At 67.0% G+C, this 109,097-nt stretch carries 106 protein-coding genes and 1 tRNA gene; 55 read left to right on the top strand and 52 right to left on the bottom strand.

The features are described from left to right. The 3 genes from VNE60_10075 to VNE60_10065 form a co-directional block, all read left to right on the top strand. On the top strand, window positions 1-2,010 hold a 2,010-nt coding region (locus VNE60_10075; GenBank protein HVB31859.1), incomplete at its 5' end, for a hypothetical protein. 55 nt (window positions 2,011-2,065) lie between these two features. After that, window positions 2,066-2,368, top strand: a complete 303-nt coding sequence (locus VNE60_10070) for a chorismate mutase (GenBank protein HVB31858.1) — start codon at window positions 2,066-2,068, stop codon at window positions 2,366-2,368. Next, window positions 2,365-3,126 (top strand): transporter, encoded by a 762-nt coding sequence (locus VNE60_10065; protein ID HVB31857.1) that lies wholly within the window; start codon window positions 2,365-2,367, stop codon window positions 3,124-3,126. The genes VNE60_10070 and VNE60_10065 overlap by 4 nt, the downstream gene beginning before the upstream one ends. A 4-nt stretch (window positions 3,127-3,130) precedes the next feature. Here VNE60_10065 and VNE60_10060 read toward each other — a convergent pair whose 3' ends face one another. Both VNE60_10060 and VNE60_10055 read right to left on the bottom strand, forming a co-directional pair. Further along, entirely contained in the window at window positions 3,131-3,862 is a 732-nt protein-coding gene (locus tag VNE60_10060) for a hypothetical protein (protein ID HVB31856.1), read from the bottom strand. 245 nt (window positions 3,863-4,107) lie between these two features. Then, window positions 4,108-4,179 (bottom strand) — tRNA-Cys (locus VNE60_10055). 121 nt (window positions 4,180-4,300) lie between these two features. Between VNE60_10055 and VNE60_10050 the strand changes: the two genes are divergently transcribed. From VNE60_10050 to VNE60_10040, 3 genes are all read left to right on the top strand, one after another. Then, window positions 4,301-5,578: an MFS transporter gene (locus VNE60_10050; protein ID HVB31855.1), complete on the top strand. Its 1,278-nt coding sequence runs from the start codon at window positions 4,301-4,303 to the stop codon at window positions 5,576-5,578. Between the two features lie 110 nt (window positions 5,579-5,688). Then, complete coding sequence (locus VNE60_10045; protein HVB31854.1) at window positions 5,689-6,156, top strand: Lrp/AsnC family transcriptional regulator; 468 nt, start codon at window positions 5,689-5,691, stop codon at window positions 6,154-6,156. 229 nt (window positions 6,157-6,385) lie between these two features. Continuing rightward, complete coding sequence (locus VNE60_10040; protein ID HVB31853.1) at window positions 6,386-8,551, top strand: glutamine synthetase III; 2,166 nt, start codon at window positions 6,386-6,388, stop codon at window positions 8,549-8,551. Between the two features lie 84 nt (window positions 8,552-8,635). On the opposite strand, the gene VNE60_10035 is transcribed toward VNE60_10040, so the two are convergent. Continuing rightward, window positions 8,636-10,252 (bottom strand): M28 family peptidase, encoded by a 1,617-nt coding sequence (locus VNE60_10035; GenBank protein HVB31852.1) that lies wholly within the window; start codon window positions 10,250-10,252, stop codon window positions 8,636-8,638. A gap of 49 nt (window positions 10,253-10,301) precedes the next feature. Beyond that, window positions 10,302-11,663: a type I glutamate--ammonia ligase gene (gene glnA, locus VNE60_10030; GenBank protein HVB31851.1), complete on the bottom strand. Its 1,362-nt coding sequence runs from the start codon at window positions 11,661-11,663 to the stop codon at window positions 10,302-10,304. Between the two features lie 154 nt (window positions 11,664-11,817). On the opposite strand from glnA, the gene VNE60_10025 reads away from it, so the two are divergent. The 16 genes from VNE60_10025 (at window position 11,818) to VNE60_09950 (ending at window position 28,967) form a co-directional block, all read left to right on the top strand. Beyond that, window positions 11,818-12,612 carry a zinc ribbon domain-containing protein gene (locus VNE60_10025; GenBank protein HVB31850.1) on the top strand — a complete coding sequence of 265 codons (795 nt, stop codon included), beginning with the start codon at window positions 11,818-11,820 and terminating at the stop codon, window positions 12,610-12,612. A gap of 22 nt (window positions 12,613-12,634) precedes the next feature. Continuing rightward, on the top strand, window positions 12,635-13,471 hold the full coding sequence (locus tag VNE60_10020; GenBank protein ID HVB31849.1) for an MqnA/MqnD/SBP family protein: 837 nt from the start codon (window positions 12,635-12,637) through the stop codon (window positions 13,469-13,471). A gap of 255 nt (window positions 13,472-13,726) precedes the next feature. Continuing rightward, a complete protein-coding gene (locus tag VNE60_10015) occupies window positions 13,727-14,380 on the top strand; it encodes a hypothetical protein (GenBank protein HVB31848.1) in 654 nt (217 codons plus the stop codon). Window positions 14,381-14,552: 172 nt separating this feature from the next. Further along, on the top strand, window positions 14,553-15,101 hold the full coding sequence (locus VNE60_10010) for a MerR family transcriptional regulator (GenBank protein HVB31847.1): 549 nt from the start codon (window positions 14,553-14,555) through the stop codon (window positions 15,099-15,101). A gap of 1 nt (window position 15,102) precedes the next feature. After that, window positions 15,103-15,807, top strand: coding sequence for an SDR family oxidoreductase (locus tag VNE60_10005; GenBank protein ID HVB31846.1), 705 nt, complete (start codon window positions 15,103-15,105; stop codon window positions 15,805-15,807). 48 nt (window positions 15,808-15,855) lie between these two features. Then, window positions 15,856-16,743 (top strand): replication initiator protein A, encoded by an 888-nt coding sequence (locus VNE60_10000; protein HVB31845.1) that lies wholly within the window; start codon window positions 15,856-15,858, stop codon window positions 16,741-16,743. Window positions 16,744-16,774: 31 nt separating this feature from the next. Continuing rightward, a complete protein-coding gene (locus tag VNE60_09995; protein ID HVB31844.1) occupies window positions 16,775-16,996 on the top strand; it encodes a hypothetical protein in 222 nt (73 codons plus the stop codon). A 32-nt stretch (window positions 16,997-17,028) separates the two neighbouring features. After that, on the top strand, window positions 17,029-18,621 hold the full coding sequence (locus tag VNE60_09990; GenBank protein ID HVB31843.1) for a S41 family peptidase: 1,593 nt from the start codon (window positions 17,029-17,031) through the stop codon (window positions 18,619-18,621). A gap of 8 nt (window positions 18,622-18,629) precedes the next feature. Continuing rightward, window positions 18,630-19,673, top strand: coding sequence for a hypothetical protein (locus tag VNE60_09985; GenBank protein ID HVB31842.1), 1,044 nt, complete (start codon window positions 18,630-18,632; stop codon window positions 19,671-19,673). A gap of 40 nt (window positions 19,674-19,713) precedes the next feature. Next, on the top strand, window positions 19,714-20,667 hold the full coding sequence (locus tag VNE60_09980; GenBank protein ID HVB31841.1) for a GDP-L-fucose synthase: 954 nt from the start codon (window positions 19,714-19,716) through the stop codon (window positions 20,665-20,667). Window positions 20,668-20,983: 316 nt separating this feature from the next. Continuing rightward, complete coding sequence (locus VNE60_09975) at window positions 20,984-22,345, top strand: MraY family glycosyltransferase (GenBank protein HVB31840.1); 1,362 nt, start codon at window positions 20,984-20,986, stop codon at window positions 22,343-22,345. Window positions 22,346-22,348: 3 nt separating this feature from the next. Further along, a complete protein-coding gene (locus VNE60_09970; protein ID HVB31839.1) occupies window positions 22,349-22,666 on the top strand; it encodes a PqqD family peptide modification chaperone in 318 nt (105 codons plus the stop codon). 28 nt (window positions 22,667-22,694) lie between these two features. Beyond that, the gene (locus VNE60_09965) at window positions 22,695-24,584 is read left to right on the top strand and encodes an asparagine synthase-related protein (protein HVB31838.1); all 1,890 of its coding nucleotides are present in this window, start codon (window positions 22,695-22,697) and stop codon (window positions 24,582-24,584) included. Between the two features lie 453 nt (window positions 24,585-25,037). After that, window positions 25,038-26,015 (top strand): hypothetical protein, encoded by a 978-nt coding sequence (locus VNE60_09960; GenBank protein ID HVB31837.1) that lies wholly within the window; start codon window positions 25,038-25,040, stop codon window positions 26,013-26,015. A gap of 14 nt (window positions 26,016-26,029) precedes the next feature. Continuing rightward, entirely contained in the window at window positions 26,030-27,226 is a 1,197-nt protein-coding gene (locus tag VNE60_09955; protein ID HVB31836.1) for a nucleotidyltransferase family protein, read from the top strand. Next, window positions 27,219-28,967 (top strand): ABC transporter ATP-binding protein, encoded by a 1,749-nt coding sequence (locus tag VNE60_09950; GenBank protein ID HVB31835.1) that lies wholly within the window; start codon window positions 27,219-27,221, stop codon window positions 28,965-28,967. Before VNE60_09955 ends, VNE60_09950 begins: the two co-directional genes overlap by 8 nt. On the opposite strand, the gene VNE60_09945 is transcribed toward VNE60_09950, so the two are convergent. The 19 genes from VNE60_09945 to VNE60_09855 form a co-directional block, all read right to left on the bottom strand. Then, entirely contained in the window at window positions 28,946-31,339 is a 2,394-nt protein-coding gene (locus VNE60_09945) for a polysaccharide biosynthesis tyrosine autokinase (protein ID HVB31834.1), read from the bottom strand. The genes VNE60_09950 and VNE60_09945 overlap by 22 nt on opposite strands. 61 nt (window positions 31,340-31,400) lie before the next feature. Further along, window positions 31,401-32,546, bottom strand: coding sequence for a glycosyltransferase (locus VNE60_09940; protein HVB31833.1), 1,146 nt, complete (start codon window positions 32,544-32,546; stop codon window positions 31,401-31,403). Further along, entirely contained in the window at window positions 32,539-33,702 is a 1,164-nt protein-coding gene (locus VNE60_09935; protein HVB31832.1) for a glycosyltransferase family 1 protein, read from the bottom strand. The genes VNE60_09940 and VNE60_09935 overlap by 8 nt, the downstream gene beginning before the upstream one ends. Beyond that, window positions 33,678-34,457 carry a class I SAM-dependent methyltransferase gene (locus tag VNE60_09930; GenBank protein ID HVB31831.1) on the bottom strand — a complete coding sequence of 260 codons (780 nt, stop codon included), beginning with the start codon at window positions 34,455-34,457 and terminating at the stop codon, window positions 33,678-33,680. Before VNE60_09930 ends, VNE60_09935 begins: the two co-directional genes overlap by 25 nt. Beyond that, the gene (locus VNE60_09925) at window positions 34,457-35,611 is read right to left on the bottom strand and encodes a glycosyltransferase family 4 protein (protein ID HVB31830.1); all 1,155 of its coding nucleotides are present in this window, start codon (window positions 35,609-35,611) and stop codon (window positions 34,457-34,459) included. Before VNE60_09925 ends, VNE60_09930 begins: the two co-directional genes overlap by 1 nt. Beyond that, complete coding sequence (locus VNE60_09920) at window positions 35,608-36,528, bottom strand: glycosyltransferase family 2 protein (GenBank protein ID HVB31829.1); 921 nt, start codon at window positions 36,526-36,528, stop codon at window positions 35,608-35,610. Before VNE60_09920 ends, VNE60_09925 begins: the two co-directional genes overlap by 4 nt. Beyond that, window positions 36,525-37,664, bottom strand: a complete 1,140-nt coding sequence (locus tag VNE60_09915) for a glycosyltransferase family 4 protein (GenBank protein HVB31828.1) — start codon at window positions 37,662-37,664, stop codon at window positions 36,525-36,527. Before VNE60_09915 ends, VNE60_09920 begins: the two co-directional genes overlap by 4 nt. A gap of 11 nt (window positions 37,665-37,675) precedes the next feature. After that, the gene (locus tag VNE60_09910) at window positions 37,676-38,521 is read right to left on the bottom strand and encodes a hypothetical protein (protein HVB31827.1); all 846 of its coding nucleotides are present in this window, start codon (window positions 38,519-38,521) and stop codon (window positions 37,676-37,678) included. Then, window positions 38,518-39,684 carry a glycosyltransferase family 4 protein gene (locus VNE60_09905; GenBank protein HVB31826.1) on the bottom strand — a complete coding sequence of 389 codons (1,167 nt, stop codon included), beginning with the start codon at window positions 39,682-39,684 and terminating at the stop codon, window positions 38,518-38,520. Before VNE60_09905 ends, VNE60_09910 begins: the two co-directional genes overlap by 4 nt. Then, window positions 39,681-40,868 carry a glycosyltransferase family 4 protein gene (locus VNE60_09900; GenBank protein HVB31825.1) on the bottom strand — a complete coding sequence of 396 codons (1,188 nt, stop codon included), beginning with the start codon at window positions 40,866-40,868 and terminating at the stop codon, window positions 39,681-39,683. Before VNE60_09900 ends, VNE60_09905 begins: the two co-directional genes overlap by 4 nt. Window positions 40,869-40,871: 3 nt before the next feature. Further along, window positions 40,872-41,729, bottom strand: a complete 858-nt coding sequence (locus VNE60_09895; GenBank protein HVB31824.1) for an FkbM family methyltransferase — start codon at window positions 41,727-41,729, stop codon at window positions 40,872-40,874. Further along, a complete protein-coding gene (locus VNE60_09890; protein HVB31823.1) occupies window positions 41,726-42,886 on the bottom strand; it encodes a glycosyltransferase family 4 protein in 1,161 nt (386 codons plus the stop codon). The genes VNE60_09895 and VNE60_09890 overlap by 4 nt, the downstream gene beginning before the upstream one ends. A 2-nt stretch (window positions 42,887-42,888) precedes the next feature. Then, window positions 42,889-43,800, bottom strand: coding sequence for a glycosyltransferase (locus tag VNE60_09885; protein ID HVB31822.1), 912 nt, complete (start codon window positions 43,798-43,800; stop codon window positions 42,889-42,891). Beyond that, window positions 43,800-44,735, bottom strand: a complete 936-nt coding sequence (locus tag VNE60_09880; GenBank protein ID HVB31821.1) for a class I SAM-dependent methyltransferase — start codon at window positions 44,733-44,735, stop codon at window positions 43,800-43,802. The genes VNE60_09885 and VNE60_09880 overlap by 1 nt, the downstream gene beginning before the upstream one ends. A gap of 14 nt (window positions 44,736-44,749) precedes the next feature. Then, window positions 44,750-45,892, bottom strand: a complete 1,143-nt coding sequence (locus VNE60_09875; protein ID HVB31820.1) for a glycosyltransferase family 4 protein — start codon at window positions 45,890-45,892, stop codon at window positions 44,750-44,752. Next, complete coding sequence (locus tag VNE60_09870) at window positions 45,889-47,286, bottom strand: hypothetical protein (protein ID HVB31819.1); 1,398 nt, start codon at window positions 47,284-47,286, stop codon at window positions 45,889-45,891. The genes VNE60_09875 and VNE60_09870 overlap by 4 nt, the downstream gene beginning before the upstream one ends. Continuing rightward, entirely contained in the window at window positions 47,283-47,963 is a 681-nt protein-coding gene (locus VNE60_09865; GenBank protein HVB31818.1) for a class I SAM-dependent methyltransferase, read from the bottom strand. The genes VNE60_09870 and VNE60_09865 overlap by 4 nt, the downstream gene beginning before the upstream one ends. Beyond that, window positions 47,960-49,084 carry a glycosyltransferase family 4 protein gene (locus VNE60_09860; protein HVB31817.1) on the bottom strand — a complete coding sequence of 375 codons (1,125 nt, stop codon included), beginning with the start codon at window positions 49,082-49,084 and terminating at the stop codon, window positions 47,960-47,962. The genes VNE60_09865 and VNE60_09860 overlap by 4 nt, the downstream gene beginning before the upstream one ends. Beyond that, the gene (locus tag VNE60_09855; GenBank protein HVB31816.1) at window positions 49,081-50,316 is read right to left on the bottom strand and encodes a glycosyltransferase; all 1,236 of its coding nucleotides are present in this window, start codon (window positions 50,314-50,316) and stop codon (window positions 49,081-49,083) included. Before VNE60_09855 ends, VNE60_09860 begins: the two co-directional genes overlap by 4 nt. 331 nt (window positions 50,317-50,647) lie before the next feature. Here VNE60_09855 and VNE60_09850 point away from each other — a divergent pair, with 331 nt between their 5' ends. Together VNE60_09850 and VNE60_09845 are read left to right on the top strand one after the other, a co-directional pair. Next, window positions 50,648-51,478 (top strand): hypothetical protein, encoded by an 831-nt coding sequence (locus tag VNE60_09850; GenBank protein HVB31815.1) that lies wholly within the window; start codon window positions 50,648-50,650, stop codon window positions 51,476-51,478. Next, window positions 51,456-52,085: a hypothetical protein gene (locus VNE60_09845; protein ID HVB31814.1), complete on the top strand. Its 630-nt coding sequence runs from the start codon at window positions 51,456-51,458 to the stop codon at window positions 52,083-52,085. Before VNE60_09850 ends, VNE60_09845 begins: the two co-directional genes overlap by 23 nt. A 42-nt stretch (window positions 52,086-52,127) precedes the next feature. On the opposite strand, the gene VNE60_09840 is transcribed toward VNE60_09845, so the two are convergent. After that, window positions 52,128-52,772, bottom strand: a complete 645-nt coding sequence (locus tag VNE60_09840; protein ID HVB31813.1) for a polysaccharide biosynthesis/export family protein — start codon at window positions 52,770-52,772, stop codon at window positions 52,128-52,130. 41 nt (window positions 52,773-52,813) lie between these two features. Next, complete coding sequence (locus VNE60_09835; GenBank protein ID HVB31812.1) at window positions 52,814-53,665, bottom strand: MBL fold metallo-hydrolase; 852 nt, start codon at window positions 53,663-53,665, stop codon at window positions 52,814-52,816. A gap of 336 nt (window positions 53,666-54,001) precedes the next feature. On the opposite strand from VNE60_09835, the gene VNE60_09830 reads away from it, so the two are divergent. From VNE60_09830 to VNE60_09810, 5 genes are all read left to right on the top strand, one after another. Beyond that, window positions 54,002-56,023: a M1 family metallopeptidase gene (locus VNE60_09830; protein ID HVB31811.1), complete on the top strand. Its 2,022-nt coding sequence runs from the start codon at window positions 54,002-54,004 to the stop codon at window positions 56,021-56,023. A 111-nt stretch (window positions 56,024-56,134) separates the two neighbouring features. Then, entirely contained in the window at window positions 56,135-56,887 is a 753-nt protein-coding gene (locus VNE60_09825) for a fatty acid desaturase (protein HVB31810.1), read from the top strand. A gap of 22 nt (window positions 56,888-56,909) precedes the next feature. After that, window positions 56,910-57,188, top strand: a complete 279-nt coding sequence (locus VNE60_09820; GenBank protein HVB31809.1) for an oxidative damage protection protein — start codon at window positions 56,910-56,912, stop codon at window positions 57,186-57,188. Between the two features lie 137 nt (window positions 57,189-57,325). Next, window positions 57,326-58,024 carry an NUDIX domain-containing protein gene (locus tag VNE60_09815; protein HVB31808.1) on the top strand — a complete coding sequence of 233 codons (699 nt, stop codon included), beginning with the start codon at window positions 57,326-57,328 and terminating at the stop codon, window positions 58,022-58,024. A gap of 89 nt (window positions 58,025-58,113) precedes the next feature. After that, window positions 58,114-58,404 (top strand): hypothetical protein, encoded by a 291-nt coding sequence (locus VNE60_09810; protein HVB31807.1) that lies wholly within the window; start codon window positions 58,114-58,116, stop codon window positions 58,402-58,404. 71 nt (window positions 58,405-58,475) lie between these two features. Here VNE60_09810 and VNE60_09805 read toward each other — a convergent pair whose 3' ends face one another. From VNE60_09805 to argC, 16 genes are all read right to left on the bottom strand, one after another. Beyond that, window positions 58,476-58,682 carry a cold-shock protein gene (locus VNE60_09805; protein HVB31806.1) on the bottom strand — a complete coding sequence of 69 codons (207 nt, stop codon included), beginning with the start codon at window positions 58,680-58,682 and terminating at the stop codon, window positions 58,476-58,478. Between the two features lie 566 nt (window positions 58,683-59,248). Next, on the bottom strand, window positions 59,249-60,226 hold the full coding sequence (locus VNE60_09800; GenBank protein ID HVB31805.1) for an HD domain-containing protein: 978 nt from the start codon (window positions 60,224-60,226) through the stop codon (window positions 59,249-59,251). Window positions 60,227-60,274: 48 nt separating this feature from the next. Next, a complete protein-coding gene (locus tag VNE60_09795) occupies window positions 60,275-60,496 on the bottom strand; it encodes a hypothetical protein (GenBank protein HVB31804.1) in 222 nt (73 codons plus the stop codon). Continuing rightward, entirely contained in the window at window positions 60,497-61,486 is a 990-nt protein-coding gene (locus VNE60_09790; GenBank protein ID HVB31803.1) for a stomatin-like protein, read from the bottom strand. Between the two features lie 44 nt (window positions 61,487-61,530). After that, window positions 61,531-62,421 (bottom strand): alpha/beta fold hydrolase, encoded by an 891-nt coding sequence (locus tag VNE60_09785; protein ID HVB31802.1) that lies wholly within the window; start codon window positions 62,419-62,421, stop codon window positions 61,531-61,533. A 46-nt stretch (window positions 62,422-62,467) separates the two neighbouring features. After that, window positions 62,468-64,561 carry a M20/M25/M40 family metallo-hydrolase gene (locus VNE60_09780; protein ID HVB31801.1) on the bottom strand — a complete coding sequence of 698 codons (2,094 nt, stop codon included), beginning with the start codon at window positions 64,559-64,561 and terminating at the stop codon, window positions 62,468-62,470. An 84-nt stretch (window positions 64,562-64,645) separates the two neighbouring features. Beyond that, window positions 64,646-65,251 (bottom strand): hypothetical protein, encoded by a 606-nt coding sequence (locus VNE60_09775; GenBank protein ID HVB31800.1) that lies wholly within the window; start codon window positions 65,249-65,251, stop codon window positions 64,646-64,648. Window positions 65,252-65,288: 37 nt separating this feature from the next. After that, on the bottom strand, window positions 65,289-66,527 hold the full coding sequence (locus VNE60_09770; GenBank protein HVB31799.1) for a hypothetical protein: 1,239 nt from the start codon (window positions 66,525-66,527) through the stop codon (window positions 65,289-65,291). Next, complete coding sequence (locus VNE60_09765) at window positions 66,518-67,642, bottom strand: hypothetical protein (protein ID HVB31798.1); 1,125 nt, start codon at window positions 67,640-67,642, stop codon at window positions 66,518-66,520. The genes VNE60_09770 and VNE60_09765 overlap by 10 nt, the downstream gene beginning before the upstream one ends. Beyond that, window positions 67,635-68,231: a hypothetical protein gene (locus tag VNE60_09760; GenBank protein HVB31797.1), complete on the bottom strand. Its 597-nt coding sequence runs from the start codon at window positions 68,229-68,231 to the stop codon at window positions 67,635-67,637. Before VNE60_09760 ends, VNE60_09765 begins: the two co-directional genes overlap by 8 nt. Window positions 68,232-68,288: 57 nt before the next feature. Next, window positions 68,289-69,182 (bottom strand): ABC transporter ATP-binding protein, encoded by an 894-nt coding sequence (locus VNE60_09755; GenBank protein HVB31796.1) that lies wholly within the window; start codon window positions 69,180-69,182, stop codon window positions 68,289-68,291. Beyond that, window positions 69,179-69,559: a GntR family transcriptional regulator gene (locus tag VNE60_09750; GenBank protein ID HVB31795.1), complete on the bottom strand. Its 381-nt coding sequence runs from the start codon at window positions 69,557-69,559 to the stop codon at window positions 69,179-69,181. The genes VNE60_09755 and VNE60_09750 overlap by 4 nt, the downstream gene beginning before the upstream one ends. Window positions 69,560-69,726: 167 nt before the next feature. Then, the gene (locus VNE60_09745) at window positions 69,727-70,221 is read right to left on the bottom strand and encodes a GNAT family N-acetyltransferase (protein ID HVB31794.1); all 495 of its coding nucleotides are present in this window, start codon (window positions 70,219-70,221) and stop codon (window positions 69,727-69,729) included. Next, entirely contained in the window at window positions 70,221-71,438 is a 1,218-nt protein-coding gene (locus tag VNE60_09740) for an acetylornithine/succinylornithine family transaminase (GenBank protein HVB31793.1), read from the bottom strand. The genes VNE60_09745 and VNE60_09740 overlap by 1 nt, the downstream gene beginning before the upstream one ends. Beyond that, a complete protein-coding gene (argB, locus tag VNE60_09735) occupies window positions 71,435-72,196 on the bottom strand; it encodes an acetylglutamate kinase (GenBank protein ID HVB31792.1) in 762 nt (253 codons plus the stop codon). Before argB ends, VNE60_09740 begins: the two co-directional genes overlap by 4 nt. Beyond that, window positions 72,196-73,140, bottom strand: coding sequence for an N-acetyl-gamma-glutamyl-phosphate reductase (gene argC, locus VNE60_09730; protein HVB31791.1), 945 nt, complete (start codon window positions 73,138-73,140; stop codon window positions 72,196-72,198). Before argC ends, argB begins: the two co-directional genes overlap by 1 nt. Window positions 73,141-73,226: 86 nt before the next feature. On the opposite strand from argC, the gene VNE60_09725 reads away from it, so the two are divergent. From VNE60_09725 to argH, 3 genes are all read left to right on the top strand, one after another. Beyond that, on the top strand, window positions 73,227-73,685 hold the full coding sequence (locus tag VNE60_09725) for a hypothetical protein (GenBank protein ID HVB31790.1): 459 nt from the start codon (window positions 73,227-73,229) through the stop codon (window positions 73,683-73,685). A gap of 90 nt (window positions 73,686-73,775) precedes the next feature. Then, the gene (locus VNE60_09720) at window positions 73,776-75,044 is read left to right on the top strand and encodes an argininosuccinate synthase (protein ID HVB31789.1); all 1,269 of its coding nucleotides are present in this window, start codon (window positions 73,776-73,778) and stop codon (window positions 75,042-75,044) included. Then, complete coding sequence (gene argH / locus VNE60_09715) at window positions 75,041-76,444, top strand: argininosuccinate lyase (protein ID HVB31788.1); 1,404 nt, start codon at window positions 75,041-75,043, stop codon at window positions 76,442-76,444. Before VNE60_09720 ends, argH begins: the two co-directional genes overlap by 4 nt. A 275-nt stretch (window positions 76,445-76,719) precedes the next feature. On the opposite strand, the gene VNE60_09710 is transcribed toward argH, so the two are convergent. Then, the gene (locus tag VNE60_09710) at window positions 76,720-76,938 is read right to left on the bottom strand and encodes a hypothetical protein (GenBank protein ID HVB31787.1); all 219 of its coding nucleotides are present in this window, start codon (window positions 76,936-76,938) and stop codon (window positions 76,720-76,722) included. Between the two features lie 80 nt (window positions 76,939-77,018). After that, window positions 77,019-77,231 (bottom strand): cold-shock protein, encoded by a 213-nt coding sequence (locus VNE60_09705; protein HVB31786.1) that lies wholly within the window; start codon window positions 77,229-77,231, stop codon window positions 77,019-77,021. Between the two features lie 306 nt (window positions 77,232-77,537). Here VNE60_09705 and ispG point away from each other — a divergent pair, with 306 nt between their 5' ends. Next, window positions 77,538-78,770 carry a flavodoxin-dependent (E)-4-hydroxy-3-methylbut-2-enyl-diphosphate synthase gene (ispG, locus tag VNE60_09700; protein ID HVB31785.1) on the top strand — a complete coding sequence of 411 codons (1,233 nt, stop codon included), beginning with the start codon at window positions 77,538-77,540 and terminating at the stop codon, window positions 78,768-78,770. Between the two features lie 34 nt (window positions 78,771-78,804). Here the strand turns inward: ispG and VNE60_09695 are convergent, their stop codons facing one another. The 3 genes from VNE60_09695 to VNE60_09685 are packed head-to-tail and all read right to left on the bottom strand — an operon-like array spanning window position 78,805 to window position 80,388. Beyond that, on the bottom strand, window positions 78,805-79,437 hold the full coding sequence (locus VNE60_09695; protein HVB31784.1) for an HD domain-containing protein: 633 nt from the start codon (window positions 79,435-79,437) through the stop codon (window positions 78,805-78,807). 37 nt (window positions 79,438-79,474) lie between these two features. Next, entirely contained in the window at window positions 79,475-79,990 is a 516-nt protein-coding gene (locus VNE60_09690; GenBank protein ID HVB31783.1) for a GAF domain-containing protein, read from the bottom strand. A 2-nt stretch (window positions 79,991-79,992) separates the two neighbouring features. Next, entirely contained in the window at window positions 79,993-80,388 is a 396-nt protein-coding gene (locus VNE60_09685) for a hypothetical protein (GenBank protein HVB31782.1), read from the bottom strand. Window positions 80,389-80,743: 355 nt separating this feature from the next. Here VNE60_09685 and hisG point away from each other — a divergent pair, with 355 nt between their 5' ends. From hisG to hisIE, 9 genes are read left to right on the top strand one after another with little or no spacing between them, the layout of a single operon-like run. After that, window positions 80,744-81,610: an ATP phosphoribosyltransferase gene (gene hisG / locus VNE60_09680; protein HVB31781.1), complete on the top strand. Its 867-nt coding sequence runs from the start codon at window positions 80,744-80,746 to the stop codon at window positions 81,608-81,610. Further along, the gene (gene hisD / locus VNE60_09675; protein HVB31780.1) at window positions 81,607-82,926 is read left to right on the top strand and encodes a histidinol dehydrogenase; all 1,320 of its coding nucleotides are present in this window, start codon (window positions 81,607-81,609) and stop codon (window positions 82,924-82,926) included. Before hisG ends, hisD begins: the two co-directional genes overlap by 4 nt. Further along, window positions 82,927-84,000 carry a histidinol-phosphate transaminase gene (locus VNE60_09670; GenBank protein ID HVB31779.1) on the top strand — a complete coding sequence of 358 codons (1,074 nt, stop codon included), beginning with the start codon at window positions 82,927-82,929 and terminating at the stop codon, window positions 83,998-84,000. Next, window positions 83,991-84,587 carry an imidazole glycerol phosphate synthase subunit HisH gene (hisH, locus tag VNE60_09665; protein ID HVB31778.1) on the top strand — a complete coding sequence of 199 codons (597 nt, stop codon included), beginning with the start codon at window positions 83,991-83,993 and terminating at the stop codon, window positions 84,585-84,587. Before VNE60_09670 ends, hisH begins: the two co-directional genes overlap by 10 nt. Further along, window positions 84,584-85,297, top strand: coding sequence for a 1-(5-phosphoribosyl)-5-[(5-phosphoribosylamino)methylideneamino]imidazole-4-carboxamide isomerase (gene hisA, locus VNE60_09660; GenBank protein ID HVB31777.1), 714 nt, complete (start codon window positions 84,584-84,586; stop codon window positions 85,295-85,297). The genes hisH and hisA overlap by 4 nt, the downstream gene beginning before the upstream one ends. Beyond that, the gene (locus VNE60_09655; GenBank protein ID HVB31776.1) at window positions 85,294-85,836 is read left to right on the top strand and encodes an imidazoleglycerol-phosphate dehydratase; all 543 of its coding nucleotides are present in this window, start codon (window positions 85,294-85,296) and stop codon (window positions 85,834-85,836) included. Before hisA ends, VNE60_09655 begins: the two co-directional genes overlap by 4 nt. Before the next feature lie 37 nt (window positions 85,837-85,873). Continuing rightward, entirely contained in the window at window positions 85,874-86,635 is a 762-nt protein-coding gene (gene hisF, locus VNE60_09650; protein HVB31775.1) for an imidazole glycerol phosphate synthase subunit HisF, read from the top strand. Continuing rightward, window positions 86,632-87,432, top strand: coding sequence for a histidinol-phosphatase (hisN, locus tag VNE60_09645; protein ID HVB31774.1), 801 nt, complete (start codon window positions 86,632-86,634; stop codon window positions 87,430-87,432). Before hisF ends, hisN begins: the two co-directional genes overlap by 4 nt. Continuing rightward, complete coding sequence (hisIE, locus tag VNE60_09640) at window positions 87,433-88,041, top strand: bifunctional phosphoribosyl-AMP cyclohydrolase/phosphoribosyl-ATP diphosphatase HisIE (protein HVB31773.1); 609 nt, start codon at window positions 87,433-87,435, stop codon at window positions 88,039-88,041. On the opposite strand, the gene VNE60_09635 is transcribed toward hisIE, so the two are convergent. Together VNE60_09635 and VNE60_09630 are read right to left on the bottom strand one after the other, a co-directional pair. Beyond that, window positions 88,038-89,339: a pitrilysin family protein gene (locus tag VNE60_09635; protein HVB31772.1), complete on the bottom strand. Its 1,302-nt coding sequence runs from the start codon at window positions 89,337-89,339 to the stop codon at window positions 88,038-88,040. The genes hisIE and VNE60_09635 overlap by 4 nt on opposite strands. A gap of 17 nt (window positions 89,340-89,356) precedes the next feature. Next, window positions 89,357-90,784: a pitrilysin family protein gene (locus tag VNE60_09630; GenBank protein HVB31771.1), complete on the bottom strand. Its 1,428-nt coding sequence runs from the start codon at window positions 90,782-90,784 to the stop codon at window positions 89,357-89,359. On the opposite strand from VNE60_09630, the gene murB reads away from it, so the two are divergent. Continuing rightward, window positions 90,783-91,727, top strand: a complete 945-nt coding sequence (gene murB, locus VNE60_09625; GenBank protein ID HVB31770.1) for a UDP-N-acetylmuramate dehydrogenase — start codon at window positions 90,783-90,785, stop codon at window positions 91,725-91,727. The two genes, VNE60_09630 and murB, sit on opposite strands and share 2 nt — an antisense overlap. A 93-nt stretch (window positions 91,728-91,820) precedes the next feature. Here the strand turns inward: murB and VNE60_09620 are convergent, their stop codons facing one another. Further along, window positions 91,821-92,246, bottom strand: a complete 426-nt coding sequence (locus tag VNE60_09620) for an ArsC/Spx/MgsR family protein (protein ID HVB31769.1) — start codon at window positions 92,244-92,246, stop codon at window positions 91,821-91,823. Window positions 92,247-92,339: 93 nt separating this feature from the next. On the opposite strand from VNE60_09620, the gene VNE60_09615 reads away from it, so the two are divergent. Beyond that, window positions 92,340-93,260, top strand: coding sequence for an alpha/beta fold hydrolase (locus tag VNE60_09615; GenBank protein HVB31768.1), 921 nt, complete (start codon window positions 92,340-92,342; stop codon window positions 93,258-93,260). A gap of 88 nt (window positions 93,261-93,348) precedes the next feature. Continuing rightward, window positions 93,349-93,882, top strand: coding sequence for an NfeD family protein (locus tag VNE60_09610; protein ID HVB31767.1), 534 nt, complete (start codon window positions 93,349-93,351; stop codon window positions 93,880-93,882). A gap of 308 nt (window positions 93,883-94,190) precedes the next feature. Here the strand turns inward: VNE60_09610 and VNE60_09605 are convergent, their stop codons facing one another. Next, window positions 94,191-94,472, bottom strand: coding sequence for a hypothetical protein (locus VNE60_09605; protein HVB31766.1), 282 nt, complete (start codon window positions 94,470-94,472; stop codon window positions 94,191-94,193). Window positions 94,473-94,584: 112 nt separating this feature from the next. Here VNE60_09605 and mnmG point away from each other — a divergent pair, with 112 nt between their 5' ends. The 9 genes from mnmG (at window position 94,585) to VNE60_09560 (ending at window position 104,551) form a co-directional block, all read left to right on the top strand. Continuing rightward, window positions 94,585-96,465 (top strand): tRNA uridine-5-carboxymethylaminomethyl(34) synthesis enzyme MnmG, encoded by a 1,881-nt coding sequence (gene mnmG, locus VNE60_09600; protein HVB31765.1) that lies wholly within the window; start codon window positions 94,585-94,587, stop codon window positions 96,463-96,465. Window positions 96,466-96,630: 165 nt separating this feature from the next. Continuing rightward, on the top strand, window positions 96,631-97,356 hold the full coding sequence (locus VNE60_09595) for an SIMPL domain-containing protein (protein HVB31764.1): 726 nt from the start codon (window positions 96,631-96,633) through the stop codon (window positions 97,354-97,356). A 103-nt stretch (window positions 97,357-97,459) separates the two neighbouring features. Then, on the top strand, window positions 97,460-98,305 hold the full coding sequence (locus VNE60_09590) for an AAA family ATPase (protein ID HVB31763.1): 846 nt from the start codon (window positions 97,460-97,462) through the stop codon (window positions 98,303-98,305). 120 nt (window positions 98,306-98,425) lie between these two features. After that, the gene (locus VNE60_09585) at window positions 98,426-99,259 is read left to right on the top strand and encodes a ParB/RepB/Spo0J family partition protein (protein HVB31762.1); all 834 of its coding nucleotides are present in this window, start codon (window positions 98,426-98,428) and stop codon (window positions 99,257-99,259) included. 82 nt (window positions 99,260-99,341) lie between these two features. After that, window positions 99,342-100,358, top strand: coding sequence for a BMP family protein (locus VNE60_09580; GenBank protein ID HVB31761.1), 1,017 nt, complete (start codon window positions 99,342-99,344; stop codon window positions 100,356-100,358). Next, window positions 100,355-101,128: a Nif3-like dinuclear metal center hexameric protein gene (locus VNE60_09575; GenBank protein ID HVB31760.1), complete on the top strand. Its 774-nt coding sequence runs from the start codon at window positions 100,355-100,357 to the stop codon at window positions 101,126-101,128. The genes VNE60_09580 and VNE60_09575 overlap by 4 nt, the downstream gene beginning before the upstream one ends. Then, entirely contained in the window at window positions 101,095-102,564 is a 1,470-nt protein-coding gene (locus VNE60_09570) for an ATP-binding cassette domain-containing protein (GenBank protein HVB31759.1), read from the top strand. Before VNE60_09575 ends, VNE60_09570 begins: the two co-directional genes overlap by 34 nt. Then, complete coding sequence (locus tag VNE60_09565) at window positions 102,561-103,652, top strand: ABC transporter permease (protein HVB31758.1); 1,092 nt, start codon at window positions 102,561-102,563, stop codon at window positions 103,650-103,652. The genes VNE60_09570 and VNE60_09565 overlap by 4 nt, the downstream gene beginning before the upstream one ends. Further along, window positions 103,649-104,551: an ABC transporter permease gene (locus VNE60_09560; protein HVB31757.1), complete on the top strand. Its 903-nt coding sequence runs from the start codon at window positions 103,649-103,651 to the stop codon at window positions 104,549-104,551. Before VNE60_09565 ends, VNE60_09560 begins: the two co-directional genes overlap by 4 nt. A 375-nt stretch (window positions 104,552-104,926) precedes the next feature. Here the strand turns inward: VNE60_09560 and VNE60_09555 are convergent, their stop codons facing one another. Further along, on the bottom strand, window positions 104,927-105,310 hold the full coding sequence (locus tag VNE60_09555; protein ID HVB31756.1) for a type II secretion system protein: 384 nt from the start codon (window positions 105,308-105,310) through the stop codon (window positions 104,927-104,929). A gap of 201 nt (window positions 105,311-105,511) precedes the next feature. Further along, entirely contained in the window at window positions 105,512-108,370 is a 2,859-nt protein-coding gene (polA, locus tag VNE60_09550; protein HVB31755.1) for a DNA polymerase I, read from the bottom strand. An 86-nt stretch (window positions 108,371-108,456) separates the two neighbouring features. Here polA and VNE60_09545 point away from each other — a divergent pair. After that, window positions 108,457-109,097, top strand: a 641-nt coding sequence (locus VNE60_09545) for a serine/threonine-protein kinase (protein HVB31754.1), incomplete at its 3' end; no start/stop codon positions are given.

Raw genomic sequence — 109,097 nt, 5'->3', positions numbered from 1 at the left:
AGCGATCTCTGGCGCGTCAACCAGACGCTCCAGGTGATGTACGGCGCGCGTCTCGAGGGCAACGCCTTCACTGACGCGCCGGCCTACAACCCCGCCGTGGCCTCCGCATTCGGCGCCCGCACCGATCATGCGCCCAACAGCATCCACGTGAGTCCTCGCATCGGCTTCACCTGGATCCGCAGCGGACAGGCACGGAACATGATGATGGTGAACTCCTTCGGCCGGTTCCTGGGCGGCCCCAGCGGCGTGCTCCGCGGCGGATTCGGGGAGTTCCGCAACATGATCGCCCCGTCGCTGCTCTCCGCCGCCTCGGTGTCCACGGGACTGCCCGGCGGCGTGGAGCGGCTGTCGTGCATCGGCGCCGCCGTCCCCACGCCCGACTGGAGCGCGTACGACAACAATCCGGCCGCCATCCCGCAGCAGTGCGCCGGCAGCGCCGGTTCGTCGTTCGCCGACGCCGCGCCAAACGTGCAGCTCTTCGATCCGGCCTACACGGCCACGCGGAGCTGGCGCGGCAACCTCTCGTGGTCATCCACCTGGCACAAACTCACCTATTCGGTGGAAGGCATCTACTCGCTGAACCTGAATCAGCCCGGCACCGTCGACCTGAACTTCACGGGCGCGCCGCGGTTCGTGCTGCCGGGCGAAGGCCGGCCCATGTTCACCGATCCCGCCAGCATCGTCCCGTCCACCGGACTCGTCTCGCCCGTCGACGCCCGCGTCACCGACGCCTTCGGACACGTGGTGAGCAATCGCTCCGACCTGCGCTCAGTGAGCAAGCAGGCCACCATCACGCTCACCCCGGACCTCTCGGCGTTCCTCAGCCGCTGGTACTTCTCGTTCGGCTACACGCTGTCGTCCATTCGCGCCCAGCAGCGCGGATTCGACGGCTCCACGTTCAGCAACCCGAACGATCGCACCTGGGCCCGCGGCGACCTCGATGCGCGGCATCAGTTCGTATTGCAGTTGGGCTACGGCATGAAGGGCGTGAGCCTGTCGCTCATGGGACGGCTGCAGTCGGGCACGCCGTTCACGCCGATGATCGGCAGTGACGTCAATGGCGATGGGCTCGCCAACGACCGCGCGTTCATCTTCGATCCCAACACCGTGGCCGATACCGGCCTGGCGAATGGGTTGCGCCGCCTGGAAGGTTCGTCCGCCGCCAACGTCCGCGGCTGCCTCGCGTCACAGACCGGGAGCGCCGCGGGTCGTAACAGCTGCCAGGGACCCTGGACCACGGCCCTCAACGCGCGACTCGGCCTCACGGGCCAGTTGCTCCACCTCGGGCGGCGCGTGAACGTCGGCATCAACCTCGCCAATCCACTCGGCGGCCTCGACCAGCTCCTGCACGGCAGCAACAATCTTCACGGCTGGGGAACGCCGGCCATGCCCGATGCCGTGCTGTACACCGTGCGCGGCTACGACCCGGTTAGCAGCCAGTTCCGGTACCAGGTGAATCCGCGCTTCGGCAGCACCGACCCGGCGCTCAACACCGTGCGCGCGCCATTCCGCCTCACGCTCGACGTGAGCATCGACATCGGCCGCCCCATCGACGAGCAGCAACTCGACAAGTGGCTCAATCCCGGACGCGACGGACACCGGGGCCAGAAGCTCACCGCCAACGATCTCAAGCGGCGCTACGAGCGCGACGTGCCCGACCCCTATACCAGTGTGCTGCAGCAGAGCGACTCCCTGCTCCTCACCCGCGACCAGGTGGACGAACTGCGCGCCTCCCAGCTCAAGTACCGACAGCGCATGGATTCCCTGTGGACGAACCTCGCGCAATACCTGGCCGATCTTCCAGACCACTACGACGCCGCGCAGGCGCTCAAGCGCGCCAGCGATGCCACCGACGCCGCATGGGAGATCACGCGTCTCGACGTGCAGAAGACCTTCAAGGGCGTCCTCTCGCCAGTCCAACTGCAACTCCTTCCCGGCATGGCTTCGATGCTGTACAACGCCAAGGAGCCGCTGCACATCCGGATGTTCATCGCCACCGCCGGGGGGTAGCCGGATGCCGGCGGTCCCGGGTTTCGCAATCCGGCCGAACGCTTAGCTTCGAGGCATGCGCGGAGTGCCGCCGGACCCCGAAGCCGCTGGTGACGAGTTGTCGCGACTGCGCGACCGCATCGAGGCGCTCGATCGCGAGATCGTAGCCCTCGTGGCGCAACGCGTGCGCCTGGCCCGCGAGGTGGGAACCGTCAAGCGCGCCGCCGGTCTTCCGCCCCGCGACGCGGCGCGCGAACAGGCCGTTCTCGAGCGCACCGCCGAACTCGCGCGCGTCGAGGGGCTGCCGGAGGCCGAGATGCGCCGCCTGTTCACGCACCTCATCGAGATCTCCCGCCACGCGCAACAGGCGTCCGATTGAAGCGCGTCGGATGGGGATTGTTGCTGTGCCTCGCCGCCGTGCCCCTCGCCGCTCAGGCCCCGCGTTCACCACACGACGCGCAGCCCGAACGGCCCACCGTGGCCACCCACGCCGGCACCGTCGCCCCCGGATGGTTCGAACTCGAAACCGGGGTTGAGCGCGACCGTGTGGACGCGAGCGCCGTCTCGCTGGCCACGCCCACCACACTGAAATTCGGACTCACCGGCGACATGCAGTTGGGCGTCGTGCTCACCACCACCCGCCCCACCACGTCCGCGCCCACTGCGCTCGGCGATGCCGCCATGGACATCAAGTGGCGGCTCCTCGACGACGCGCCGCTGATCGGCGATTTCGCAGTTCAGCCCGGCATCAAGCTGCCCACCGGTTCGCCGGCTCGCGGTGCCGGCACCGGCACCACCGACTTCTCGTTGCTCGCGATCTCGAGCCATGAGCTTGGCCCGGTGTCGCTCGACATCAACGTCGGGTACACACGACGCACGCACGGTGCCGCGGCCGGCAACGCCGCGCTCTGGACCGTGTCCACCGGCACGTCGGTGGCCGGCCCATGGGCCTGGGACGCGGAGATCTTTGGCTATCCGGGATTCTCCGCCCTGCCCGCCGTGGGTTTTCTCACCGGCCCCACCTACACCGTGCACCCCTGGTTCGTGGCCGACGCCGGCATGATCGCCAACGTGTCGGGGACGCAGCCGCCCGCGCTGTACGCGGGGCTCACCTGGAACGTGGGACGCCTGTGGTAGCGGTTCAGGTGGACCGCATGTACTTGCAACCCGCTTCCTGAGCGCGCATCACGGCAAAGATCCCCGACGGCGCCAGTTCGAGCCCGGGAATCAGGTGTTGCCGCAGCTCGTCGAACACTGCGTCCGGCTTCTGGTTGGTGCGCTTGGCGAGAATCGACGCCATACCGCGCGCGGCAAGCGAACATCCGAGCAGCACCGTCCCGCGCTGCTGCAGCGCATCGAGCGTGTACGCGGCGTCTTGCGGATCTTTGGGGCTCGCCTTCCAGAACGGATTCCGCGTGGCCCACCGCTCCGAGCCCTGCTCCTTCACCTTGGCGTATTCGCCCAGCGCGTAGGCCGCCCAGAATTCGTCATCCAGCGCCATCGGAATGGCCATGTGGCGCATGACGATGACCGCGCTCACGTCGGCATCCTGCAGCGTGTACATGTCCTTGAAGCCCTGCATGTACACGTAAGCGTTGAACACCGCCGTGCCGTCGTCGATCTCTGGCGAATCGAACACCGCCCTGTAACGACCGGTCAGTCGCGTGGTCCACGAGTCGTCAAATTGCAGCGGCGGCAGAGTCGGGACCGGCGCGAGCTTGGGCCCCGCCTCGGCGGGGGCGGCGCTCGCCGCGGCGGCGCCCAGCCCGCCGCTGGCGCATGCAGTGGCCGCGAACGCCGCGGCGACGGTGGCCAGCTGGCCAAGGAACTCCCGCCGCGGAGTGGCGGAGGTGGAAATCGAGGGCTCGGTCACGGAGGCTCCGGAAGGCGGATGGCGAGGACGACCGTTGCTGGCATCGTTGGGAGGACGCGAAGCGCACGGTCTGCGAAACTACGTGCTTCGCGCGAAGACGTCCATTCGGGGAAGTGCCGCGACTTACTGCCCGCATCGGGCCCGCCGGATCGGATGGCCATCGACCGCGACGCCCACAAACACGCCGGGCCGCGCGGTGTCCCCCGCGCGGCCCGGCTATGCTTCTCAACGATGTTCAGGGCCAGAGGCGCGGGCGGGAATCGAACCCGCGAATAGCGGTTTTGCAGACCGCTGCCTTACCACTTGGCTACCGCGCCAACGTGGGGAGAAGTTAGCCGCCACACACCCCCCACTCAAGCCAACCGCCTCGGCCCGCTCTACGGCGGGCTCGCCGCCGTCTTCTGCTCCCACCCCTCACGCGTTAGTCTCCGCTGGCCCATGTCCCCCAGCGCCCCTCCGCTCCCACCTCAGCCAGACCCGACGGCGCCGTCCCGCGACGCGTATGCGTCGCTCCGCTTCCCCAACTTCCGATGGTTCGTCGTCAGCACGTTCGCGATGACCGTCGCCACGCAGATCCAGGGCATCGTCGTCGGGTGGCAGATCTATACCATCACCCACGACCCGCTCTCGCTCGGCCTCATCGGGCTCGCCGAGGCCCTGCCCTTTCTCAGCGTCTCGCTGCCCGCCGGCCACACGGCCGACCGGCTCAACCGCCGCACCATCACGCTCGTGGCGCTGGCGGCGATGGTCCTCTGTTCTATCAGTTTTCTCATATTCAGCGTCAACCCCCGCGTCCTCGCCACGCCCGGCGTCTGGCCATTCTTTGCCGTGATCTTCGTGAGCGGCATCGCGCGGGCATTCTACAACCCGGCCCGCGCCGCCCTCCTCGCCGAGATCGTGCCCCGCGCGGCCTACGCCAACGCCTCGGCCTGGCGCAGCTCGGCGTGGCAGACCGCCGCCGTGGTCGGACCCGCCATCGGCGGGCTCCTCTATGGCTTCTCGTCGGCCACCGTCGCGTACGGCGCTGACACCACGCTCATGGTGATCTCGGTGGCGGCCTTCGCCGCCATCCGGTACACCCCGCAGCCCGCCGGCGCCGTGCGCGAGCCCCTTGTCCAGAGCCTGCGCGCCGGCATCCACTTCGTGTTTCATCAGCCCGCCATCCTCGGCGCGCTCACGCTCGACCTCTTCTCGGTGCTGCTCGGCGGCGCCGAGGCGCTACTGCCCGTGTTCGCGTCCGACATCCTCCACGTGGGGCCCGAGGGGCTGGGCATTCTCCGCGCCGCGCCGGCCGTGGGCGCCGTGGTGATGTCCATCTACATCGCGCACCGACGCCCGATGGAGCGCGCCGGCCGCACCATGCTGTTCGCCGTAGCCACCTTCGCCATCGCGATCATCGGCTTCGGGCTGTCGCGGAACGTGGTGCTCTCGTTCGGGCTGCTCGCCCTGAGCGGCATGGCCGACAACGTGAGCGTGGTGGTGCGGGCCACTCTGCTGCAGATCATGTCGCCGCCCGAGATGCTGGGCCGCGTGTCGGCGGTGAACGCCATCTTCATCGGCTCTTCTAATGAACTGGGGGCATTCGAGTCCGGGGTCACTGCCAGGCTGCTGGGTGCGGTTCCGGCGGTGATCCTGGGCGGACTGGCCTCGCTGGGCGTGGTCGGCGTGGTGGCCAGGACGGTCCCATCGCTCCGCGACCTCAAGCGGTTGGAGTAGTCGGCGGAGCGAGGCGCGAACCCGGCGAAATACCCGCGCGGTCGGATGTGCGCGATTTGCGCCCACCAGCGAAATTGGCGATTATGGTTGATATTCACAATGTATCAACCATGGATGCACTCGATCACAAAGCACTATCGCGCCTGCAGGAGTTCGGCCGAGACAGCTGGAAGAACCTCGGAGAGCTCCTTGGCATAACCGCGCAGGCCGCCGCCGACCGGGTTCATCGCCTGGAATCGCAGGGCGTGATCCAGGGCTACGCCGCGCTCATCGACCCCGACGCCGTTGGCCTCCACCTGGTCGCATTCGTCGCCGTATCGCTCGAGCGGCCGCGCTACCGCGAGGCGTTTCTGGAGCGGGTGATCTCGCTCTCTGAGGTCCAGGAGTGCCAGCACGTTTCAGGCGACGACGACTTCCTGCTCAAAATTCGCTGCCGGGGCACGTCCGACCTGGAACGCCTGCTCAACGACGAGATCAAGGCCATTGCCGGCGTGGCGCACACCCGGACCACGATCGTGCTGCGCACCATCAAGGAAACGGTGACCCTCCCCCTGGTGACGGGGCCGGTCCAGGGATGACCCCCACGGACGGCCACGCAAACAGACTGACGAAATGCGATTTCTGCGTCACTTGCAACAATTGATGGCAAAATGCTAGATTCAGCGATCAATTTTTGCATTGTGAATTGATAATTGTGCAGATTTTGCAGAATTCGACGTCCGCCGCTAACGCCGCCCACTCCTGACCCAGCCCTCGCCAATGTCCAGCTCCTCGTCATCAGGCCGCGCCGCTGCCCTTCGCGACGTCGTGAGCCGCACACCCCTGCTTCCCCGGTCGCCTTACCCCGCGCCCACGTCGTCGTACTTCGGCGTCAACACGTTCGGCGCCCGGCAGATGCGCGACAAGCTGCCCAAGGCCGTCTACGAGAAGCTCCTCGCGTCGGTCCGCCTGGGCCAGAAACTCGATCTCGAGATCGCGCCCACCGTGGCGCAGGTCATCAAGGATTGGGCGATCTCGCATGGCGTGACGCACTTCACGCACTGGTTCCAGCCGCAGACCGGCCTCACCGCCGAGAAGCACGACGCGTTCCTCACGTTCGATGACCACCGCCAGCCGGTGGAATCGTTCAGCGGCGCTCAGCTCATCCAGAGCGAGCCCGACGCCTCGAGCTTCCCCTCCGGCGGACTGCGCGCCACCTGGGAAGCGCGCGGCTACACGGCGTGGAATCCGGCGAGTCCGGTGTTCATCGTCGAGTCGGGCGGCGTGCGCACGCTGTGCGTGCCGTCGGTGTTCATCGGCTACAACGGCGAAGCGTTGGACGAGATGACCCCCCTGCTCCGCAGCTCCGATGTCCTGTCCGAGAAGGCGATGGAGTTGCTCTCGCTGCTTGGCGACAAGGGCGTGCAGCGCGTGTACACCACCCTCGGACCCGAGCAGGAGTACTTCCTCATCGACCGCGGGTTCTTCTCGCTCCGCCCCGATCTCGTGATGGCCGGCCGCACGCTCCTCGGCGCCCCGCCCTCGCGCGGGCAGCAGCTCGAGGACCACTACTTTGCCGGCATCCCCGAGCGCATCCAGGCCTGCATCGCCGAGGTCGAGCACGAACTGTACAAGCTCGGCGTGCCCATCGTCACGCGGCACAACGAGGTGGCGCCGTCGCAGTTCGAGATGGCGCCGATGTTCGAGGAGACCGACATCGCCGTGGACCACAACCAGCTGGTGATGGCCACGCTGCGCAAGGTCGCGCTCCGCCACGGGCTGCACGCCCTGCTGCACGAGAAGCCGTTCGCCGGCATCAACGGCTCGGGCAAGCACTGCAACTGGTCCATGTCCATCACGTCCGATCGCCCGGAACTGGACGGCTTCAACCTGCTCAAGCCCGGCGACACGCCGCACCAGAACGTGCGGTTCCTGCTCTTCCTCGCCGCGGTCCTCCAGGCGGTGCATCGCCATGCGGGCGTGCTCCGCGCCGGCATCGCGTCCTCGGGCAACGAACATCGCCTCGGCGCCAACGAGGCGCCTCCGGCGATCATCAGCGTGTTCATGGGCCGTACGCTCACGCAGGTCATCGAGAGCATCGCCAGCGGCAAGACCATGGGCAGCGCCGAACAGGCGATGATCACGCTGGGCGTGGCCAAGCTGCCCGACATCGCCAAAGACAACACCGACCGCAATCGGACGTCGCCGTTCGCGTTCACCGGCAACAAGTTCGAATTCCGCGCCGTCGGGTCGTCGGCCTCGATCGCATTCCCGGTCTGCCTGCTCAATGCGGCGGTCGCCGAGTCGATCGCCGAACTCTCGCAGGCGCTCCGCGCCGAACTCAAGAAGACCAAGAAGGTGGACGACGCGGTGCTCAAGGTGGTGAGCCCGGTGTTCCGCGCCACCAAGAACATCCGGTTCGAAGGCAACAACTACTCGGATGAATGGGTGACGGAGGCCGAACGTCGCGGACTGCTCAACCTGCGCCGCACGCCCGAGGCGTTGGCGCAGCTCACCACGCGCAAGTCGCGCGATCTGCTCACCGGCCTCGGCATCTTCACCAAGCAGGAACTCGATTCGCGCTTCCACGTGCGGCTCGAGCGTTACGTGAAGGACATGCTCATCGAGGCGCACACGATGCGCGAGATGGTGGACACGATGGTCCTTCCGGCGGGCCTCGCCTACTCGGGAATGCTGGCCAGCGCCGCTGCCAACGCCAAGGCCAGCGGCGTGTCCGCCGCGCCGCAGATCCACGCCGCCGGTGAGGTGTCCAAGATCCTCACCACGGTGCAACAGAAGCGGGCGGCGCTGGCCAAGGCTATCGACAAGGCGGAGTCGATGCACGACGCGCTCGAGGACCAGGCCAGGTTCCTCACCGGCACCTGCGCCGATGCCATGCAGGCGCTGCGCGAGGCGTGCGACGCGCTGGAACTGGCGGTGGGAGACCAGCAGTGGCCGCTGCCCAAGTACCGGGAGATGCTCTTTCCCGTGTGAGTCGCGTACGTTTCGAGACGAACGGCCGGCCGGCGATCGATGGGATCGTCGGCCGGCCGTTTGACATTGCCCGAGCGGCGCCGGCTACCTGGCGCGCGGAATCTGCGCGAACACGCTCTGCGGATACCAGGCCGGTTTCGTGGGCCGGTTGGCTACGGCGCGCACGATGTCGAAGTACATCGCGTTGAATGCCGCCGCGGTCTGGAAGTTCACCGGTTGCTCCAGGTCGTCCGACGGCTTGTGATAGCGATTGGTCAGCCACTCGCTCACCACCTTCATCTCCGGCGAATCCTTCGTGTACCCCACCTTGAACGCCATCGCCGGGATCCCGCGCTTGATGAAGCTGTACTGGTCGCTGCGAATGAACCGCACCTGTTCGGGCTCCGGGTCCGCGAAGTTCTCCAGCCCGCGCGCCTTCAGCACCGGGAGCAGATCCTTGCCCAGATCGGACTCGTCCCACCCATAGGCGAACACTCCCTTGAACGGGATGATGGGCAGGAACATATCCGTGTTCAGATCGGCGACGATGTCCCCCACCGGAACCGTGGGATGCATGGCGAAATACGCGGAGCCGAGTTCGCCCTCTTCCTCACCGGTGATGGCGAGAAAGATGATCGACCGGCGCGGCCGCACATGGCCGTCCTTGAACGCGCGTGCCGTCTCGATCAGCGTCGCCACGCCCGACGCATTGTCCATCGCGCCGTTGTAGATGCTGTCGTCGTTCACCGGGCGCCCGACGCCCAGATGGTCGAGATGCGCGCTGACGATCAGATACTGATGCCGGAGCACCGGGTCGGTGCCGCGCAGCAGCCCGGCCACGTTCGGCGCATCCACCGATGTGCGCTCGACGCCGTCCCACGCATGCAGGATCGGCTCGAGCGGAACGGTGGGCAGCGGTCGGTGCGCGTCCGACAGGGCCACGAGCTCGGCGTAGGTATGGCCCGAGCCGGCGAACAGTCGCTCCGCCGCCTCGGCGCGAAGGTTGATGAGCAGGCCGCCCTCCGACGGATCGTCCGCCAGGCCCATCACGGCCCGTGGCCCGCCGCCGCCACCCCTTCCGCCCCGCCCTTCGCGTCCGGACACCGGCGCGTCCGCGATGGCGATGGCCGCCACCGCGCCCAGCCGGTGCAGTTCGAGCCACCGCGACGCCCGGCCGTGCGCGAACATCGTCGCGCTCAGGCCCGTGGGCATGCGATTCAGGTACACCGCCACCTTGCCGTGTAGATCCACATGCCCCACGTCGTCGTAGGCGCCGGGCAAGTGGAGTCCATAGCCCACGAAAACCAACGGCCCCTGCACGCTTGGCGCCGACGACGGATTGATCTGCAACGTGGCGTCGGTGCCGAGCGCCAGCGTGTCGTGCGCGGCCCCGCGTTCGAGCACGATGCCCGAACGTTCCGGTACGAGCGTCACCGTGGCGAGGTGCGCGGTCTGGAAGAAGCCATCGGTGCCGCCGGGCTCGAGGCCCGCGGCCGCGAACTGCGCCGCCACGTAGCGCGCCGCCTTCAGGTAGTCCTCCGTGCCCGTGCGGCGGCCGCGCATGCTGTCGGCGGCGAGCACGGTGATCTGGTGCCACCACGCGGCTGCCGCTCCCGTAGGCGGGGCCTGCGCGGCGAGCGACCGTGGATGGAGTCCCGTCGCGAGGGCGAGCGCCAGGCTCACCCCGATGAACGTTGTTCGTGATCCCGAAGTCCGTGACATGATCGGCCCTGCATGTTGAAGGTCTCGGCCTGCGCGAGCGGCCATCGCCTCAGTACTTGGCGAGGTATTCGTCGATCTCCCAGCGGCTCACCTGGGAGATGTAGGCGCGCCACTCCTCACGCTTGGCCGCCAGGAAGTGCTGTGTCACGTGCTCGCCCAGCGCTTCCGTCATCACCGTGTTCTTCTCCAGCTCGTCGCATGCTTCGTTGAGATCGTGGGGCAGGTCGTCGATGCGCAGCCGCCGCTTCTCGCGATGCGACATCTCCCAGATGTTCTCGTTCACCGGCTCGCGCCAGTCGGCCTTCGTCTCGATGCCGTCGAGTCCGGCGCCGAGCATCGCGGCCAGGGCCAGATAGGGATTCGCCGCCGGATCGGGCACCCGATGCTCCACCCGCGTGCCCAGTTCCCGCCGCTCCGGAATCCGCAGCATGGGCGAGCGATTGCGCATCGACCAGGCCACGTTCACCGGAGCCTCGTAGCCCGGCACCAGCCGCTTGTATGAATTCACCAGCGGGTTGGTGATGGCGCAGTAGCCGCGAGCATGCTTGAGCAGCCCGCCGATGTAGTGGAGCGCCGTCTCCGAGAGCTCCCACTGCGCCTTCGGATCCCAGAACGCGTTCTGCTTGCCGCGAAACAACGACTGGTGCGTGTGCATCCCGCTGCCGTTCTGTCCGAAGATCGGCTTGGGCATGAACGACGCGAACAGGCCGAACTGCTGCGCCACGTACTTCACCACGAATCGGAACGTCGCGATGTTGTCGGCCGTCGTGATCGCGTCGGCGTACCGGAAATCGATCTCGTGCTGCCCGTGCGCCACTTCGTGGTGCGCCGCCTCGACCTCGAAGCCCATGCGCTCCAGCGTGTCCACGATCGCGCGCCGGGCATCCTCGCCCAGGTCCACCGGTGCGAGGTCGAAATAGCCGCCCACGTCGTGCGTGCGCGTGGTGGCTTCGCCGTCGGGCCCGCGCTTGAACATGAAGAATTCCGCTTCCATCCCGGCCTTCATCGAGAAGCCCATCGACGCCGCGCGGGCCAGCTGCCGCTTGAGCACGCCGCGCGGATCGCCCGGAAACGGCGTGCCGTCGGGGCGATTGATGTCGCAGATCAGCCGGCACACACGACTCTCGGCGTCGCTCCACGGAAACACCACGAACGTCGACAGGTCCGGCGCCAGCAGCATGTCCGACTCCTCGATGCGCACGAACCCTTCGATGGACGAGCCGTCGAACATGATGTCGCCGGCCAGCGCCTTCTCGAACTGCGAGGCCGGGATCTCCACGTTCTTGTTCACGCCCAGGATATCCGTGAACTGAAGGCGCATGAAGCGCACGTTCAGCTGTTGGGTGAGCGTGAGGATGTCCTTGGCGGTTGCCGCGGAGACATCGGGCGCGAGAGACCGGGAAACGGGCATGGCGGACCGTGGGGAGACCAGAGGATGAAGCGGGGCCGGGGCCCGGGCGCTCCGGATGCGATGCAAGCTCCTCTCGATGCCGCCGAATGTCAAAGGGGCCGGCCCGGGCCTGTTGCCCCTCCCCGAGGCTTTATCTCGCGCTAGTTTTCGCCCCATGTCCGACACTTCCAAGCCGTCTCCCTGCCCCAGCTGCGGCGCGCCGGCGTCCGGCCGGTTCTGCTCCTCATGCGGCGGGCCCCTCGGCGCCGTGGCCTGCGGCGCCTGTCATGCCGAACTCACGCCGGGCGCAAAGTTCTGTCATCGCTGCGGCACTCCCGTGGGCACCCCGGGCAGCGCTCCGGTGGAGCCCGAACCGCAGCCGGGGAGAACGAGCGACGCGCTGCCGTGGGCCGTGGCGGCGATCGCGCTCCTGGCGCTGGTGGCCATGGTGGCCGGACAGCGGTTTGCGCGGTCGGGCCAGAGCGCGGCGCCCGACGCCTCCATCCAGGCCGACACCAGCCAGCCCTCCATGGGTCCGGCGCCGGACATCAGCCAGATGTCGCCCGACGAACGCGCCTCGCGCCTGTTCGACCTCATCATGGGCGCGTACGAGCGGGGACAGAAGGACACGGTGCAGATGTTCGCCCCCATGGGCACCGCCGCGTTCCAGATGCTCGATTCGCTCTCGCTCGATCAGCGGTACGACATGGGCAGAATCGCCGAGGTCTCGGGCAACGACGCCCTCGCGGCCGTCGAAGCCGACTCGATTCTCAAGAAGAACCCGAACCATCTGCTCGGCCTGATCCTCGCGGCCCAAGCCGCCAACTCCCGCAAGGACTCGGCGGCCGAGCGCAGGTATCTTGATCGCCTGCTCAAGGCCGAGCCCGGCGAGATGGCCAAGCAGCGGCCGGAGTATTCGCTCCACGAGAACGACATCAAGGCCGCGCTCGAGCTAGCCAGAAAGCGCTGAACGGCCCTTCATTCAAATTGAAATGACTCGCACCATTCACGTCGCGCACAGCCCCGACTCCGACGACGCGTTCATGTTCTATGCGCTCGCCGAAGGGAAGATCGACACCGAGGGTCTCACCTACGTCCACGAGCTGCAGGACATCGAGTCGCTCAACCAGCGCGCGCTCCGCGCCGAACTCGAAGTCACGGCCGTGTCCATCCACGCCTACGCGTACCTGTCGGATCGCTACGCGCTGCTCCCCCATGGGGCGTCCATCGGCGACCGCTATGGCCCGCGGCTGGTGGCCCGCACGCCGATGACCCGCGACGACCTTCGCGGCAAGCGAATTGCGATTCCCGGCTTCAAAACCACGGCGTATCTGGCGTTGCGACTCTATCAGCCCGAGTTCGAGCCGGTGGCCATTCCGTTCGATCAGATCGAGGATGCCGTACTCGATGGTCGGGCCGAAGTCGGGCTACTGATCCATGAGGGCCAGCTCACATTTGCCGATCGCGGACTTCATCTGGTACAGGACCTTGGCGAATGGTGGTACCAGGAGACCGGGCTGCCGCTTCCCCTTGGCGGAAACGTCGTCAGAAAGGACCTTGGAACAGCGCTAATCAAGCAAGTTTCGCGACACTTGAAGGCCAGTATCGTGTATGCATTGGACCATCGTGCAGGAGCGCTCGACCACGCGATGAAGTACGCCCGCGGGCTCGCACGGTCCAAGGCCGACACCTTCGTCGGGATGTACGTGAATGACTGGACGCTCGATTATGGGGACCGCGGCCGGCAGGCGGTGCGATTGCTGCTGGAACGCGGCGTTCAATCCGGGATCATCCCGGGCCCGGTCCGGGTGGAGTTCGTCGAGGACTGATGGGCAAGGGGCAGCAGCGCCGCACGTTCGGCGGCAAACTGTGAACTTCGGTGAAAATCCGCGGCGAGACGCTCCGAACGAGTCCACGAGTGCTTGACGGAACGAGCGCCGCATTGTACTAGGGAGTTGTCGCTGCGACGGTGCACGCGCGATGCCGAGCGAGGGGATGGCGACCAGGTTCTCTCGCCCACTCATTTCGACTCAACTCACTGCACAGACGCAGGACGCTGTAATACCAACACGAGGAGGCGGGCGATGCCGCGGGGCGACGAGCTGCACGACAAGTTCCGGTTTTCCGAACGGGAGGACGATTCGGAAGACGTGGGCTATGGCGGAGGAGCTTCATACGAAGAGGACGACGAGGAGGACGGCGGCTGGATGACACACAAAGACGACAGCGACGATCTCTGGGACAGCACCGAGGACGTCGAGGACGAGGAGGAGGAGGCGGAGGTCTTCGCGGAATCCGTTGATTCCGTTGACGAGGAGGAAGATCTGTTCGGCGGTCGGTCAGGGCCGGCGAGCCCACCCTCGGCACCGACCGGCGGAGCCGCGCACCCGTCCCCTGCGGCTCCCATGCCGTCGGCCGCCAAGAAGGCGCCGGTTCCCGCCGCCAAACCGGTGCAGAAGCCCGCACCGGCCAAGCCGGCGCTTGCCAAGGCCGCACCCGTCAAGCCTGCGAAGCCCGTCAAGGCTGCCAAGCCCGCCAAAAAGGCGCCGGCCAAGAAAGCGGTCAAGCCAAAGGTTGCGAAGAAGGCCGTGAAGAAGCCGGCCAAGAAACCGGCCAAGAAGTCTGCTAAGAAGGCGCCACCCAAGAAGGCAGCCAAGAAGCCAGCCAAGAAAGCCCCGGCCAAGAAGAAGGTGGCCCGGAAACCCACGAAGAAACCTGCGAAGAAGGGTCGCCGGTAGCTGCACGCCGGCTGCCCGGTCGTTGTCCGTGGAGCAGCGGGGACCGTCAGTCCCCGCTGCTCCATTTGCTTTTTCGGCCCCGGGCGCGCCTGCGATCTCACGCCCCGCCACCACGACCGTTATTGTTGTCGCATGTTCTGCCCCCCGCCCGACTGCGTCCCGATGCTCGCCCATGGCTGAGTCGCCGGTGGCCCTGCTGCGCGCGCACGCGCGCCACGCGCCATGGAACGCCCGCGGACTCGCGGCGCATGCCACGGCGCTCGTGGATGCGGCGGGTGTCCGCCCCACCAACGCTTCGGCGCGCGCCGCCCCGACGGCCCGCGCGATCCGGTTCTACGTGGCCAGCGGACTGCTCGATCATCCCCAGGGCGCCGGAACCGCCGCCACCTACGGCTACCGTCATTTGCTGCAGTTGCTCGCCATCAAGATCCGGCAGCGCGAGGGGGCCACGCTCGACACCATCAAGCAGGAGATGGGCGGCGTCACCGGCGACGCGCTGGAGCGTCGCGTGGCGGGGTCGCTCGCTCCTGCATTGGCGGTGGGCGCCGACACCGTCGCGCCCCCGGAGGGGGACGGCCCATCCGCTGCCTGGCACCGCATCGTCGTCGGCGACGGCATCGAGATCCATGTGCGTGATGACTCGCCGGCCGCAGGCGACGATGCCATGATCGCGATGCGCGAAGCGGTGCGAGCCGCGCTGGGACGCGAGGAATTGCGCTAGCATGCCCCCGCGCCTCGCGCTGATCACCGGCGTCGGTCGCGCGGGACAGGTGGGTGAGTCCGTCGCCCGGGCACTCGCGAGTCGTGGCGACCACGTGCTCCTCGTGGGCCACGGGCTCGACGAAGCTGGCCAGCGGGCGGCCGAGCTCGCGGCCGCCGGATGGCAGGCCACCGCGTACGCGTGCGACCTGGCAGATGAGGCCGCGGTGCGCGCCCTCGCCGCCCGCGTGCAGGCCGCCCACGGCGCAGTGCTCCACGCCCTGGTGAATCTGGCCGGCGGGTTCTCGCTTTCGGGCCCCGTGACTGAGAGCACGCTCGACGAATGGGAACACCTCACCCGGATCAACCTGCTCACGGCCTACCACACCACGCGGGCCTTCCTGCCCTCGCTGCGGGGGGCCCGCGGCTCCATCGTCTACTTCGCCTCCGAAGCCGCGCTGCCGGCCGCGCCCGTGGCCGGTCGTTGGGCCTACGCCGCCGCCAAGGGAGCCGTGGTGACGCTCATGCGGGCCGTGGCGCAGGAGGAGCGGGACGCCGGCGTGCGCGCCAATGCGCTGGCGCCCACGTCCATTCGCACGGAGTCCAACCTGGCAGCCATGGGGCCGGCCGCGCGCTACGTCGAACGGGACGACGTGGCGGCTGCCGCGGCCTTCCTCTGCTCGGACGCGGCGCGCGCCGTGACGGGACAGGTCATTCGGCTTGGCTGACGCCACCCGGGACTCCCGCGGCCGCCGGACGCCCGGGGCACGCTCGTGATGTCCACCGCGCACCGCCGGATCGCTTCTCGAAACGTCGTCCTCGATCGATCCCTCGAGCGGTTGCCGCTGTTCCGCCTGAGCGATTCCCCGGACGACCCCACGTCGCCGTTCACGACCGAGTCCGGTGGCCGGTGGCGGGTCCTGCCAGGCGCCGGAGGGCGGCTGCCGGGCACCTTCGACCAGGACGTTTATGTGGAGATCATGCGCCGGTACCACGACGCCGACGCCCCGGCCGACGGCGCGATCTCGTTCACGCTCCACGCCTTCCTACATTCGATGGGTCGACGGGTGGACGGGCGAACGTACGAGCAGCTGCGTGCCGCGCTGGTTCGACTCGAGCGCACGGTGCTCGAGTCGGCCGGCGCCTACTTCCTTGCCGCGCGTGAGGAGCATCTCGACGGGCAGTTCACCCTGTTGAGTGCCGTCTCCATCGAACGCCGGCGGGCGGCGGACCGCGTCCAATTCGCCCTGTTCGACACGACGACGGCGCCAGAGCCCGGCGAAGCCCGCGTGGTCCTGGCGGCGCCGATTCGCGAGAACATCGCCGCCCGTCACGTCGTGACGCTCGCCGTCACGCGCTACCTCGCGTTGGATTCCCCCGTGGCGCGCCGCCTGTACCGGCTGCTCGAGGTCGCGCGCGCCGACGGGCATGTCGCCTGGCGGATCTCGCTCGACCGCCTGAAGGAGTTGCTGCCGCTCGTCCAGCGCTATCCGTCCCATCTGTTGCGCGTGCTCCAGCCGGCCCACGACGCCCTGGTGCAAACAGGTGTCTTGCGGAGCGCCACGACCCGCCAGGAGCGCCGCCAGTGGTACGTGGACTACGTCCTGGGAAGCCGCACGCCGCCTCCGGGGGCACCTGGCGGGGAGCGGAACCACCCGGAGTGAACGCCGGGGCCGAATCGGAGTACAACATCACATGGCTACCAAACTGACTCACGAAATCCGTCGCGAAATCATCATCGACGATGAGCCGTTCACGGTCGTCATCTCCTCCGAGGGCTTGCGGTTGTCCCGCAAGCGGTTTCGTTCCGGGCGCCGGCTCGCGTGGCGCGAGCTCTGGCGCCTGGGAACTCCAGAAGATGGCGCCGACAATGGCGAACCCGGATCGCCGGTGTCAGGGGGCACCTCCGCGGTGTAGTTTTCGGGAGACTTTCTCTGGATTTGCTGTCCATGCGTCGTTCCCGAAAATTCGCCGCCGTCGCCGCCCTGATCATCCCGGTCTTCGTGGGGGGATTCTTCCTCCAATCCCACGATTCCGCCAAGGGCGCGCTGCTGCTCGATCAGGTCCTGTCGCTCGTGTCGGACCGCTACGTGGACACCCTCCCGCAGGGTGACATCTACGAGAAGGCGGCCCGCGGCCTGGTCCGCGAGCTCAACGATCCCTATAGCCAGCTGTTTTCGCCGGCGGAGCTGAAGGCCTTCAGCACCAACACCAACGGCCACTACGGCGGCATCGGGATGCAGATCGAGAGCCAGCAGGGCGTGGTCACGGTCAGCAAGGTCTTCCCCAACACGCCCGCCGAGGCGGCCGGCGTGCTGGAAGGCGACCAGATCCTCTACGTGGACACGCTCTCGACGCGCGGCTGGACGCTCAACCGCACGTCCGACTACCTCACCGGGACGCCGGGCACCAAGGTCAAGGTGAAGTTCGGCCGGCCCGGCGTGAGCCAGCCCATCGACGTGGAGTTCACCCGGGCGGTGATCCACATCCCCGCCGTGCCGTACGCGATCATGCTCGCCGGCAAGGTGGGCTACATCCCGCTGCTGCAATTCAACGAGACGGCGGCGCAGGATGTGGCCGATGCCGCCGAGTCGCTGGTCAAGCAGGGCGCCACCGGCCTCATCCTGGACGAGCGTGGGAATCCCGGCGGACTGGTGGACCAGAGCCTGGAGCTGAGCAACTTCTTCCTGAAGAGCGGGCAGGAGATCGTCTCCGTGCGCAGCCGCGTCGGCCCGCCCCAGGTGGATTACGCCAAGGGCACGCCGATCCTCGGCGCCGTCCCGCTGGTCGTGCTCACGGACGGTGGCACGGCATCGGCGGCCGAGATCGTGGCCGGCGCCCTGCAAGACCACGACCGCGCGCTGATCGTGGGACAGACCTCGTTCGGCAAGGGACTGGTGCAGACCCTGTATCCGCTCGACGACGGCTACGCGCTCAAGCTCACCACGGCCAAGTGGTACACGCCGAGTGGGCGGTCCATCCAGCGCGAGCGCAAGTTCGTGGACGGGCATTTCGTGGAGATGCCGCCCGATTCGGCGGAGAGCGACCAGTCCAAGAAGAAGCGCCCCGCGTTCAAGTCCGATGACGGTCGCGTGGTGTACGGCGGCGGCGGGATCACGCCCGATGTGATCGTGCCCGACGATACGCTGACCACGGCCGAGCAGCAGTTTGCCAAGGCCCTCGCGCCCAAGTCACAAGAGGTGTACCTCACGCTGTATGCGTTCGCGCTCGACCTCTCGCACCATCTGTCCCCGGGCTTCAAGTACCAGCCGGCGTGGCGCGACGAGTTCATGAAGCAGCTCGACGCCAAGGGCGTGAAGATCGACCCCACGCTGTTCGCGCACGCTTCACGGTACGTGGATCAGCTCATCGAAGATCGCGTGTCCCGGTTCGTCGAGGGTGACTCGACGGCCAAGCGCCGCGAACTGCCGTTCGACGCGCCCCTCGAGCGCGCCCTCCATCTGCTCGACCAGGCCAAGACCCAGCAGGATCTGTTCGCGCTCGCCGACGCCAAGCCGGCGACGCCCGTCAAGAAACCCTGAGGTCCGTCATGCGTGCTTCTCTGCTCGTCGCCGCCGCCCTCACGGCGGCGGCGGTTGCGTGCGCTGCTGGCCAATCCGTCGTGACCGTCGCCCCGTTCCCTGGCGAGCGACACCTGGCCAACATCCGGCAGCTCACGTTCGGCGGCGAGAACGCCGAAGCCTACTTCAGCGCCGATGGCCAGCGGCTGATCTTCCAGTCCACCCGCGACGGGCGCACCTGCGACCAGCAGTACGTGATGCACGTCGACGGATCGGACGTCCACCGCGTGTCCACGGGCGCGGGCAAGACCACCTGCGGATATTTCTTCGGCGGCGACAAGAAGATCTTCTTCGCCTCCACGCATGCCGTCGACACCGCCTGCGCGCCCAAGCCCGACCCGTCCAAGGGCTACGTGTGGCGGCTGGACCCGTACGACATCTACACCGCCAACGCCGACGGCACCGGCCTCACCCGCCTCACGCGCAACGGGGTCTACACGGCGGAGGGGACGCTCTCCCCCGATGGTCGGACGATCGTGTTCACGTCGCTCAAGAACGGCGATCTCGACATCTACACGATGAAGATCGACGGGACCGACGTGAAGCGCCTGACGAACACCCCGGGCTACGACGGCGGAGCGTTCTTCTCGCCCGACGGGAAGAAGATCGTCTACCGGGCATGGCACCCTGCCGACACGGCGCTCACCAACTATCAGGCGCTCCTCCGCGAGCGCCTGGTACGCCCCAATCGGATGGAGATCTGGGTGATGAACGCCGACGGCAGCGACCAGCATCAGGTGACGTCGTTGGGCGGAGCCAACTTCGCGCCCTACTTCACACCCGACGGCAACCGGATCATCTTCGCCTCGAACTACAAGAACCCGCACAGCCGCAACTTCGATCTCTATTTGGTGAACCTCGACGGCAGCGGGCTCGAGCAGGTGACCACGCATCCGGAGTTCGACGGATTCCCGATGTTCAGTCCCGACGGCCGGCAGCTGGTATGGGCGTCCGACCGCCACGGCGAGAAGCTCGGAGAGACCGACATCTTCATCGCCGACTGGGTTCCCTGATCCACGTTCTTCCCCGCGGGTGCAGACGTCGGAGCAAGTTATGGAACGGGACGACAAGATCTACGTGGCGGGCCACCGCGGACTCGTGGGCTCGGCGCTGGAACGAACGCTTCGCGGCCAGGGGTTCGACCGCCTGGTGCACCGCACGCGCGCCGAGCTGAACCTGATCGATCGAGCAGCGGTGCAGTCATTCTTCGCTGCCGAACGCCCGGACTTCGTGTTCCTCGCGGCGGCCCGTGTTGGAGGCATCCTGGCCAACAACACCTACCCTGCCGATTTCATCCGCGAGAACCTGGAAGTCGAGCTCAACGTCATCGAGGCGGCGCACCAGTACGGCGTTCGCAAGCTCATGTTCCTCGGTAGCGCGTGCATCTATCCCAAGCTCGCGCCGCAACCCATCCGGGAGGAATACCTGCTCACCGGGCCTCTCGAGCCGACCAATGCGCCGTACGCCATCGCCAAGATCGCCGGCATCTCGCTGTGCGAGTCGTACAACCGGCAGTACGGCACGAACTTCATCAGCGTGATGCCGACCAATCTGTATGGTCCCGGCGACAGCTTCGATCTCCAGAACAGCCATGTGCTGCCCGCGCTCATGAGACGGCTCGACGACGCGAAGCGGAACGCCGCGCCAAGCGTCACGATCTGGGGCACCGGCCGCCCGCGGCGCGAGTTCCTGCACGTGGACGACATGGCGAGCGCCTGCGTACACCTGATGCAGCACTACGACTCGTCCGAGATCATCAACGTGGGCTGCGGCGAGGATATCTCGATCCTCGATCTGGCGCACATGATCCAGTGGCTCGTGGGCTATGAGGGCACGATCGAGTTCGATACCACGAAGCCCGACGGCACGCCGCTACGCCGGCTGGATATCACGCGCCTGCTATCCACGGGCTGGGCACCAACTATCAGCCTGGAAGACGGCGTGCGAACCACCTACGCGTGGTATTGTGAGAACAGAGGCCGCCTGCGTGATAGTCACGGCTCGTAAGTCCGTACTGCTGGACGAATTGGGTGCCGGTGTACCGTTTCTTGACGTTGCCTATATTCTGGCCGCGCGTCAACTTGCTGGCGTCGATCTGACGCAGTGACTGTCCATCGACATGCTCGGCGCGACGGAGCGCTGAGAAACCTTGAATTGGTTCCTCCCGATGGTTCTGGCCATCAGTCTGCTCGCCGCAATCGTTGCGCTTCTGGCCACACGATGGCTGGTACGCATTGCGCCGGCACAGCGTGAGCCAAGTGTCGTCCCGATCACCTATCGCCCAGGCTCCGCGCCCCCGGTTCCCCGGGTAGGCGGGGTTGCGGTGTTTGTCGCCGTCATAGCGGCCATGGCCGCCGCGGCGTGGGTCGGCGCCCCGGGCATCAGCCACGTGCTGGACCAGGCCGGCCTCTACGGCGGTATCTTTGCCGGCGCCACCCTGCTCCTGGCAATCGGGCTGGCCGATGACTTCCTGGACCTCTCGCCTGCCGTAAAGCTGCTCGCGCAGGGGCTCGCCGCGATGCTCGCATGCTCGGGCGGGCTCTCCTTGCGGCTCGTGCAATTCGGCCCGCACCTGACGGTGTCGCTGGGCTGGGTGGGCGTCCCGCTCGCCGTGTTCTGGATCATCGCCGTCACCAACGCCTTCAATTTCATCGATGGACTCGACGGCCTGGCGTCGGGCGTGGGCATCGTCGGGTTCGGCGCGACCCTCGTATCGGCGCTCGTCCTGGGACGTTCGGACGTTGCGCTCGTCTCGCTCGTGCTTATCGGCGCGCTGTTCGGGTTCCTGCGATACAACTTCGCGCCGGCAAAGATCTACCTTGGCGATTCCGGCAGTCTGTTCATCGGGTATCTCCTCGCCACGCTGTCCCTGGTCGGGGCCACCTCGTCCACCACCGCGGCGCTGGTGTACGTGCCGGTGTTCGCGCTCGCGCTGCCCCTGCTCGACGGCGCCGTCGCGATCATGCGGCGCTGGCTGCGCCATATGCCGGTCTGGAAGGGCGATCACCGGCACATCCATCATCGCGTGCTGGCGATGGGGCTTTCCAAGCGACAGAGCGTCGCTCTCCTCGTGGTCACGGCCGGCATGCTGGCCGCCGCCGGCGTGCTCACGTCGTTCGCCACGCCGCTGCAGTTCACGACGATGGTCATGATCACCGCCGGCCTCTGTGTCGGCCTCGCGGGCATCGGGCTGAAACAGCTCGATTACTACGAGTTCACTGCCGTGCGCACCGCGCTGCGGTTGCGCCCAGTGGGATGGCGCCGGTTCGTGCGCGAGGAGATCCGCCTGCGTGACGCCGAGCGCGAGCTCGCTACGGCCCGCGATCTGAACGACCTCCGCACCGGCCTCGATCGCTGCGCGCTGGCGTTTGGGCTCGACCGCATGGAGATTTCCAGACAGCGGCCCCGCCTGCGGCGGTCGTGGCACGGGGAACACCTGGATGTACCCGTGGCGCCCACGAGTTCAGCGAACTCCGACGATTGGGTCCTCCGTGTCTGGTATGGTGAATACGATGCTCCCCGGCCGGAACTCGTCGCGCGCGTGGCCCGCGTGCTGGCGCGGGCCTGCGGCGCATGGCTCGACAACTACGGCCTGCTCGGGGCCGCGCCGTGGTCGGTGGCCGCTCGCGCACCGCACGAAGGCGCCACCCTGCCGCGTACCCGGCATCGACTCGCCAAGGCGTAGCGCGTGTTGCGGGGCCCGAGCGTGACCAACGCGCTCACGCTGGATTCGCGCGTGGTGTCGACTCCGAACCATCTTTCCAGCGATCTGGCCGGAGAGATCGTGATTCTGAGCCTGGCCGACGGCGTGTACTACGGGCTGGACGCGGTCGGCGCCCATATCTGGCAGTTCCTCGCGCAACCGCGCACCGTGCGCGACGTGGTGTCCGACGTGGCCGACGCGTACTCCGTGGACCGCGCGCGTTGCGAAAGGGACGTGCTGGCATTTCTCGGCGATCTCTGCGCCCACCAACTCGCCGCCGTGGTGACGAGCGGCGCGGAGTGAACCCGCTCGCGCAACGGGCCCGGCGAGCGTGAGCGGCTTCGTAGGCATCGCATGCCTCGACGGCTCCCCGGTGGACCGGGCGCTGCTGGATCGCCTCACCTCCTCCCTGGCCTACTTCGCGCCGGACGGCGCCGCCGCGTGGATGGATGGTCGCATCGGCCTCGGCTTCGCCGAACTGCGGCGCGTCCCCGGTCCGTCGAGCGTCGACGCCGCGAAGCCGCCGATGCCTGCCTCCCACGACGGCAGGGTCTGGCTCGTGGCCGACGCCGACCTCGACGATCGCGGGCGGCTGGCAGTCGAACTCTCCGCGGCAGGCGTGCACGTTGATCCCGACGCGCCCGCCCACGATCTGATCCTCCACGCATATCGAGCCTGGGGCGCGGAGTGCCCGCGCCATCTCCATGGAGATTTCTCGTTCGCGCTGTGGGATGGCCCGCGGCGGCGCCTGTTATTGGTTCGCGACCGGTTCGGCGTGCGCCCGCTGTACTACGCCCGCACCTGGACGGGCGTGGTGTTCTCCAATGCGCTCGACGTGGTCCGGGCGCATCCCGAGGTGGCCACCGATCTCGATCCGGCGGCGATCGGCGACTTCCTGCGCATGGGCATGAATACGGATCTGCGCACGACCGCGTTCGCGGCCGTGCGGTGCGTTCCTCCGGCGCACGGGCTGGTGATCGCGGACGACACGACCGTGGAGTCCCGATATTGGGACCTTCCCACCGATGGGGAGATTCGCCACCGCCGAGTGGAGGAGTACGCGGATCATTTTCGCGACGTCTTCGAGTCGGCCGTGGCCGACCGGCTGCGGGGGGCCGACGACGTGGTGGTGCTGCTCAGCGGCGGACGCGACTCCACCGCCGTGGCGGCGACGGCGCGCGCCATCGCCGATCGCGCGACGCGCCCCCGGCTCCACGCGGTGACCGCCGTGTACGACTACGCCTTGCCCGATGAGGAGCGCACCTACGCGGCGCTGGCCGCTGCGTCGCTGCGCATTCCAGTGGAGTTCCTGCCGCAGGACGAGTACGGCTGGTTCGAGGACTGGGAGCGCCCTGACCTCTGGCGCCCCGAACCCACCGAATCCCCGGTGCTGGCTGCCGAAGCCGCGATGGTGGCGCGCGCCGCCACCCACGCACGGCTCGGGCTCACCGGCGACGGGGGCGACGCCGTGCTCCGCGAGAGCGAATCCCGGATCGCCACGCTCCTCCTGTCCGGGCACTGGTGGACCGCGATGGTCGAAATCGGCACCTACATGCGCTGGCACCACCGGATCCCGAGGCCAGGCATCCGGCGCCTACGGCAGCGGAACGCCGGCACGTTGTCGCCCTATCCCCCCGTGCCGCCGTGGATTCGGCCCGAACTCATCCGCCGGGCCGGGTTGCGCGAGCGATGGGAAGCGCTCGAGCGCGACGACGCAGCCGTGTGGCGCCGCCATCCCAGGCGGCCCGAGGCGTATGTGAAGACCCGTTCCGCCTTCTGGACGCGGTGTTTCGAAGAGGACCACGCGGGCGCCACGGGCATTCCGCTCACATTGCGCCACCCGTTCTTCGACGAACGCGTGGTGGAGTTTCTGCTCGCCCTTCCGCCGGTCCAGTGGCTCAACGACAAGGGCATCCTCGTCGTCGCGATGAGGGGGCGGCTGCCGGACGAGGTGGTGTATCGCCAGAAGACTCCACTCGTGGGTGATTCGTACGAGGTTGCACTCCGCACCGGAGGTGTTGGCCGGCCGACCGCGGCAATGTTCGATGAAACATCGCGCCAATTCATCGATCCGGACGCCCTGTTCAGCGTGACTGCCAACATGCAGGAAGTGGATCGGTGGGATTGGGTGCGTGCCGTGAGTCTTTCACACTGGTTGCGGCGGTTCTCCAGCGGGCGCGCGTTTCCCGCGTTCCAGATGCCCTGGCACGTCGAGGCCTGACCCTGACACCTCGCAGGCAACCACGGTTGGCAAGCGGTCACCCTTCGACTTCACGAATTTTCGCCGGGACGAGATTCGGACATTTTGCCCTGATTGTGTGGCAACGGAGCACGTCGACCTAGACAGGTTGCCACCTGCGCCATACCTATTCGTCATGCATTCCCGAGTAGTGACACCTCCTATGCAGCCGGCGACGAGCCTGCAGCCCATCGCCCCTGCGACCGCTGGTGACGCTACCCGCGCCGCGGAGTACGGTGCGCCGCAGTTGACCGTATACGGTCGCCTGGTGGATGTGACGGCGAAGGTGGGGCCTCAAGGCAAGAAAGATCACTCGGGCAGCCGCCGCACGGGATACTAGCCGGGCCGCGCGCGTCCAGCGCCGTGGCATCTGCCAAGTCGAGTACCAGGCAGCGCTGTCGGGCGCGGAGCACGCGCGGTATCCTCCCAGGCATCATGGCCGAGTCTTTCTCGCGCGCGTTCGGGCTGATTCTCGAGTCCGAGGTCCCGATTCCAGGCCTGCTCGATTGGCCGGCGGCGGCGCCGGACGTGCGGATCCACGCCGGCTTCCTTCCCGAGTGGATGGATGCCGCCGACGCCACGGGGCGCGAGATCTGGAGCGCGGGCGGAGATCCGGACCACGAATCAGATGCCGTGTCGGTGCGCGCCGCGGGAAACGACCGGTTCTTGCTGCTCGCCTACGGCGACGGGACGCGCTTCGTGGTCAGCCGGTCGGGCGATGAGATATGGTGTGCGTGGCCGAGCAATTCGACCCTGGCCACCGCCGCCACCTACCTCCTCGGCCCTGTGATTGGCCTGGTGCTGCGGTTACGCGACATCACCTGCCTCCACGCGAGCGTGGTGGCGATCGGCGGCGATGCGATCGCCATCGTGGGTCCCGCCGGACTTGGCAAGTCCACCACGGCGGCGGCGTTCGCGCTGCGCGGGTATCGCGTGCTGGCCGACGACATCGCGGCCATCGGATCGGCCGATGCCGGCTGGCACGTCCACCCGGCGGTGCCTTCGATCCGGCTGTGGGAGGATTCGGTGGAACTGCTCCTGGGTGACGCTTCGGCGCTGCCGCGGATGGCGCCGGGCTGGGACAAACGACATTTGGACTTGCGAGCCGTCGGCGGTGGGTTCCTGGCGGATGCGGCGGCGCCGCTCGCCGCGATCTATATCCTCGCCGAACACGATGCGGCGGGCGGCGCCGCACTCCCGCGGCAGCTCTCGCCCCGGGACGCGTTGATGGCCCTCGTTTCCAACACCTACGCGAACGTCCTGCTGGACGGGGCGATGCGGGCGGCGGAGTTCGTGGCGCTCTCGCGGCTCGTGTCCGAGGTCCCGGTTTGGCAGATCGCCGCCGCACGCGACGCCGCCGCGCTGGACACGCTGTGCGCGACGCTGGTGGCAAACCATGCCGCGCGCCGTTGACGACATGGAATCGCGTGGAAGCTGATCCCGCGGCGAATCGTCCCGCGCAGTTCGAACTCCTGCGCGCCCTGGCCCGCGCCGAGCTCGACGCGCCGGCCATTGACCGGCTCGCAACCGCCGCGGCGGGGCCCATCGACTGGGGCGCCCTTCCAGAATTGCTCGCGCGGCACGGACTCACGGTGTTCGCGGCGCGCCATCTGTCGCGCGTTCGCGATCGCGTGCCGACGGCCGTCTGGGACGTGGTGCAGGCGCAGGCCCACGGGGTGCGAGGCACCGCGCTGGCGATGACGGCGGAGATGTTGCGCATTCTCGAAACATTCGATGCGCGCGGAATAGCCGTGCTTCCCTTCAAGGGACCGGTGTTGGCGTGGCGCGCGTATCAGGACCTGGGCGCGCGGCCGTTCACCGATCTCGACCTGCTCGTGCATCCACGCGACGTCAGCGCCGCGGGCGCGGCGCTCGTGGCGCTCGGCTATTTGCCGGAATACGAACTGTCGGGCGCGCGCGACGCCTGGTTCCGGCGCGTCGACGGCGACTATCCGTTCGTGCACCCGGCCACCGGGCATCTGGTCGAGTTGCACGCCCGCGTGGCCTCGCGTCGATTCGGCGGCGGTCCTGCGACCGACGCGTTGTGGGCGCGGCGGGAGACGCTGACCATCGCCGGACGGCCGATCGCGGTGCTCGGGGCCGACGACGCATTCCTCGTGCAGGCGCTGCACGGCGGCAAGCACCGATGGGAGCGTCTGGAGTGGGTGGCCGCAGTGGCTGAACTGCTCCGGCGGCGCGGCGGCGATGTGACATCCGTGATGGCGGGGGCCGGCGAGGCGGAGCGGGCCGTGCTCCTGGCATGCGCCGTAGCCGCCGACTGGCTGGGGGCACCGCTCGCCGAGCAGATCGATGCACGCCGGCGACGCGATCCGGTGGTAGCCGCGCTGGCCACCGCGGCGTGGCGCCACGTGCTGGGCGGCGCGACCGACGGCGGACCCGGCGAGACGTCGGCCAAGCTGCGGTTCAACTGGCGGCTCCAACGCGGCATCCTGGCCCGCACGCGCTTTGCCTACCGCTGGGCGATGTGGCCCTCGCCGGAGGACTGGGAAACGGTGCGGCTTCCCGACCGTTTCTTCTTTGCGTATCGGGCGGTTCGTCCGATGCGCTTGCTGGTCCGCTACGGCGGACAGTTGCTGGTGCCGGCTCGAGCGCGGCATGGGTGATACGACGGCGAACGCGCTCAGACTGGCGCGCGAGGTACTGGCCACGCGGCGGCGGCGCGTGCTGTGGGTGATGATGCTCACGCTGTTCAACGGCGTCGCGCAGGGCGCCACCGTACTGCTGCTGGTCCCGTTGCTGCGGGAAGCCGGCGTTCCGGTCGGCCCTGGCGGGGCGGTGGGAGGCATCGACCGGCTCGTCTCGGGTGCATTCGCGGCGCTGCGGTTGCCGGCCACGCTGCCGGTGGTGCTGCTGGCGTTCGTGGCGTTGGCGTGGGTCCAGGCCATGCTCCAGCGCCTCGAGCTGATCGAGAGCGCGCGCATCGAGCAGCGCGTGGTCTACGACCTGCGCGTGGCGCTGTACGCGGCGATGCTCGGTGCGCGGTGGAGCTTCTTCACGCGCCGGCGCGGCTCCGACCTGGCGCACGCGATCACGCGCGATGCCGACCGCGCCGGCGCCGCGGTGTCGTACCTGCTGCGGGCGGCCAGCCAGGGCGTGGCGGCCATCGTGTATCTCGGCTTCGCCGTCGCCATCTCGCCGCTGGCCTCGCTGGTGGCGCTGACCGGCGGGGCGCTGCTCACGCTGCTGCTCCGCGGCACGTTTCGCTCGGCGCACGAGACGGGCGAGGAGATGTCCGATGCCTCCACGGACACGCTGGCCGTGGTCACGCAGCACGTGGAGGGCATCAAACTCGTGAAGAGTTTCGGCACCGAACGGCCCGCGCTCGCGGCGTTCGACGCGCTCGCCGCGCGCTCGGCGCAGGCGAATGTCGGCGCCACGCGGGCGCATGCCGAGGCGCACGTGGCGACCGCGGCCGGCGCGGCCACGCTGCTCGCCGTTGCGCTCTACGTGGCACTGGACTGGCTCCGGGTGCCGGCGGCAGCCACGCTCGTGCTGGCGTTTCTCTTCTGGCGTCTCTTGCCGCGGCTGCTCGACGTGCAGCAGAGCCTGCGCGACGCCGTCCACGAGTTGCCGGGCTACGAGATCGCCCGTCGGTTGCGCGACGCGTGCGCCGCGGAGCGCGAGGCGGACGCGCCGCGACACGGCGCGCCGGCCCCGCGAATGGTCGTGCGCCACGCCATCCAACTCGAGCACGTCACGTTCGGGTACGACGGCGGCGCTCCGGTGCTGCGCGACGCGTCGTGCACGATCAGGGCGGGCACGATCACGGGCCTCGCCGGACCCTCCGGCGCCGGCAAGACGACGCTCGTGGATCTCGTCCTCGGGCTGCTCTCACCGTCGGCCGGCAGGATCACGATCGACGGCGAACCGCTCACCGGCGAGCAGGTGGCGCGCTGGCGGGACGTGGTGGCGTACGTACCGCAGGAACCGCTGTTGTTCCACGACACGGTGATCGCCAATCTCCGCTGGGCCCGTCCCGACGCGACGGAGGACGAGGTGCAGCGCGCACTGGCCCAGGCGGCGGCCACCGACTTCGTGGCCCGGCTTCCGCAGGGGTTGCACACGGTGGTGGGCGACCGGGGCGTGCGCCTGTCCGGCGGCGAGCGTCAGCGGCTGGCGCTGGCCCGGGCCCTGCTGCGGCGTCCGGTGATGCTGGTCCTCGACGAGATCACGAGCGCGCTCGACGCTGAGAGCGAGTCGCGCATCCTCGACGCGATCGTGGCGTTGCGGGGCACGGTCACGACCCTGCTCGTGAGCCATCGCGCGGCCCCGCTACGACAGGCCGACATCGTCTACGTGCTCGACGACGGAACGATTCGGGTTCAGGTATCCGACGCCGTGTAGCCGTAGCCGTAGTAATAGTCGCCGTAGCGCCCGTAGCGCGGGGTCCTGGCGTCGGGGTCGTTGAGCACGGCGCCGAGCATGCGGCCGCCGACATGGACGATCTGCTCCACCGCGTGGCGCGCCGCCTGTCGCTCCGATTTTCCGGCGCGCACGACGATGACCACCCCGTCCGCTTGCACGCCCATGAGGGCGGCGTCGGCCGTCACGAGCACCGGCGGCGTATCGATGAGCACGACGTCGAAGCGTTCGCGGAGCGTGACCAGGAGGTCGCGCATGCGTTCGCCGCCGAGGAATTCGAGGGGATTGGGGGGAAGCGTTCCCGCCGGCAGAATGCTCAACCCGGCGATGCCCGACGGCCGGATGCCCTGTTCGATCGTGGCGTTGCCCACGAGCACGTCGGTGAGGCCGGGCTCGATGCCCAGTCCGAACACGTCGTGGACCCGGGCGCGCCGGAGGTCGGCGTCGATGAGCACCACGCGGCGGCCCTGCTGCGCGAAGGCGACGGCCAGATTGCAGACGGTGGTCGTCTTGCCTTCGCCCGCCGAGGCGCTGGTCACCACGACCACCTTGAGCCCTGGCTGCGACGCGGAGTACATCAGGTTGGTCATCAGCTTCCGGTACGACTCGGCGCTGGATGATCGCACGTCGTTCACCATCACGAGTTCGCTGCCCACCTCGTCGGTCACGAGCCCGCGCTGCGGCACGAGGCTGGGAAGGAATCGGTGGGCGGTGTTCCGCACGCGGGAGTTCCAGGTGTCGCTGCCCTCGCCCGCGATCTGCGGGATCAGGGCGAGCCCGGGCACGTGCATGACCGTCTCCAGGTCCTCCCACCGGCGCACGCTGGCGTTGAGCCGGTCGGTGAGGACCGTGAGCCCGACGCCGAGCAGGAATCCGAGGAAGGCCCCATAGGTGAGCTTGCGGCGGCGGCCGGCGCCGATCGATCCCGCCGGGAACTGCGCCAGGTCGACGATCTCCACGTCCCCGGCCTCTACCGCCTCGGAGATCTTCGCGATCTGCAACTCGTCGTTGAGCTTGTCCGACATCTTCTGGATGTTGTCGGCGTCGCGAAGCAACCGTTGCTCGGTCTCTTCGGACGACGGGATCGCGGCGATCTGATCGGCGCGCCGGTTCTGTTGCGACCGCACCGCGGCGATCTGGCCGTCGAGCACGGCCAGCTGGTTCTGCACCGCCGTCTCGAGCTGTGGCACGGTGGATGAGATGCGCGCATCGACCTGTTCCACGGCCGGGTGCTTGTCGGTGTGGGCGAACGCTCCCGTGGTGAGTGAGTCACGCGCGTTCTCGTAACGCATGAGGTCGGTGTACAGGCTGTTGACCGACGCGTTCCCGGATGGGTCGACGACGAACGCCAGTGTGCGCAGCGCGTTCAGATCGCCGCGCTCGTTGCGCTGCAGCGCATCGAGCAGCGTCTGATACGCGGTGCGCTGCTCGCGCAGCGTCTCGGCCCGCACATTCAACGCCGCCAGATCCGTCTGTTCGGTGGCGTACTTGTCCTTGGCGCTGTAGGCGAGGGCACCGCGCCGGTAGTCGGCGATCCTGGACTGCGCGATGTCGAGCAGGGAATCGGTGACCTTCAACTGGCTCTCGATGAACACCCGCCGCCGGTGCGACTGCTGGCGCGACGACTGCGCATTCTCCGCCTTGTACACCTGGGCCACGGCGCTCGCGACCTCCCGGGCCACATAGGGATCGTCCGTCGTGTACGAGATGTCGATGACCGACGTCATGTCGCGCGGCTTGGCGTCGAGCCCGCCCAGCACCTGGTCCACGGCGTCATCCCGCTGAACGATTCCCAACTTCGCCGACACGAACCCCGGCGAGTGCGGCATCGTGAACGTGGCGCCGGAGATCGTCACCGGCTTGCCGTAGTCGGCGACGATCGTATCGCGGAAGTTGTACACCACGAAGTGCGACGGCGAGAAATGGAATTCGAGCGTGGATGGCGGCGCCGTGGGGGCCACATGCACGTCGGCGAAGAACCCCATATAGAAGCCGGGGGTCTGGCTCTGCATTTGGAGTCCGAGCGAGTCCACCACGCGCTCGGCGATGATGCGGCTCTTGATGACCTGGACCTGCGTCAGGATGGGATCGGTATACCCGCCGAACCCACTGCTGTAGTCGGGCACGAGATTGCCGCTCACCGACGGGCCCTGGTCCTCCAATCGCACCGCGCTGGCGGCGCGGAACATCGGGAGGTCGTCACGCGTCCGGTACCACTGGTAGCCGACGGCCGCCGCCGTGGTGAGCACGATGATCCACCAGTACCGCTGCACGATCGTGAGGTACTGCCGGATGGGATTCGCGCCGCCGAGCGGAGACGAATCGGGAGCGAACGACGGGGGGAAGCCACCCATCGGGGGATAGGGGATCGCCGGTAGCATTCCGCCCTGCGACGGGCGGTGCGTTTCCACGGGTCTATGCTCTGCCACGGCCCCTCCGTCGGGAGCGCGACCCCGTCCCGGCCAGTACGCGCGTGTACAGGGCAAGAGTGCGCTCGGTCATGCCCTCCAAGGTATAGCGTTCACCGACTCGCCGCCTCCCCGCTTCTCCCAACGCGCGGGCGCGGGCCGGTTGGTCGAGCAGGGCGTTGACCGCGTCGGCGAGCGCCCCCGGGTCCCCGGGCGCCACGGTGAGTCCGGTGAGTCCGTCCACCGACACGCCGGGGACACCGGAGGGGATCCGGGTGTTCACCACGGGGATGCCGCTTGCCATCGCCTCGAGCTGCACGATTCCGAACGCCTCGCTGCGGAGGTGCGAAGGGAGGACGAAGACGTCCGCCGCATGGTAATACGGCGCCGTGTCCGGCACGTGGCCCAGAAACGTCACCCGGCCGGCCACCCCGAGCGCCCGCGCCTCCAACTCCAGCGCATCGCGCATCGGCCCCTGGCCGACCACCAGCGCGTGCGCCCGGATGTCGGGCATCGCGCGCATGAGGAATTCCATGCCTTTGTAGTACACCAGGCGCCCCACGGTCAGGATCACGCGATCGCCGTACGCCTGGCGGATCGCGGCCACGGCCGCGGCATCGGCAACGGCGAACTGCTCGGGATCGATCGCCATCGGGATGACCACGCACCGGTCGGCGTATCGGCCGAGCATCGGGGAGCTGTCGAGATACTCCTGCGAACTCACGATGATCGCGTCGGCGCGCTGCAGCACGGCCCGCACGATCGGCTCGTAGATCATGTTGAGCAGGCGCTGCTGTACGACATCGCTGTGATACGTGACGATCAGACGCCCGCGATGGCCGCTGAGCAGATAGCTGAGGAACGCCGACGGATTGGGATGGTGCAGGTGCACGATGTCGGCCTGGCTGTCCCGGATGCGCCACCGCAGTTCCGGGCAGATCGGGGCACTGCGGATCGTGGCCAGCGTCCCCACGCGCGTGACCGGCACGCCGGCGATCACCTCGTGGACGGTGCGCCGGGTGCGCGACGCCACCAACACTTCGAGATCGGCATGCGCCCGCATGTGCCGGCAGAGCCCCTCGAGGTGCGTCTCCATACCGCCCTCGTCGGGCGGATAGAACTTGCCCACCTGCAACACGCGCAGTTCAGCCACCGGCCACCTCGGCGTAAATGGCGGCCATGCGCGCCGCGCAGCGCTCCCACGTGAAGCCGGCGGCCTGCGCCGTGGCGGCGGCGGTTCGACGCCGCCACGTGTCGAGCGACTTCTCCCGCTCGGTGAGCAGCGCGCATACGGCGTCCACCCACTCGCCCACGTTCCCCACGGCGGCATACGAAGCCGCCACCGCCCCCACCTCGCGCAACACGGGCAGGTCGCTCGCCACCACCGGCGTGCCGCACGCCATCGCTTCCGCTACCGGAAGCCCGAACCCCTCGCGCTCCGACGGCAGCAGGACCAGCGCCGCGCGCCGGTACAGGTCCGCGAGCGCGGCGTGCGAGACGAACGGCATCACCGTGATCGCGCCGTCCAGCCCGAGCGCGTGCGCCAACGCGGCCTGTTCCCCGGTGAACGCGCCCCCCACCCGGACCAGCCGCGCCGCCGGGAATTGCGCCCGCACGCCGGCGAATATCCGGAGCAGCACGTCGATGCGCTTTCGCGGGATCGTGCTCCCCACGTGGAGCAGCGTCACCTCCGTTCCAGCGTCGGCCGGCGCCGTGGTGGCCGGCGTGAACGCGGGGTGCACGCCGAGGGGCACCACGACCAGCCCTTCGGTGCGGAGCCCGTGCGCGACCAGCGCGTCCCGGGTCGCGGCGCTGTCGCAGGTCACGCGCGCGGCGCGCTGGAGTCCGTCCAGAACGCGCGCTGTCATCCGGCGGAACAAGCGCGATCGCGGCTCGCGTTCGGGCTCCACCAGCGCCCGGAAGGCGTCGATGTCGTGACAGGTCACGATCGTCCGCGTCGCGGGAAGCTCATGCACGAGATGCGCATAGGTATGGTCCACGACATGATACGCATCACAACCGGCGGCATGGCGGCGGATCCACCGCGGGTACCGCCAATGCCGGTCGAGGTACCGGTTGGCGTTCACCGCCGAGCGGAGCCGTAGGGCCCGCGCCACCTGCGTCGGCCATCGCGGCATGGTGGTCCTCAGGCGCACCGGATCCACGCGCGGCGACGCCACCAACGGCAGGGCGCGCAGCAGTTCGTCGGCCACGAGATCCATGCTCGGCCATCGCTCTTCGAGGAGGTCGCACACCAGGCCCACGCGCAACGGCGGGCGGCCGGTCATCGGGGCGAGCAGACGAACCACGCCTGGCTGGCGAACTCGGGACCGAGCCACGACACCGGCGAGAATCGCGTCTCGACCACGCGGAACGCCTCGCCGACCCGGCGCCGCATGGCGCGCCAATTGAATCCCTTGTGCCCGTGATACCGATTGGGAAGTCCCGGCGCGAATTCCGTCTCGTACACCGGCCGGTCCACGGAGGTCTGCTCATCGGCGATGAGCATGCGGACGAAGTCGCGCACAGAATACGTCTCGCGGTGCTGGTAGTCGCTGTGCACGCGGCGGGCGGCGATCGCGCGGGCCGCCTGCTTCACGGCGAGCGGCAATCCCGTCTCCACCGGCACGCTGATGATCACGCGTCCGTCCGGCGCCACCAGCCGCTGCATGCGCGCCAGGGCCACGTCGACGGCGTCCGTGGGGCAGTGTTCCAGCACTTCGGTGCACAACACCACACCGAAGCTCCCCGCGGGAAGTGCCTGTGCCTGGTCGGCCAGCAGGAACCGCAGTCCACCCAGGTGCCCCCACCGTTCCGTGCATGCGGTCACGAGTCCGGGGTCGACTTCCAGACCCACCGACTCCGGAAACTGTTCGTGGGCCAGCGCCAGAAATGTCCCGTCGCCGCACCCGTAGTCGAGCAGCGGCCGTCCGGCATAGGGCGCGGCCAGCGCCAGCGCCATGTCGAACCGCCGCCGGTGGCTCCAGGACAGCAGGGAGCACCCGCCGAACAGTTGCTTCTTGGCGTAAGTCCCTGCGGCAAGTTGCTGGTCGTCGGATCGCATCAGGTACCGAGCAGTTGGTTGAAGAACATGAGGTGCCGGTTCGCCACCACCGGCCACGCGAACTCGGCCTCGGCCCGCGCCCGCCCGCGCGCGCCCAGCGTGCGTCGGTCGGCGGCGTCGGTGAGCACCCGGCCGAGCACGGCCACCCACCCCGCCGCATCCCGCTCGCCCACCACCAGTCCCGCATCTCCAATGACGTGTGGGATCTCCCCACTGTCACTACCGATCACCGGCACGCCGCAGGCGAACGCTTCGACGATCATGCGGCCGAACTGCTCTCGCCAGCCGGCGGTGGTCTGGCTGGGCGCGCACAACACGTCCATGACGCGGAGGTAGCGCGGCACGGCGTCGTGCGACACCCCGGTGGCCACGTGCACGTGCGGCGCATGCTCGGCGGCGAACCCGCGGAGCTCGGGCTCGAGCGGTCCGCCGCCCACGAACAGCGCGCGCCACGCCACGCCGCAGCGGCGCAGATCGCGCAGGGCGTGGAGCAGCAGCGGCAGGCCCTTGGCTTCGACGAACCGGCCGAGGTATCCCACCACGGGTGTGTCGTCCGCGGCCCAGCGCAACTCATCCAACAGCGCGGCTCTCGACGCCGCGTCAGGCGAGAACCGGCCCAGATCCACGCCGAACGGGATCACCGCGTGCGGGCGCTCGTGGTAGCCGGCGCGCCCCTCGAGCGTGGCCTCGACGGAGCGACCGAATGCGATCCATCCGCGCGCCCGCCGCATGCTGAATCGCTCGATCGCGCCGAACGGCGGCGGGTAGCGCTTGGCGATGTTCTGGAACGTGGCGTACACCAGCGCCGCACGGCGCGGCGATCGCCGGGCGATCTGCGCCGCCGAGAGAACGTAAGGCTCCTCCCAGCAGTGGATCGCGTCCCACTCCTGCGCCAGCAGCGGGCGGAGCGCCCGTCCGTACGTCATGACGTGGATCCGGCGGGCCCGATGCACGGGGATCACGCGCAATGTGGTGCGCTCGTCCGCATCGGCACGCGTCACGATCGGTCCGAGGTCACCCGGAAAGGCGTCCGGCGCGGCCACGGTCACCTCCCACGCGCCGTTCCCCGCGCGGGCGATGGCGTCGGCCAGCTCGCGGTTGCGGCGCACGCAGTACGAGTGGCCGATCGTCAGCAGACGCTTGGGCGCGGTCATGCCGGGCCTCGATACACGGGAGCCTCGCGCGCGAGGCGGCGCCAGCGACGGATGGTGGCCCACCGGACGGGCTTGCGCTGGCGGAGTGCGGAGCCCAGGTCGCGGGCCAGCCATCGCAGGATCGCGACGAAGCCCCACGGATCGTGCACGCCCCAGCCCCTGCGCATGCGGAAGTAGGCAAGCAGGCGCGCCGGCACGCGGAGGCAGAGCATCGGGAACGGGTCGTCGTAGAGCGACGCCAGGACGCCGTTGCGAACCGTGAGGTGCAGATACCGCCGCACGTCGCGTCCCGTGGGGTCGGCCAGGTGCGCCACCCGTGCATCCGGCAGGTACACCACGGCGAGCCCTGCGTCGAGCGCGCGCAGGCACAGTTCGCGCTCCTCGCCATTGATGATGAGTTGCTCGCGAAACCCGCCAAGCGCCACGAATGCCTCGCGTCGCACCAGATGCGCGAATCCGATGAACGACGCCGTGTAGCACGGGTAGGCCACTTGGGCCGGCTGCGCGCCGGCCGGCCACGGTTCGCCGCTCGCGTCGGATTGGGCGAACGCCACGGCGAACACCCCGGCATCGGCTGCGATCGTGCGAACCGCCGCGTGCACGGCGTCCCGTGAGATCACGACGGCGTCGTCGTCCAGACTCAGCACCCACGGCGCATGAGCGCGCCGCACGCATTCGGAGCGGGCCGCGGCCAGTCCGCGGCCCGGTTCGAACCGGATCATCCGGAGCTTGCGCTGGGCCTCGGCGCTCAACTGCGCGCGCACGCGGGGCTCCAACGGATCCGGCGACCCGTCGTCCACCACGAGCACTTCATCGACCATGTCGTCGATGGTCGCCAGCGACGCGATGCAGCGGGCCAGCGAATCGGGGCGTCCGCGGCTCGCGATCCCCACAGCGATCCGTCCGGGGTCGCTCACGTCGGCCCCCGCCGCATGGCGCGCGCCGCGGTGTACGATGCGAGTGTTCGCTCCGCCGTGCGCGTCCACGTATGGGCCAGCGCCAGAGGAAATGCGGCGCTGGCGATGCGCGCGCGGAGCGCCGCGTCGTCGAGCAGGCGCCGCATGGCGGCCGCCAGGTCATCGGCCGATCGCGGCCGAACGAGCAGTCCCGTCTCGCCGTCGCGGATCAGCGCCGGCGCGCATCCCACGGGGGTCGAGATCACCGGCAACCGCTGGCTCATCGCCTCGAGCACCACCATGCCGAACCCCTCATAGGTGGACGGCAGCACCAGCGCGTCGTGGGTCCGGTACTGGCCCATCACCTCCTCTTCGCTCACCCGCTGCAGCACGGTGACCTGGGTCCTGGCCTCCGGAGAGAACCGCGCCAGAACCAGCGCCTCCGGCATGGCCGCGCCGACGATCGTGAGGCGCGCCTGCGGCATGATCGCCGCGAGCCTGGAAAAGCCGTCCGCCAGATACTGTACGCCCTTGACGTCGTCCCACGTCCCGCAGAAGAGCATGCCCCGGCCGCGTACGGCCCCCGGCGGCGGCGCACTCTCCAGGAATCGTGACGACACGCCATGGGGAATGACGTCGACGGCCGCTCGCGGCTTCCATCCGCGGGCTGCCGCGAATTCGGCGTCGCCGGCGTTGAGCACGATCATCCGGTCGGCCAATCGGGCCGCCAGGGCCACCTGCGACAGCCGCGCCACCGGATACCACCATCGGCGGTGCCACCGTTTGCGGACCAACCCCGCCGCATGGTCCTCGAGCAGCCGTTGATAGTTGCGGTGTTCCAAGCCGTGCGAGCGACTGACGATCGCGACGTCATCGCCGGGAGTCAGCGCTCGGCGAAGACCGAGCACCGACCCTTCGGCGCTCGCGACGTCGATCACGTCGTAGCGCTTCCCAGATCGCCCCACGGCGCGCGCGGCCAATGCGGGAGCAAGCGCCCACCGCACCTTGGCGGCACGGGGCCAACTCCCGATCTCCGGGGCGAGCATCACGTCGCAGTCGTGGCCCAGGCGGGTTAGCTCCTCGCGCAGCTTGTAATACACCTTCGTCGACCCGAGACGGGGATCGTCGGCATAATCGCCCATGAGGAGGATGCGCATCGGCCGCGTACTCACGGGCGACGCAACCCGTGCATGGCATATCGCGCCCGCGCCTTGGCCGCTCGAAGGAACTGCACCACCCGTCCGCGACCCACCCTGCTCGCGTCGAACACGCGGTCCCGCAACGCATCGACGGCACCCGCCCCGGCGTCCGCCGCGCCAAGCGCCATGAACTCGGCGTGAAACGTGGACCAGAGGGAGAAGTACGGCCGGTCCAACGCCGCGAGATACCATGTGTAGTCGTCGTACGGACTGTCGCGCCACGGCGACTCATGCCGCTCGTGCAACACCAGTCCCTCACGATCCACGAACGCGGCATCGGAGTGGGTGAGCAGAATCGCCGTGTACACGTTATCCCACACCGGTTCGCCGGCGATGTACGCGCGGAATCGATGGCGGTGCCGGCCCCACCACCGGACGTCGAACGCGAACGCATCGACGCCGTATCGCATCTGGCCGATCGAGGCGTGGGTCTCCGGATCGAGGTCGGTGCGCACGAACGCATACCCGTCGCGCGGCGCCTCGTCGATGAGCGCAATGGCCGGCGGCGTGATCTCGATGTCGGCGTTCGCGAACAGAAAGTGCGAGCAGCCGCGCGCCGAGGCGGCGTCCGCCAGGATGTCGAGCATGTCCGGGACGATCGGCTTGCGCCGGCCGTCGCGACCGGTCACCGTCCGCGCATCGCGGCGCAACGTGGCCAGCGTCTCGATGCCGGGGACGTCGAATCGGCCGTCCGGCCACTGAAGATTCACGCACGGCGTGCCGCGAAGCGCGCGCAGGGCCGCGATCGCGCGGTCCTGCCGGCGACCGGCATCGCCTTGCACCGCATAGAAGTTCATTCCTATGAGAACGCTCATGCGGCTCCGCTCCGTCGGGCCAGCAGAGTCGCGATGGTGTGCGCGATCGCGAACCGCTGCGCGTACACCACCTGGCCGGCGGTGGCGATCCGACGGCGCGCGTCCTCGTCGTCCAGCAGGACGGTAACGGCCTCGCGCAGCGTGGTGGAGGTCGCGTCCGGCGCGAGCCACACCCCGTCGCTCGAACTCCACACGTCCTCCGTGGCCGCCCCAGCATTGGTCACCACCGCCACGCCATTGGCCAGCGCGGCCATGAGGGTCGTCCGCCGCCCGCTTGCCCCGTCTGCGTACGGCTGCAGCATCACGTCGCACGCCTGCAGACACACCGAGACGTCCGCTGGTGCGAGCTGCCCGGTCGCGGTCACGCGCGCACCCCATGCCGGCGCGTCCCCCGTCAGCCGCGCGGCGAACGCTTCGCTCCCCGAACCGATCAGACACACCCGGACCTCGGCATCCGTGCGCAGCAGTTGCGCCAGCGCCGGCGCCAGCATCGGCGTGATGAGCGCGCCGTACGTGCCAAAGTGTCCCACCACACGGGGCGACGTCACGGGCGCGATGCGGCGCCTCCACTCGGTCACGCGATCGGCATCGTGGACCACGGGAATCGCGGCCGGGATGGGCAACCATTCGAAGGTCAGGGCGCGCGGTGCATAGCGCCGCAGCCGCCGCGCCCAGGCGGTCGTGGACACGTAGGCCGAACGGAGGTCCGACAGCAGCAACATGGCCATGAGACGGTTCGCCGCCGCCAATACGTTGCGATGCAGCGGCCAGAGCCCGAACGGATAGTAGGGCTCGTGGAACATCACCCGGACGTCGTCGCGCGAGTGCCTGGCGCGCTGCTGCACCCACCGGCAGAACGCCACGTTCATACCGCGCGACCCGAACGCGTGCGGAACGTACTGCACCAGCAGTGTGCGGGGATCCGGACATGCGTCGAGGCCCTGCGTGAGCAGGGCGAGCCCGCGTTTGCCGAACACGTCCGGCAGCCGGTGCACGCGGACGCGCCCGTCGACGTCTCCCCACGCAGCCGCCGCCGGTGGTGCCCACACGTGCACGTCACGCCCGGTATCCGCCAACGCGCGGGCCAGCGTGGCCGTGTAGTCGCTCACCCCGCCCTGCTGCGGTGGGTACTCCCCGGTGATCAGATGCCACGTGCCGTTCATGCCGCCGCCCCGCGCGCGCCCGCGTCGGCCAGCACGCGCTCCACGCCGGCCACGTGCCGGTCGAGCGACAGTTCCTCCGCCACTCGGCGCGCCCCCGTTCGCATCGTCTGCAGTTCCGCGGGCTGTCCTTGAATGGCCACGAGGCGATCGGCCAGCCCGCGCTCCCCGTGGCCCGCCGGCACCAACCACCCGTTCACGCCGTCGCGGAGCCACGCCCGGATGCCTCCCACATCGAACGCCAACGCCGGCGCGCCGTAGGCGCCGCCCTCGAGCCCGGTGAGGCCGAAGGGTTCCGGCCACAGGCTCGGCACCGCGACGACCGACGCCGCAGCATAGAGCGCCTGCCGCTCGCCGGCGTCCACCCACCCTGGAAACGCTGCCGACACCCCGAGCGACGCGCTCAGGGCCTGCCACGCCTCGCGGCTCGGCCCGTCGCCCGCCATCGTCAGCGCGATCGGCGCGCGCACCTGCGCGTTCGCGCGCGCCACGGCGCGGATGAGCACGTCCCCGCCCTTGAGCGCCGTCATGCGACCCAGGAAGACCACGCGGAATTCCGAGGGGGCCGGCGCCGGATGTGGCGGCACCTCGGCCGCGAACAGCGGATTCACCACGATGCGCGATGCCGTCATGCCGTTGCGCGCATATTCGTCACGCATGTGGTCACTGGCCACGAGCATCGCGGCATACCGCGCGAACAACGCGTGCTGCGCGCGCGTCCAGCCGTACTGCTCGGCCAGCTTCGTCACGCTCCACTGACCGCAGTGCCGCGGCAGGTAGAGCACCACGCAGGCGGGGCCGAATCGGCGCCCGCACGCCACACGCCCGGGAAAGCCGTGCATCTTCTGGCCGCCGATGCAGGTGCCGAAATATCCGTGCATCATCTTCGCCACCGGCCACCGCTCCACCAGCCGCTGCTCCACCGACAGCGCGCGCATGTTGTGCGAGAACACTACCGTCGGGCGCCACCGCGCTGCCGCCGCCAACGCCGCCTCTTCACCAAGCTGGGTGACGCAGAAATGTGCCGCATCGGGTCCCACCGGTGATTCATCCGCCCGGCGCAGCGCGTCCAGATGGAGCAGCGCCACATCGTGGCCTCGCGCGCGCAGGGCCCCCGACACGGCCGTCAGATAGCGCTGGACCCCGCCCGCGTCGCCCACGCCGTCGTTCACACACAGGATGCGCATTGGTCAGTCCCGAACCAGGCGCATGCATTCGCCGTCCAGCGCCCAGGGATCGGATACCTCGCGCAGCGGCACTGCGCGCAGGCCTTGCGTGGCCAGCTCGGCGAGCATGTCGTCCACCGACAGTCCCATCGTGCGCCACGCCGCCGGGTGCATCTCCACGAAGATGCCCGCGTCTCGGCCCATCGCGGCGATCGTGGCCCGCGCCCCACGGAGGACCGCCATCTCCGCACCTTCAACGTCGATCTTGATGAGCCGCGGCTGCAGCCCCTCCCGCCCGCAGATCTCGTCGATTGTCGTCGTCGGCACGCGGATCACCGCCGACGCCTTGCCGCCGGCGGCGTTTCCAAGATGATTCGTCCCCTGAACGCCTTCGCTCACGAACTCCGCTTCGCCGATCGCGTCCGACACCGCGACCTGCATCGGACGCACGCATGCCTCGAGTCCATTCAACACGATGTGCTGGCGCAGGCCCTCGAACGCCGCCGGCGCCGGCTCGAACGCTAGCACGCGCCCCCCATCCCCTGTCCATTGCCCGAACAGGATCGCGTACGCCCCCACATTCGCGCCTACGTCCAGCGCCGCGTCCCCCGGCCGGAGCACGGATCGGAACGCTTCGTACTCCACGGGATTCCACGTCATGAACCGGAACGCGGGCGCGATGCGCACCACCTCGCCGTGCGGCAGCACGCTGCGCGGGCCACCGCCGGTCACCAGGCCGAGCGCGCGACGGTACCACCGCCGCACCACACGGCGCAGCGGGCCGTCGCCGATGAGCCGGCCGAGTCGCGTGCCCACGCGTTCCAGCCACGGCGGTCGGCCGTAGCGATCGCTGTGAGCGGCGGCGCGCCGCTCGTCGGTCATGCCGAGCCCGCCGCGGCGGTTGCTTTGACGTCGTGCACCAGTTGCACCAGACGCTCTGCGTACGCGTTCGGTGCGCACAGGCCCTCGATGCGATGGCGCGCCGCAGCTCCCATCGCCCGCCGCACGTCGGCGCGGTCGATCAGGTGTCGCAATGCCTCCGCCAGCGCCCGCACATCACCTACCGGTACGAGCATTCCAGTTTCGCCGGGCACCACCAGCTCGGGAATGGCATTGAGGTTCGTCCCGATGCTTGGCAGTCCCGCCGCCGCCGCTTCTTGAAAGACCATGCCGAACGCCTCGCCGGTCGTGGGTAGCACGAAGATGTCGGCCTCGCGCCACAACGCAAACCATTCCGGCGTGTACGACCGGATGCCAGAGCGCAGTTCCGCGCCCGGCGGGAGTCTGTCCGCGGTCAGCGGCCAGTCAGTCACCACGCGCAACTGCGCCACCTCACCGAGGTTGGCCGTGCGCCATGCATCCAGCAGATTCCACCCGCCCTTGCGCGGAAAGTCGCCGCCCATGAACAGCACGCGCGGCTGTCCCTGACGCGCCGCGCGCACCTGCCCCCAGGCGGCATCGAACCCATCCAGCGGCACCGGATACGGCATCACATGCACCCGGTCCGCACATTCGGGAAGCTCGCGCGCCAGATCCGCCACCGCCCAGCGCGATGTGGCCACGATCGCGCGCGCGGCGCGGAACACCGTGCGATCCCGGGCCGCGCATGCCGCGTACTGCCAACGCCTGAATCCCGCCGGTACTTCGACGCTCGCCAACCGCTGCGTGATGTCGATCGAGACAATCGACGGCGTTCGCCGCATGCGCCGCACAGACGCGAATGCCGTGGCCTGGGTGTGGAAGTGCAGCACGTCGGCGGCGCCGTGCGCGCGCTCGGCACGGGCGATCCGCCCCGCCGCCAGGTGTCCGGTGTACATCTCACGTCGCCAGCGGGCAAGCGTCAGACCGCTGACCATGCTCGCCGGCGTCGTGGGCCCCACACACATCACGCGTCTGACCACGCGCTCGCGCGTAGTCAGACCTTCGCTCAGGTTCAGCGGGACAGCGGTGAAGTCGGCGCGCGACGCCACCGCGCCGCCCACCACCCGCGCCACGGATGCATGGCCGAGAATTCCGCTGTTGACGAAGAACACGCGCATCGTCAGCCCGCGCCCGGCGCCGCGCGGCGGCCCCGCCCCATCTCGCGGACCATCGCGCCCATGGTGCCGGCAAAGGCCGCCGCGCTCAGCCGGCGGCGCCACGTCCCGCGGTGGCGGTCGTGCTCCCGGCGGATCGTCTCGTCCCACCGCTCGTGAAAGAGCAAGGCGTTGCGCAGCGCCGCCGCCTGACGTCGCTCCGACGGCGTGCGGTTGAGCGTCGTGCTCAACAGATGCTCGTACGCGCCATCCCGCTCGTATCCGTGCGTGGCGATCTTCCACCCGGCGCCCCGGATCCGATAGCACAGATCGGCCTCGTCCCATTCGGTCGGGCGAAACGCCTCGTCCAGCAGCCCCACCCGGTCCAGGCAGGCGCGCCGCACCACCCAGGGCCGCATCACCGCGTCCACTTCGTACAGTCGCAACCAGTTGAATGGCGCCGGTCCGATCGTGCTCTGCAGGCGCCGCCAGTCGATCGAATCCTCGAACGTCCGGACGGGCGCGTCGTACGGCAAGCAGCGCAGGCCGCGACTCAGGCTCAACAGCCCCAGCTCCGGATACGCCGCGAAAGCAGCGATCAACTCCGGCACGAACCACGACGCGCCCAGGAACATGTCGTCGTGCCAGCTCATGATCAGCGACGCACGCGCTTCGCGAAATCCGCGGTTCGTGCACATCAGTTCATGCACGTTGTCTTCGTGCAGCACGCGCACCGCGATCGCGCCCCAATCCGTTCCCGCCACGCCCCGGAGATACTCCACCGTCCCGTCGGTGCATCCGTCCTCGATCACCAGCAGCTCCACCGGCTGGCGCCGCGCGAACCGTCTCCAGGCCTCCAGGCAGCGCGCCAGCACCGGCCGGTTGTCATGCGTGGCGACGATCACCGACAGCGCGGGAGACACCGCACCCGTTCCCATCAGGGCACCTGCGCGTACGCCTGAAGGTGCAGGGCCAGCGGCGTCCGCGTGCCACCCGGCAGGGCGCGCGACAGTCCGTACGCCGCCACCCGCAATCCGTTGACCGCCGAGCGCTTCACCCACCCGGCGTCTCCCGGTTGGACGATCTCTGGCGCCGCCGGGCCGACCTCCACATGGGTGAAGCCTGCCCGCTCCAGCGCGCGCGCCAGCGTGCGCGGCGAGAAGTGGTTCACGTGCACGAGGTTGTCCGCAACCGTCGCCCGATACCCAGGAGTCACACGCGCGCGCACCGTCTCCTTCCACAACTGCACCGGCCCGTTCGGGACCTTCACGGCAATCCAGCCGCCCGGCGCGAGCACGCGCCGCGCCGCCACCAGCGCCGATACTGGATCCGGAATGTGCTCCAGCACGTCGATGAACGTCACGGCGTCGTACCGGCGGCCGGCCTCGGCCAGCGTGCTGGCGTCGGCGCGGTGCACGGGGAGCCCCGTCGCCGCCGCCGCGAACGCCGACGTCTGCGGATTCAACTCCACACCCTCCGCCGTCCAGCCGAGGTCCCGCGCCATCCGCAGCAGCCGCCCCACGTGCGCGCCGAGATCGAGCAGCGCGCGCCGTGCCGGCGGCAACCGCCGCCCGAGTTCGCCGAGCACCGAACGGAAGATCAGGTCCTTGTAGCCACTCGCATACTCGTGCGCCATCCAGTCTTCGGACCACCGCTGGTCGTACATCCGCGCGAAATATCCCGGCAGCGCGGGCAGCGCCGCCGGCTGCGAGAAACCGCAGGTGGCGCAACGAACCAGCGCCACGTGTTGACCGGTGTACGCCGCGAGCGGTGGATCCTGATCCACGTAGGTGGAGAGTTCGAACACGGCTTCGTGCACCGGCCGCAACTCCCTTCCGCCACACACCCAGCACGCGGTCAGCGGTTCGAACATCGGCGACGATGGCGTCACGCGGCCCCCGCTGTTTCCATCGCCTCGACGATCCGCGCGCCCATGTCGTCCCAACTCCACGCGCGCAGCTCCGCCGACAGGCCGAGGGCGCGATCCGCCCACGCCCCCCGCGCATCGCGCCACCGCCGCATCGCGTCGGCCAGCGCGTCGCCGTCTTCCGGCACGGCCGGCTGCAGCGCTTCCAGCCCCAGGAGTCGCTCGGCGACGCCCGCGTTCGCGTTCACGATCGCGGGCAGCCCGCAGCACACCGCTTCATGCACGGCGAGCCCATAGGCTTCGTACCGGGCCGGCGCGACGATCGCGTCACACGCCCACAGCACGGCGCGCACGTCGCGGGTGAATCCCACGAACCGTACCCGCGAACCGAACCCGGCACGTGTCGCCCGGTCGCGCCACGCCGGGAGTTCGCGCCCGCTCCCGATCACGGCCAGCCGCACGTCCCAACTCGCGTCACGGGACAACGCCTCCCAGGCGCGGAACAGCACGTCGAATCCCTTGCGCCGATCCCCCAGCGCCCCCACGAACGCCACCGCGGGCACGTCGTCGTTCCATCCGAGCGCGACGCGCGCCGTGCGGCGCTCCGCAACCGTGGGCGGCCGATGATACGCGGCGTCGGTGCCGTAGTACACCGTCTGGATCCGGCCCCTCGCCACGCCTACGCCGGCCACCAGATCCTGCGCCGTGCGCTCGGAATTCACGATCACCAGACGCGCCTGCGCCAGCGCCGCCCGCTCCTCGATCACGAATCGGCGGTGCATCCACGCGCGCAGCATCCGATCCACCGGCGACGTGGCCACTTCGGGAGCATGTCCCGCATGCACGTAGTGCACCCAGTTGGTGTCGGGACTCGCGCAATTGCCACCGTTCACCACCTGGCGCCCTCCCTGCGCCCGGCACGCCCGCCCCCACCGCGCGCCCGCGCGCGCCAACAGCCGCGCGCCGAGCAGATAGGAGTTCAAGGGTTTCGCCACCCGGTGCATCACCACTCCCGGCATCGCCAGCAACTCGGCATCGGCGCGATGCGCCACCAAGTGGACTTCGCCGCCCCGGCTCGCGAGATGGCGTGCCAGATGGAAGTTGGCCACGTCCATGCCGCCCGTTCGGACGAAGTCGCCCGTGACCAGCGCGTAGGGCTTCACGCCTGCGGAAGCGGAAGCGGCGGCGACATGTCTCGCCATGCCTGCGTGCGCGCGGCCGCGAAAACCACGCCGTTCAGTAGCCAGAACTCCATGCCCGTCTGCGACAGGAACACGGGATACGAGAACGTCAGCGCGCACGTGCCCACCGAATAGCCCAGGATCACCGAGCCCCACAGTGAGAGGGTGGGATCACTCATCGATCGCCATCGGGCAATCCGCAGCGTCGTCAACAACGTCAGCAACAGCGCCGAGACGTACGCCAGGATGAGCGGCGCTCCGCCATCCAACACCCACCCGCTCCATTGGATCTCCGCCCAGAGCGGCGGATTCGGATCGGACTTGTCACCGAAGTACCCGTTCATCATCCCCCACCGACCGATCCCTGCCCCTAGCGGGTATTCCGGCAGCAACTCGTTGAACGCCTGGCTCAGGAACCCCCCGCGATTCTGCGCGTACACCTGTTCCGGCGTCCCCGCCGTGAGCGTCCCCAGCCGTTCTTCCACGCTGCCCCGCGCCAGGGACACCGCGCTCCGGAAGCTTCCCACGAGTACCACGACCAGCACCACGCTGAAGGCCGATAGCCGCTTGTAATCGCGGCGCAGCGCCAGAATGGCCGTCACGCCGACGATGCTGACGCCCGTGATCACCATCATCGCCCGCACCTGTGACAGATACAGGCACATCAGGCCGAGCAGGATGCTCCCGATCGCCGCCATCGACAGCCATCGGCGCTGCGTCGTGAAGAACATCCCGATCCCCAGCACCACGGCGTAGAACCCTGAACTCGACGCGCCCCCTGGCACGTCCGTCAGCCCCATCGGTCGGAAAACGCGGATCCCTCCGGACGTCGTGATTTTCAGGCTCTCCACGTAGCCGTGGCCCAGCGAGAGGATCACCGGCGAGACGTTGGGTTGGAAACGGCCCGGGTAATACACCTGGAGCACGCCCACCACCGATCCCACGGTGTGGAACAGCCAGAGAATCAGCAGCACGTCTCGCAACGTCTTCGTGGCCACGGTCAACCGCGGCACCCAGAACAGCGGGGCCAGAATCGCCACGTAGAGCCCCACCTGCGCCAGCGCGGCGGGCAGCGCCGCCGCCGTCGGGTTGAATACCGCCAGACACAGAATCACGACCACGATGAGGGCCGCGGTCCGCGCCGGGTGCCCGCCGGATCTCCCGCGCACGAGGACGAGAAACACCAGGCTCGATCCGAACGCCGCCATCCGGAACATCATCCGCATGCTGCCCAGCGGACTGATGATCGCCAACTGCGAGACTACCTGGATGATGATGAACCACCGAACCCAGAAATCCGCTTCGCGCTCCGCGGGCGCCAGAACCACCGCGCGGCCCTGGCTCGACATCATGGCCGGCGATGCCGGCATCGTCATCGCGCCCCCACCGGTTTGCGCGCCACGATCGCCACGTTGTCCGAACACCCGCGCGGCCAGAAGGCGCCGAGCGCACGCGGGTAGTGCCGGCCCGTGAACGGCAGCCGCCCCTCACCCGAGTACCGCACTTCCGCCTGCGTCAGCCCCGCTTCGCCCGCCAGCCGCCGCAGATCGACTTCGAGCAACGCCGTACGGTGCGCCGGATACGAGGCCTCCTGAAACGCATTGAACCCGTTCTTCAGCACGAGCGTCAGCTTGCTCAATACGCTGAGCTGATTGGGCGTCGTCACCACCACCCACCCACCCGGCGCTGCCAGCCGGGCCAACTCGCGCATGAATGCCCACGGATTTTCCAGATGCTCGATCGTCTCCACCGCCGTCACCACGTCGGCGCACGCCGCCGGCAGCGGAATGCCCGGCCGATCCAGATCGTGCGCCACGAATTCGATCGCCCCATCGAGCCCCTCGTAGCGCACCGCATCCACACCCAAACACCGGGCGAACCGCCCCTGCAGCCGCGACCAGAGCAGCCCCGTGCCGCATCCGATGTCCGCCAGCACGCCGCCGCCGGCGTGTCGCTCGCCCACGAGCGCGTCGACCATGGCGTAGATGGCGTCACCGCTCGTGCCGAGCGACTGCCGCGCGCGCGTGTCCAGATCGGGCGCCGTTCCGCTCATGCTTCCGACTTTCTCCGGATCGCGCCCATCAGGACGTCGTTGAGCTGTTCGAGCCGCGCCGCCGGATCGCACAACGCGCGGGCCCGCGCCGGACCCGCCGCGCCCATGGCTCGCCGGCGCGGCACGTTCTCGATCAGTCCCCGCAAGGCATTCGCCAACTCGTGCGGTTGCTTCGGCGGCACCAGAATGCCGCACGATTCGCCGGCCAGGATTTCCGACGGTCCGCCCATGTCCGTGGCGACGACCGGAATCCCGGCATACAGCGCTTCGATGATCGCCACGCCGAATGGCTCCGCCTGCGCGTTGGGTTGGCAGAAGACGTCGGCACCCGCGAGCACCCGCGAAATGTCGTCGCGCTCCCCGAGAAACCGCACACGGGTGCGAACCCCGCGCGATACCGCCAGCGTGCGCAATTGTGCTTCATACGCGCGTTCCGATGCCCGCTGCACGCCGCCCACGATCCAGCACTCCCAGCCCGGCAGATCGCCGAGGAAGCCGAGCGCGTGCAACAGCAACGCGTGTCCCTTCCACCGCTCGAGCCGGCCCACCTGCACGATGACGGCCGTGTCCGGCGCCACCCCGAACTCCGCGCGCATCTCGGCGCGCGCCGCGGGCGGCGCCACGGCGGCCGACACCGGGCAATACACCATCGCCGATGGCGCGCGCGGGAAGACGGTTGGGACCGTGCGCCCGGTATACGCGCTGTTGTAGATCACGACGTCCGGTTGCCGCAGCCGCGCCCACCGCTCCGTCCAGTGGCTGCCCCGCACCGCGTCATGGAGCCAGAATCCCACCGGAAATCCCGCCCGTCGGGCCGTCGGTGAGAAAATGGAGTACGACCACGCCGAATGGCACATCACGAAGTCCGGCTTCGTCTCCGCGAGCAGCGCCCGCAGCGCCCGTCGCGCGCGCACGATCGTGGACGGACGGCTGGCCCGCACGCCGCCGAGCAGATGCACCGGCATCCCGCAGGCCCGGAGCTCGCGCGCCAGCCGGCCATCGAAACACAGCGCGAATTGCGCGTCGAGCGCCGGGAACGCGGCCCGTTCGCACGCCAGCGTCACGAGCATCGCCTCGACGCCGCCGTAGAGGTTGCCGCTATAGACGTGTAGAAGTTTCATGCCGACCGCCGCTCCTTCCCCGCGCTCGCCACCGCGGTTCGATAGATCGGAACCATCGCCGTGCCCAGTCGATCGCGATTGAATCGCAACTCCGCGCTCCGCCGCCCAGCGGCCCCGAGCCGGCGGCGCAATGCATCATCCACCACCAACCGCTCGATCGCTACCGCCAACCCACCCACGTCGCCGGGTACATGGGTCAATGCGTCGACCTCCGCATCGACGATCTCCGCCGCACCTCCAGCCGCGCTCGCGATCACCGCTCGACCGCATGCCATCCCCTCCACAATCACGAGCCCGAACGGCTCCGGCACCGTCGTCGCATGCACGATCACGTCCAGCGCCCGCATCGCCGTGGCCGGTTCGCTCACGAACCCCGTGAATCCCACCCGTGCCTCGATGCCGAGCTCGTGGCTCATCTGCCGCAGAGTGTCCAGTGAGACTTCGCTGCCTCGCGTTTCGTACAACGATCCGCCCACGACATATGCACGCAGTGGCAGCTCCTGCGGAAGACGCGCGATGGCCCGCAGAAACACGTCGTGCCCCTTGAACCGCCCCAGCGTCGCCACGAGCCCCACGCGGACGGTCGACGGCGGAGCTGGCGGCAGACCTGCCAGTCCATCGAGATCGGCCCGCGGTCCATCGGGCCGGAACGCGTCGACGTCAACACCATTCAGCACCACAGCCACCGGCGACCGCCCGCGCCAGTATGGCGCCATGTCCCGTGCCACGCTCGGCGATACCGCCACCGCGGCATCGCAGTCCCGTGAAACACGCCGCATCGCCCGCGCCATCATCGGACGCGACGACACGTAGTCATGTAGGTGCCACAGCAGCGCCGCCGAACGCGGGCGGCTCCACGCGCCCATCACGTGCATCTTGTACCCGTTGGTGTGCACCACATCGGGCCGCAGGCGCTCCAACGCACGCCGGAGCCGGCGTCGATAGCGCGCTACGCCCCCTGCCGCTCCCACCGCGCGCGCGCCCAACGCCAGCAGTCGGAACAGATGCCCCCGCGTAGCCGAGTCGCCCAGCCTCGCCACGCTGTTCGGAATCGGCACGACTTCGGCGCCAAACCCCAACGCGCGCGCGCGCTCCACCAGCGGACCGTCGCGCGGCGCGACGAGCATCAACGTCCACGCCGGTTGATCGGCATGCACGCTCTGCATCACGTCCAGCAGGCAGCGTTCCGCTCCGCCAAGCTGGGCAGTTCCACTCAGGTAAACGATGCGCACGCGCCTCGGTCGATAGGCCGCGAGATGCAGCAATCCAGAGCGACTGTCGCCGAATACAGCCAAAAACAAATGTTTTCGTGCTCTGGATCGCCACTTGCACTCTGCCCGAACCCAATCGGCCCCGGGCGAGTTACGGGACTAGAGATATAATGTCCGCTACCGTCCAGAGCCAATACAGACTTTAGCGTTTCGGCCCCCCGTTCGGCCCCTTATCTTGCGGTGGATGGCCCACATACCCACCCGCCGGTCCCTGGCATCTCGCACCACCAGGACGCTCGCCACCTGGTGCGTCCTCTCAGCTGCGTTCAGCGCCGCGAGACTGGACGCGCAAGTGGCCGGCACCGCCCGCCCATCGGCCACTCACCTTGACTCGCTTCGGCGCATCTACCGCGTCCAACCCGCGCCGGTGCAGCAGATCACCGTCGCCACATTTCTCGGCGCGCCCGGCAGCAGCCTCGGCTCACCGGCCGCGTCCGGCGCTGGCGGCGGCGACTACTTCATGGGTGCCGGGTTCCAGGGGCGCACGCGCTACACCAGCCGTCCCGACGGCGGGCTCGGCGTCGGAACGGGGTTCGGCGACCCCGAGGGCGGTCTCGCCCTCGAGGTCGCCCTCACGTCGTTCTCGTCCGTTCGCCACGCCCCAATGTCCATCGGCGGCCTCAGCTTCAAGATCCACCATCGCGATCCGCAGCACCTGCTGCTCTTCTCCGCGGGGATCGAGAACGCGATCACCTGGGGCAACACCGACGGCGGCACCAGCGTCTTCGGAACCATGGGGCGCGTGTTCATACTGCGCCCGGCGGAAGATGCGCCGCTCGGCGTGTTGACTGCCTCGATCGGCATCGGTAATGGCCGGTTTCGTCCCGAGGCCGACGTCCGTGCCCACCGTTCTACGGTCGGCGTGTTCGGTGGCTTGGGCCTGCGCCTCATCCCAGCCGTCGCCGCGGTCGCCGACTGGACCGGCCAGGACCTCGATGCCGGGCTCACGTTCACGCCCTTTCCCGGACGCGGCATCGTCGGATCCATCGGGTTTGCCGACGCCACCCGGCACGCGGGCAACGGTCCGCGCTTCATCATGAGCATCGGCTATGGGTTCAACGCCCATCGCGACAATCGTACGCTGTCCCCGGAGGATCTCCATGCGGTGTACAGAAGCCCGTAGGCCACGGTCGGCCGCGCTGACGGCGTGCGCGCTCCTCACGCTGCTCGCGGCGCCGGCGGCCGCGCAGGGCGCCAATCAGTCGGATGTGAGCGGAATCTCGATCACATCCAGCAGTATCGTGAGCCCCGTGTTCGGCGTCTCCGTGGGCGGGGCCGTGCGCGTCATCACCTTCGTCACGCCCCAGGTCGCGCAGTCGTATCAGGAAACGGCGGCGCGCGTGAATGCGCAGTTGAGCTCCCAGTCCTTCGCCGGGACGGGCGGGTACCGCCCCCCACCGGCCACCCAGAACCTGTTGTACGAGGTCACGGCCGGGGGCAGCGCGAGCGGCCAGGCCGCCGCGCAACTGCTCACCATTCTCACCACGGACAACGCCTCACCGCAGGCAACGGCCAACGCGCAGGCCTTCGTGGAGTCGTTCCGCGGCCTGCTCGTCAAAGGGATCGCGATGGACACGCGCTTCTTCAACTCCCTCACGGCCACCCAGCTCGCCAACAGCGTGGCCGCCTACAACGCGTTCATCGATTCCAGCAGTGAATCGTTCCTGACGTCGCCGCCCGCTGAATTGCCGGCCATCCACGACATCCTGGTGCAGCTCACCGGACGATGATCATCCGACGGCCGCGCCTGATGGGCGCGGTCGTCGCCGGGTTCAGGGGTGCTTCGCGAGGGCGATGATCAACCCGATCGTCTGCAGCGCGGTCAGGGCGTTCTGCCAGCTGAGCCAGGTCATGGTCTGCTGCGGCACGATGATGCGATCGCCCGACTGCAGCAGAATGCTCAACAACGGGGCGCCCGTTTCCTCCGCCTGTTTGGCGTCGAGGATCACGATGTGATCGTCGCGAATCAGTCGAACGCGCGTCAGATCCGCCCCGGGCGTGGGCCCGCCCGCCTGGCTCAGTGCATCGAACACCGACTGGGTGGCGTCCACGGCATACAACCCGGGACGCGCCACCTGGCCCAGCACGCTGACCCGGAACTGCAACGACACGATCGCGACGCCATTCGTCGTCAGTGAACGGTACCGGTCACGCACTTCGTTGCGGACCTCGCTCAACGGCTTCCCGGCCACGTGCATCTCGCCAAGCAGGGGAATGGCCACGATGCCCGAGGTCTCCACCTGATAGTCCCCCGAGTATTGCTGCTCGGGCCACAGTTTGAGTCGCACCACGTCGCCGGGACGAAGAATGACGTCGGTCACGGCGTGCGGTTCGGGCACGGGATTCTGCGCGCGCACGCGGGCGGGCAGCAGCGCCAGGCTCACGGCGGCGACGATGAGGCGGAACGAGCGAGACATGGGCGATCGGGATCGAGGAAAGCGCTCCCCAGTATAGCACGTCATCCGGGTCTCTCGCGACGGTGCGTTTGTCCGTGCGCCGCAAGCCAGAGCGCGCCGCCCGGAAGGTCGGCGTCGGCCCAACGGGCCCGGAGGCGCGCCGGGGGCTCGGTCACCGGTTCGTCGGTGAGTCGAAACGTTCCCCAGTGGATCGGCAGCAGGGTCGGCGCCGGCGCGTCAGGATGCCCGCGGCTCAGATCGCCGTACGCCTCCAGCGCGTCCTCCGGATTCATGTGCACGCTCCCCATGAACCAGCGCGGCTCGTACGCGCCCACCGGGAGCAGCACAAGGTCGAACGGACCATGACGTTCGGCGATCTGGCCAAACTCTGGGTGGTACGCCGTGTCGCCGGCAAAGTACACGCGCCAGCCGTCGTTGGCGATCGTCCACCCGCACCAGAGCGTCTTGCCTCGATCCCATGGGGTGCGCGCACTGAAATGGCGCGCCGGCACACACGCCACCTCGGCGTCCGCCACGCGGTCGGTCGCCCACCAGTCGAGTTCGTGCACCTGCCGCACCCCCCACCGCCGCAGCAGGCGGGCCACGCCGAGCGGCGCCATCCAGACCGCCTCCGCATGCCGCGACTGCAGACCCTTAACGGTTTGCTCATCTAGATGGTCGTAGTGATTGTGCGAGATCAGCACCATGTCGACCGGCGGCAGCGCGTCCAGCGCCACCGCCGGCGGCACCACTCGCGCCGGTCCGGCCCAGGAAAGCGGACTCGCCCGTTGGCTCCACATCGGATCGGTCAGGACATTGAGACTCCCGATCTGGAGCAGTGTCGTCGCGTGGCCCACCCATGTGGCGGTCAGCGTTTCCGGGGCCGCCCGCGGCCGGTCGAACGAGCTCGCCACCCGTGGCAGTGTTCCCGGAAGCAGCGGCGGCACCGGTGGCTTCGCCCGCCGCTCGCGCCGCCAACGCATGAGCTCGCCGAACCCGTGCGCCCTATCCCCGGGCCACGGGTTCTCAAAACGGCCGTCCGCGCGGCGGTGCGCCGGCCGCGCCGTTTCCCGGATTGCTCCGCTCATGCTGCCCTCCCTTCCCATCGCGTCGCCAGGAAAGATACGCCGACGCGATCGGCCCCATCACCGGCGGCCCGGCGCGGAGTCGACCACCGGCCGGGCCGCGCCCTTCCGTTTGCCGGGTTCCATGCGCCAGCTTGTCCCACATCCCCGCCCAAGGTTTCGCCCATGAACCGCCTCCTCCTGCTGTGTGCGCTCGCAACCGCCTGTGCGTCGCAGCAGCCGCAGATGATGTCCCCTGTTCGCATCGATCCCGTCGCCACCGCCGCCGCGATGGCGGGCGCCGGCACCTCGGTGCGCACGCTCGCCGACGATCCGTTCACGCGCATCGATCACATGTGGCTGCCCGCGCCCAATCGATACCGCAGCGCCGACGGCCAACCCGGCCCCGCCTATTGGCAGCAGCGGGCCGACTATCGCATCGACGCCTCGCTCGATACCACCAACCGCACCGTACGCGGCCACGTGGCCATTCACTACACCAACAACTCCCCCGACACGCTGCGCTTCGTGTGGCTGCAGGTCGATCAGAATCTCTACGCTCCGGGAAGCAAAGGATCGGCGCTCTTCACGCCCGATTCTCGGTGGGGCGTCCGCGGATTCGAGGGCGGCGACGCGCTGTCCGATCTGCGAGTGGATGGGCAACCGGCCGCCGGACACGTCGATGACACGATGATGCGTATCGATCTCGACCGCCCCCTGGCGCCTGGCGGCGACACCGCGAACATCGCCATGGATTTTGCGTTCCGCGTTCCCGACCACGGCTCCGACCGCATGGGACGCGACGGCACGCTCTACGAGATCGCGCAGTGGTATCCTCGAATGGTCGTGTACGACGACGTCCGCGGGTGGAACACCGACCCCTATCTGGGCCAGGGCGAGTTCTACCTCGAATACGGCACCTTTGACTACGCCGTCACCGTCCCCGCGGGCTACACGGTGGCCGGCAGCGGCATGCTGCAGAACGACAGTGAGGTACTCAGCCCCGCCGAGCGGGAGCGCCTTGCCCAGGCCATGCGCACCGAGCAGCAGGTCAGCGTCATCACCCGCGACGAAGCCCGGGCCCGCGTCACGCCGGGCACCAGGACCTGGCGCTTCCACGCCGACAGCGTGCGTGACGTGGCGTGGGCCGCGGCGCCCGATTTCCGTTGGGATGCCACCAGCTGGCACGGCGTGCGCATCCAGGCCTTCTATCAATACCCCAAGGCCGGTAGCGCCTGGGAAACCGGCGCCGAACAGACCCAATGGACCATCAAGACATACTCGCAACTGTGGTACCCATATCCTTACCCCAGCGCCACCTCCGTGGCCGGGCCGGTCGGCGGCATGGAATATCCGATGTTCGTCATGGTGCACTACGGCACCGGCCAAGCGAACTCCACGTTCGGAACCATCGATCATGAACACGGCCACGAATGGTTCCCGATGATCGTCGGGTCCAACGAGCGCCGCTATGCCTGGCAGGACGAGGGCTTCAACACCTATCAGAACGCCTTCTCCAACGAGCGCCGCTACCCCGGCACGAGCGCGTTCGCCGGATACATGCAGAGTTGGCGCCAGGCCGTTGACCAACGCGTCGACGTCCCCCTCCTCACCCCGCCCGATCGCATCGACGCCCGCGCCCTCGGCGCGATCGGATATCGCAAGCCGGGCGCCGTGCTGCTCGCGCTCCGCGACAACGTGATCGGACGCGAAACCATGGACCGCGCCATGCGCGAGTACGTGCGGCGATGGGCATTCAAGCACCCGACCCCCGCCGATTTCTTCCGCACCGTGGAGAATGTCTCCGGCGAGGATCTCAGCTGGTTCTGGCACGCCTTCTGGTACACCACGGATGTGCTGGACATCGGCATCGACCGCGTCGGCATGCGGACCGTCGACGGCCAGCGCGTGGCCGACATCACCCTCACCAAGCACACGTCCGTTCCGTTTCCGGTCGCGCTTCGCGTGAAGTACGCCGATGGCTCTACGCAGGACTTTCGCTTCCCGGTGCAGGTCTGGAACATCGGAGATCACTACACGGCCTCCATTCCGGCCCGCGGCCAGGTGGTGGGCGTGCACCTCTGGCCCGATCCCGATGTGCCCGACTGGAACCCGGCAAATGACGTCTGGGGCGATGCGCCGGCGGTTGATGCCGGAATGCCGTCTACCGGCGGAGGACTGGCTTACCCCATCGGCTCCAGACCGTGACCCGACAGGTGTAGCACGCGTCTCCCGCGCGGACTAGATTTCGGGATTGTGCGCCCCCTGGCCCGCATCTCGGTGCGGGCACTGCCGTTATCCGACAACCCGGAGTGTGGAATGCCAGGTTTCGGCGTGTTGGCCGCTCGATGGTGGATCCCGTTGCTGTTCATCCTGGTCGCTGGGCATATCACGAACGTATGCGTCACGCTGTTCCTGCATCGGGCCCAGACCCATCGCGGTGTTCGTCTGCACTACCTGGCGGCGCTGCCCATGCGGCTGTGGCTGTGGCTTACCACCGCCATCGTCACCAAGGAATGGGTAGCCTGTCACCGCAAGCACCACGCATTCGCCGACCGCGAAGGTGATCCGCACAGCCCGCTCCTTGAAGGGCTCCGCAACATCGTGCTCAAGGGCGCCTTCTATTACCGGAAGGCTGTCCGCCAACCAGGAATCCTCGAGAAGTACGGCAGGGGTACCCCCAACGACTGGATCGAACGCCATCTGCTGTCGCCCCTCAACTGGCTCGGCATCCTGGTCATGCTCGGCATCGACATCTACCTGTTCGGATTCTTCGTCGGGCCCCTCGTCTGGGCCGTGCAGATGCTGTGGATCCCCTTCTGGGCGGCCGGCGTGGTGAACGGCATCGGCCATGCCCTCGGCTACCGGAATTTCGACGTCAAAGACGCGAGCCGGAACATCGTCCCCATCGCCTTCTGGCTCGGCGGCGAGGAACTGCACAACAACCATCACGCCGATCCCCGGTCCGCCAAGTTCAAAGCCAAGTGGTACGAGTTCGACATCGGGTGGACGTACATCAGACTGCTGCAGCTGTTCGGCCTCGCGAAGGTCGAATACGCGCGCGAAACCTGATGCGGACGTCGCCTCCCTCCCGATGACGGACATCACCTGCACACGCTGCGGTCAGACCAAGGCGGGATTCGAGCGCGCGCCATTCCCGGGCCCGGTCGGCGCGCGGGTCGTGGCCGAGATCTGCCGGGACTGCTGGGCCCTCTGGCTCAAGCAGCAGACCATGCTCATCAATCACTACGGATTGAATGTCATGGATCCGCAAGCGCGAAGCTTCCTGACGCGAAACATGCAGGCGTTCCTCTTCAACGCAGGCCAGGAAGAGGACGTCGACACAAGCAAGAAGGGCTCCATCACCTGGTAGCGAGTTAACCGGTGTGCCGATCTGTTGACGGTCGGCCACCCGCCTCGTATATACCACCGCGCTAACAATGCAGACACCGGGCCTCGCGATCGCGGGGCCCTTGACTTTAGTAGCTACACGCTACTAATTCGCGCGTGATGCGCGAACGCCCCTCCTCCCCTTCTTCCACCGCGCGCCAGACGACGCTGTCTGTGGACATCGTCGTGCTCACCCCGCGCGCCAAGCGACTGGCCGTTCTCGTCGCGAAGGCACCCGACACACATTCCCGCGAGCGGTGGATCCTGCCCTGGGATGCCCCGCGTGGTGAAGAATCACTCGCTGATGCGGCGGCGCGCGTCGCCCGAGCCGCCCTCGGCACTGCGCCCGCGGCCCTCGAACAGATCGCCGCATTCGGCGACAACCGCCGCCATCCCGGCGACGCCGAACTCTCGGTCGGGTTCTTCGCACTCATGCCCAACGGAGATTACCTCCCGTCGGGGTCGGAGTCCACTTGGTTCGACGCCGAGGAACTCCCGGCCGTGTTTCCACGTCAGCGCGCCATCATCGATGCAGCATTCGATGCCGTTCGCGCGCGCCTCGACCAATCGCCGCTGGCCTTTCGCCTCCTGCCGCCAACATTCACGCTCAGTGAGCTACAGGCCGTCTACGAGATCCTCCTCGGGCGCCGGCTCCACAAGGCCAGCTTCCGTCGCGCCCTGCAGGCGGCCTACCTCGTGGAACCCACCGACGAGTGGCGAAGCGAGGGACGCGGCCGACCCGCTCAACTCTTCCGATACGCCCCGCGGAAGCGTCGCGACCGGCGACGCGGCGTGCGCTTCGATCTGGTCTCGGGCTAGCGCCGGCGGCCGGCCTCGTTGCAGGGTCGCCACTTGACCGATCGGCTATTTAGTAGCAATATGTATTTAAGATCAAATAGCGAACGGATATGCTCGCCTTTCTCGACATGCTCTGCGCGGCGCTCACCGCGCATGACCCGGATCAGATCCGGCGCATCCTGCGCCACCCCCTGGCCCGCACCCTGCCTCCCGCGGTGCGCCTCGAAGCATTGGCCATCGCGCGCGCCGGCGCCGACGGCACCATACCTCCGGTGCGAGCACTGCACTTCTATTACCAGACGCTGCAGCTGCTCGCCGGCGGCGAGCGGCCCCGCGAAGCCACGTTCGATCCGCCGCCCGCCGGGTATCGCACCTGGCGGTCCATGGCCACCGCCCACTGAACGGCGCCCCCCCATAGCAACAAGCGCCGCGGCTGAGGCCGCGGCGCTTGTTGCGTCTGTGCGACGTGGGACTAGACCTTCGTCACTTCGGCCGCTTGAGGTCCCTTCTGCCCCTGGACGATCTCGAATTCCACCGCGTCGCCCTCAGCCAGGGATTTGAATCCGCTGCCCTGAATGGCGCTGTAGTGCACGAATACGTCCGGCCCACCTTCGTGGGAGATGAAGCCAAAACCCTTCGCGTCGTTGAACCACTTTACGGTGCCGGTGATGCGAGCCATGGAATCGTGCTCCCAAATGAAGGTGCGATCTGCGGTGCGGCGCCGGCTCAGTTCACCGTTACGCTGCTCCCACAGCGGCGCCGGCAACATACCGTGCGATCCGTCCGCAATCGCGGCAGCGGAGGGTCACCTGAGAGCGTGGCGGCGCCGGGCTCACGCTCGGAGTACGTTCGATCTTGCCGGAACAGGAAGGACAACTGAGCGGTTCTCGGCTCCGGTCACTGGCAATGAGATGTAAGGCTTGCGCTGGGTTGAAGGTTGCCGGTCTCGGCTTGCGCATGAATCCTCCGTTGGCACTGCAAGGCCCGTGAGGGGAAACTCGCACCCACGCAGCCTGAAAAAGAGAGCCACCGTGTCATGTAACACGAAGCTGGCCAATGCTTTCTGGAAGCCGCCCGACGGAGAATCTGGCGCCGAAGTCGGCGCGGTTCCCTTTCGAAACGGGTCCCTTGGGCATACGCAGCCCTGTGCGCAATCGCTGACCGGGCCGTCGTCGGCCCAAACCTGACAGGCAAGACGGACCGGCGGCATCGGCTTTTACCGCACCGTTAGTCGGAGGTTCCCCTTCACGGCCAGTCGTGCGGCCGCCGCCAGATGCGGTGTCCCACTCGCCAGGGCCGACGGTCGGAGAACTCCGTCCCGCCCGCGAACTCGGCATCGTCGGCAATCGACTCGAGCATGTCATTGCCTTTGGCCGAGGTCTCGTCGGCCCAATGCACGATCTCGGCCTCGGCCGTCATCGGCTGGACAGGACTGCCGAACTCGAGTGACCCGTGGTGGGATAAGACCATATGCTGCAATTCCATAAGCTGCCCCGGCGTGCACACGCCGGGATGCGCCAGCACACGCTCGGTAAGCATCAGGCACCCGAGCACCACGTGCCCCAGCAGGTTCCCGCGGGTCGTGTACGCGAAGGCACCGCGCTCTATGGCGTAAGACTCGACCTTGCCGATGTCGTGCAGTAGCGAACCTGCCACCACCAGATCCGCATCCGCCTGCAGAGCCCGCGCCGCGGACTTCGCAATCGCGGTCACTTCCACGATGTGCTTCAGGAGCCCACCCACCTTGGCGTGGTGCCCCACCACGGAGCCCGGGGTCCGCTCGAACGCCTCGCGGAACGTGTCGTCCCGGAAGAACAGGTCCAGCACTCCCTTTAGTGTTGCCGAGCCCATCTCCCCTCGGGTGCGATCCAGCCAATCCCAGAGCCGCACTGGATCTTCGGAAATCCGGGCCACGAAGTCGTCCAGCCGAATCTGATCGGCCGGAATCACCCGCAGCGCGCTCGTCAATTGAATCTGGCGCTTGCCGCGATAGGCGCTCACGTCGCCGATCACCTGTACCACCCGGCCGCGTTCGGCGCCTTCGGCCCACGGCATCTTGTCCGACCATATCGGCGCCGACTCGATGCGCCCCGTCGCGTTGCCCAGCGTCAACACGACGAACGGATCTCCGGCCGCTTGCTTGCGCTCCACGCGGTCCAGCACCATCAACTCGTGTTGCACGCGCTCGCCCACGGCGAGCTTGGTCAGATCGAGAGGTGCCATGTGACCAGGATGGCGCAGCCGGTGCCGCCGGTTGTCATCATTCGAGTGCTAACTGACATAGACGATGTCGCCGTCTTCGCTGATCCCCAGTTCGTGCACGGCGTCACAGACCCCGCACGTCTTCGTCGCCACCCAGGCGGCCCCGACGCTCTTCTGCAGTTCCGCGTCCGCCGGTTTTACCGACAGCTTCTTGTAGTTGTATTCGCCGCACACCTCGCAGGCGTGCGATCGCGCGATCCGCTCCGCGCGATCTTTCGTGATTTTCGCCACTCACTTCTCCGTGGACGATGATGGCTTCTGCAGCATCTGGCGCAGGCCTCCCACGGCACTCAGCATTCCCACCGCTTCGGACGGCAGGAACAGCGTGGAGCCCTTTCCTTCAGCGAGCTTCGGGAGCGCTTCCAGATACTTCAGCCCCAGCAGATACGTTGCCGCCTGCCCGTCCGGGAGCGCGGCCGCGATACGACGGATGGCTTCCGCTTCGGCGTCGGCCATCGCCAACCGCGCTTCGGCCAGGCCCTGCGCACGCAGCACCGCCGCTTCCTTCTCGCCTTCCGCTTTCCGGACCTGGGATTCCCGCGATCCTTCGGATTCCAGGATCTGCGCGCGCTTGCTGGCTTCGGCATTGGTCACCGCGGCGCGGCGCTCGCGCTCGGCGCGCATCTGCAACTCCATCGACTGCTGGATGTCGCGCGGCGGTTCGATCGCCTGCAGTTCCACGCGCGTGACGTCCACTCCCCAGCCGATCGACGCTTCTTCGATCACCTCGCGCATCCGGCGGTTGATCTGGTCACGGCTCGCCAACGTCTGATCCAGCTCCATCTCACCCACGATGTTGCGCAGCGTCGTGCGCGTGAGCGTTTCCAGGGCGTACGGCAGGTTCTGCACCGCGTACGTCGCTTTCTGGGGGTCGGCGATCCGGTAATACAGCACCGCGTCGATGTCGATCGTCACGTTGTCCTTGGTGATCACCGGCTGGCTCGGAAAGTTCAACACCTGCTCGCGCAGGTCGATGCGCGGGGTCGAGCGCGACGCGATACGTCGTTGTCCACCCACGTCCGATTCCAGAAATCGTACGTCAATGGCCCGCGGCCGTTCGATGAACGGAATCAGGATGTTGAATCCGGAACGCGCCAGGCGATGAAAGCGGCCCAGACGTTCGACGACCATCACCTCTGCTTGACCGATGATCTTGAAGGACTTCGACGCGACGAACACCGCGAGGACGATGACGATGACGAGGGCGGGCAGCGCTTCCATACGGTCTCCAGTGCGAAGGGCTCGTGATGGATTGTACGATACCGCTACAGCCGGAGCAACGAGCCGGCGCCGTGGGAGATCAGCCAGTCGGCGGTGAGGACGAAAACCCGCTCCCGACCGTAGTCCACGGTGATCACATGCCCACCCTCCGATACCCATTCGAGTCGCTTCTCCAAGCTGCCCAATCGGTCGAAACTTCGCTCGGCCACCGCGGTGCTCACCCGGTTGTCCTGCCGCGATTGAATAATGAGCGTCGGGGTCCGGATGCCGGGCAAGGCAGCCGCGCCATCGTCCGACACGAGGCACAGCGCCCGGAGGGCGGCTGGCGTGAACACGCCGTAGGCGAGCCCCAACGCCGCCGCCGCCGGATCCCGAATGGATCGCGAATCTTCCGCCGAAAAGTACGGTGACACCAGCCAGGCGACGCGCCAGAACGCGGCAGCCACTCGCAACCGTCGCGGAAGCCCGAGATACGGCGCCAGGAGCACCAACGCCGGGGTGTCGGGCCGCGCGGCCGCGAGGCGTGCCGCCAATGCCCCGCCCATCGAGAGGCCCACGACGCCCACCCACGCATGCCGCGCGCGCAATTCGTCGTACGCGGCCATCGCCGCGTCCTGCCAGGCCCGCGCGCTCACGTGCCGGAAGTCCCTGACCGAGCGGCCATGGCCCGGCAGCAAGGGCGCGACCACCGCGAATCCGCGCGCGTGCAACCGCTCGCCGAGCAACCGCAACGTTTGCGGCGTGTCGCCGGCTCCGTGCAGAAGGAGCACGGCCGGTGCGCCGGCGCGCTCCAGGACGAACCCTTCGGCGCCCTGAACCACGCCGTCCGCATCGCGGGGGCGCGCCGCGTCTCGCGCTTCGGCGCGGTGCGTCAGTACCGCGCGAACCACGAGCCCCACGAGGACGGCAGCCACCCCCGCCACGAGCGCGGTCATGCGTTCATGGCCGGGATGGTCGGCACGCGTCCCCCCACGACGCCGGTCAGCGTGCCGAGGCCTCCCCACGCGCCGCCTGCAGCGCCGCGGTTGCTGCATCGAAGTGCGTGGCGAGATCCGCGATTTCGCGCGCCGTGCGCCCCTCGTCGTTGGCCCGGATGGCTTCGTTCACCGACGGGAAGACCATGTTCGCGTAACCGTTGTCCTCGTCCGCCACGTACATCAGGTTGCGGAACCAGGCCCGACCCTTGCCCTCGAGCCCTTGGGGCCGCGTCAGCGCGTGCTCCACGCCCCGGAGCGCGGCGTTGGTGCGCTCCAGTGCTTCTCTCGACGGCGCGCCTTCGAGCATCGCGTTGCGGGCGGCATTGAACGTGGTCGCCGCCGTCTCGAACCGGCCGAGCGCCGCCGCCACCGGCTCCATCGTATCCGGCCAGTGCTTCTTGGCCAGGGCACGGTTCATCGCCGGCAGATACTTCTTCATCGTCTGCGCGAATTCCACATAGTCGTATGGCAGGACGTCCGCGTCGGCGATCCGCAGAACCATCGCGGCGCCGATCTCGCCGGCCGCCGCGTGGTACTTGAACCCCGGATCGCCGAACTTCGACATCCAGTGGAAATCATCGTACTGCGAGTGGTACACGCCGCTCGGACCGCCGAATCCCCACTCGGCGATCGGGATTCCGAGATGGTTGTAGAACCCGGCGAAATCCGATCCACCGCCCGGATCGCCCATCGACGGCTCAACGCTGTCCGCGACCGCCGCCGCGAGCCGCCACTGGGCATAGACGCTCCCCTTGCCGTTGGGATCCGGCACTTCACGGGCCACGTCGCGCAAGGTGGATCGCAGCGACGGCGATCCGCCGCCGCCAAATTGCACGCCTTGTGCGGCCACATCCTGATTCAGGTACGCCGCTGCGCCCCGCAGCAGGCGGAGGGAATCGTCTTCCACGTATTCGGTCGAGCCGATCAGCCCCCACTCTTCCGCATCCCACGTGGCGAATACCACGGTGCGCAGTGGACGATGTCCCTTGCGCACCTCGTCGGCCACGGCACGCGCCGCTTCCAGCACGCTCACCGTGCCGCTCACGTTGTCGGCCGTTCCCGGCCCCCAGGCATCGCGGTGTCCGCCGATGATCACCATCTCATCCGGGAATTCGCTGCCCCGGATGATGCCGAAGGTGTCATAGATCTTCTTGTAGCCCTTGGTGGCGCGGTCGTCGCGCACTTCGACGCGCGCCCTCACCGGACCGGGTCCCACATGGTACCGGAACGGCAGGCCCCCCTGCCAACTCTGGGGAATCGCGGCGCCACGAAGATCCCGCAGCAGTTCCGCTGCATTGCCGTACCCGATCGCGATCACCGGGATGTGGGGCACGTCCATCTCGCTCAACGGAACGCGTTTCGCCCCTGCGGTGCTCGGATACCCCGGCGTCGATGGGTCGCCGTCCACGTTCAGGATGCTGCCGCGCTGCACCCCATCGGGCGACCGCATCGGACCCTCCGGGTACACATCACCGCGCACGTACCCGTCGTCCTGCGGATCGCTGTAGATGATCAGCGCAATCGCGCCGTGTTTTTCCGCTTCCCGGGCCTTGATCCCGCGGAAACTCCGTCCATAGCGCGCGACCACGATCTTTCCTCGCACCGAGATGCCCAGAGAATCGAGCTGCGCGTAGTCCTCGATCAATCCATAGTTCACGTACACCACGTCGCCGGTCACGTCCCCCACGCCGCTGTATCCGTTCACCGTGGGATATTGCGGAAGCGTGGACGTCGGATCGCCCTTCACCGGCGGTTCCGCCAGCGACAACTCCCGCGCACCGTGGTCCACGCGCCAGAGATGCACCGCGGTCGGAATCGGCATCCATACGTCGTACGTCCGCACCTCCGTTTCCAGTCCCCACGCCTTCATCTGCGCGATCACGTAGTCGCGTGTGCGCGCCTGGGCCGGCGTGCCCGATACATGAATTTCGCGAGACAGGATCCTGGAATGCGCTTTGGCGCTCGCCGCGGACGGCACCGTGATGGCGTCGGCTTCGATCGCGCGCTCGCGCGCCGCCGAGGTCGCGGTGTATCCCGTGAGCTGTTGCGCGGACAGCGGGGAGGCCAGAACGAGCAGGAGGGCGAGGGAGGACCGCATCGGCACGAAGGAACTCGCTGGAAAGAGGTACCCACGAAGCTATTCGTGGCGGCACGCACGGCAATGGCGGATGCGTGGCCGGTCTCAGTCCATGTCGACCAGCGCGGCCTCCAGGGCGCCTCGAATCCGCGCGTCCCGGTCGGGGCCCTCGGGCACCGCGCGCACGATGGCGGAGAACTGGCGAGCCATCTCCGCTTCGACGAACGACGGCGTCACCGGTGCGCCCAGCGCCTCGAGCGCCCGCTCGCTCAGCGCTCGCAGGATCTGCAGAGTCGCGGTGTCCAGGCCTGCTATCGAAACCGCCGGCGGTTGGCTGGCGCGCGTGCGGCGGCGAGTGGGAGCATCCACCATCGCCTGCACCGGCGCCAGGGTGACGATGAATGACCCCGGCGTGTTCTCCTCGATCGACGCGACCACTCCGAGCCGGCGCAGCAGCAGCAGGTGCCGCTCCACGGCGCTCCGCACCACCGACACGCCCCCGGGACTCTGATTCCCACGGCCGGTGATCACGAGAACCTCACCCGCCCGCTGCACCTGTTGCAGCCGGAGCCAACTGTCGACACGGGCCGCGGCTTCTCGTTGCGACGGCAGGCTGGCGCGGAGATTCAGCGTGCGTTCGCTCCCGAAGCGTATCTCCTCCAGCGCCTCGGACAGTCGGTTGGGATGCGGGTCGCCCTTGCGCTTCTTCACCAGAACAAGATGACGAGCATTCCGCTTCCGCGCGCGGTCAGGTCACGCGCCGCTCGCGGGCAAACCCCATCGCCACGCCCAGCCCCAGCAGAATGACCACGATCCCGGCCAGCCGCGCGCGCGGCGGAATCCACGGCCCCGCCACGTCGCGTCCGTACGTCCGCTGCGCCCATCCCACCAGCCAGTCGCCGAGCGACGCCTGCGTCACCGCGGCGTACGCGGAATCGGGCGGCAGTGGCGATGCCCAGAACTCGGCAAACCGCTCGCGCCCCAGCGCGTTGGCCAGGTCGGAGACAAGCCACCCCTGCGTCGGGCCCAGCTGAGCGTTCCAACCCCACATCATTCCATAAAGGCTGACACTCTCCACCCCTGCGACATGCGTCTGCCACGTCGTATCCACGACCGCTGGCGCCGGCCAAGTGAGCAACGCCCGCGCGCATCGCGGCGGATCCCCCGCCATGCACGCCGCGGCATCGGGCGCCAATTGGCTGCGCAACATCCATGTGGCCGATCCGAGTCCGGTCACGCTTGCGAGCGCGGTATCTCCGTACTGGATGGACTCGATCCATGGAATGGATTTCCGCGTCCAGTCCACGCTCTGCGCGAACGACCAGTCGGTTCCCTGCAGCCACTGCCGGATTCCGGACCCTGGCGGACCGAACGTGGCATACAGCGCGCAGGCGCTCAGCACCGTACGCGCCGCGCCGCGGGATACCAGTCCGTCGTGGGCAAGGTTCCTCGTCCAGCGCGTGTCCCTCTGAAACAGGACTCGAACCCGCACCAGCACCTGACAGTCCGGGTGCCCGGCATCGGGCAGGAAGGGATAACTGGACACCGGATACACGGACGTCGCCATCGGAAGGCCGTGATTGTAGTGCGAGGTGTCCTGCACCACCGCGACCGTGACCGGATACCGCGCGCCGACGTTCTGCGACATCCATTGCTGGCGCAACGATCCCTCCAGCGCCAGCGCGATGCGATCGGGAATCTGATGGTCCATCAGCACGCGGAGGCCGGAATCCCCACGGATGGGGGCAGCCGTTCGGAACGCCGAATCGCGGAGTTCCACCAGCCGCAGGTGCAGATTCGCCTGCCCGAGACGCGCTGCCGCGTCCGGCCATCCGAATCGCCGCACGTATCCCAATCCTGGAACGAATCGGGGAAGACGCGTCCCACCCAACACCGGCCGTGCATCCGACGGAGGAATCTGCCACACCGCCGCCGTGGCGCAGGCGAGGATCGCAACGGCCAGCCATCGACGAAACGTCAGCGCCATCGGGAACTCCCCAGCAGCGCCAGCGCGCCGCACGCCGCGACCCACGCCATGGCAACCGCCGCCAACTCCACGCTGATCGTCGCGTTGTCCGGCCGCGCCGCGATCACTCGCGACCGCCACGCGCGGAGCAGCGAATCCGTGGAAGCTCCCGACGCCGCGCCGAGCTGTGCCCCCGGATCGCCTGGCGCCGCGAGCATCCGTGCCATGGCGTCCGGTCCCCCGAGATCCATCGCCACCCGCACCACGCTCTGCTGCACGCTGGATCCCAACGGCGGCGCGATCTCGTTTGCCGGAATCAGCTCCATCAGCGAGTCACACGCCGTGCCGTTCCCGTCCGTGACGCACGCATCGTATTGCCGTTCGCGATTGGAACGCAACCGATAACGCGCCGCGCGCACGGCGGCGCGCCGTTCGGCGGCGTCGAACCACCGCATTGCCGGATCCTCCCGCCCGGTGATCCCCAGCGCCAGCGCGCAGCTCGTCATGTTCCCGTCAAAGCATCGATCCGCCACCCGGTGGCCCGAGGTCACCACACCGATCCGCGCGCCGATCCACGTGTCCCTGGTCGCCGAATCCACGGGAAGCGACGTCCCGAGCCAGTGCTGGAACTCCGGATCCAGCCGATGCGTTTCCACGTTTGCCCCGCGGCGCCACCACGCTTGAGCCACCGCGCGCACGGTGCCGTACTGTGATTCGGCCGCCACCTGCCGCCCCGCCTCGTCCAACTCCGCGATCCCGACCACTCGTTCGATTCCCATCTCGGCCGGCGCTGTCGTCAGTACGAACACGTGACCGCGCAGCGCATCCGCCTCCTTGCCGAACCGCGCCTCGAGGACGATCGCCGCCCGCGACGCCGATTCCCGCGCCAGCGCGTCCAGCGACGAATCCGCCAGGATCGTCAGCGGACCCACCCGCACCGTGTCTTGCGGCAGTCGGATGGCATTCGCCGAGTCCCGGGCGAGATATGCCCGGCCTTCGGCGCGCCACAGCGGAACCAGCGCCTGCACGCGGGCCCGGTACTCGGCGGCGGTCTGGCCGAGAACCGGGCGCGGGCTCCCCACCGCGGCGCCCGCGGCGATCACCCCCGCAATCCACCACCGTCGTGCCCTACACATCGATCAACATCCAGCGACCGTTGAACACCGACAGGATTCCCGGATACGCGATCAGGAAGTCCAGCACGTGGGAACCCACCTGCCAGTGCAACCCCACCGCGTCGGTGGTGAATTCCGCCACCAGCACCACGACGATCGCTCCCAGGATGTAGCTGGCCGCCCGCGCGGTCATCGCCGAGATCGCGAAGAAGATCGCGAACGACACCAGCGCCGCGAACGCGAACCGTAGGCACACGGCCACCGCGTACGTATGCAGTCCGGTCGGTACGTTCGTGACCGCCACCGCCAGCGCCGTCCCGACGCCCAGAGCAACAACCACCGGGAGCAGGAGCACCACGCCAGCTGCGAACCGGAGCAGCACGTACCGCCAGCGTGGCACCGGCAGCGCGAGCGCATACACGTGATGTCCGCGATGGTCCGACGCCCACGCCAGCCAGGCCACGATCAGCCCGAGGCTCGCCGCCAGCGTCGCGTACCCGATGCCCCATGCCGCCATCGCCGAGATCAACTCCTGCGGACTGCGGGCCATCGTCGCCGACCGCAGTGAGACGAGCGGCATCGCGAACGCGAGCACCAGGCAAACGAGCACCGCGACCCGTGTCCACTTCCATTGTGTCCTGAGTACGGCTCGGAACATCGGCATCTCCTATCGGCGATCGCGGAACGATCGGAGCAGTTCCACGAACCCGTCTTCGAGGTCGAGGTCGATCACATCCGTCACCGTCGCGCCCACCGACTCCACCTGTCCCAGCATGGCCGGCTCCCAGCCGCGCACCGTCCATTGTTCGGTGGCGCCCTCCGCCGGCGTCCGGCTCAATACGGTGAACGAGAGATCGTTCAACAACGCCGGGGCTCCCGTCACATGCAGGCGCTTGATGCCGTTCTTGAATTCGCGCATCGGCAACTCGGTCACGAGTTCCCCCTCGTCCATCACCGCGATCCAATCGCAGATGCGCTCCAACTCATGCACGAGATGGCTCGAGATGAGCACGGTGGCGTCGCGTTCGGAGACGTATGCGAGCAGCGCCTCCAACACGTCGCGCCGGACCACCGGATCGAGCCCGTCGGTCGGCTCGTCCAGCACCAGCAAGTCCGGCTGCTGCGCCAGCGCCAGCAGCATCATGAGCTTGCCCGTCTCACCCTTGGACAGCGCCCCCACCCCCTGATCGCCCTTGAGCCGGAACTGCTGTTGCAGGTCCCCCGCCCACCGGGCGTCCCAGCGCGCGTGGAACGCGGCATGGAATTCCATCGTCTCGCGTACCGTCAGCGACGGGTGCAGGTGCGGTCGATCCGGCACATACCCCACCCGCGCCAGCACCTGCACATAGCCCCTCGGCATCGAATCACCCAATACCGTGATGCTGCCGCCCTCCGCACGCAGGAGCCCCAGCAGCAATCGGATCGTCGTCGTCTTCCCCGCCCCGTTGGGACCGAGGAATCCGTAGATCGATCCGGTCGGTACGCGCATGCTCACGTCGCGGATCGAGAAGTGCTTCCCCGCCCGGTAGCGCAATCCCTGCGTCTCGACGGCCAGCGTCATCGATTGCCTCCGTTCAACTCGTGGTCGATGGCGTCGCGCAGATCCTCCGGCGACACCCCCAAGCGGCGTGCGTCGCGCATCAGATCGCGCACGAGCCGCCGGGCCGCGTTACGTCGTTCGCGCGACCGGAGATCCTTCCCGACTTCGAGCACGAACGTCCCCGCGCCATGGCGCGTGATCACGAACCCATCGTTTTCCAGTTCGCGGTACGCCTGCACCACCGTCGCCGGATTCACGCGGAGTTGCGCCGACAACTGCCGCACCGAGGGCAGCGCTTCGTCGGGGCGCAGGTCGCCCGCGGCGACGGCGAGCCGCACGCCGTCGGCGATCTGCGCATAGAGCGGAATGGGACTACGGGGGTCAAGGCGTTCGAACATGCGGGGACGGGGTCAGTGTATCGTTGTAGCGATACACTATGACTCCTGGCGCCGCGCGTCAAGCCCCCCGCCGCCGGCCCCGGGTCCGCGGGCCCCCTCATGCGCGCGAGCCGGCCGCGCTTCCGCGGCCGGCTCGCCTCATCCCGGTGCCCTGCGTGGCGCCGCGCTCAGGCGGCGATGTTCCAGGCTTCGAGTCGCAGATTCTTGGCAAAGCACCACTCGTCGCACGCGAACCGCCGCGCGCAGCCCAGACAGTCCCGCCGGATCTTCTCCGGGTAGCGTGCCCGGTCCACCTGCGCGTAGCCGCAGGCGTCGAAGAACTTGGGCTGCAGGGTCAGCGCGAACACGTCGAAGATGCCGCGCTTCATCGCCAACTGCTCCACGGCCTCCACGATCTTCCGGCCAAGACCCTGACCGTGCGCATCACGCGCCACCGCGATCGCCGCCACTTCGGCCACCGATGGCGAGTACTCCTTGAGCGCGCCGCACCCCACGATCTCGCCGCGTTCGTTCACCGCGACCATGAAATCGTCGATCGCCAACGCCACCATCTCCGGCGTGCGCCGCAGCATCAGCATCTCGTCGGCGAACTGGTTGTTCAGCCGCGAGATCGCCTCCGCCTCGTGCGGCCGCGCCGGCCGGATCTGGAGCCCCTCGGACATCAGAGAACGCTTTCGAGCACCGCGAGACCTTCCGCGAGCTCGTCTTTCGTCGCGATCAACGGCGGCACCAACCGCACGGTATAGTCGCCCGCCGTGCAGGTGAGCAGTCCTGCGGCCATCGCCTCGCTGACCACGTGCGACGCCGTCCCCATCACGTCCAGCCCCCACATGAAGCCCACCCCGCGCACGCCCCGGATGCGTCCCGTCCGCTGCGCGATCTCGCGGAGCTGATCGCCGAACCACGCCCCGGTTTCCGCGACGTGCGCCAGGAGCGTGGGATCCGACAGGCGATCCAGCACGTACGACGCCACCGACGACACGAATGGCCCTCCGCCGAACGTCGTGCCATGATCGCCCGGCTTGATGGCCGACGCGATCTCCTCGGTCACCAGGATGGCGCCCATCGGCAACCCGCCGGCGAGTGGCTTGGCCACGGTGAGGATGTCGGGCTCGATCCCGGCCTGCTCGTACGCGAACAGCGTGCCGGTACGCCCCAGCCCGCACTGGATCTCGTCCAGGATGAGCGCCACGTTGCGCTCCCTGGTCAGCGCCCGCAGTTCGCGCAGGAAGCCGTGGTCCAGCACCCGCACCCCTCCCTCCCCCTGCACGGGCTCCACGATCAAGGCCGCGGCCGTCTCGGGATCCAGCGCCTTGCTCACGTCGTCCAGATCCCGTTCGACAATGGATATGCCCCCCGCCAGCGGGCGGAACGGCAACCGGTACGCCGGACGGTCCGTGGCCGCGAGCGTGCCGAACAACCGTCCGTGAAACGCCCCGCGCAGCGCGACGATCTCGTGCTTCGCGTCGCTCAACGTGCGCGCCCAGCGGCGCGCGAATTTGAACGCGCCTTCGTTGGCTTCCCCGCCAGAATTGCAGAAGAACACCCGCGATGCGAACGACCGCTCCACGAGCTTCCGCGCCAACGCCTCGCCCGGCGCCGTGTGATACAGATTGGACGTGTGAATCAGGCCGTCGGCCGCGTGATGCAGCGCCGATCGCAATCCCGCGTCACTGTAGCCGAGGGCATTTACGGCGATCCCGGCCACGAAATCGAGGTAGCGCTTGCCCTCGCGGTCGAAGAGGTACACGCCTTCGCCCCGCACCATCTCGATGGGAGGCTGCTTGTACGTGCCCAGGATCGCATCGGGCGCTTCCTGGCGCGATTCACCCGCCGGCGTGCCGATCGACTCGGCCGTTCCTGCGCTGCTCGGATTCACCTCGCCTCCCCCGTCAGTGTGACCACCGTCCCCCGTTCCACATCCTCGAGCACCGACAGATCGCCGATGCGCACCCGCGGCACCCCGCCCCGCAACGCGGTCAGCGCCGCGTGGAGCTTGGCCGCCATCCCTCCCGCCGCGGTTCCGCGCGCCATCAGCGCCTCCGCCTCGTTCGCGCTCAACGTCGCCAGCGTCCGGTCGCCGTCCAGCACGCCCGGCACGTCGGACACCAGCAGCAGTTCGTCCGCGTCGAGCGCCATCGCGATCGCGGCCGCCGCGTCATCCGCATTCACGTTCAGCGCCGGACCCAGCTCGAGCCCGATGTTCCGGCTCACCGGCGACACCACCGGCAGGTATCCGCCGTCCAGGAGATGCCAGAGCAACGACGCATTCACGCGCTGGGGCTCGCCCACGTGTCCCAGGGCGTCGGCGTTCACCGGCGTCGCCGCGATCAGCGAAGCGTCCTCACCCGATACCCCCACCGCCCGCACTCCCTCGTGCACCAGCGCGGCCACCAGGCGCTTGTTGGCGCTCCCCGACAGCGCCATCCGCACCAGCTCCATGTCCCGCGCCGTCGTTACGCGACGACCATCCACGAACTCAGCGGTGAGTCCGAACGCAGTTTGCAGCGCCGTCACCTCGTCACCGCCTCCGTGCACCACCACGAGCGAACGCGCCATCGCATCCCAGGCCTCGGCGATCTGCAACGGCAGCGCGGGGTCGCTCTGGACGCGTCCCCCGACCTTGAGTACGCGCATCACGCGAGCAGGCCCGCCGTCTCGTCGAGCCCCAACATGAGATTGGCATTCTGCACCGCCTGCCCCGCCGCGCCCTTGACCAGGTTGTCGATTGCCGACAGGACGAGAAGCATAGGATTGGCCGTTCCCGCAAGAGGTTGTACCGCGATCTGTACCGCATTCCGGTACGCCACATTCCGCAGCCGAGGCGGCGTCGTGATCAGTTCAATGAACGGCTCGCCGGCATAGCGCTGACGCCACGGATCCATGGCGTCGTCAAGCGGCCGGCTCAACGTCACCGTGATCGACGACAGGATGCCGCGTGTGACTGGGAGCAGGTGCGGCGTGAACACGAGGTCCGCCTCACCACCCATCACGTCGAGCATCGCCCGCATCTCGTTCAGGTGCCGGTGCGTGTTGCCCACGCTGTACGCGCGATAATCCTCGGCCACTTCACCGAACAGCAGTTCCCGCTTGGGCGTGTTGCCGGCTCCCGTGACGCCGCTTGCCGAATTCGCGATGATGGCACTGCCCGCGGCCAGGAGGCCCCGCTCCACCAACGGCGCGATCGCCAGCAGGATCGAGGTGGGATAGCACCCCGGATTCGCCACCACCTCCGCGTGCCGCACGCGCTCCCGCGTCAACTCCGTCAGCCCGTACGGCGCGCCCTCGCATCCATTGCCGGGACGAAGGTCCGCGGAAAGGTCCACCACGCGAGCGCCCGCCGACCGGGCCGCCGCCACCCACGTCGCGGACGCCCCGTGCGGCAGGGCGCTGAACACCAGCGCCACGTCGCCCAACGGCGCATCCTCCGTGGCCATGAACGTCACGTCGCGGCCGAGCACGCGCACGCGTTGCCCGCGCTGTTCGTTGGCCGTCGCGAAGGCCAACTCGAGCGAGGGGTGCCGGTGCACCAGCGCGCAAAGCTCGCGGCCGGCATATCCGCTGGCCCCGAGAATTCCCACAGGGATCCTATTCACACGGAATGCATAATCATGCATATTGCTTCCGTCAACCCACGCGGGCGCCAAGCGCCCATTTTCGGAGCCCCATGGCCAACAAGACCGCACGCCACGCCGCCATCCTCGAACTCACCGGCGCATATGCCATCGGCAGCCACGAAGAACTGCGGCGGCAACTTGCCAAACGCGGCGTCGCCGTCACCCAGGCCACCCTGTCGCGCGACCTCCGCGAACTCGGATTGCTCCGCGTCCCCACCGACGCCGGCGCGCGCTACGTGCTCCCCGGAACGCTGGCCGACGACACCAAGCCATCACTCGAGGCGCTGCTCCCCCAGCTGTTCGCCAGCATCGCCGGCGTCAGCGAGCTCGTCGTGCTACACACGGTGGCGTCCGGCGCCCAGCCGATCTCCGAGGCCATCGACGCCGAGAATTGGCCGGAGGTGCTTGGCACCGTGGCCGGCGAAAACACCATCCTCGTCGTCTGCCGCTCAGCCTCGGCGCGCCAAGCCGTGGTGGCGCGCCTCACCCAACTCGCACGCAAATCGTGAGCGCAGGCCCCCGTTGGCGCCATTGACGGAGGTTCCGGAAATGATTAAATATGCATCCTGGCTGCATAAACTTGCCCCTTAGGAGTCTCCATGCCCCGCACCGTCGTCCTCGCCTACTCGGGCGGACTTGATACGTCGATCATCGTTCCCTGGCTGCGCGAGCATTACGACGCGCGCGTTATATGTGTGGCTGCCAACATCGGACAGGACGCGAGCGAGCTCAACGGCGTTCGCGAAAAAGCCTTGGCGTCCGGCGCCGAGGAATGCTACGTCGAGGATCTGCGCCAGGAGTTCGTGGAAGACTTCATCTTCCCTACCCTGCGCGCCGGCGCCATCTACAACCGGAAGTATCTCCTCGGCACCTCCATGGCTCGCCCCCTGATCGCCCGGCGACAGGTGGAAGTGGCCCGCGCCGTCGGCGCCGATGCGCTCGCCCACGGTTGCACCGGCAAGGGCAACGATCAGGTGCGGTTCGAACTCACCTACGCCAGCTTCGCGCCGGACCTTCCGGTCATCGCGCCCTGGCGCGAGTGGGACATTCGCAGCCGCGAGGACGCCATCGCCTACGCGCAGGCCCGCGGTATTCCCATCGCCGCCACCAAGGAGAAGATCTACTCCCGCGACGCCAACATCTGGCATCTGTCGCACGAGGGCGGAATTCTCGAAGACCCCAACGCTGCGCCGCCGGACGACCTGTTCCTGCTCACCACCAATCCGATCGAAGCGCCCGACACGCCGGAGGACGTCGTGATCGGCTTCGAGAAAGGCACCCCCGTCTCGGTCAACGGGCGTCCGCTGCCCGCCGTCGAACTCCTCACCACCCTCAACAAGATCGCGGGCCGGCATGGAGTCGGTCGCATCGATCTCGTGGAGGATCGCCTGGTCGGCATGAAGTCCCGCGGCGTCTATGAGACGCCCGGCGGCACCCTGCTCTACTCGGCGCACAGCGAACTCGAGCAGCTCGTGCTCGACCGCCGCACCCTGGCCGCCAAGGACATGATCGCGCCGCACTATGCCGACATCGTGTACGAGGGCCGGTGGTGGAGCATCGAGCGCGAGGCCTACGACGCGTTCGTCACCACGACGCAACAGCGCATCACGGGCACCGTGACCCTTCGGCTGTACAAGGGCTCCCTCACCGTCGTCGGCCGCCAGAGCATCCACGCCCTGTACGACGAGCGCTTCGTCACGTTCGGCGAAGATGACGTCTATCAGCAGAGCGACGCCGCCGGGTTCATCCGTCTGTTCGCGCTCCCGGCGCGCGTCCGCGCGCTCAAGGATCGCGAGCTCGCCGAGTCTGCGCCCGACGCGTCCCACGCCGACGAGAAGGCAGCCAAGCCATCGCTGGCGATCGCGTGACCGACCGTCCGCCGCCGGCTGGAGCCTCCAAGACGCACAAGCTATGGGGTGGTCGGTTCGGCGGCGGTCCCGCGCCGGCATTCGATGCCCTGAACAATTCCATCGGCGTCGATTTCCGCCTCTGGCCGTTCGATATCCAGCTGTCCAAAGCGTGGGCCGTGGCGCTGTGGAGCGCGAACGTGCTCTCGCTGGACGAGAGCCGGACGCTCGAGGCCGGCCTCGACGCCGTGGCCCGGCGTATCGGAGCCGGTGAGCCGCCGGCTCCGGGCGACGAGGACATCCACACCATGATCGACCGGCTGCTCCACGAGGAAGTCGGTGAGGTGGCTTCCAAGCTGCACACCGGACGGAGCCGCAATGACCAGGTGGCCACGGCAACACGCCTGTGGACGATGGACGCCGCCGCGCATCTCGATGCGGCCGTGCGGGACTTCCAGCGCGTGATTCTCGATCGCGCGGTCGAAGTCGAGGCGGTCCTCATGCCCGCGTACACGCACATGCAGCGCGCGCAGCCCATCTCCGCGGCGCACTGGCTGCTCGCGCATTTCTGGCCCCTCGACCGCGACCGCGCCCGCCTCCGCGCCGCGGCCCGTTCGGCCGCCGTCTTGCCTCTGGGCGCCGGTGCCGTCGCCGGGTGCGCATATCCCATTTCGCGCACGCTCCTCCAAGGGACGCTCGGCTTCGATGCGATCTCGCCCAACTCGATCGACGCCGTGAGCGATCGCGACTTTGTCGCCGAGATGCTGTTCGCCACCGCGCTTCTTGCGGCGCATCTGTCCCGGTTTGCCGAGGACCTCATCATCTACGGCACGGGCGAGTTCGGATTCGTCCAGTTCGGGGAGCGGTTCTCTTCCGGCTCCAGCATGATGCCGCAGAAGCGCAATCCCGACGCACTGGAAATCGCGCGCGGCAGCGCTGCTCGTCTCCTCGGCGACCTCACGGCGCTTCTCGCGACCATCAAGGGCCTGCCCAGCAGCTACAACAAGGATCTCCAGGACGACAAACGCGTGCTGTTCGACGCCGTCGACACGATGCTGTTGGTGCTACCAGCATTTTCGGGTAGCCTCGCGGAGTTGAGCTTCCGCGTCGATCGCATGCGGGCAGCGCTATCGAGTGGTCTCATGGCCACCGATCTCGCGGACTACCTCGTGCGCAAAGGGGCCACGTTTCGAGAAGCGCACGGCGCCGTCGGACATCTCGTGCGCGAAGCGGAGTCGCAGGGCAGGGAACTCGACGCCCTCCCAGTCACGTCGTTCGCCGCCGCCCATCCTCTGTTCGGGGAGGACGTCCTCCTCGCACTGTCTCCCGAGCGGTCCGTTCAGCATCGCGAGGTGGAAGGGGGAACGGGACCGGTTGCCGTACGTGCCCAGATCAAGGCAGCCAGAGAATCTGTGCGCTAGACATCTCACGGGCGAAAGAACAGCATGGGCGGTGTAATATTCCTATAAAATTAGGAATATTACCAGATATCGACAATCGCAGCAATTTATCCTAGTATTTAAGGATAATTATGCGTTCGTACGATATCTCCACCGCATCCATCGCTATCTCATCATCCCGTAAGTGGATAGACAATGTTGTCTCCCACTATACGATCCCTGGGGTGACGTCTCGCGCGCGAGGTGTCGAAAGAGGATTCTCGTTCGAGGCCATCGTCCTGCTCGATCTGACCCGTTTACTGGTCGCCGAGCTCGGGCTCCCGGTTCGACGTGCCGTGGACCTGGCAATCCATTTGCGCGAAGGCCACGGCGGGGAGATTGCGCTGATAGGCGGTATACGGCTGGCAATCGATCTCGACACCCACACCCGGCACGTTCAGCAACGCCTTCTTCAGGCAGCCGAGTCCGTGGCTCGGCCGCGACGCGGACGCCCGCCCCGACAGGCAGATCGGCACGAGACGCGTGAGACTTGATGACAAACGAGCCGGGAGATCCCGTTGGGGATCCCCCGGCTCATCGTCACGGGCCCGCCCTGTTACTGGGCCAGGCGAGACACGTTCTCTGCCGCGGGGCCCTTGGCGCCCTGCACGACATCGAACTCGACGGCTTCGCCTTCAGCAAGGGTCTTGAACCCGTTGCCCTGGATCGAACTGTAGTGGACGAAGCAGTCCTTCTCGCCGCTGTCCGGAGTGATGAAGCCGAAGCCCTTCGCGTCGTTGAACCACTTCACCTTGCCTGTCGTACGCATGTCCCACTCCTGAAAATACCCATTGTCTAGGGAGCGGAATGCGCCGTACCCCGACAATCCCTGATTCCGCAGACCGCCTGAGCGCTGCGGGGCTAATATGCTCTGAGCCAAGACCCTGAGGCCTTGGCTCAGCGGGGGCAAAGGTAGTGTACCCCCTATGGTCGGTCAATACCGGATTGAGGCGGTTTATGATGGCTGCTGAGTCCGGTAGGGCGGGGCGGTTGCGTCCCTCAATCCCCACGTTCCGAGCCTTCTGACGTCACGCATGGACCGAGTATTTTCAGATTCACCTTGTCCGGAGACTCCGTGAGCCTTGCCAGTCGCAGACGGACCGTCACAACCTGGGTTGGTCGGGTAGCGGTGGGATCCGATCACCCCGTGGTGGTCCAGTCGATGACAAACACGGACACCGCAGACGCATCCGCCACGGCGGCACAGGTCGTCGCGCTGGCCCGCGCCGGATCCCAGCTCGTGCGCATTACCGTCAACAACGATGAAGCCGCGCGCGCGGTGTCCGACATTGCCCGCCGCGTTGCCGACGACGGGGTGGATGTGCCGATCGTGGGAGATTTCCACTACAACGGCCATCTCCTGCTCGCGAAGTACCCAGACTGCGCCGCGGCGCTCGCGAAGTACCGCATCAATCCGGGAAACGTCGGCGGCAAGCGGCGCGACGAGAACTTCCGCACGATCGTGCAGATCGCCGTCGACCACGACAAGCCGGTCCGCATCGGAGTCAACTGGGGATCGCTCGACCAGGACCTGCTCACCCAGATGATGGACGAGAACGCCGGCCTGGCAATCCCACGTGACGCCAAGGACGTGTACATCGAGGCCATGCTGGCCAGTGCGCTCCGGTCCGCGACGTTGGCCGAAGAGGTCGGGATGGCACACGACCACATCATTATCTCGGCCAAGGTGTCGGGGGTTCAGGACCTCGTCACGGTGTATCGGCTCCTCGCCGATCGTTGCGACTATCCCCTGCACCTCGGGTTGACCGAAGCCGGCATGGGCACCAAGGGCATCGTGGCCAGCACGGCGGGGCTGTCCATCCTGCTCGCGGAGGGGATCGGCGATACCATTCGCGTGTCGCTCACCCCCAAGCCCAACGGCGACCGTACCGAAGAGGTCCTGGTTGCCCAGCAAATTCTCCAGTCCCTCGGCCTGCGCAGCTTCTCCCCGCAGGTCACGGCCTGTCCGGGCTGCGGCCGCACCACCTCGACGTTCTTCCAACACTTGGCCGAGGACATTCAGGGCTACATCCGCGAGCAGATGCCGCTGTGGCGCGACCGGCATCCCGGGGTCGAAGAGATGAAAGTTGCGGTGATGGGGTGCGTCGTGAACGGTCCCGGAGAATCCAAGCACGCCAACATCGGGATCTCGTTGCCCGGCACGTTCGAAGATCCGAAGGCTCCGGTGTACGTCGACGGCCAGCTGGTCTGCACGCTACGCGGCGACCACATCGTGCAGGAGTTTCTCGCCATGCTCGACGCCTACGTCGAACGGACCTATCCCGGAACGCCCGCCGGCCTGACCTGAGTCGCGCCCCTGCCATCGTCGGCGACTGCAGGGGTCAGATGCGACTCGTCGACGTGTGGATTTCGCTCTGCCGTTCGAGGGCTTCCACCACCTGGCCGAGCTCGTGCATGATCGGCGCCTCGAACCCCTGGTCCCGCAGCCGCTCGTACAGCCGCCGATACCATCGAATGGTTCCGTCCTTTCCCCAGTGGAACCGCCCCCACACCGAGTCCGGATCAATGGTGCGTTTGAGGTCGGCGAGGATGGTGCTCGCATTGTGGATGGCCTCGGCGGCAGCCACCCACCGCGCTCCGTCGGGCGCCTGCGCCAGGCGCGTCAGGTAGTCGTCCTTCCGCTCCTGGTGCGACAACTCCACGCCATCATCGTCCAGGATGCGTTCGGCCGCTGCGGTCGCTTTGCCCAGCGCCTCGGGGCCGAATTTGTCGCCAATGCGCTGCTCCAGCATGTCGCGCGTGTAGCGCTCGCGAATGCAGTCCTCGACCACGTCGTGCAGGATTCCCGCGACGATCGTGCTCTCGTCCTGGCCATAGCGAGTCAGGATGACGGCGATGTTGGCCCCATGCGTGCCGTACGGCAGCCGCGTGCCCTTCCGGACCTGCCGGTCGTTGTGCTTGGCCGCGAAGGCAAGCGCATGGTTGATGCGATCGGAATACCCGTGAACCATCATGCCGGCCATGTCCTGGAGAAGCGCCTCGATCTCCACTCTAACCTAGCCGGGGACCCGCGCCGGGGCGAGCCGCCGCAAACCAGGCAACCAGTCGCTCCAGTCCGTCTCGGTCGGCCGCATCGAAAGCGCCCACGCGCACCGCGTCCACGTCGAGCACTGCGCGCAGCTCGCCCCTGGCATCCAGCACCGGCACGACGATTTCCGACTTGGCCTGCGCGTCACAGGCAATGTGACCGGGGAACTCCTCCACGTTCGGCACCACGATCGTCTCCTTTCGCGCGGCGGCCGTTCCGCAGACGCCGCGGCCGAACGCGATCTCCAAGCATCCCAGCGTGCCCTGATAGGGCCCTACCCGCAACAAGCGCCCGGGCTCCGCCACCCGGTAGAATCCGGTCCACAGGTATCCGAACGCATGGTGGATCAGACAGCTCATCGTCGCCATGGCGGCGATCTCGTCATCCACACCGTCGAGCACGGCGGTGACGTGCTGCTGCAGCGTCTCATACGCTTCGGCCTTGGGCCGTCCGCGAAGGTCGAGGGTGATCTCCGACATCGTCAGCGCGAAATCGCAGACACGAGCTGCGCATTGATCAGGAACAGGGCAGCGCCCTGCAGGACGACGCCGATCCCCGTGCCCGTGAGATTCAGTCGGCGATCGTGCGCCCACCCGAGCAGCCCGATGGCCGCTCCCACCGCCACCACGCCAACGTCGAGGCCGAGGTTGAACCAGAGCAGCCGGTCCAGGCGTGTCGCGCCGGCGAGATCGCGCATCCGCACGCCGTGCCAGGTCACCGCCACGTACGCGATTTCGAGCACGCCCCAGACGATCGTCTGCATCGCGAAGTGCCTCAGGATCGTCGCTCCGGGACGGCGCCACGCGAGCGCCACGAAGATCAGGGTGCCGGCGAGCACGCTCGATCCACCCCATACTAGCAGGCGAAAGAGGTGCATCTGTTCGGCGCGGAGGAGGTCGTCGGCAAACATGCGGGCGGAAGTCTTTACCGGTGGCGGTCACTGCATCCTAGTCAGTCGCGCCGGTACCGTGGTAGTCTCGGGCAATGGACGCGCGGCCGAGGACGTGAATCGCCGTCGGCAATACGGGGAGTTGACGACGCCGGCCGGGGACCGCTAAGTTCATCGCACGATGGCGACCATCCGCACCCACCACGACACGCACCATCACCACGGCATCACGGGCCGGGGTAGGGCACGCGTGCGCGGATAGGAGTTCAGACCGTCCCTCGCTTGCTCCTGCTGGCCCGTCACCCGCTGACGGGCCTTTCTTTTTATCTCCAAGGGATTGCTCATGTTGAAGATTGCGCTGCCCAACAAGGGACGGCTGGCCGACGAGGCGCGGGATCTGTTCCGCGATGCGGGTCTCGAAATTCGGGCTCGCGGTGACCGGGCTCTCACGGCGTCGTTGGGTGGAGAGTTCCAGGCGCTGTTCGTGCGCGCCCAGGACATTCCGGAGTTTGTCGCCGATGGCGCGGCCGACGCCGGCGTGACCGGGTGGGATCTCGTCCGCGAGTCGGGGCGCCCGGTCCGGGTGGTGGCCGACCTCGAGTTCGGCCGGTGTCGACTGGCGGTCGCGGCCCGTGAGGACAGCGGGATCCAGCGCGTTGCCGACGTGCCGAGTGGGACGCGGGTTGCCACCACGTTCCCTCGGATCACGGCGGCCTTCTTCGCCGAGAACGACCGCGCGGTCGAGGTCGTCCCGATTTCTGGCGCCGCCGAGATCGCTCCCCACATCGGCATTGCCGACGTGATCGTGGATCTCGTCTCCACAGGATCCACGCTGCGCGTCAACGGCCTCCGCGAGGTCGCCACGGTGCTCGAATCCACGGCGCGCCTCATCGTCGCCGATGACGCCTCGCACCTCGACGAGGTCCAGCATCAAGCGGTGGAGGAGCTCGCGGCCGCCCTGCTGTCGGTGCTCCGGGCGCGCAGCCAACGCTATCTGATGGCCAACGTGCCGCGCGATCAGATGCCGCGGGTTCGTGAGGTCATGCCTGGCCTCAACGGTCCTACGGTGATCGACATTCTCAACGGAGGCACCATGGTCGCCGTGCACGCGGTCGTTCCAGCCGCCGGGGTATATCGCACCATCGCGCGGCTCAAGGCGCTGGGCGCGGAAGGCATTCTCATCACGCGCATCGAGAGGCTCATGGCATGACCGGTGCCGCGTCGGATCAACCTGCTCTGCGATTCTTCGGCCCCCTCGCCGGGCTCGACGCGTCACAGCGCCGTGCGCTGCTCGATCGCACCACGTCGGGCGACGACGACGTGCGCCGCGCCACCGCGGAGATTGTCGCCGATGTTCGCCGTCGCGGTGATGTCGCGCTCCGCGAACTCGCGGCACGGTTTGACGGGGTCACGCTCGAGGAATTCGAGGTCCCGGTCGCTCGATGGGACGCGGCACTCGACGGACTCGATGCCGGCCTGCGCAACGCGATGGAACGCGCGGCGCGCAACATCGCCACGGTGCAACGCGCCTTCCTCCCCTCGATCGCCGAAGTCGTTCCGGAGCCCGGCATCCTCGTCGGACGCCGCCCCGACCCACTCGCCTGCGTGGGCGTATACGCCCCGGGAGGGCGCGCCACTTACCCGAGCAGCGTATTGATGGGCGCCGTCCCGGCCCGTGTGGCCGGAGTAGGGCAGGTCGTGCTCTGCTCGCCACCCGGTCCGGGCGGACTTCCCATGCCCGTGGTGCTCGCGGCGGCGAGGATCGCGCAGGTGGATCGGGTGTTCGCGCTCGGCGGCGCCGGCGCCGTAGCCGCGATGGCTTTCGGAACCGAGACGGTTCCCGGGGTGGATCGCATCGTCGGCCCGGGCAACGCCTTCGTCGCCGAGGCCAAGCTCCAGGTCTCCGGGGTGGTCGGTATTGATTCGCCCGCCGGCCCGAGCGAGCTCCTGGTGATCGCCGACGCCCACGCCTCACCCGACGTCGTGGCCCGAGAGCTGGTCGCGCAGGCGGAGCATGATCCGCGCGCGTGTGTGGTTGCCGTCGTGGAGGGCGAGGCGTTTGCGGCGCGGCTCCGTGAGGCGCTCGGCCTCCTCGTTCCGTTGGCGCGGCGCCGCGAGGTCATTGCCCAGGCGCTGGCCGGCCAGGGGGCCATTCTCTGGACCAACACGATCCAGGATGCGGTACGATGGGCCAACGCGTACGCGCCGGAGCACCTGCTCGTTTGCGCCGGCCAGCCCGACCACGTGCTCTCCGGCATCCGCAACGCCGGCACCGTGTTTCTCGGGGAATCCGCGTCCGTCTCGTTCGGGGACTACATGACCGGCGCCAACCACGTGCTCCCCACGGGCGGACTTGCTCGCTCGTATTCGGGACTGTCTGTGCTCGACTTCTTCCGCTGGACCACGTACCAGTCGGTGACGCCGGACGCCGCCGCGCGCCTGGCGGTCGACGTCGATGTGTTCGCCCAAGCCGAAGGCTTGTACGGCCACGCCGCCGCCGCCCGGGCCTGGGTGAGGGAGCGCTGAATGCCGAGTCCTGTGCGCAAGACGCTGGCGGGCCTTCGTCCATACACCGCGACCGACGCCGCGAATGCGGTGGACCTGAGCGACAACACCAATCTCTGGGGCACGCCCCCGCTCGCGCTTGCCGCGATCGGGAACTTGCAGGCGGCGGCATTGTCGCGATACCCAACCACGCCGCCCACCGCATTGAACGAGGCGCTGGGCCGCTACGCGGGCGTGAGCCCAGACATGATCGTGACCGGATGCGGTTCCGATGACCTCATCGACTGTGCGATGCGCGCGTTTGCCGAACCGGGCGACATGATCGCCATGGCGGTCCCGACGTTCTCGATGGTCCCGGTCTTCGCCACGATCAATGGACTTCGGGTGCACATGGTTCCGCTGTCGCCCACATTTGATGTGGACGTCGACGCCCTGCTCGCACCGCGCCCCGCTATCGTCTACCTCTGCTCGCCGAACAATCCCACCGGGACGGCGCTCCCGCTCTCCACCATCGCGCGCGTGGTGCGTGAAGCCCCGGGAGTCGTGCTCCTCGACGAGGCCTACGGCGAGTTCACCGCCGCGCCGGGCTTCTCGCTCGTAAAGGAGCACGACCACGTCGTCATCACGCGCACCCTGTCCAAGGCGTTCGGCCTCGCGGGGCTTCGCATCGGATATGCCGTCCTCGCATCCGCCCTCGCCCAGGCGCTCGCCACGGTGCGCGGCCCGTACAAGCTGAACGTTGCGGCCGAAGCGGCGGCTCTCGCGGCGGTGACCGGAGACGTGGCGTGGGTTCGCGATCGTGCCGCGGAAGCCGCCACGAACCGTGATCGGCTCGGTGTCGTGCTGCGGTCAGCGGGACTCGCGCCGCTTCCGTCGGAATCCAACTTCGTGTGTGTGCCCTGTCGCGCGGCGGCCGACGTCGCGCAGCGCCTTCTGCGCCGTGGCTTTGCCGTTCGTGTGCTCACCGGTCTTCCGCGGATCACGGATTCCCTCGCCGCATCACAGGGCGCGGCACTGCGGATCACTGTGGGGCCGTGGCCGTTGATGGAGCGGTTCGCCGCGGCCTTCCAGGAGGAGTGCGCCACGTGCGTGTGACCGTGTTTGATTATGGAGCCGGCAATCTTCACTCGCTCGTGAAGGCGCTCGAAGGACCGGCGAGGACAATTCATGTCGAGTCCGATCCGGTGGCCGTCGTCCAGACCGACGTTCTCGTGCTGCCGGGAGTTGGCGCTTTTGCCAGTGCTGCCGCGCGTCTCGCTCCAGGACTGACCTCCATGCGCGACGCGCTCAATGCCGGACTTCCATGCATCGGGATTTGCCTGGGCATGCAACTCCTCTTCGACCAGAGCGCGGAGGGACCGGGCTTCGGCCTGGGCATCATTGCTGGAGGCGTCCGACGGTTGTCCGCCGGTCGGGTGCCGCAGATCGGGTGGAATAGCATCGAAGCGTCCACGGACCCGCTGCTGGGCCCGCAGGCGCTCCACACCGCGTATTACGCCAACAGTTACGTCTGCGCCCCCGAGGACCCGGGGTCTGTGGTCGCGTGGACAACGCATGAACGAGATCGCTTTCCCGCTGCCGTTCGGACGCATCGCGTATTGGGCGTCCAATTTCACCCGGAAAAGAGCTCGGCCCCTGGTATCCGGATGCTCCACGACTTTCTGGAGGCGACCCGCGCATGATCGCCATTCCCGCGATCGACCTTCGCGAAGGGGCCTGTGTCCAGCTCGTCGGCGGATCCTATACCAACGAGCGCGTGCGCTTGAGCGATCCGGTGGCGGTCGCGCGCCGGTGGTCGGAGTGCGGATTCCACCGATTGCACGTGGTTGATCTCGACGCCGCCACGGACGTGGGCGATAACACGTCGGTGATCGGAGCGATTCTCGATGAGACCGACGCCGAGGTGCAGGTGGGCGGCGGCGTACGGCACCGCAGCCGCATCGAGGATCTTCTCGCCGCCGGGGCGCACCGCGTCATTCTCGGCACGCGGGCCATCGAGAACTTCGATTGGCTGGCCGACGTCGCGATCTCCCATCCGGGGATCGTGGTCGTAGCGGCCGACGTGCGCGACCGCCGCATCGTCACGCACGGCTGGACCCGGTCCCACCCGATGGACGTATTCGATGTCCTCGCCGAGTTCGTGCACCTGCCTCTTGCCGGTGTGCTCGTGACGGCCGTGCACCGCGAAGGACAGATGGCCGGTCCCGATCTCTCGCTGATGGAGGATCTCGTGGAGGCAACCGACGTGCCGATCATCGCTTCTGGAGGCGTTGGAAGCCGCGACGATCTGTTCGCACTCGAACACCGGGGAGTCGCCGCCGTGGTCATCGGCATGGCGCTCTATACCGGTGCGATCGACCCTTATGCCGTGGCTCAGGAGTTTGCCGAATGACGACCATACGCCGCAAGACCAACGAGACGGAAGTTGAGGTGCAGATCGGCGGCCCCGCTGGCAGCATCGCCACCGGGGTGCCGTTCCTCGACCACATGCTCCACACGCTAGCGCGGTACTCGGGCCTGCCGCTGTCCGTTCAGGCCCGCGGCGATCTGTTGCACCACCTGGTCGAGGACGTGGCGATTGCCCTTGGCACGGCCGTTGCCGGCTACACCCCGACTGCCGCCGCCCGGTACGGCGAGCGCACCATTCCGATGGACGACGCCCTCGTGCAATGTGTGATCGACCTCGGCGGGCGCCCATATTACCGCGGCCCACTGCCCAGCGCGTTGTATGAGCACTGGATGCGCTCGTTCAGCGACAACGCCCGCAGCACGTTGCACATCAGGGTGCTCCGGGGCAGCGACCGGCACCACATCGTGGAGGCCGCCTTCAAAGCACTGGGCCTCGCGCTCCGCGACGCACTCCGCGAAGCCGGCCACCAGGGGGTGTTCAGCACCAAAGGCGCGGTCCTCACCCAGGAGGAGTCCGAATGACCCGCCGCACCGCGGCCGTGTTGGTGAGGCGGGTCTCGTGTTGACCCGTCGCGTCATCGTGTGTCTCGACGTTCGGGGCGATCGCGTCGTCAAGGGCGTCGGGTTCGAATCTCTGCGTGACATCGGCGATCCCGTGCTCCTGGCGCAACAGTATGAGCGCGACGGTGCGGACGAGATTGTCTTTCTCGACATCTCGGCGAGCCGTGAAGATCGGCACACCCTCCTCGAGGTCGTCTGCCGCACCGCCGAACGTCTGTTCATTCCGCTCACCGTGGGCGGCGGGATCCGTTCCGTGAGCGATATCGGTAGCGCCCTGCGCTCGGGCGCCGACAAGGTGAGCATCAACAGTGCCGCGGTGGCGAATCCCCAACTGCTCGCCGACGCGGCCGATCGCTTTGGCGCGCAGTGTGTGGTCGCGAGCATCGACGCTCGTCAGGAAGGTTCCGGGTGGCGCGTGTACACGCACGGGGGCTCGCGCGCTACGGAACTGGACGCACTGGAGTGGGCCGAGACCTGCGCCCGCTGCGGAGCAGGGGAGATTCTCCTCACGAGCATCGACCGCGACGGTTCCGGCGCGGGATACGACCTCGAGCTCACGCGCCGCGTGGCGGAGCTGGTTGCGGTTCCCGTGGTCGCGTCCGGCGGTGCCGGATCGGCCGAACACGTGGTCGAAGCGCTTCGAGACGGCGGCGCCGACGCGGCGTTGGTCGCCGGGATCGTGCACGACGGCCGCTGCACCGTCGCACAGATCAAGGCGCGCATGTCGGCAGCGGCGCTTCCGGTGAGGGCCATTTCGTGACCTCGCCCGCGTCGTTGCTCCTCGAGGCCGTCGTCGACGTGGCCCGCATCGCCGGATCGGTCGCGCTGGCGCATTTTCGCACCGACCTCGTGGCGGAGACCAAGGCCGACGGCTCGCCCGTCACCGTCGCCGACCGTGGCGCCGAGCGCGCGGCGCGCGATTGGATTACCCACCGCTTTCCCACCGACGGGATTGTTGGTGAGGAGTTGGGCGAGGAACGTCACTCCGCTGCACGGCACTGGATCGTCGATCCCATCGATGGTACGAAGTCGTTCATTCGCGGGGTCCCGCTGTGGGGAACGCTGATCGCCGTCTACGAAGGCACCACGGTGCTTGCCGGCGCGGCGTACTTTCCGGTCATCGACGAACTCGTCGCTGCCTCGCGCGGCGAGGGGGCTTGGTGGAACGGCGTCCGTTGCCGCGTTTCCTCCGTGAGCCTCCTCGCGGAAGCCACGGTGCTCACCACCGACGAACGGTTCTCGGAACATGTCGAGCGCCGTGCCCGGTGGCGCGCCCTCGCCGAGCACGCGGCGCTTGCGAGAAGTTGGGGCGACTGCTTCGGGTATCTCATGGTTGCCACCGGACGGGCCGAGGTCATGGTCGATCCCGTGCTCTCGCCATGGGACGCGGCGCCATTCATTCCGATCATCACCGAAGCCGGCGGAGTGTTTTCGGACTGGAACGGGAGCCCGACGAACTTTGGCGGAAGCGCAATCGCGACCAATCGCGAACTCGCGGTCACCGTCCGCACCGCGCTCGGATGCCCGGTGGACCACCTCCTGGAAGAGGGGCGATAGATGCTCGATCTTGACAGTCTCGATTTCGCCAAGGGCGGCGGGATGATCACCGTCGTCACACAGGACGCGGCCACCGGCTGCGTGCTCATGGTGGCGCACGCCGATCGCGAAGCGCTCGAACGCACCCTCGCTTCCGGCGAGATGCACTACCGCTCCCGCTCGCGAGGCCTCTGGCACAAGGGCGCCACGAGCGGCAACCGACAGCACGTCGTCTCGCTCACGGCAGACTGCGATAACGACGCGGTACTGGCGCTCGTTCGCCCCCTCGGCCCCGCGTGCCACACCGGCCGGATGTCGTGTTTCGCCGACCAGCAATTCGCGTCCGACCCGCTCGGTGCTCTCGATCGGACGATTACCCAGCGCGCATCATCCCTCGACGACTCGCCGAGCTATACGCAGCGGCTGTTCCGCGACCGGAATCTCCGCCTGAAGAAGATCGGCGAGGAGGCTTCGGAATTCGTGCTCGCGTGTGCCGATCAGGATGCGGAACACGCAACCACCGAGGCCGCCGACCTCTGGTACCACAGCCTCGTCGCCCTCCATGCAATCGGCGGATCGCTCGAAGGAATTCTTGCCGTACTGCGGGACCGCGCCAAGCCCAGGGGCTAGAATCGCGCGAACAGCTCGGCCGGAGCTTTCGTCGTGTCACCCACGAACCCGAACAGCGTGCCGTGCATGTACGCTTGCGCCACCCGCTGCACATCCTCAGGCGTGACGGTCCGCAGCTCTGCCACGAATTGGCCGGCCGTCCGGTAGTCACCGTCGTACAGCTCGGCGCGGGCAAGGAACGATGCTTGGTCGGCGTTCGTTTCGTTCTTCAGGAAATAGTCGGTGATGAACTGGCCCACGAGGGCGTGGAGTCCCTCCCGGTCCACCAGCGTCGACTGCAGGCGCCGTACCTCGAAGTACATCGCGTCGAGCGCCGCCGTCGGATCGGTGGTCGTCACGTACAGACCGCCCGCCGAAATCGCCCGCTCCAGGAATGGCGCTTCCACGGCGTACGCCAGGTGTTGTCGCGAGCGCACCTCGGCGAACATGCGACCGCTCAGCACCGCGGTCGCGATCCGTAGTGCCGCATAGTCATGGGTCCCCGCCCGCGGTCCGGGATAGTAACCCAAGATGTAGTTCGTCGGCAGCACGCGTGCGGAAACCGCGAGGCGCTGAACCGATGGCGTGAGCGGAGGCGGACCGATCCATGCATAGGTGCCTACGGGCAGCGTGGCCAGGGTGGCCCGTATCGCGCGCGTGAGCGGACCTCGGTCCACGTTTCCTACCACGATGACCAACAGCCGGGATTGTACCACCGTTGAATCGTGGTATCGCCGTACCTGTGACGGCGTGATCGCGCCGAGCGACTCCGTCGTTCCGCCGGGTGCCATTCGATACGGATGGTTCGCGTAGAGCAGCCCTTCGGCCAGTCGCGCCACGGCAATATCCGGATCGGCTTCTGACTGCGCGGCATCGGTGAGCATCTGCTGGCGCGCGCGCTCTACTGCCGCCGAGTCCAGGCGTGGTGCCACGAGTCGATCGGCAAACACTGCCCAGCTCGAGTCGAACGCCTGGCGAAGAGTGCGCAGCCCGAACGTTGTCCAATCCGCCGATGGTTGGATGACGATCGTCGCTCCGAGCCGTCCGGTGATGGCGCGCAGAGCCTGTCTCGGGTACTTCCCGGTGCCCCCCTCCGAGGCGGCCAGCATCAGCGCCTCGATCCCGGCCGTCGCCGGTGTTGCCTGGCGGTCGCCACCGAGGAGATAGATGTTCGCCGCGACCACATCGTTCGCGGTGTTGCGCCGGAGAATGACATGGACGTGGTCCACGGTGAAGCTCACCGTCGCCGTGTCGGGACGCACCGCCTGGCTCCGCCCCACGCCCGGGACGCCGCACAACAGGATCAGCCCGGCCAGCACGGTCTGCCGCGTCCGCTTCATGGCGTCTCCCCCCAATTACTGAGCTCCGCCGCCGTGAGCCGCACCTGAGCATTGGCCCGGTGGTCGATCAGCACCCCGCGCACATGGGGCTTCCCGATGATGTACTTGTGCGCATATCGCTCCAGATCGGGAATCGTCTCGCGGGCCATCGCGTCCACGTAGCCCAGGTAGTAGTTCAGGCCTGTGACAGCCCACCAGAACCCCAGCTGGTGCGCGAATCCGGAGGCGCGCTCGAGTCCGAACATGGTCCCCGTGATGCGCTGACGCTTGATCGGTTCGAGTTCCGCGGCGGAGAAGTATCCAGGCCTTCCGATCGCATCGAGTTCTCGCTCCAGGGCGGTGATTGCCTGCCGTACATGGTCCGGCGCTGTCTCGCCGCTGATCGTGATCGGTCCGACGTGGTTGAGCGTGTAGTAGTTCACGCCTAATGATTCAAAAATGCCGCTGTCCACGAGGTCGCGTTGGAATCTGGACCCCGGCTGGTTCAACACATCCGAGAATACGTCGGCGGCATACGTTGCTGCCGGGTCTTGCCCCGCACTCGGACCCTGCCATTGCAGCATCACCACCGCCGTGGCAATCGGCTCCTCCACCAGGACGCCGGTATCTGCTCGCAACGGCGGAATCGGCGGAATCGGCCACCGGGTGAATGGGTCCCCGGCGCGCGGCCAGGCACCGAAGATCCTCGCCGCCTTCGCGAACACCGCTCCGGGATTCACGTCGCCGGATATGATCAGCGCGGAATTGTTCGGCACATAGTACCGGTGTTCGATCTCGCGCATCTGGTCCGGCGTCGTGCGGAGAATTGAGGCTCGCTTGCCCAGGGGATCCTTCCGCGACCATGCGGCCCCCCACAACGCATGCCCCATTGCTCGTTGGAATCCAAACCCTGGCTGGGACTCATCCCGGTCGTACTCTCCAATGACGACCGCCCGTTCCCGGTCCAGTTCGTCGGTGCGAAACAGCGGCTTCAAGAGAGCCGACGCCATCAAGCGCATCCCCGCGTCGAGGCTATCGGCGGGCAGCGTGAGGTAGTAGTTCACCCGCTCTTCCTGCGTGGAACCGTTGAACACGGCCCCCAGGGCGGATGCGCGTTCCTGGAATTCGTCCGGTTCGGGGTAGTCTCCGTTCGCCCGGAAGAACATGTGCTCGTAGAGGTGTGACAGCCCTTCATAGCCCCAATCTTGCGTGAAGGAGCCGTTCCGAACGTCGATTTCCACGGTTGCCAGGGGAACGCCGTGGTTTTCCACCACGATCACCTCGAGCCCGTTCGGCAGCACGGTGCGTTGAATGCTGCGTTCGAGTTCGGCACGCTGCGCGCCCGCTGTGCCAACGGCCAGGGCCAAGCCGCCGGCAATCGCCAGAATTCCACGGAGCAGCCGTAGCGGGTACCTGACTGGAGGTGTTTCTTTTGTGTTCACCATGCCTCTCACGTCTCTCGCCCTCGAGCAGTGCGTCGCCCGTCTTGGTGCGGCGCGCGTCCGCCGAAATGTACCGCTGGCGCCGTTCACGACGTTTCGGATCGGCGGTCCCGCAGACCTGTTCTTCGAAGCCACAACTGCCGACGAACTGGCCGACGCGGTCACCGTGGCCAGAGCGCTCGACATTCCGGTCTTCCTACTTGGCCTGGGCGCCAATATCCTCGTCGGCGACCTGGGGTTCCGTGGTCTCGTGATCCGCAACCGCGCGAATCATTGGGATTTTTCTGCCGATGGTCGAGTGTGGTCCGAGACGGGGACGGTGATGGCAACGTTGATCCAGGAGGCCGTCACGCGTGGATGGAGCGGTCTCGAGCACTATGTGGGCATTCCCAGCACCGTCGGCGGCGCGATCTGGCAGAACCTCCACTTTCTATCCCCAGCCCCTGACCGTGCCCGCACGATATTCATCGCGGAGGTATTCGAGTCCGCCGAGTTACTGGAGTTCCACGGTACCCGCCGCACCGTCAGCCGGGACGAGATGCGCTTTGGCTACGACACGAGCCGCTTGCATGACGGCGGCGAGATTGCACTCACGGTGACGCTGCAGCTCTCGCCCGGCAAGCCGGCGGCCATGCAGACCGTCATGCAGGAGAACCTGAGTTGGCGTGGCGCTCGCCATCCGTGGCTCGACCTATATCCCAGCGCCGGGTCCATTTTCAAGAAGATCGAGGGCCAGGGGGCCGGCCGCTTGATTGATCAGGCGGGGCTGAAAGGCTACCGCCACGGCGAAGCTCAGATCTCGCATATCCACGCGAACATCATCGTCAACCTTGGCGGGGCCACGGCCAAACAGGTACGTGAGTTGATCGCGATCGCCCAGACGGCAGTTTTCAAGCAGTTCGGGGTTCATCTGGATGCGGAGATCGGATTCGTCGGCGAGTTCTAGTGACTTTCTGGTGAAGCCCGGCAATACTCCATTTGTGCCGCCATACAGTTGAGATATTGGCGCTATAGTGGCGTGACTAGGACGGATATTCAGTCACGGTTTCGAGAGCCAGGCCTTCCAGCTGTCCTCCGCAAGTCCGATGGTCAGCGAATTTCCGGATCGAACCATGGGCATTCGAAGAACCAGTGGCTCATCCACGAGCAGTTCCAGCCATCGGGTGTCGCTCAACCGGCTGTGGCGTAGCCCAAGTTCGGCAAAGCGCGCGCTGGTCTCATCGATCAGGGCCGGAATCCCAAACTTCTGCGCGAATCGCTTCAGTTCGCCGAGCGACGCCGCCCGCTCCTTGAAATCGACGAAATGGGTCTTCACTCGTCGCTCCGAAAAGAACCGCAGCGCCTTGCGGGTATCCGCGTTCTTCTTGATGCCAAAGATCTGCACTTCCACGATCTCGCTTTCCTCGCCAAGAGGGCGGCCGGCAACAAACCCTTCACCGACAACGCCGTGTCGCGTGTGACGCATGTCGCCTTCACGCCAGCGTGGTGGCTCCCCGGAGCACACGGGCAAACGCTGTGGGGTAAGTTCGCCCGGCGGGTTTCCCTGCCGCCAGGGCACATGGAGCGATGGACCACGCCCGATGGCGACTTTCTCGACTTGTTCCGCGTGCCGGCCCCTCCGGCGGCGCCTCACCTCATCATCCTGCACGGCCTCGAGGGCACGCTTCGCTCGCACTACGCCCGGGGAATCGCGAGCGGCGCCCATGCGGCCGGATGGGGAGTCGACCTGTTGTTGTTCCGCGGGTGCGGCAGTGAGATCAACCGCGCGCCACGCTTCTATCATTCCGGCGACACCGCAGATCTTGCATTCGTTGTGCAGAGAATCGTCCGCGAGCATCCTGACGCGCCCCTGTTGTTTGCCGGCTATTCGCTCGGCGGAAACGTCCTCCTCAAGTGGCTCGGAGAGCATCCCTCGGATGTGCCGTCTTCCGTTCGCGGAGCCGTCGCCGTATCAGTTCCCTTTGATCTCGAGGCCGGCGCGTGCTTTGTCAGCCACGGGTTTTCGCGTATGTACGAACGTCACTTCCTCCGGACGCTCAAGCAGAAGGCGGCGCAGAAACTCGCCCACTTTCCCGGCCTGTTCAATGCGACGGCCCTGCGGTCCGCCCACACGTTGGTGAGCTTCGACGAAGCCGTAACGGCGCCCGTCCACGGATTCTCCAATGCGCACGACTACTATGCCCGCTCCAGCTCTCTGCAGTTTCTGGAGCGCATCTCGCGACCCACGCTTCTGGTGAGTGCCTTCGACGATCCCTTCCTTCCATCAGACGTCCTACGGTCCGTTCAGGCGCGCGCGGGCACCAATCCGGCGCTCACCCCCCTGTTCGTCGAGCATGGCGGCCATGTGGGGTTCGTATCCGGCCCCACCCCTTGGAAGGCCCGCTACTTCGCGGAGGAGCAGGCGCTCACTTTTCTGGCGGGCCTTCTGGATGCGCCGCCAGGAGGCGCGATGACCACGCCGCTTCATTCCGAACCCTGAACCTCGGTCTTCCCGTCGTATTGCTCACCGCGGGGTCGCCGTCCCCTCCGTTTCCCTGGACCGCCTTTTTCTTCAAGCGCTTCGACCCATGACGGTACTCTGGCTTGCCGCGGCAACATTTGGACTTGTCCTACTGGTGTTCGTCATGATCGCCGGCGTGCCGAAACGCGATCCCGCCCTGACGCATGGGGCAGTGAGCCGGCCTCGGACACTCCTGCCCACCATTGGGGCCTTCTGTGCCGCGGCCGGTATCACCGGGTACCTCACCAGGGACCGTCTCGTCGCGTCCGGACTCGGGGGTGCAAGCATCGTGGTCGTCGTCGGAGGGCTGGCGGCGGTGTTTGCGCGATGGGTAGTTCTACGGGCCTTCGCCACACCCTCATCTGACCCGGAAGACGACCCGCAGTACCGCTTCCAGGGACACGTGGCGTGCGTCACCGAGCCCATCGAGCACGCGGGCCAGGGGCGCATCGTGTTCGAAGCGGACGGTCATCGATATGATCTCCGCGCGCGATCGGTCGACGGATCACCGGTGGACGCCAACACCGAGGTCGTGATCGAGCGAATCGATGACGATCTGGCCACGGTCGAACTCTGGTCGTCGGTCGAACAGCGGCTGTGATTCGGGCACACGACATCTGGGGGTTGATGGGATGTCCGATATCGTCTGGTTCGCTATTGTGTTCGTGGGGTTCTTCGTCCTGAGGGCCCTCGCCGCCACCTGGCTGTTCCTGTATCTGCTCCCACGTGGCAGTCGGTGCCCGAACTGTGACGAAGTCACCATCCGCATTCACGCCAAGTGGTCGAATCGACTCCTGCCCTGGTTTCGAACCAGTTGGTGCTATCGTTGTGGATGGGAAGGGCTCCTTCGGAATGAACAGCGGAAGGGATCCGTGAGGGCTCCGGCGTACAGTGAGCGGCACCGGTAAGCTATGCGCCGCTCACCAGGAGCCTCAGCCATTCTGGCCAGTTTCCGCTCAGCTCGAAATAGTCATCGAAGTAGCGGAGGCCAAGTCGGTCAAATTCCTCGAACAGTTCGTCCAGTGACACGCCGTGAATCGGACCGATTACGATCAAGTCGCCCTCAACCCGGAATTCGTCATCGGTGAGTGCTAGCCGTGTATCGAGCGCGTCACGCGTGAGTGCGCTCTGCTCGTAGGCCGCTCGGCGCATGCAGAGGGTAGGGGCGTTGGCGGCGATACGAAGCGCCATATCATCTCCTTGGGGTCGGACGGTTCAGGGAACATCGAACGGCATTCTGCGTTGTAACGGCATATTACGACTTTCTCCCCATGGTATGACAGGACCAGAAGCCGAGTTCGATGTGATCGTCATCGGTGCCGGTCACGCCGGCGCCGAAGCTGCCGTCGCTGCCGCGAGAACTGGAGCTCGCGTTGGTGTGATTACGAGCGCTCTCGAGACGATCGGGCAAATGTCGTGCAATCCCGCCATCGGTGGAGTAGCCAAGGGAACAGTGGTGCGCGAAGTGGACGCGATGGGCGGCGTCATGGCACGAGCGGCCGATCTGGCATCCATCCAGTTCCGGATGCTGAACCGCAGCAAGGGGCCAGCTGTGTGGGCTCCGCGCTCACAGTGCGACCGTGGTTTGTACCGCCGTGCCGTGCGCTCGCTCCTGGAGGAGCATGCGAGGCTCTTCCTCGTCCAAGGGACGGTGGCCCGTCTGCTCCTTGACGAGTCTTCCCGCCAGGTACTTGGCGTCGAGACTCTGGACGGGCGGCGGTTCGGTTCCACGGCCGTAGTCATCACCACCGGCACGTTCCTGCGCGGTCGGATTCATATCGGCACGAACACCAATTTCTCCGCGGGGCGCGCCGGAGAAACCGCCTCCATACATCTCGCCGAGCAGATGGAACAGATGGGGCTCTCGGTGTCCCGCTTCAAGACCGGCACCCCGCCGCGAATCGACGGCCGCTCAGTGAATCTTGGCTCCTTGGTCCGTCAGGATAGCGAGATCGAGTCCTTCAACTTTTCCTGGTCGCATTTCTGGGCGGGCCCGAGACGCGGCGACGCCGGAACGCGGCACCCCGAACAGCTTCCGTGTTGGGTGACCTACACCAGCCCGGCATCGCACCGGATCATCAGCGAGAATCTCGAACGCTCGGCCATGTATGGCGGCGCAATCGGCAGCCGTGGCCCCCGGTATTGCCCTTCGGTCGAGGACAAGATCGTTCGGTTCCCCGATGCTGCGCGTCATCAGATCTTTCTCGAGCCCGAAGGACTCGACACGTCTGAGCTGTACGTCAACGGGCTGTCCACGTCGTTGCCTGCCGAGGTACAGCTGTTGCTCCTGCGCAGCGTTCCTGGATTGGAAGACGTCCGCATGACCCGCCCCGGGTATGCGATCGAATACGACTATTGCTCGCCGACCCAGCTGGATGCGACGCTTCGCGTTCGATCGATGCGTGGGTTGTACCTCGCAGGCCAGATCAATGGAACTACCGGCTATGAGGAGGCTGCTGCCCAGGGTTTGATCGCCGGATTGAACGCCGGATTGGCGGTGCAGGGACGCTCTCCGGTCGTACTGGGACGGGAGACATCGTACATCGGCGTCCTTATCGATGATCTGATCTCGCGAGGTGTCGACGAACCCTATCGACTCTTCACCTCCCGATCCGAATTTCGCCTGACCGTCCGACAGGACAACGCGATTCGCCGTCTTGGCCCGGTCGCCAGACAGCTAGGCCTTCTCCGTTCCAACGAGCAGACCCTCCTCGACCGTCGCCTCGATGCTGAGGAGCATATTCTCAGAGCGGCGAACGCCACGAGCATCACGCCGGAACAGGCCGCGAACGTGCTCGACCGTGCAGGGAGCTCTCCGCTGTTGCATGCACAGAGAATCGCCGAGGTCACCAAACGACACGGCGTTTCCCTCGGTGATCTGTTCATCGCCGCAGATCTCGTGGACGTGTGGGACGGAGAGACTGTTCGGGCGGTGGAACTTGAACTCAAGTACGCAGGCTACTTCGATCGCGAACGTGCTCAAGCCGATCAACTCCGCCGCATGGCCGGGTTGCTACTCGATGATGAACTGCCATACGATCACATGAACTCATTGTCCCTGGAAGCACGACAGAAACTCGCCTCGCATCGACCCGCGACCATCGCGCAGGCTTCCAGGATCCCGGGAGTAAGTCCCACAGATCTCCAGAACCTCGTGGTTGAAGTCCACCGCCGGCAACGGTAGATGGTCTCATCGCAGATTCTCGGAGTGGTGCGGGAGCTGTTTGTAATTAGTAGCATATTGCACATTAAACATGGTTAATTAGGTGCACTTGGATACTAAACACTTCTTTTGAACCAGAGCCACCGAAGGCCCGTTGTTCAGCCCTCCAATCAGGAGCACGAATTCATGCATCGGAGAATCGGCTGGGTTGCGCCATTGATACTTCTTGTGTTCGTGCGGTCACTCTCGGCGCAGGTGATGCATACGTCGTCATTGGAGCCGACCATCACGATGACGGCACACGGAGAAGTGACCGTCATTCCAGATCGCGCACAGATTTCCCTGGGCGTGCAGTCCCGCGCCGTATCAGCAACAGCAGCGGCGACTGAGAATGCTCGCAAGCAGGATTCGGTAATCGCCGGCCTTCGGTCCATCGGAATCCGCGACTCTCAGACCTCCACCGAGAGTTATTCCGTCACTCCGGAAACGCGGTACGACAAGGACGGCCAGGCCCCGCACACCGTGAGCTACCTCGTCGCCAACACGGTTCGCGTAGACATCTCCGATCTGCGCCTGGTCGGAAAGATTATCGACATGTCCCTGGATCATGGCGCTAATCAAGTGTCGTCCATTGGGTTCTTTTCGTCGCAGAGACAGCGTGCGGTCGAGACGGCTGTCGCAGCTGCAGTATCGAGTGCGAAATCGCAAGCAACTGCCATGGCCGTGGCCGCCGGCGGTCGGCTGGGCCCATTGCTGCAACTCTCGAATGACGGGCAGGATCAGCAGCCGCAGCCCCAGGGCGTGTTCCGGGCCATGGCCGCGAATTCGGCCCCGGAGACCCCGATTCTGGCCGGTCAACAGACTGTCACTGCAACAGTTACAGCAAGCTGGCGATTCATCCCTAACCAGTAGGCCCTCAGGTAGCCGGGTTGACGAACAGGACCGGATTGCACCAAGTGGCTCTATGGGGCGTTCCACGTGGAACGCCCCATTTTCCTGACCAATCTCAGCGGCCTTGGTTGATCTCGAAGTCAGGACCTTATATTTGGCGTCTCTCCTCCAACTTTCCAACGTGACAAGAATTATTGCAGTAGCCAACCAAAAGGGCGGTGTCGGTAAGACGACCACCGCGGTGAATCTGGCCGCTAGCCTTGCCGCGGCAGAGCAGAGGACTCTTCTCGTCGATGGAGATCCGCAGGGAAACGCTACGAGTGGGATCGGGCTTTCCGCAGCGGACTTCAGCGCCTCGACCTATGACATCCTACTGGCCGATTCCACTGCTACCGAGGCCATAGTTCACGAAGTCCAGTTTCCGCATCTCGACGTGTTGCCGGCCACTCCTGATCTCGCCGCCGCCGAGATAGAGCTAGCAGGGCAGGAGCATCGTGAGCAGATCATGCGGCGGGCGCTTGAACCGCTCAGAAGCTCATACGATTTCATTCTTATCGACTGCCCGCCATCTCTTGGCCTGATCACGCTCAACATGCTGGTTGCTGCCGACTCGCTATTGATTCCTCTACAGTGCGAGTACTACGCTCTCGAGGGACTCTCCCAACTACTCAACACTTTCCACCTCGTCCAGAAGAATCTCAACGAAGGGCTCGTAATTGACGGTGTGCTGCTGACCATGTACGACGCCAGGATTAACCTCTCCCGCCAGGTCGCGGCCGATGCACGGGAATATTTCGGAAGCAAGGTCTTCGACACCGTCGTTCCGAGAAACGTTCGTTTAGCCGAGGCACCAAGCTTTGGCAAGCCGATCATTCTCTACGACGTTGCGTCGTCTGGCGCACAAGCCTATCTCAAAGTAGCCAAAGAGCTTATGCAGCGATTGGATGCGAAGTCAGATGTCAGTTCATAGCGGAACCCAAAAACAGGTCCAAGCATGACACCGGAGAAGCCCCGCAGGCTAGGCAGAGGACTCGAAGCACTGATGGGCTCACGTGCGACCCAGCCAACCACCGTCCCGTCTGGTTCGGAGTTGAGTGAGCTGCAACGCATCCCGCTCGCCCTCATCAGGCCGAATCCGTTTCAGCCCCGGCGGGAGTTTCCCGAGGCAGAGCTCGCCGAACTTCGCGCCTCACTCAAGGCGTCTGGATTGTTGCAGCCCGTGGTCGTTCGCTCGATGAATGGAGTGTTTGAACTCATCTCAGGTGAGCGCCGTTATCGCGCCGCGAGTCAACTGGGCTGGCAAGAAATCCCCGCCATTGTTCGCCCCGCCGATGAGCGAACCATGCTCACCCTGGCCCTGATCGAGAACCTGCAGCGTGCCGACCTGAATGCGGTCGAGGAGGCTCGCGGCTATGAGCGGCTGCACGCCGAGTTCCAACTCACCCACCAGCAGATCTCCGAAGCGGTGGGCAAAGACCGCTCGACCGTCTCCAATCTTCTGCGACTCCTCGCGCTTCCCGCCCAAGTGCTCACGATGCTGGAGCAGGCCCAACTCAGCATGGGGCACGCCCGCGCACTGCTCGCTCTGGAGGACGTGGAGGCCATTCGCCGGCTTGCCGCAGATATCGTCGCGCGTCAACTCAGCGTTCGAGACACTGAACGCGCCGTGCGCGTTCTGGTGACGGCCACCCCCGAGCCCACCGCACCCGCGATTGCGCCACGCACCGCGACGGTTGAACGATCAATACCCCCGGCAGTTCGTCAGATCCAAGACGCCTTACGCCGAGCATTACAGACGGATGTGAGCATCCAGCTCTCGGCCAAGGAGAAGGGCTCGATCAACATCGCATTTTACTCTTCAGACGACTTGGACCGCGTCCTTGAGTTGATTCTTGGCCGCTCCTGGGCAGAGGCGCAAGACTGATAACCGTTAGTTTAGATTCCGGTTAGCGACAAGTTATTAACATCAGTAATACTATGTCACATAACGTGTTATCGACGTTGACATGAAAGCAAAACAAAGGTTTGTCACATATATTAACATGGCCGCTGCTGCCGTTGCCCTTGCCTGCGGCCCCAGCGGGAGCAATGCCTCACGATCGTCCGCCCCAGCCTTTCGCGTCGCCCTCCTTACTCCCGGCCCTATCTCCGATCACTCGTGGAATGCCGGTGCCTACCAAGGCCTCCTTCGCATTCGCGATTCTCTCAACGCCCAGATCAGTAACGTCCAGACCGACACACCCGCAGAGTTCGACGAAAACTTCCGCCAGTACGGTGCCCAAGGCTTTTCCCTCGTTATTGGACACGGCTTTGAGTTTCAGGACGCCGCCGCGCGCGTGGCGCCACACTATCCCAATACGATCTTCGTCACTACCTCAGGAAATACCGCCGGGCCCAATCTCGCCGCACTTCAGTTCGATTTCGCCAACCCCTCGTACCTGGCGGGCATGATCGCCGCCGGCGTCAGTCGCTCCCACATCATCGGCGTCATCGGCGGCACCCAGCTTCCCCCGGTTCAACAGAGCTTCGATGCCTTCGCCGCTGGCGCCAAGCGCATAGATCCACGCGTCAAAGTCATCAGTTCGTACATCGGCAACTGGGACGACGTCAGTGCCGCTCGCGAACAAGCTCTCGCGCAATTGACACAGGGTGTCGATGTCATCTTCCAGAATGCCGATGCCGCTGGATTGGGAATATTCCAAGCCGTGCGCCAGTCCAAGGGGGCTTTGATCTTTGGAACCAATTCAAACCAGAACGCCGTGGCTCCTACCGTGACGTTGGGCAGCGTCGTGATCGACCTTCCTCATGCATTTCTGACGCTCGCGCGTGAGGTGAAAGCCAAACAGTTCCACCCGCACGTGGTCTGGCTGGGCATGAACGACCAAGTCGTGACCCTCGTCCTGAATCCTGCCCTCCAGTCGCGGATCCCACCCGCCATTGCGGAGCAGGTCGATTCGGTGCAAGCGCAGATGCGCCGCGGCAGTTTTTCTGCCACCGACACCAACGCCCGTTCTCATCCATGACACATCTCGCCGACATCGCGCGACATCTGGACATCCGCCTGGGCCATGCAGACATCCCAGACTATGACCGCGCGCTGAACGGCCTCCAGCTATCCAACACCGGCGACGTGCGCCAGGTGGCCGCGGCGGTGGATTTTTCGCTACCCACCGTGCGCCACGCGATAGCCGCGCACGCCACTCTGCTCATCGTGCATCATGGCATGTTCTGGAGCGAGCCCCAACCAATCGTCGCCACACGATACGAACGCCTCCAGCTCGCCATCACGCACGATCTCGCCGTCTATTCCTCGCACCTCCCGCTGGATCGCCACCCCGAATTGGGCAACAACGCGCTGCTCGCCAGACGCTTGGGACTCGTCCCGGACGCAGGGTTCGGGCGGTTTCGCGGCATCGATATCGGTGTTGCCGGCTCAGCCGATCTCACCACCGCCGAATTGCTGCATCGCACACGCACGTTCGCCGAACCCTTCGGGTCTCACGTCATCGCCTCACCATTCGCCCCGGAGCGCCGCACGCGGCGTTGGGGCGTCCTCACCGGCGCCGGCGCCTCCTCCGATACCCTCCGCGAAGCGCAAGAGCAGGGAATCGACACGCTCGTCGTGGGAGAAGGACCGCACCATACCGGCGTGGAGGCCGAAGAACGTGGGCTCGCCGTGATCTATGCGGGCCATTACGCCACCGAAACGCTCGGCGTGCAGGCGCTCGCGGCGGAACTCGAGCAGGCGTTCGCATTGCCATGGTCATTCGTCCACGCGCCAACCGGCCTGTGAGGCCTGCGCCCGAAGTCGCGCTCTCCCGTATCACCAAGCGATTCGGCCGAACAAGAGCCCTCGAAACGGTCGATCTCCGGCTTCAACCGGGGCGCATCCACGCGATTCTCGGCGAGAACGGCGCCGGAAAGTCCACCCTCATGCGGGTGCTGTTTGGCCTTGTCGCTCCAGATAGTGGATCGATCCAAGTTGGCGGCATTCACACAGTCTACCGGTCGCCACGAGATGCAATCGCCGCCGGCGTCGGAATGGTGCAACAGCACTTCTCCAACGTCGCCGCGTTCACCGTCGCCGAGAACGTGGCTCTCGGCAGCCGCGGCCGCTTCAGTCCAGCCGCGGCCGCCCGGCTGGTTCTGGATACCGCCGCATCAGCCGGCCTCGAACTCGATCCGTCAGCGCTCACTTCGGACCTCACCGTGGGCGCCCAGCAGCGTCTCGAGATCATCAAGGCGTTGGCGCATGGAGCTCGCGTTCTTATTCTCGACGAACCCACGGCAGTGCTCGCCCCCGCAGAGGCCATGCAACTCCTCGCTTGGTTGCGACGCTTCGCTGCAGGCGGCGGTACCGTCGCCCTGGTCACGCACAAGGTTCTCGAGGCGCTTGGCAGCGCCGATCACATCTCGGTGCTTCGCCGCGGCCAGCTAGTCACTACCGGCTCTACCGACCACTTCACGGCCGACGCGCTGGCGACGGCCATGTTTCCCGATGCTCCCCCCGAGATGCCCACGCGGCCTTCTCCTGGCACGACCCAGGGCAAACTGCTCGTGGAGGCGGTCGATCTGAACCTCCGGGGCGCCCGTGGCGAGAGACGCATCGCCAACGCCTCGTTCACCATTCACGCGGGAGAGATCGTTGGCTTCGCCGCTGTAGAGCGATCCGGGCACAGCGAACTGCTGCGCGCGCTTGCCGGATTGTTCCCGGTGAACGCAGGCGAACTCCGATTGTCGGGGCGTGTGTCCTACGTTCCGGAAGATCGACATCGCGATGCGCTCATTCTGGACTTTCCACTCTATGAGAACCTTGCGTTGCGAAATGCTGCCGCGCGTTCTGGGCTCATGGACTGGAGCGATTTCCGACATAGAACGCGAGTCCTCCTCGACGAGTATTCCGTCCAAGCGGAGTCTCCCGGCACCACTGCCCGCCAACTGTCCGGAGGCAATCAACAGCGATTCGTATTGGGTCGTGAGCTCGAGCCCCGTCCCGATCTTCTGGTCGTCGAGAACCCGACAAGGGGTCTCGATCTCAGGGCCACGGCAGCCATTCACGAACGATTGCGCATGGCCGCGTCCGCCGGAGCCGCGGTGGCCATGTATTCCAGCGACATCGACGAGGTGCTGCTTCTGGCATCAAGAATTCTGGTTGTTTTCCGTGGCACCGTGCGCGAGGTGCCCGTCGTGCGCGAACTCGTAGGCCGTGCCATGCTGGGAACCCCATGACCGCACCGGAGGCGCCTTCGAGCCCACCTCTGTCTGCAGCGTGGCGCCGCGCGTTCAAGGCGGAATTCACGACGGCAGTTCTCGGCTCCGTTGGCATGGTCCTTATCGCTGGTCTCTGGATCGCGCACGCCTATGGCACCAATGCGATTGCCGCGTTCTGGACGGGATCGATCGGCTCGTGGTACGCACTCACATCCGGCACTCTCGTTCGCGCCGTACCGCTCATTCTCACGGGGCTCGGGGTAGCGATCGCGTTTCGGGCCGGCGTCTTCAACATTGGCGCCGAGGGCCAGCTCCTGGCAGGAGCGATCGCGGCGACGGTCGTTGGTCTCCAGTGGGCTCCGGTCATCGGGCGCCTCTCCCTTCCCTGCGCTCTGCTCTTCGGCGCTACCGCGGGCGCGTGTTGGGCGGGGATCGCGGCATTCCTCCGAGCTCGCTTCGGGGTTCTCGAAGTCATCAGCACCCTGATGCTCAATTTCGTCGCGGAGGACCTTGTTTCCTATCTGGTTCGCGGCCCCCTCCAGGAACACCTTCACATCTATCCCCAGACCGAGATGCTCCCTCACGTTGCGCGGCTGGGGCGCCTCGTTCCAGCGGGTCGGCTGCACTGGGGAATCGTGCTCGCGGTAGCGCTGGCCGTGCTCGTATGGTGGGCGTTGTCCCGCACGGCCGCTGGGTTTCGGCTCCGCGCCGTGGGTGCCAATCCCTTCGCGGCCGCGACCACCGGGAGGATCACCGTCTCCAGCACGTCGACCGGCGCATTGCTGGCCAGCGGCGCGCTGGCCGGCCTTGCCGGCGCAATCGAGGTGACGGCAGTGACGTACGCGCTGTACGAGAACATCTCGCCGGGCTATGGGTTCACGGCCATCGCGGTGGCCGTACTAGCGGGACTTCATCCGCTTGGAGTTGTCGGCACCGGACTGCTGTTCGCCGCGCTCGAGACCGGGGCAACGGCCATGCAACGCGATGCAGGCGTTCCCGCCGTCTGGGCCTCGGCCATCGAGGCCTGCTTGATCCTCATCATCGTCGCCGTCGTTGCCCGCCGGAGGCGTCACCCCATCGATGCCGCCGAGGCTCCGACTTCGTGAGCCCGATCGCCTCGCTGTTCGCCGCCACGGTACGCACTGCAACGCCTCTCCTGCTCGCAGGACTGGGAGAGCTCGTCACCGAACGGGCGGGGGTGATCAACATCGGGCTCGAAGGATCGATCATCGCCGGCGCGTTTGGTGCGACGGTTGCTGCCGGCAGCTTTGGCACGAGCGGCGGCTACGTCGGCGGAATGCTCGCTGGCGGAGTGCTTGGGCTGCTATTGGCGTTGTTCGTCGTCTTCATTCGCGCGGATCAAATCATCACCGGCACCGCGATCACCTTGCTAGCCCTCGGGTTGACTGGCGCGTTCTATCGAGCACTCTACGGCGCCACGGGAGTCGCGCTCTCGCTACCAACGTCGAGTGCCCTTCGCATTCCGGGGCTCGCGTCACTCCCATGGGTCGGCGCCGCACTTTTCAACCAACCCCCGGTCACATACGTCGCGTACGCCCTCGTGCCCACGCTCTGGTGGTTTCTGTACCGAACCCACGCCGGGCTGGGGCTCCGGGCGATCGGCGAATCGCCCGGCGCCGCATCCGCCGCCGGAATATCCATTGCTGCCGTTCGGGTGTGGGCCATTCTATTCGGCGCGCTACTCGGAGGCTTGGCGGGCGCCACATTGGTTCTCGCGCAGGCAGGAACCTTTGCGGAGGGAATGTCCGCGGGCCGTGGGTTCATCGCGATCGCCATTGTGGCACTCGGTCGATGGAATCCCTTTGGCGTCGCGGTCGCGGCCGGCATCTTCGGCATGGCAACCGCCGTCCAGTACGTTGTCCAGGCGCTCGGCTGGCCGCTGCATTACGAGCTCGTGCTCATGCTCCCCTACGCGCTCACATTGTTCGCCTTGATGTTCGCACCGCGGAGCGCCGCCCCCGCCATGCTGGGTCGGAGCGAATAGCGCACCGCGCGGTCTCGAGCAACGCCGTGGGGCACGACCGGTGCTGTCCGGCGTCGGAGCCTAGGGCTCATCTCGTGAGGGAAGAAACGGCCCGCCAAGATCCCAGTGCCAGGCGTCACGGGGTTCGCCGGTGGATGGATCCTTCAGCCGTTTGAACTGAAGCCGGGTTTCCGGCAGCCCCACGAGCGCGCCGTATCTCAGCAATTGCGCACGATCGGTGGACACAAGATGCGCCATGGGCCGGCCTTCCCATGTATGCCGGTGGAGCCACAAGCCTCCGTTCATCGCGTGTATCATGCCGGCACGGCGAGACGAAAATTCCCGATACATCGTGGCCTTTGTACTACCAGGATCGGATCGCTCTGACATGCGCCCCTACTGGCAGGAAACCTCTCCCTCAACCGTGGCCGGAGCGACAGGCGTCACGGAGCCAAAGAAAATGGCGCATGTCATCGGATACGCATTGGGGTTCGTGGACGTCGCCGACCAGCCCGCGGCATTTGCCTGGATCACGGTCAGGACCACCCCATGCGACGGGGTGAAATCCACGGAGTCCAACACGGTCGTGTAGACTCGATGCTCGTAGTAATAGCCCTCCTCGGCAACCGACAGATTCCGAAGGTCGCTCTTCATCGCGGCCACGTACGCCTTCCCCTTCGTATTCTGAAATTTCGGAACCGCAATTGCAGCCAGGATCCCAATGATCACGACTACGATCAACAACTCGATCAGAGTAAATCCGTATCGTCGTTGCCGCATGGGGTCCACACCTGAGGAGGAGAAACCAGCGCCGGCGTAATCCTACCAATCCTTCAGTGGGCAATCTGGATGCCGGGGTCCAGTATAAGAGGTAAGCTGTGATTTGGCAAATACTTATCGATGTGTAGACAGTTGTGTCATCTGACAGCTCTACGGCTCGAACCGCCCTGTTTCTCGCAAAATGCGACAGCCCAGGTTCCCCTATTTCTCTTTGGTTTCAAGCCAATTTCGGCCGGTGCCAATGTCCACGACAAGAGGGACGTTCAGCAGTGCGGCACCCTCCATCTCTTGCTTGACCAACGCCCCAAGGTGGGCAAGCTCCCCCGGGGGTGCCTCAAATACCAATTCGTCGTGAACCTGGAGCAGCATCGTGCTTTCCATGTGCTCCCGTGCGAGCGCATGCGCAATGCGGATCATCGCGATCTTGATTAGATCCGCAGCCGATCCTTGGATGGGGGTGTTCTGCGCCGTCCGTTCCCCGAAAGCACGGATGTTGAAGTTCTTGTCCCTCAATTCAGGGATATAGCGGCGCCGTCCGAACAACGTCTCGGCATATCCATTCGTCCGGGCAAACTCGACCGTCGCATCGAGGTACGTCCGGATTCCCGTAAACCGCGTGAAGTACTGGTCGATGAATTCGCGCGCCTCGGCATGGGTGCTTCCCAGTTGCTGGGACAGCGCGTGCGCTCCCTGTCCGTAGATCGTGGCGAAGTTGATCGTCTTGGCGCGGCTACGCATTTCCGGGGTCACTTCGACCACTGAAACTCCAAAAATGACACCTGCTGTTTCACGATGGATATCCCCTCCCGACCGGAAGGCCTCTACGAACGCCATGTCACCGGAGAGGTGCGCCAACAGGCGCAGCTCGATCTGCGAATAGTCGGCGCCGAGCATCAACCACCCATCACGGGGAATGAATGCCCGTCGGATTCCTCGTCCCAGCTCTTTCCGGATTGGGATGTTCTGAAGATTCGGGTCACTCGAGGACAGGCGCCCAGTCGCCGCCACTGTCTGGTTGAACGAGGTGTGCAGCCGCCCGGTGTGCGGATTGACCAGGGCCGGCAAGGCATCGATGTAGGTGTTCTGCAATTTGCTCAGCTCCCGGTACTCGATGATCAAGCCCGGTAGAGCATGCCCTTCCTCGGCGAGCCGCTCAAGCACGCTGGCATCCGTTGAAGCACCGGTAGCTGTTCGCTTCAACACCGGCAACTGAAGCCGTTCAAACAGGACTTCCCGAAGCTGCGCATTGGAGTTGATGTTGAACTCCTGCCCCGCCGAGACGTAGATCTCTTGTTCTACCCGGGCGCGTTCCCGCACCAATTCAACTTTCAGCGCTGCGAAGGCGCTCAGATCAATGCTGATGCCCGCAGCCTCCATATCGGCGAGGACCGGAATCAACGGCATCTCGATCTTGTCAAACAGCGGGCGAAGGCCCAGCTGGTCCAACTGCTCCCCGAAGATCGCCGCCAGTCGGAGTGTGACGTCTCCATCCTCGCATGAGTAGGTCGTGGCCACGGCGATCGGAACCTCGGCAAAGCTGATCGCACTTTTCCCTTTGCCACACACATCGTCGTACGAGATCATCTGATAGCCGAGGAATTCCAAGGCCAGCATATCCAGGCCATGCGAGCGCCGGCCCGGGTCGAGAACATAGCTCGCCACCATCGTGTCGAAGGCCAGATTTGCCACGTTGATTCCTTCACGCCGTAGCACAAGCGCGTCATACTTGCCATTCTGTGCGATCTTGGCGACCGACGCGTCCTCCAGAAGATCCCGAAGTGGTTGCAGTTCCGGACTGGTCAACGGCGGCAAGTTGCCCGGGGCGCTCTGCAGCCGCGCGTCGAGTGCAGCGGCCTCAGGCGTCGTGTCGTTCAACGCGAGCGCAGTCTGGGCGGGACCAGCGACCACGTGACGAAACGGAAGGTAGTACGACTCTCCAGGCCCAACGCACAGTGTCACACCTACCAGGATCGCCCGAAGGGGATCCACGGCTCCGGGTGCCCCGGGTTCAAGTATTGTTTCCGTGTCGAACGCAACCCGGCCAGCATCACGCGCCCTGTTCACCACCATCCTGACGTCGGCAACGGATGTCACGCTCCGATACCGCGCCTCCCGCGAGACCACGGTCGAGGCTGCCGCTCCCTCATCCTCGGCTGCCGCGGCCTTTGCCAATGAGTGAAATTCGAGTTCCACAAACAGATCCCGCAGCCGTGCCAGGTCCGGCGATTGCACGCGTAATGCATCGAGGTCCAGTGAGATACCGACATCTGTTCGAATCGTCACCAGCTCCTTCGAGAGGCGCGCATTCTCCACCTGGGAGAGGAGCGCCTCCCGTGGCCGCTTCTTCGAGATAGATTCCGCATTCGTCAGAATGTCTTCCAGCCCGCCGTAGGTCTGGATCAATTCCACAGCGGTCTTCTCCCCAATGCCTTTCACTCCCGGCACGTTATCGGACGAATCCCCGACGAGCGCCAGGTAGTCCGTCACAAACCGCCCGGCAACGCCTAACCTCTCGGTTTCGTTCTCGACTCCGATCCACTGTTCGTCCACCGCCGCGGGCCCTCCGCGGCCTGGATTCAGCAGCCAAATTCCGGGCTGTACCAGCTGGTGGAAATCCTTATCGCCCGAAACGATCACCACATTGAGCCCCCGGGAAAGGCCCTGGACGGCCAATGTTCCAATCACGTCGTCGGCCTCATACCCCTCCACGCTCAGCACCGGGATATGGTACGCCCTCAGCAGCTGCTCAATGCGTTCGACTCCCTGGTCGAAGTCTGCCTGCAGCTCGTCGGAGAGTTTCTCCCGGGTGGCCTTATAAGCCGGATAACGCTCATGACGGAAGGACAGGCCAGAATCGTGTACCCACCCCACATACTGTGGGTTGTACTTGGCCAAGAGGCGCTGCAGGAAGTTGGCAATTCCCCACGCCGCCGAGGTGTTCTCTCCTCGCCCTGTCGTCAGCGGTCGTGAGATCAACGCAAAGAATGCCCGGTAGATCAGGGCATATCCGTCAATCAGGAAGAGACGGCTCGTTTCTGGGGGGGCCGACGGGGTGGACACAGACCGCTACCTCGCAGAGGGGTACTTGGGCATGCTGCACATAGTCGACGCTTGCTGTGTTGTCCCACTCACATTAGGTTCGCCGCGTGCCACGTGACTCAATGGTGGGGCGAAATCTCGCCGGATACACCCTCGATAGCGAAGTCGGGGAGGGCGGTACTTCCGCCGTTTTTCGGGCGCACCATCCCGAGCACGGCTCCGTTGCCGTCAAGGTGCTGCGCGAGAAACTGCGCAACGACAAGACTGCCGTGGCCCGGTTTCTCCGGGAAGCACGATACGGAGAGAGAGTCCAGCACCCCAATGTGGTGCGGACCATCGAGATCGGCGAGGCCGAACCTGGCCTTCACTTTCTCGCGATCGAGTGGGCCAAGGGCGAGCTTCTGGAGAAGTACGCCCGCCGTAAGGGACCCCTCCCTCCTACCGAGGTAGCTGGGATCGTCTCGCAGATTGCCGACGCCGTACACGCCGCGCATCAGGTGGGCATCATCCACCGCGACTTGAAGCCCGAAAACGTCATGTACGATCCCGAGTCCGGCCTCGTCAAATTGCTCGATTTCGGGATTGCCACCGATACCGACATTTCGCCGGAACAACGCCTCACGAGAGCTGGGTTCTTCGTTGGCACGCTGATGTACGTGGCACCGGAGGCGCTTTCCGGTGAACTGGTCTCGCCAGCCGCTGATCAATTCAGCCTTGCCACCATCGCCTACTTCCTTCTCACCGGGTG

The organism is Gemmatimonadaceae bacterium (assembly GCA_035533755.1).
GTDB lineage: Bacteria > Gemmatimonadota > Gemmatimonadetes > Gemmatimonadales > Gemmatimonadaceae > JAGWRI01.
This window is presented reverse-complemented; position numbering and strand designations above follow the sequence as displayed.

Excerpts from the sequence above, each read along its gene's own strand:
- VNE60_10070 (HVB31858.1), top strand. The coding sequence starts at position 2,066 with ATGCGCGGAGTGCCGCCGGACCCCGAAGCCGCTGGTGACGAGTTGTCG.
- VNE60_10050 (HVB31855.1), top strand. The coding sequence starts at position 4,301 with ATGTCCCCCAGCGCCCCTCCGCTCCCACCTCAGCCAGACCCGACGGCG.
- VNE60_10045 (HVB31854.1), top strand. The coding sequence starts at position 5,689 with ATGGATGCACTCGATCACAAAGCACTATCGCGCCTGCAGGAGTTCGGC.
- VNE60_10035 (HVB31852.1), bottom strand. The coding sequence starts at position 10,252 with ATGTCACGGACTTCGGGATCACGAACAACGTTCATCGGGGTGAGCCTG.
- glnA (HVB31851.1), bottom strand. The coding sequence starts at position 11,663 with ATGCCCGTTTCCCGGTCTCTCGCGCCCGATGTCTCCGCGGCAACCGCC.
- VNE60_10025 (HVB31850.1), top strand. The coding sequence starts at position 11,818 with ATGTCCGACACTTCCAAGCCGTCTCCCTGCCCCAGCTGCGGCGCGCCG.
- VNE60_10020 (HVB31849.1), top strand. The coding sequence starts at position 12,635 with ATGACTCGCACCATTCACGTCGCGCACAGCCCCGACTCCGACGACGCG.
- VNE60_10015 (HVB31848.1), top strand. The coding sequence starts at position 13,727 with ATGCCGCGGGGCGACGAGCTGCACGACAAGTTCCGGTTTTCCGAACGG.
- VNE60_10010 (HVB31847.1), top strand. The coding sequence starts at position 14,553 with ATGGCTGAGTCGCCGGTGGCCCTGCTGCGCGCGCACGCGCGCCACGCG.
- VNE60_10005 (HVB31846.1), top strand. The coding sequence starts at position 15,103 with ATGCCCCCGCGCCTCGCGCTGATCACCGGCGTCGGTCGCGCGGGACAG.
- VNE60_10000 (HVB31845.1), top strand. The coding sequence starts at position 15,856 with ATGTCCACCGCGCACCGCCGGATCGCTTCTCGAAACGTCGTCCTCGAT.
- VNE60_09995 (HVB31844.1), top strand. The coding sequence starts at position 16,775 with ATGGCTACCAAACTGACTCACGAAATCCGTCGCGAAATCATCATCGAC.
- VNE60_09990 (HVB31843.1), top strand. The coding sequence starts at position 17,029 with ATGCGTCGTTCCCGAAAATTCGCCGCCGTCGCCGCCCTGATCATCCCG.
- VNE60_09985 (HVB31842.1), top strand. The coding sequence starts at position 18,630 with ATGCGTGCTTCTCTGCTCGTCGCCGCCGCCCTCACGGCGGCGGCGGTT.
- VNE60_09980 (HVB31841.1), top strand. The coding sequence starts at position 19,714 with ATGGAACGGGACGACAAGATCTACGTGGCGGGCCACCGCGGACTCGTG.
- VNE60_09960 (HVB31837.1), top strand. The coding sequence starts at position 25,038 with ATGGCCGAGTCTTTCTCGCGCGCGTTCGGGCTGATTCTCGAGTCCGAG.
- VNE60_09950 (HVB31835.1), top strand. The coding sequence starts at position 27,219 with ATGGGTGATACGACGGCGAACGCGCTCAGACTGGCGCGCGAGGTACTG.
- VNE60_09945 (HVB31834.1), bottom strand. The coding sequence starts at position 31,339 with ATGGGTGGCTTCCCCCCGTCGTTCGCTCCCGATTCGTCTCCGCTCGGC.
- VNE60_09930 (HVB31831.1), bottom strand. The coding sequence starts at position 34,457 with ATGCGATCCGACGACCAGCAACTTGCCGCAGGGACTTACGCCAAGAAG.
- VNE60_09925 (HVB31830.1), bottom strand. The coding sequence starts at position 35,611 with ATGACCGCGCCCAAGCGTCTGCTGACGATCGGCCACTCGTACTGCGTG.
- VNE60_09915 (HVB31828.1), bottom strand. The coding sequence starts at position 37,664 with ATGCGCATCCTCCTCATGGGCGATTATGCCGACGATCCCCGTCTCGGG.
- VNE60_09910 (HVB31827.1), bottom strand. The coding sequence starts at position 38,521 with ATGAGCGTTCTCATAGGAATGAACTTCTATGCGGTGCAAGGCGATGCC.
- VNE60_09905 (HVB31826.1), bottom strand. The coding sequence starts at position 39,684 with ATGAACGGCACGTGGCATCTGATCACCGGGGAGTACCCACCGCAGCAG.
- VNE60_09900 (HVB31825.1), bottom strand. The coding sequence starts at position 40,868 with ATGCGCATCCTGTGTGTGAACGACGGCGTGGGCGACGCGGGCGGGGTC.
- VNE60_09895 (HVB31824.1), bottom strand. The coding sequence starts at position 41,729 with ATGACCGACGAGCGGCGCGCCGCCGCTCACAGCGATCGCTACGGCCGA.
- VNE60_09890 (HVB31823.1), bottom strand. The coding sequence starts at position 42,886 with ATGCGCGTGTTCTTCGTCAACAGCGGAATTCTCGGCCATGCATCCGTG.
- VNE60_09885 (HVB31822.1), bottom strand. The coding sequence starts at position 43,800 with ATGGGAACGGGTGCGGTGTCTCCCGCGCTGTCGGTGATCGTCGCCACG.
- VNE60_09880 (HVB31821.1), bottom strand. The coding sequence starts at position 44,735 with ATGTTCGAACCGCTGACCGCGTGCTGGGTGTGTGGCGGAAGGGAGTTG.
- VNE60_09870 (HVB31819.1), bottom strand. The coding sequence starts at position 47,286 with ATGACGATGCCGGCATCGCCGGCCATGATGTCGAGCCAGGGCCGCGCG.
- VNE60_09865 (HVB31818.1), bottom strand. The coding sequence starts at position 47,963 with ATGAGCGGAACGGCGCCCGATCTGGACACGCGCGCGCGGCAGTCGCTC.
- VNE60_09860 (HVB31817.1), bottom strand. The coding sequence starts at position 49,084 with ATGAAACTTCTACACGTCTATAGCGGCAACCTCTACGGCGGCGTCGAG.
- VNE60_09845 (HVB31814.1), top strand. The coding sequence starts at position 51,456 with ATGCGGTGTACAGAAGCCCGTAGGCCACGGTCGGCCGCGCTGACGGCG.
- VNE60_09840 (HVB31813.1), bottom strand. The coding sequence starts at position 52,772 with ATGTCTCGCTCGTTCCGCCTCATCGTCGCCGCCGTGAGCCTGGCGCTG.
- VNE60_09830 (HVB31811.1), top strand. The coding sequence starts at position 54,002 with ATGAACCGCCTCCTCCTGCTGTGTGCGCTCGCAACCGCCTGTGCGTCG.
- VNE60_09825 (HVB31810.1), top strand. The coding sequence starts at position 56,135 with ATGCCAGGTTTCGGCGTGTTGGCCGCTCGATGGTGGATCCCGTTGCTG.
- VNE60_09820 (HVB31809.1), top strand. The coding sequence starts at position 56,910 with ATGACGGACATCACCTGCACACGCTGCGGTCAGACCAAGGCGGGATTC.
- VNE60_09815 (HVB31808.1), top strand. The coding sequence starts at position 57,326 with ATGCGCGAACGCCCCTCCTCCCCTTCTTCCACCGCGCGCCAGACGACG.
- VNE60_09810 (HVB31807.1), top strand. The coding sequence starts at position 58,114 with ATGCTCGCCTTTCTCGACATGCTCTGCGCGGCGCTCACCGCGCATGAC.
- VNE60_09805 (HVB31806.1), bottom strand. The coding sequence starts at position 58,682 with ATGGCTCGCATCACCGGCACCGTAAAGTGGTTCAACGACGCGAAGGGT.
- VNE60_09800 (HVB31805.1), bottom strand. The coding sequence starts at position 60,226 with ATGGCACCTCTCGATCTGACCAAGCTCGCCGTGGGCGAGCGCGTGCAA.
- VNE60_09790 (HVB31803.1), bottom strand. The coding sequence starts at position 61,486 with ATGGAAGCGCTGCCCGCCCTCGTCATCGTCATCGTCCTCGCGGTGTTC.
- VNE60_09785 (HVB31802.1), bottom strand. The coding sequence starts at position 62,421 with ATGACCGCGCTCGTGGCGGGGGTGGCTGCCGTCCTCGTGGGGCTCGTG.
- VNE60_09780 (HVB31801.1), bottom strand. The coding sequence starts at position 64,561 with ATGCGGTCCTCCCTCGCCCTCCTGCTCGTTCTGGCCTCCCCGCTGTCC.
- VNE60_09770 (HVB31799.1), bottom strand. The coding sequence starts at position 66,527 with ATGGCGCTGACGTTTCGTCGATGGCTGGCCGTTGCGATCCTCGCCTGC.
- VNE60_09765 (HVB31798.1), bottom strand. The coding sequence starts at position 67,642 with ATGTGTAGGGCACGACGGTGGTGGATTGCGGGGGTGATCGCCGCGGGC.
- VNE60_09755 (HVB31796.1), bottom strand. The coding sequence starts at position 69,182 with ATGACGCTGGCCGTCGAGACGCAGGGATTGCGCTACCGGGCGGGGAAG.
- VNE60_09750 (HVB31795.1), bottom strand. The coding sequence starts at position 69,559 with ATGTTCGAACGCCTTGACCCCCGTAGTCCCATTCCGCTCTATGCGCAG.
- VNE60_09745 (HVB31794.1), bottom strand. The coding sequence starts at position 70,221 with ATGTCCGAGGGGCTCCAGATCCGGCCGGCGCGGCCGCACGAGGCGGAG.
- argB (HVB31792.1), bottom strand. The coding sequence starts at position 72,196 with ATGCGCGTACTCAAGGTCGGGGGACGCGTCCAGAGCGACCCCGCGCTG.
- VNE60_09725 (HVB31790.1), top strand. The coding sequence starts at position 73,227 with ATGGCCAACAAGACCGCACGCCACGCCGCCATCCTCGAACTCACCGGC.
- VNE60_09720 (HVB31789.1), top strand. The coding sequence starts at position 73,776 with ATGCCCCGCACCGTCGTCCTCGCCTACTCGGGCGGACTTGATACGTCG.
- VNE60_09705 (HVB31786.1), bottom strand. The coding sequence starts at position 77,231 with ATGCGTACGACAGGCAAGGTGAAGTGGTTCAACGACGCGAAGGGCTTC.
- VNE60_09695 (HVB31784.1), bottom strand. The coding sequence starts at position 79,437 with ATGATGGTTCACGGGTATTCCGATCGCATCAACCATGCGCTTGCCTTC.
- VNE60_09690 (HVB31783.1), bottom strand. The coding sequence starts at position 79,990 with ATGTCGGAGATCACCCTCGACCTTCGCGGACGGCCCAAGGCCGAAGCG.
- VNE60_09685 (HVB31782.1), bottom strand. The coding sequence starts at position 80,388 with ATGCACCTCTTTCGCCTGCTAGTATGGGGTGGATCGAGCGTGCTCGCC.
- hisG (HVB31781.1), top strand. The coding sequence starts at position 80,744 with ATGTTGAAGATTGCGCTGCCCAACAAGGGACGGCTGGCCGACGAGGCG.
- hisD (HVB31780.1), top strand. The coding sequence starts at position 81,607 with ATGACCGGTGCCGCGTCGGATCAACCTGCTCTGCGATTCTTCGGCCCC.
- VNE60_09670 (HVB31779.1), top strand. The coding sequence starts at position 82,927 with ATGCCGAGTCCTGTGCGCAAGACGCTGGCGGGCCTTCGTCCATACACC.
- hisA (HVB31777.1), top strand. The coding sequence starts at position 84,584 with ATGATCGCCATTCCCGCGATCGACCTTCGCGAAGGGGCCTGTGTCCAG.
- VNE60_09655 (HVB31776.1), top strand. The coding sequence starts at position 85,294 with ATGACGACCATACGCCGCAAGACCAACGAGACGGAAGTTGAGGTGCAG.
- hisIE (HVB31773.1), top strand. The coding sequence starts at position 87,433 with ATGCTCGATCTTGACAGTCTCGATTTCGCCAAGGGCGGCGGGATGATC.
- murB (HVB31770.1), top strand. The coding sequence starts at position 90,783 with ATGCCTCTCACGTCTCTCGCCCTCGAGCAGTGCGTCGCCCGTCTTGGT.
- VNE60_09630 (HVB31771.1), bottom strand. The coding sequence starts at position 90,784 with ATGGTGAACACAAAAGAAACACCTCCAGTCAGGTACCCGCTACGGCTG.
- VNE60_09620 (HVB31769.1), bottom strand. The coding sequence starts at position 92,246 with ATGCGTCACACGCGACACGGCGTTGTCGGTGAAGGGTTTGTTGCCGGC.
- VNE60_09615 (HVB31768.1), top strand. The coding sequence starts at position 92,340 with ATGGAGCGATGGACCACGCCCGATGGCGACTTTCTCGACTTGTTCCGC.
- VNE60_09610 (HVB31767.1), top strand. The coding sequence starts at position 93,349 with ATGACGGTACTCTGGCTTGCCGCGGCAACATTTGGACTTGTCCTACTG.
- VNE60_09605 (HVB31766.1), bottom strand. The coding sequence starts at position 94,472 with ATGGCGCTTCGTATCGCCGCCAACGCCCCTACCCTCTGCATGCGCCGA.
- VNE60_09595 (HVB31764.1), top strand. The coding sequence starts at position 96,631 with ATGCATCGGAGAATCGGCTGGGTTGCGCCATTGATACTTCTTGTGTTC.
- VNE60_09580 (HVB31761.1), top strand. The coding sequence starts at position 99,342 with ATGAAAGCAAAACAAAGGTTTGTCACATATATTAACATGGCCGCTGCT.
- VNE60_09575 (HVB31760.1), top strand. The coding sequence starts at position 100,355 with ATGACACATCTCGCCGACATCGCGCGACATCTGGACATCCGCCTGGGC.
- VNE60_09570 (HVB31759.1), top strand. The coding sequence starts at position 101,095 with ATGGTCATTCGTCCACGCGCCAACCGGCCTGTGAGGCCTGCGCCCGAA.
- VNE60_09565 (HVB31758.1), top strand. The coding sequence starts at position 102,561 with ATGACCGCACCGGAGGCGCCTTCGAGCCCACCTCTGTCTGCAGCGTGG.
- VNE60_09555 (HVB31756.1), bottom strand. The coding sequence starts at position 105,310 with ATGCGGCAACGACGATACGGATTTACTCTGATCGAGTTGTTGATCGTA.